The 113,431-nt window shown below is 63.7% G+C and carries 115 protein-coding genes (2 of these 115 cut by a window edge); 26 read left to right on the top strand and 89 right to left on the bottom strand.

The features are described from left to right. Both xseA and AC5RTB_RS06595 read left to right on the top strand, forming a co-directional pair. A protein-coding gene (gene xseA, locus AC5RTB_RS06600; RefSeq protein ID WP_494060259.1) for an exodeoxyribonuclease VII large subunit crosses the window boundary here: on the top strand, positions 1-599 show its end. It extends 718 nt beyond the left edge of the window; only the last 599 of its 1,317 coding nucleotides appear in the window; its start codon lies beyond the left edge, outside the window; it ends in the stop codon at positions 597-599. Next, on the top strand, positions 596-850 hold the full coding sequence (locus AC5RTB_RS06595; RefSeq protein ID WP_494060258.1) for an exodeoxyribonuclease VII small subunit: 255 nt from the start codon (positions 596-598) through the stop codon (positions 848-850). Before xseA ends, AC5RTB_RS06595 begins: the two co-directional genes overlap by 4 nt. 2 nt (positions 851-852) lie before the next feature. Here AC5RTB_RS06595 and AC5RTB_RS06590 read toward each other — a convergent pair whose 3' ends face one another. From AC5RTB_RS06590 to AC5RTB_RS06550, 9 genes are all read right to left on the bottom strand, one after another. Next, positions 853-1,707: a polyphosphate kinase 2 family protein gene (locus AC5RTB_RS06590; RefSeq protein ID WP_494060257.1), complete on the bottom strand. Its 855-nt coding sequence runs from the start codon at positions 1,705-1,707 to the stop codon at positions 853-855. A 35-nt stretch (positions 1,708-1,742) separates the two neighbouring features. After that, positions 1,743-2,960 carry a pyridoxal phosphate-dependent aminotransferase gene (locus AC5RTB_RS06585; protein WP_494060256.1) on the bottom strand — a complete coding sequence of 406 codons (1,218 nt, stop codon included), beginning with the start codon at positions 2,958-2,960 and terminating at the stop codon, positions 1,743-1,745. A gap of 78 nt (positions 2,961-3,038) precedes the next feature. Further along, positions 3,039-4,013 (bottom strand): ABC transporter substrate-binding protein, encoded by a 975-nt coding sequence (locus tag AC5RTB_RS06580; protein WP_494060255.1) that lies wholly within the window; start codon positions 4,011-4,013, stop codon positions 3,039-3,041. Next, positions 4,010-4,759 (bottom strand): ABC transporter permease, encoded by a 750-nt coding sequence (locus tag AC5RTB_RS06575; RefSeq protein ID WP_494060254.1) that lies wholly within the window; start codon positions 4,757-4,759, stop codon positions 4,010-4,012. Before AC5RTB_RS06575 ends, AC5RTB_RS06580 begins: the two co-directional genes overlap by 4 nt. Next, the gene (locus AC5RTB_RS06570) at positions 4,759-5,469 is read right to left on the bottom strand and encodes an ABC transporter permease (RefSeq protein ID WP_494060253.1); all 711 of its coding nucleotides are present in this window, start codon (positions 5,467-5,469) and stop codon (positions 4,759-4,761) included. Before AC5RTB_RS06570 ends, AC5RTB_RS06575 begins: the two co-directional genes overlap by 1 nt. Before the next feature lies 1 nt (position 5,470). Beyond that, positions 5,471-6,640, bottom strand: a complete 1,170-nt coding sequence (locus tag AC5RTB_RS06565) for an ABC transporter ATP-binding protein (protein WP_494060252.1) — start codon at positions 6,638-6,640, stop codon at positions 5,471-5,473. Positions 6,641-6,872: 232 nt separating this feature from the next. After that, entirely contained in the window at positions 6,873-7,958 is a 1,086-nt protein-coding gene (gene rsgA, locus AC5RTB_RS06560) for a ribosome small subunit-dependent GTPase A (protein ID WP_494060251.1), read from the bottom strand. Between the two features lie 211 nt (positions 7,959-8,169). Continuing rightward, positions 8,170-8,619 carry an NUDIX hydrolase gene (locus AC5RTB_RS06555; RefSeq protein ID WP_494060250.1) on the bottom strand — a complete coding sequence of 150 codons (450 nt, stop codon included), beginning with the start codon at positions 8,617-8,619 and terminating at the stop codon, positions 8,170-8,172. A gap of 108 nt (positions 8,620-8,727) precedes the next feature. Then, a complete protein-coding gene (locus tag AC5RTB_RS06550; RefSeq protein ID WP_494060249.1) occupies positions 8,728-9,693 on the bottom strand; it encodes an N-acetylglucosamine kinase in 966 nt (321 codons plus the stop codon). A 76-nt stretch (positions 9,694-9,769) separates the two neighbouring features. On the opposite strand from AC5RTB_RS06550, the gene AC5RTB_RS06545 reads away from it, so the two are divergent. Further along, positions 9,770-10,258 (top strand): Lrp/AsnC family transcriptional regulator, encoded by a 489-nt coding sequence (locus AC5RTB_RS06545; protein WP_494060248.1) that lies wholly within the window; start codon positions 9,770-9,772, stop codon positions 10,256-10,258. Here the strand turns inward: AC5RTB_RS06545 and AC5RTB_RS06540 are convergent. The 3 genes from AC5RTB_RS06540 to AC5RTB_RS06530 all read right to left on the bottom strand — a co-directional run bounded on the left by AC5RTB_RS06540 (position 10,255) and on the right by AC5RTB_RS06530 (position 12,387). After that, a complete protein-coding gene (locus AC5RTB_RS06540; protein ID WP_494060247.1) occupies positions 10,255-10,449 on the bottom strand; it encodes a hypothetical protein in 195 nt (64 codons plus the stop codon). The two genes, AC5RTB_RS06545 and AC5RTB_RS06540, sit on opposite strands and share 4 nt — an antisense overlap. Next, positions 10,446-11,072 carry an ArsR/SmtB family transcription factor gene (locus tag AC5RTB_RS06535; RefSeq protein WP_494060246.1) on the bottom strand — a complete coding sequence of 209 codons (627 nt, stop codon included), beginning with the start codon at positions 11,070-11,072 and terminating at the stop codon, positions 10,446-10,448. Before AC5RTB_RS06535 ends, AC5RTB_RS06540 begins: the two co-directional genes overlap by 4 nt. Before the next feature lie 67 nt (positions 11,073-11,139). After that, positions 11,140-12,387: an MFS transporter gene (locus AC5RTB_RS06530; protein ID WP_494060245.1), complete on the bottom strand. Its 1,248-nt coding sequence runs from the start codon at positions 12,385-12,387 to the stop codon at positions 11,140-11,142. A 141-nt stretch (positions 12,388-12,528) separates the two neighbouring features. Between AC5RTB_RS06530 and AC5RTB_RS06525 the strand changes: the two genes are divergently transcribed. Then, positions 12,529-13,029 carry an Lrp/AsnC family transcriptional regulator gene (locus AC5RTB_RS06525; RefSeq protein WP_494060244.1) on the top strand — a complete coding sequence of 167 codons (501 nt, stop codon included), beginning with the start codon at positions 12,529-12,531 and terminating at the stop codon, positions 13,027-13,029. 23 nt (positions 13,030-13,052) lie between these two features. On the opposite strand, the gene AC5RTB_RS06520 is transcribed toward AC5RTB_RS06525, so the two are convergent. The 4 genes from AC5RTB_RS06520 to galU all read right to left on the bottom strand — a co-directional run bounded on the left by AC5RTB_RS06520 (position 13,053) and on the right by galU (position 16,795). Beyond that, positions 13,053-14,258 carry a phosphotransferase gene (locus tag AC5RTB_RS06520; RefSeq protein WP_494060243.1) on the bottom strand — a complete coding sequence of 402 codons (1,206 nt, stop codon included), beginning with the start codon at positions 14,256-14,258 and terminating at the stop codon, positions 13,053-13,055. A 13-nt stretch (positions 14,259-14,271) separates the two neighbouring features. Further along, positions 14,272-15,183, bottom strand: a complete 912-nt coding sequence (locus AC5RTB_RS06515) for a hypothetical protein (RefSeq protein WP_494060242.1) — start codon at positions 15,181-15,183, stop codon at positions 14,272-14,274. Positions 15,184-15,260: 77 nt separating this feature from the next. After that, on the bottom strand, positions 15,261-15,884 hold the full coding sequence (locus tag AC5RTB_RS06510) for a GNAT family N-acetyltransferase (protein ID WP_494060241.1): 624 nt from the start codon (positions 15,882-15,884) through the stop codon (positions 15,261-15,263). Between the two features lie 8 nt (positions 15,885-15,892). Continuing rightward, positions 15,893-16,795: a UTP--glucose-1-phosphate uridylyltransferase GalU gene (galU, locus tag AC5RTB_RS06505; protein ID WP_494060240.1), complete on the bottom strand. Its 903-nt coding sequence runs from the start codon at positions 16,793-16,795 to the stop codon at positions 15,893-15,895. Between the two features lie 72 nt (positions 16,796-16,867). Between galU and AC5RTB_RS06500 the strand changes: the two genes are divergently transcribed. From AC5RTB_RS06500 to cpaB (AC5RTB_RS06490), 3 genes are all read left to right on the top strand, one after another. After that, on the top strand, positions 16,868-17,521 hold the full coding sequence (locus tag AC5RTB_RS06500) for a 5-formyltetrahydrofolate cyclo-ligase (RefSeq protein WP_494060239.1): 654 nt from the start codon (positions 16,868-16,870) through the stop codon (positions 17,519-17,521). Between the two features lie 108 nt (positions 17,522-17,629). Next, on the top strand, positions 17,630-17,944 hold the full coding sequence (locus AC5RTB_RS06495) for an FmdB family zinc ribbon protein (protein WP_494060238.1): 315 nt from the start codon (positions 17,630-17,632) through the stop codon (positions 17,942-17,944). 134 nt (positions 17,945-18,078) lie between these two features. Beyond that, positions 18,079-18,759, top strand: a complete 681-nt coding sequence (gene cpaB / locus AC5RTB_RS06490; protein ID WP_494060237.1) for a Flp pilus assembly protein CpaB — start codon at positions 18,079-18,081, stop codon at positions 18,757-18,759. A gap of 4 nt (positions 18,760-18,763) precedes the next feature. On the opposite strand, the gene AC5RTB_RS06485 is transcribed toward cpaB (AC5RTB_RS06490), so the two are convergent. The 4 genes from AC5RTB_RS06485 to AC5RTB_RS06470 form a co-directional block, all read right to left on the bottom strand. After that, positions 18,764-22,846, bottom strand: coding sequence for a DUF4011 domain-containing protein (locus tag AC5RTB_RS06485; protein ID WP_494060236.1), 4,083 nt, complete (start codon positions 22,844-22,846; stop codon positions 18,764-18,766). Between the two features lie 111 nt (positions 22,847-22,957). After that, positions 22,958-24,544: a glutamine-hydrolyzing GMP synthase gene (guaA, locus tag AC5RTB_RS06480; protein ID WP_494060235.1), complete on the bottom strand. Its 1,587-nt coding sequence runs from the start codon at positions 24,542-24,544 to the stop codon at positions 22,958-22,960. A 45-nt stretch (positions 24,545-24,589) separates the two neighbouring features. Next, positions 24,590-25,054 carry a DUF3817 domain-containing protein gene (locus tag AC5RTB_RS06475; protein WP_494060234.1) on the bottom strand — a complete coding sequence of 155 codons (465 nt, stop codon included), beginning with the start codon at positions 25,052-25,054 and terminating at the stop codon, positions 24,590-24,592. Further along, positions 25,051-25,869 (bottom strand): SURF1 family protein, encoded by an 819-nt coding sequence (locus AC5RTB_RS06470; protein ID WP_494060233.1) that lies wholly within the window; start codon positions 25,867-25,869, stop codon positions 25,051-25,053. The genes AC5RTB_RS06475 and AC5RTB_RS06470 overlap by 4 nt, the downstream gene beginning before the upstream one ends. A 128-nt stretch (positions 25,870-25,997) precedes the next feature. Here AC5RTB_RS06470 and AC5RTB_RS06465 point away from each other — a divergent pair, with 128 nt between their 5' ends. Continuing rightward, positions 25,998-27,716: an ABC transporter transmembrane domain-containing protein gene (locus AC5RTB_RS06465; protein ID WP_494060232.1), complete on the top strand. Its 1,719-nt coding sequence runs from the start codon at positions 25,998-26,000 to the stop codon at positions 27,714-27,716. Further along, complete coding sequence (locus AC5RTB_RS06460; RefSeq protein ID WP_494060231.1) at positions 27,709-29,496, top strand: ABC transporter ATP-binding protein; 1,788 nt, start codon at positions 27,709-27,711, stop codon at positions 29,494-29,496. The genes AC5RTB_RS06465 and AC5RTB_RS06460 overlap by 8 nt, the downstream gene beginning before the upstream one ends. Positions 29,497-29,512: 16 nt before the next feature. On the opposite strand, the gene AC5RTB_RS06455 is transcribed toward AC5RTB_RS06460, so the two are convergent. The 8 genes from AC5RTB_RS06455 to AC5RTB_RS06420 all read right to left on the bottom strand — a co-directional run bounded on the left by AC5RTB_RS06455 (position 29,513) and on the right by AC5RTB_RS06420 (position 39,666). Continuing rightward, complete coding sequence (locus AC5RTB_RS06455) at positions 29,513-29,998, bottom strand: PTS sugar transporter subunit IIA (RefSeq protein ID WP_494060230.1); 486 nt, start codon at positions 29,996-29,998, stop codon at positions 29,513-29,515. A gap of 86 nt (positions 29,999-30,084) precedes the next feature. Beyond that, positions 30,085-31,809, bottom strand: a complete 1,725-nt coding sequence (locus AC5RTB_RS06450; protein WP_494060229.1) for a glycerol-3-phosphate dehydrogenase/oxidase — start codon at positions 31,807-31,809, stop codon at positions 30,085-30,087. Positions 31,810-31,860: 51 nt separating this feature from the next. Then, positions 31,861-33,000, bottom strand: a complete 1,140-nt coding sequence (locus AC5RTB_RS06445; protein ID WP_494060228.1) for a GuaB3 family IMP dehydrogenase-related protein — start codon at positions 32,998-33,000, stop codon at positions 31,861-31,863. 58 nt (positions 33,001-33,058) lie between these two features. After that, positions 33,059-34,912 (bottom strand): ABC transporter ATP-binding protein, encoded by a 1,854-nt coding sequence (locus tag AC5RTB_RS06440; RefSeq protein WP_494060227.1) that lies wholly within the window; start codon positions 34,910-34,912, stop codon positions 33,059-33,061. Between the two features lie 52 nt (positions 34,913-34,964). Further along, positions 34,965-36,575 carry an IMP dehydrogenase gene (guaB, locus tag AC5RTB_RS06435; protein WP_494060226.1) on the bottom strand — a complete coding sequence of 537 codons (1,611 nt, stop codon included), beginning with the start codon at positions 36,573-36,575 and terminating at the stop codon, positions 34,965-34,967. Positions 36,576-36,710: 135 nt separating this feature from the next. After that, the gene (gene groL / locus AC5RTB_RS06430; RefSeq protein WP_494060225.1) at positions 36,711-38,321 is read right to left on the bottom strand and encodes a chaperonin GroEL; all 1,611 of its coding nucleotides are present in this window, start codon (positions 38,319-38,321) and stop codon (positions 36,711-36,713) included. A 90-nt stretch (positions 38,322-38,411) separates the two neighbouring features. Continuing rightward, positions 38,412-38,708, bottom strand: coding sequence for a co-chaperone GroES (gene groES, locus AC5RTB_RS06425; protein ID WP_490889585.1), 297 nt, complete (start codon positions 38,706-38,708; stop codon positions 38,412-38,414). A gap of 376 nt (positions 38,709-39,084) precedes the next feature. Beyond that, a complete protein-coding gene (locus AC5RTB_RS06420) occupies positions 39,085-39,666 on the bottom strand; it encodes a GNAT family N-acetyltransferase (protein ID WP_494060224.1) in 582 nt (193 codons plus the stop codon). An 88-nt stretch (positions 39,667-39,754) separates the two neighbouring features. Between AC5RTB_RS06420 and AC5RTB_RS06415 the strand changes: the two genes are divergently transcribed. Then, on the top strand, positions 39,755-40,966 hold the full coding sequence (locus tag AC5RTB_RS06415) for a class I SAM-dependent methyltransferase (protein ID WP_494060223.1): 1,212 nt from the start codon (positions 39,755-39,757) through the stop codon (positions 40,964-40,966). Positions 40,967-40,975: 9 nt separating this feature from the next. On the opposite strand, the gene AC5RTB_RS06410 is transcribed toward AC5RTB_RS06415, so the two are convergent. Further along, positions 40,976-41,797 (bottom strand): shikimate 5-dehydrogenase, encoded by an 822-nt coding sequence (locus AC5RTB_RS06410; RefSeq protein ID WP_494060222.1) that lies wholly within the window; start codon positions 41,795-41,797, stop codon positions 40,976-40,978. A 3-nt stretch (positions 41,798-41,800) separates the two neighbouring features. Then, the gene (locus AC5RTB_RS06405) at positions 41,801-42,319 is read right to left on the bottom strand and encodes a DUF421 domain-containing protein (protein WP_494060221.1); all 519 of its coding nucleotides are present in this window, start codon (positions 42,317-42,319) and stop codon (positions 41,801-41,803) included. A gap of 227 nt (positions 42,320-42,546) precedes the next feature. Between AC5RTB_RS06405 and AC5RTB_RS06400 the strand changes: the two genes are divergently transcribed. Further along, positions 42,547-43,686 carry a glutamate--cysteine ligase gene (locus AC5RTB_RS06400; RefSeq protein ID WP_494060220.1) on the top strand — a complete coding sequence of 380 codons (1,140 nt, stop codon included), beginning with the start codon at positions 42,547-42,549 and terminating at the stop codon, positions 43,684-43,686. Between the two features lie 18 nt (positions 43,687-43,704). Here the strand turns inward: AC5RTB_RS06400 and AC5RTB_RS06395 are convergent, their stop codons facing one another. The 7 genes from AC5RTB_RS06395 to AC5RTB_RS06365 all read right to left on the bottom strand — a co-directional run bounded on the left by AC5RTB_RS06395 (position 43,705) and on the right by AC5RTB_RS06365 (position 49,332). Beyond that, a complete protein-coding gene (locus AC5RTB_RS06395) occupies positions 43,705-44,271 on the bottom strand; it encodes a maleylpyruvate isomerase family mycothiol-dependent enzyme (RefSeq protein WP_494060219.1) in 567 nt (188 codons plus the stop codon). Positions 44,272-44,285: 14 nt separating this feature from the next. Continuing rightward, on the bottom strand, positions 44,286-45,353 hold the full coding sequence (gene tsaD, locus AC5RTB_RS06390) for a tRNA (adenosine(37)-N6)-threonylcarbamoyltransferase complex transferase subunit TsaD (protein ID WP_494060218.1): 1,068 nt from the start codon (positions 45,351-45,353) through the stop codon (positions 44,286-44,288). Beyond that, the gene (rimI, locus tag AC5RTB_RS06385; RefSeq protein ID WP_494060217.1) at positions 45,346-45,822 is read right to left on the bottom strand and encodes a ribosomal protein S18-alanine N-acetyltransferase; all 477 of its coding nucleotides are present in this window, start codon (positions 45,820-45,822) and stop codon (positions 45,346-45,348) included. The genes tsaD and rimI overlap by 8 nt, the downstream gene beginning before the upstream one ends. Further along, positions 45,819-46,472 carry a tRNA (adenosine(37)-N6)-threonylcarbamoyltransferase complex dimerization subunit type 1 TsaB gene (tsaB, locus tag AC5RTB_RS06380; protein WP_494060216.1) on the bottom strand — a complete coding sequence of 218 codons (654 nt, stop codon included), beginning with the start codon at positions 46,470-46,472 and terminating at the stop codon, positions 45,819-45,821. Before tsaB ends, rimI begins: the two co-directional genes overlap by 4 nt. A 1-nt stretch (position 46,473) precedes the next feature. Beyond that, positions 46,474-46,995 carry a tRNA (adenosine(37)-N6)-threonylcarbamoyltransferase complex ATPase subunit type 1 TsaE gene (tsaE, locus tag AC5RTB_RS06375; protein WP_494060215.1) on the bottom strand — a complete coding sequence of 174 codons (522 nt, stop codon included), beginning with the start codon at positions 46,993-46,995 and terminating at the stop codon, positions 46,474-46,476. Continuing rightward, the gene (gene alr, locus AC5RTB_RS06370; protein WP_494060214.1) at positions 46,992-48,155 is read right to left on the bottom strand and encodes an alanine racemase; all 1,164 of its coding nucleotides are present in this window, start codon (positions 48,153-48,155) and stop codon (positions 46,992-46,994) included. Before alr ends, tsaE begins: the two co-directional genes overlap by 4 nt. 91 nt (positions 48,156-48,246) lie before the next feature. Then, a complete protein-coding gene (locus AC5RTB_RS06365) occupies positions 48,247-49,332 on the bottom strand; it encodes a PfkB family carbohydrate kinase (protein WP_494060213.1) in 1,086 nt (361 codons plus the stop codon). 73 nt (positions 49,333-49,405) lie between these two features. Here AC5RTB_RS06365 and AC5RTB_RS06360 point away from each other — a divergent pair, with 73 nt between their 5' ends. Beyond that, positions 49,406-50,758 carry a family 4 glycosyl hydrolase gene (locus AC5RTB_RS06360; protein ID WP_494060212.1) on the top strand — a complete coding sequence of 451 codons (1,353 nt, stop codon included), beginning with the start codon at positions 49,406-49,408 and terminating at the stop codon, positions 50,756-50,758. A 105-nt stretch (positions 50,759-50,863) separates the two neighbouring features. Here AC5RTB_RS06360 and mgrA read toward each other — a convergent pair whose 3' ends face one another. The 8 genes from mgrA to glmS form a co-directional block, all read right to left on the bottom strand. After that, entirely contained in the window at positions 50,864-51,910 is a 1,047-nt protein-coding gene (gene mgrA, locus AC5RTB_RS06355) for an L-glyceraldehyde 3-phosphate reductase (RefSeq protein WP_494060211.1), read from the bottom strand. 9 nt (positions 51,911-51,919) lie between these two features. Continuing rightward, positions 51,920-53,470 (bottom strand): FAD-dependent monooxygenase, encoded by a 1,551-nt coding sequence (locus AC5RTB_RS06350; RefSeq protein ID WP_494060210.1) that lies wholly within the window; start codon positions 53,468-53,470, stop codon positions 51,920-51,922. A 15-nt stretch (positions 53,471-53,485) separates the two neighbouring features. Continuing rightward, positions 53,486-55,222 (bottom strand): malto-oligosyltrehalose trehalohydrolase, encoded by a 1,737-nt coding sequence (gene treZ / locus AC5RTB_RS06345; protein WP_494060209.1) that lies wholly within the window; start codon positions 55,220-55,222, stop codon positions 53,486-53,488. Continuing rightward, the gene (gene treY, locus AC5RTB_RS06340; RefSeq protein WP_494060208.1) at positions 55,219-57,543 is read right to left on the bottom strand and encodes a malto-oligosyltrehalose synthase; all 2,325 of its coding nucleotides are present in this window, start codon (positions 57,541-57,543) and stop codon (positions 55,219-55,221) included. The genes treZ and treY overlap by 4 nt, the downstream gene beginning before the upstream one ends. Positions 57,544-57,586: 43 nt before the next feature. Then, a complete protein-coding gene (gene glgX / locus AC5RTB_RS06335) occupies positions 57,587-59,773 on the bottom strand; it encodes a glycogen debranching protein GlgX (protein WP_494060207.1) in 2,187 nt (728 codons plus the stop codon). A 96-nt stretch (positions 59,774-59,869) separates the two neighbouring features. Further along, a complete protein-coding gene (locus AC5RTB_RS06330) occupies positions 59,870-61,411 on the bottom strand; it encodes an NAD(P)H-hydrate epimerase (RefSeq protein WP_494060206.1) in 1,542 nt (513 codons plus the stop codon). 10 nt (positions 61,412-61,421) lie between these two features. Then, positions 61,422-61,793 carry a holo-ACP synthase gene (locus AC5RTB_RS06325; protein ID WP_494060205.1) on the bottom strand — a complete coding sequence of 124 codons (372 nt, stop codon included), beginning with the start codon at positions 61,791-61,793 and terminating at the stop codon, positions 61,422-61,424. A gap of 7 nt (positions 61,794-61,800) precedes the next feature. Then, complete coding sequence (gene glmS, locus AC5RTB_RS06320; protein ID WP_494060204.1) at positions 61,801-63,723, bottom strand: glutamine--fructose-6-phosphate transaminase (isomerizing); 1,923 nt, start codon at positions 63,721-63,723, stop codon at positions 61,801-61,803. A gap of 161 nt (positions 63,724-63,884) precedes the next feature. Between glmS and coaA the strand changes: the two genes are divergently transcribed. From coaA to mscL, 3 genes are all read left to right on the top strand, one after another. Then, a complete protein-coding gene (coaA, locus tag AC5RTB_RS06315) occupies positions 63,885-64,826 on the top strand; it encodes a type I pantothenate kinase (RefSeq protein WP_494060412.1) in 942 nt (313 codons plus the stop codon). A 314-nt stretch (positions 64,827-65,140) separates the two neighbouring features. After that, complete coding sequence (locus tag AC5RTB_RS06310) at positions 65,141-65,752, top strand: M15 family metallopeptidase (protein ID WP_494060203.1); 612 nt, start codon at positions 65,141-65,143, stop codon at positions 65,750-65,752. A 31-nt stretch (positions 65,753-65,783) separates the two neighbouring features. Further along, on the top strand, positions 65,784-66,176 hold the full coding sequence (gene mscL / locus AC5RTB_RS06305; protein ID WP_494060202.1) for a large conductance mechanosensitive channel protein MscL: 393 nt from the start codon (positions 65,784-65,786) through the stop codon (positions 66,174-66,176). Positions 66,177-66,243: 67 nt separating this feature from the next. Here mscL and glmM read toward each other — a convergent pair whose 3' ends face one another. From glmM to rplM, 3 genes are all read right to left on the bottom strand, one after another. Beyond that, positions 66,244-67,596, bottom strand: a complete 1,353-nt coding sequence (glmM, locus tag AC5RTB_RS06300; protein WP_494060201.1) for a phosphoglucosamine mutase — start codon at positions 67,594-67,596, stop codon at positions 66,244-66,246. 112 nt (positions 67,597-67,708) lie between these two features. Next, the gene (gene rpsI / locus AC5RTB_RS06295) at positions 67,709-68,206 is read right to left on the bottom strand and encodes a 30S ribosomal protein S9 (RefSeq protein ID WP_494060200.1); all 498 of its coding nucleotides are present in this window, start codon (positions 68,204-68,206) and stop codon (positions 67,709-67,711) included. Positions 68,207-68,245: 39 nt separating this feature from the next. Continuing rightward, positions 68,246-68,689: a 50S ribosomal protein L13 gene (rplM, locus tag AC5RTB_RS06290; RefSeq protein ID WP_490889626.1), complete on the bottom strand. Its 444-nt coding sequence runs from the start codon at positions 68,687-68,689 to the stop codon at positions 68,246-68,248. Positions 68,690-69,255: 566 nt separating this feature from the next. Here rplM and AC5RTB_RS06285 point away from each other — a divergent pair. From AC5RTB_RS06285 to AC5RTB_RS06245, 9 genes are all read left to right on the top strand, one after another. Then, positions 69,256-69,495, top strand: a complete 240-nt coding sequence (locus AC5RTB_RS06285; protein WP_494060199.1) for a Flp family type IVb pilin — start codon at positions 69,256-69,258, stop codon at positions 69,493-69,495. A gap of 69 nt (positions 69,496-69,564) precedes the next feature. Continuing rightward, positions 69,565-69,972, top strand: coding sequence for a TadE/TadG family type IV pilus assembly protein (locus tag AC5RTB_RS06280; RefSeq protein ID WP_494060198.1), 408 nt, complete (start codon positions 69,565-69,567; stop codon positions 69,970-69,972). Next, entirely contained in the window at positions 69,960-70,931 is a 972-nt protein-coding gene (locus tag AC5RTB_RS06275) for a Tad domain-containing protein (protein WP_494060197.1), read from the top strand. The genes AC5RTB_RS06280 and AC5RTB_RS06275 overlap by 13 nt, the downstream gene beginning before the upstream one ends. Before the next feature lie 20 nt (positions 70,932-70,951). Continuing rightward, positions 70,952-71,716 (top strand): Flp pilus assembly protein CpaB, encoded by a 765-nt coding sequence (gene cpaB, locus AC5RTB_RS06270; RefSeq protein WP_494060196.1) that lies wholly within the window; start codon positions 70,952-70,954, stop codon positions 71,714-71,716. Next, a complete protein-coding gene (locus tag AC5RTB_RS06265) occupies positions 71,713-72,912 on the top strand; it encodes a CpaE/TadZ family protein (protein ID WP_494060195.1) in 1,200 nt (399 codons plus the stop codon). Before cpaB (AC5RTB_RS06270) ends, AC5RTB_RS06265 begins: the two co-directional genes overlap by 4 nt. Continuing rightward, positions 72,909-74,387: a TadA family conjugal transfer-associated ATPase gene (locus AC5RTB_RS06260; protein WP_494060194.1), complete on the top strand. Its 1,479-nt coding sequence runs from the start codon at positions 72,909-72,911 to the stop codon at positions 74,385-74,387. The genes AC5RTB_RS06265 and AC5RTB_RS06260 overlap by 4 nt, the downstream gene beginning before the upstream one ends. 4 nt (positions 74,388-74,391) lie before the next feature. After that, the gene (locus AC5RTB_RS06255) at positions 74,392-75,327 is read left to right on the top strand and encodes a type II secretion system F family protein (RefSeq protein ID WP_494060193.1); all 936 of its coding nucleotides are present in this window, start codon (positions 74,392-74,394) and stop codon (positions 75,325-75,327) included. Positions 75,328-75,336: 9 nt separating this feature from the next. Continuing rightward, on the top strand, positions 75,337-76,221 hold the full coding sequence (locus tag AC5RTB_RS06250) for a type II secretion system F family protein (protein WP_494060192.1): 885 nt from the start codon (positions 75,337-75,339) through the stop codon (positions 76,219-76,221). Positions 76,222-76,331: 110 nt separating this feature from the next. Then, positions 76,332-76,790, top strand: coding sequence for an Hpt domain-containing protein (locus AC5RTB_RS06245; protein ID WP_494060191.1), 459 nt, complete (start codon positions 76,332-76,334; stop codon positions 76,788-76,790). Between the two features lie 3 nt (positions 76,791-76,793). Here the strand turns inward: AC5RTB_RS06245 and AC5RTB_RS06240 are convergent, their stop codons facing one another. Further along, positions 76,794-77,573 (bottom strand): response regulator transcription factor, encoded by a 780-nt coding sequence (locus tag AC5RTB_RS06240; RefSeq protein WP_494060190.1) that lies wholly within the window; start codon positions 77,571-77,573, stop codon positions 76,794-76,796. A gap of 267 nt (positions 77,574-77,840) precedes the next feature. Between AC5RTB_RS06240 and AC5RTB_RS06235 the strand changes: the two genes are divergently transcribed. After that, positions 77,841-79,499, top strand: coding sequence for a PAS domain-containing sensor histidine kinase (locus AC5RTB_RS06235; RefSeq protein ID WP_494060189.1), 1,659 nt, complete (start codon positions 77,841-77,843; stop codon positions 79,497-79,499). A 3-nt stretch (positions 79,500-79,502) separates the two neighbouring features. Here the strand turns inward: AC5RTB_RS06235 and AC5RTB_RS06230 are convergent, their stop codons facing one another. The 37 genes from AC5RTB_RS06230 to rpoB all read right to left on the bottom strand — a co-directional run bounded on the left by AC5RTB_RS06230 (position 79,503) and on the right by rpoB (position 110,350). Further along, positions 79,503-80,429 carry a tRNA pseudouridine synthase A gene (locus tag AC5RTB_RS06230; RefSeq protein WP_494060188.1) on the bottom strand — a complete coding sequence of 309 codons (927 nt, stop codon included), beginning with the start codon at positions 80,427-80,429 and terminating at the stop codon, positions 79,503-79,505. 25 nt (positions 80,430-80,454) lie between these two features. Next, positions 80,455-81,078, bottom strand: coding sequence for a 50S ribosomal protein L17 (gene rplQ / locus AC5RTB_RS06225; protein ID WP_494060187.1), 624 nt, complete (start codon positions 81,076-81,078; stop codon positions 80,455-80,457). Between the two features lie 64 nt (positions 81,079-81,142). Next, a complete protein-coding gene (locus tag AC5RTB_RS06220) occupies positions 81,143-82,153 on the bottom strand; it encodes a DNA-directed RNA polymerase subunit alpha (RefSeq protein ID WP_026545639.1) in 1,011 nt (336 codons plus the stop codon). 153 nt (positions 82,154-82,306) lie between these two features. Further along, on the bottom strand, positions 82,307-82,708 hold the full coding sequence (gene rpsK, locus AC5RTB_RS06215; protein WP_204531699.1) for a 30S ribosomal protein S11: 402 nt from the start codon (positions 82,706-82,708) through the stop codon (positions 82,307-82,309). A 53-nt stretch (positions 82,709-82,761) separates the two neighbouring features. Then, on the bottom strand, positions 82,762-83,139 hold the full coding sequence (gene rpsM, locus AC5RTB_RS06210) for a 30S ribosomal protein S13 (RefSeq protein WP_490889653.1): 378 nt from the start codon (positions 83,137-83,139) through the stop codon (positions 82,762-82,764). Between the two features lie 164 nt (positions 83,140-83,303). Next, a complete protein-coding gene (gene rpmJ, locus AC5RTB_RS06205; protein WP_024475611.1) occupies positions 83,304-83,417 on the bottom strand; it encodes a 50S ribosomal protein L36 in 114 nt (37 codons plus the stop codon). 86 nt (positions 83,418-83,503) lie between these two features. Next, positions 83,504-83,725 (bottom strand): translation initiation factor IF-1, encoded by a 222-nt coding sequence (gene infA, locus AC5RTB_RS06200; protein ID WP_019481515.1) that lies wholly within the window; start codon positions 83,723-83,725, stop codon positions 83,504-83,506. Between the two features lie 234 nt (positions 83,726-83,959). Continuing rightward, the gene (map, locus tag AC5RTB_RS06195; RefSeq protein WP_494060186.1) at positions 83,960-84,784 is read right to left on the bottom strand and encodes a type I methionyl aminopeptidase; all 825 of its coding nucleotides are present in this window, start codon (positions 84,782-84,784) and stop codon (positions 83,960-83,962) included. A gap of 5 nt (positions 84,785-84,789) precedes the next feature. Then, complete coding sequence (locus AC5RTB_RS06190) at positions 84,790-85,362, bottom strand: adenylate kinase (protein ID WP_494060185.1); 573 nt, start codon at positions 85,360-85,362, stop codon at positions 84,790-84,792. Continuing rightward, on the bottom strand, positions 85,359-86,672 hold the full coding sequence (secY, locus tag AC5RTB_RS06185) for a preprotein translocase subunit SecY (RefSeq protein ID WP_490889659.1): 1,314 nt from the start codon (positions 86,670-86,672) through the stop codon (positions 85,359-85,361). The genes AC5RTB_RS06190 and secY overlap by 4 nt, the downstream gene beginning before the upstream one ends. A gap of 260 nt (positions 86,673-86,932) precedes the next feature. Then, positions 86,933-87,481: a 50S ribosomal protein L15 gene (rplO, locus tag AC5RTB_RS06180; protein WP_494060184.1), complete on the bottom strand. Its 549-nt coding sequence runs from the start codon at positions 87,479-87,481 to the stop codon at positions 86,933-86,935. After that, complete coding sequence (gene rpmD / locus AC5RTB_RS06175; RefSeq protein ID WP_309071309.1) at positions 87,481-87,693, bottom strand: 50S ribosomal protein L30; 213 nt, start codon at positions 87,691-87,693, stop codon at positions 87,481-87,483. Before rpmD ends, rplO begins: the two co-directional genes overlap by 1 nt. Beyond that, the gene (rpsE, locus tag AC5RTB_RS06170) at positions 87,693-88,397 is read right to left on the bottom strand and encodes a 30S ribosomal protein S5 (RefSeq protein WP_494060411.1); all 705 of its coding nucleotides are present in this window, start codon (positions 88,395-88,397) and stop codon (positions 87,693-87,695) included. The genes rpmD and rpsE overlap by 1 nt, the downstream gene beginning before the upstream one ends. A 29-nt stretch (positions 88,398-88,426) precedes the next feature. Continuing rightward, complete coding sequence (gene rplR / locus AC5RTB_RS06165) at positions 88,427-88,810, bottom strand: 50S ribosomal protein L18 (protein WP_494060183.1); 384 nt, start codon at positions 88,808-88,810, stop codon at positions 88,427-88,429. A gap of 2 nt (positions 88,811-88,812) precedes the next feature. Beyond that, a complete protein-coding gene (gene rplF / locus AC5RTB_RS06160) occupies positions 88,813-89,349 on the bottom strand; it encodes a 50S ribosomal protein L6 (RefSeq protein WP_490889664.1) in 537 nt (178 codons plus the stop codon). Between the two features lie 20 nt (positions 89,350-89,369). After that, complete coding sequence (gene rpsH / locus AC5RTB_RS06155; RefSeq protein ID WP_167994165.1) at positions 89,370-89,768, bottom strand: 30S ribosomal protein S8; 399 nt, start codon at positions 89,766-89,768, stop codon at positions 89,370-89,372. A 94-nt stretch (positions 89,769-89,862) separates the two neighbouring features. Next, on the bottom strand, positions 89,863-90,438 hold the full coding sequence (gene rplE / locus AC5RTB_RS06150; protein WP_490889666.1) for a 50S ribosomal protein L5: 576 nt from the start codon (positions 90,436-90,438) through the stop codon (positions 89,863-89,865). Continuing rightward, positions 90,438-90,815, bottom strand: coding sequence for a 50S ribosomal protein L24 (rplX, locus tag AC5RTB_RS06145; protein WP_490889668.1), 378 nt, complete (start codon positions 90,813-90,815; stop codon positions 90,438-90,440). Before rplX ends, rplE begins: the two co-directional genes overlap by 1 nt. A 2-nt stretch (positions 90,816-90,817) precedes the next feature. Then, positions 90,818-91,186, bottom strand: a complete 369-nt coding sequence (gene rplN, locus AC5RTB_RS06140; protein WP_026545654.1) for a 50S ribosomal protein L14 — start codon at positions 91,184-91,186, stop codon at positions 90,818-90,820. 369 nt (positions 91,187-91,555) lie between these two features. Beyond that, on the bottom strand, positions 91,556-91,849 hold the full coding sequence (gene rpsQ, locus AC5RTB_RS06135) for a 30S ribosomal protein S17 (protein WP_494060182.1): 294 nt from the start codon (positions 91,847-91,849) through the stop codon (positions 91,556-91,558). Then, positions 91,846-92,193, bottom strand: a complete 348-nt coding sequence (rpmC, locus tag AC5RTB_RS06130; RefSeq protein WP_299167073.1) for a 50S ribosomal protein L29 — start codon at positions 92,191-92,193, stop codon at positions 91,846-91,848. The genes rpsQ and rpmC overlap by 4 nt, the downstream gene beginning before the upstream one ends. A gap of 2 nt (positions 92,194-92,195) precedes the next feature. After that, the gene (rplP, locus tag AC5RTB_RS06125) at positions 92,196-92,612 is read right to left on the bottom strand and encodes a 50S ribosomal protein L16 (RefSeq protein ID WP_026545657.1); all 417 of its coding nucleotides are present in this window, start codon (positions 92,610-92,612) and stop codon (positions 92,196-92,198) included. Then, positions 92,613-93,455: a 30S ribosomal protein S3 gene (gene rpsC, locus AC5RTB_RS06120; RefSeq protein ID WP_490889672.1), complete on the bottom strand. Its 843-nt coding sequence runs from the start codon at positions 93,453-93,455 to the stop codon at positions 92,613-92,615. Continuing rightward, on the bottom strand, positions 93,456-93,821 hold the full coding sequence (rplV, locus tag AC5RTB_RS06115; protein WP_026545659.1) for a 50S ribosomal protein L22: 366 nt from the start codon (positions 93,819-93,821) through the stop codon (positions 93,456-93,458). A 39-nt stretch (positions 93,822-93,860) separates the two neighbouring features. Next, positions 93,861-94,142 carry a 30S ribosomal protein S19 gene (gene rpsS / locus AC5RTB_RS06110; protein WP_011692805.1) on the bottom strand — a complete coding sequence of 94 codons (282 nt, stop codon included), beginning with the start codon at positions 94,140-94,142 and terminating at the stop codon, positions 93,861-93,863. Positions 94,143-94,154: 12 nt separating this feature from the next. Beyond that, entirely contained in the window at positions 94,155-94,994 is an 840-nt protein-coding gene (gene rplB, locus AC5RTB_RS06105; protein ID WP_299167066.1) for a 50S ribosomal protein L2, read from the bottom strand. A 30-nt stretch (positions 94,995-95,024) separates the two neighbouring features. Then, positions 95,025-95,330: a 50S ribosomal protein L23 gene (rplW, locus tag AC5RTB_RS06100; protein WP_490889675.1), complete on the bottom strand. Its 306-nt coding sequence runs from the start codon at positions 95,328-95,330 to the stop codon at positions 95,025-95,027. Then, entirely contained in the window at positions 95,327-95,980 is a 654-nt protein-coding gene (rplD, locus tag AC5RTB_RS06095; RefSeq protein WP_494060181.1) for a 50S ribosomal protein L4, read from the bottom strand. Before rplD ends, rplW begins: the two co-directional genes overlap by 4 nt. Positions 95,981-95,983: 3 nt before the next feature. Further along, on the bottom strand, positions 95,984-96,640 hold the full coding sequence (gene rplC, locus AC5RTB_RS06090) for a 50S ribosomal protein L3 (RefSeq protein ID WP_494060180.1): 657 nt from the start codon (positions 96,638-96,640) through the stop codon (positions 95,984-95,986). A 16-nt stretch (positions 96,641-96,656) separates the two neighbouring features. Next, positions 96,657-96,965: a 30S ribosomal protein S10 gene (gene rpsJ / locus AC5RTB_RS06085; RefSeq protein WP_003803825.1), complete on the bottom strand. Its 309-nt coding sequence runs from the start codon at positions 96,963-96,965 to the stop codon at positions 96,657-96,659. A 389-nt stretch (positions 96,966-97,354) separates the two neighbouring features. After that, positions 97,355-97,957, bottom strand: coding sequence for a hypothetical protein (locus tag AC5RTB_RS06080; protein WP_494060179.1), 603 nt, complete (start codon positions 97,955-97,957; stop codon positions 97,355-97,357). Positions 97,958-98,039: 82 nt separating this feature from the next. After that, a complete protein-coding gene (gene tuf, locus AC5RTB_RS06075) occupies positions 98,040-99,230 on the bottom strand; it encodes an elongation factor Tu (RefSeq protein WP_494060178.1) in 1,191 nt (396 codons plus the stop codon). Positions 99,231-99,351: 121 nt separating this feature from the next. Continuing rightward, on the bottom strand, positions 99,352-101,466 hold the full coding sequence (gene fusA, locus AC5RTB_RS06070; RefSeq protein WP_494060177.1) for an elongation factor G: 2,115 nt from the start codon (positions 101,464-101,466) through the stop codon (positions 99,352-99,354). 86 nt (positions 101,467-101,552) lie between these two features. Continuing rightward, the gene (gene rpsG, locus AC5RTB_RS06065; protein ID WP_026545667.1) at positions 101,553-102,023 is read right to left on the bottom strand and encodes a 30S ribosomal protein S7; all 471 of its coding nucleotides are present in this window, start codon (positions 102,021-102,023) and stop codon (positions 101,553-101,555) included. Position 102,024: 1 nt separating this feature from the next. Then, positions 102,025-102,399 carry a 30S ribosomal protein S12 gene (gene rpsL, locus AC5RTB_RS06060; protein ID WP_026545668.1) on the bottom strand — a complete coding sequence of 125 codons (375 nt, stop codon included), beginning with the start codon at positions 102,397-102,399 and terminating at the stop codon, positions 102,025-102,027. 374 nt (positions 102,400-102,773) lie between these two features. Further along, positions 102,774-106,667 (bottom strand): DNA-directed RNA polymerase subunit beta', encoded by a 3,894-nt coding sequence (locus AC5RTB_RS06055; RefSeq protein WP_494060176.1) that lies wholly within the window; start codon positions 106,665-106,667, stop codon positions 102,774-102,776. Positions 106,668-106,840: 173 nt separating this feature from the next. Then, on the bottom strand, positions 106,841-110,350 hold the full coding sequence (gene rpoB, locus AC5RTB_RS06050; RefSeq protein ID WP_494060175.1) for a DNA-directed RNA polymerase subunit beta: 3,510 nt from the start codon (positions 110,348-110,350) through the stop codon (positions 106,841-106,843). Positions 110,351-110,784: 434 nt separating this feature from the next. Between rpoB and AC5RTB_RS06045 the strand changes: the two genes are divergently transcribed. Further along, a complete protein-coding gene (locus tag AC5RTB_RS06045; protein ID WP_494060174.1) occupies positions 110,785-111,987 on the top strand; it encodes an acetyl-CoA C-acetyltransferase in 1,203 nt (400 codons plus the stop codon). A 76-nt stretch (positions 111,988-112,063) separates the two neighbouring features. Here the strand turns inward: AC5RTB_RS06045 and rplL are convergent, their stop codons facing one another. The 3 genes from rplL to AC5RTB_RS06030 form a co-directional block, all read right to left on the bottom strand. Then, positions 112,064-112,444, bottom strand: a complete 381-nt coding sequence (gene rplL, locus AC5RTB_RS06040; RefSeq protein WP_494060173.1) for a 50S ribosomal protein L7/L12 — start codon at positions 112,442-112,444, stop codon at positions 112,064-112,066. 60 nt (positions 112,445-112,504) lie between these two features. After that, entirely contained in the window at positions 112,505-113,104 is a 600-nt protein-coding gene (rplJ, locus tag AC5RTB_RS06035; RefSeq protein ID WP_494060172.1) for a 50S ribosomal protein L10, read from the bottom strand. A gap of 271 nt (positions 113,105-113,375) precedes the next feature. After that, positions 113,376-113,431, bottom strand: the 3' portion of a protein-coding gene (locus tag AC5RTB_RS06030) for a GNAT family N-acetyltransferase (RefSeq protein ID WP_494060171.1). Its footprint extends 1,039 nt past the window's final position; only the last 56 of its 1,095 coding nucleotides appear in the window; its start codon lies beyond the right edge, outside the window; its stop codon occupies positions 113,376-113,378.

The raw sequence follows: 113,431 nt of genomic DNA, 5'->3' as shown, positions 1-113,431 counted from the left end.
ACCTTCTTGCGTTCAGCAACGAGGACCTCGTTCGGGCCGTGTCGGTGGCCACCACCCCCGTAGTCAGCGCGATCGGCCACGAGGCCGATCATCCATTGCTCGACGACGTCGCGGACCTTCGGGCGTCCACACCGACGGACGCCGCGAAACGGGTCGTGCCAGACGTCACCGAAGAACTGCAGCGTATCCGCCAGGCGCGCGCGCAGCTTTCACGCTGCGTGGACCAGCTCATGGCGCGCGAAACCGAGCGTCTGGCACATCTGCGGTCGCGTCCCGTCCTGGCCCAACCCGCCGGAATGGTCAGCGTCCGTCAGGATGACCTGGTACGGCTCCGCAACCGCAGCACCATGGCAATAGAGGGCGCGGTCGCCCGGGAAGCCGACCGGGTGTCCCACCTTCGCGCGCACGTGAGGTCGCTCTCCCCGCAGAACACCCTCGACCGCGGATACGCGGTGGTTCAGAACGAGCGCGGCGAAGTGGTGAGGACCCCTGACCAGGCGCCGCCCGAATCCCTGTTGGCCATTCGGGTTGCCGGCGGAAGACTAAGCGCCCGATCGGAATCCATCCCGGGATCATCCCAGAGTAAGGACAAGACATGACCGAGAACGCGACAAACGCCACCCCTGCCGCCACAGAAGTGGCGGAGCTGAGCTATGAGGAGGCGCGCGAACAACTGGTCAAGGTAGTCAGCCAGTTGGAGGCGGGTGGTGTGAGCCTTGAGCAGTCCCTTGCACTGTGGGAGCGCGGCGAAGCCCTCGCCGACCACTGCGAACAATGGCTCGAGGGAGCCCGGAAACGTCTCGCCGCAGCGCGTGACCAGGCCGAACCTCAGGGCACGTCCCAGGACTGAGATCATGTAGCCGCGAGTTTGGCCTTCTCGGCGGCCACGTCGAACGTGGCTTTCGGCCAGCTGAGCTGCATCTCGGCAAGGGTGTCGGTCAGCAACTGCTGGACCGCTATCCGCGCGTACCATTTGTGATCCGCGGGCACCACGAACCACGGCGCGTCCGGGGTGCTCGTCTGTTCGATGGCGATCTGGTAGGCGTGCTGGTATTCATCCCACACGGCACGCTCGGCTAGGTCACCCGGGTTGTACTTCCAGTGCTTGTCCTTGCGTTCCAGCCGTTTCGCCAAGCGTTCCTTCTGCTCGTCCTTGCTCAGGTGGAGCATGACCTTGATCACCCGGGTTCCGGAATTCTGGAGACCTGCCTCGAATTCCCGGATCTGCCCATACCGTTCCTCGAGAACCGCCGGCTCGGCGAGTTTACGTACTCTGTGGATCAGGACGTCCTCATAGTGCGAACGGTCAAAAACTCCGATCATTCCGGGGCCGGGTAGCTCCTTCCGCACCCGCCAGAGGAAGTCGTGCTTCTTCTCCTCCTCGGTGGGCGCTTTGAAGGCGTGATGCTCTACCCCCTGCGGATCCACCGCCCCAACGACGTGTCGGACAATTCCCCCCTTGCCCGCGGTGTCCATGGCTTGCAGGATCAACAGCACAGAAATTGCACTGCCGAAACGGCTCTCCGCGAAGAGTTTCTCCTGCAATTCGGACAGATCCTTCCTGCCCGTAGCGAGCCGTGCTTTCCCGTCCTGCTTCCCACCGCCGAAACCCGGAGTGGAAGCAGGATCAATGAGTGCGAGGTCGATGTCAGGCCCGGCGAGAAGCAACTTGGTGGGAGAAACGCTGAAATCAGGAACAACGTGCATTGGTCCTCCTCGTTGAGATGCGCTTAGGGTGCCGATCAGGGCTTGTACGTGCTGAGGAACTCCGCCAGGCGACCGATCGCGTCCTCAATATCCTTCACGCTCGGCAAGGTAACCATGCGGAAGTGATCTGGGTTGATCCAGTTGAACGCTGTGCCGTGCGAAATCAGAATCTTCTGCTGCTTGAGCAGGTCCAGCGCGAACTGTTCATCGTTCTTGATCGGATAGACCTCCGGATCAAGCCGCGGAAAGAGATACAACGCACCCTGCGCCAGTTCACAGGAGACGCCCGGGATGGCGTTGAGCAACTCGTAGGCCTTGTCCCTCTGCTCCCGGAGCCGTCCTCCCGGGAGGATGAGGTCATTGATGCTCTGGTACCCGCCGAGAGCAGTCTGAATGGCGTGCTGCGCGGGTACGTTCGCGCAAAGACGCATGTTCGCCAGCAGGTTGATGCCCTCAATGTAATCAGCAGCACGATGTTTGGGTCCGGAGATGGCCATCCAGCCGCTACGGAAACCGGCGATGCGGTAAGCCTTGGACAATCCACTGAAGGTCAGGCAAAGGACGTCGTCGCCGGTTACCGACGCGGCGTTCACATGGACTGCGTCGTCGTACAGGATCTTCTCGTAGATCTCGTCTGCGAAAATGATGAGGTCGTGGCGGCGGGCAAGGTCCACGATCTGCTCGATCACCGAGCGGGGGTAGACGGCGCCCGTGGGATTGTTCGGGTTGATGAGTACGATGCCGCGGGTCTGCGGGTTGATCTTGGACTCGATGTCCTCGACGTCCGGCCACCAGGAATTGCTCTCGTCACACAGGTAATGCACCGCGGTTCCGCCGGCAAGACTGACTGATGCTGTCCAGAGCGGGTAGTCCGGCGTCGGTACCAGGACCTCTTCCCCGTTATTCAGAAGCGCCTGCAGGGACAGTGTGATCAGCTCACTGACGCCGTTCCCGAGGTAGACGTCGTCAACATCGATGTTCTGGATTTCGCGGCTCTGGTAGTACTGGACCACTGCGGTGCGCGCGGAAAAAATTCCGCGCGAATCGCTGTAGCCCTGCGCCTTCGGGAGGTGGCGGATCATGTCGACGAGGATTGCGTCGGGCGCCTCGAAGCCGAACGGCGCCGGATTGCCGATATTCAGCTTCAAGATGCGGTGGCCTTCCGCTTCCATGCGCTTGGCATGCTCAAGCAGCGGCCCCCGGATGTCGTAGAGGACGTTATGCAGCTTGTCTGATTGCTTGAAATCGGCCATTAACAAAGAATGCCATAGCCCGGGCCCGCCCCCTCACATTGTGATCAAGGCAACGGTGCCGGCCCGGGCTGAAGGATGCTACTCGCCGGCCAGTCCCTTTTCCTCAAGCCAGTCAGCAGCGGCGTCGGCGGGGTTGCGCTTTTCGTCGCCGCTCACTTCGCGGTTGAGGTCGATCAGGTCCTCCGTGGTGAGCGTGCTGGAAACCTCATTGAGAACTGCCCGCGCATCTTCGCCAACGGTGTCCAGGTTAACGAGGGGGACTACCTGCTGTGCGATGAAGTTGTTGGCAGGGTCTTCCAGCACTACGAGGTCGTTATCGGCAATCGACGGCGTGGTGGTGTAGATATCGGCGACCTGAATGGTGTCGTTCAGCAGTGCTTCGAGCGTCACTGCACCGCCGCCGTCGTTGATGGCCTCGAAGGACTTGGGAACGCAGTCGTAGTTTTCCTCCAGACCGGGCAGGCCGTAGGCGCGCTCGGCGAATGTGCTCGGCGCCCCGATGACAAGTTCGTCACAGACGGCAGCCATGTCCTCGATTGAGGCAAGTCCATACTCCTCGGCCGTGGCAGCGGTGACCACCATGGCGTCCTTGTTCTCAGCTGACGAGGCTTCGAGCACGCCCAGGTTCGCGTCCGGCGAGTTGGCAGCCAGCGCGTCGGGCAGCGCCGCCATGATGTCTTCAGCCGATTCAGCGGTCGCTTCCGGATCTGCGAAGAGGAGCAGATTGCCGCTGTAGTCAGGGACAATATCGACTGATCCGTCGACGACGGCGGTGAAGTAGATCTCGCGCGAGCCTATGTTGAGCTGGGTGTCAGCTTCGATGCCTGCTCCGTTGAGCGCGCCGGCATAGATTTCGGCGATGATCTGGCTCTCGGGGAAGTCGGCCGAGCCGACAGTCAGCGGTCCGCTGCTGCTGCCCCCGGTTGCCTCGGTATCGGTTCCGCCCTGCGGATCTGAATTCGCACCGCAGGCCGTCATGGCGAGCGCCACGGTCAACCCGGCGGTCATCCCGAGCATGCCGCGCCGGAAGCTGCGCGTGGATGTTGTGATCATGGTGTTCCTCCTTGTGAACTGACGTGGGCTTCCTGCCCACCGGTCTTTGTCGGTTCCGCCGGTACGCGGGATGTCCGCAGGCCCGGCGATACCGCAAATCGTTGAAGCAGCGCCATAACGCTGTCGACGGCGATGGCGACGACGGCGATTACCACGGCGCCGCCGAAAAGGCGTCCGTTGTCGCGCAGCTGGGTGCCCTCGATAAGGAAGACCCCCAAACCTCCGAGGTTGATGAAGGCGACGACGGCAGCGGTTGCCACGACCTGCAGCACAGCCGCTCGAAAACCGCCGAGAATCACCTGTAGCCCATTAGGCAATTCAACCCGGAACAGCACCTGCAGTTCAGTCATGCCCATGCTGCGGGCCGCGTCCACCACCGCCGGGTTCACCGAGGAGATTCCTGCGTATACCCCCGCGAGGATGGGGGGAATTGCCAGGAGCACGAGCGCCCAAATGGGCGGCATAAGTCCGAGGCCCGCCAGTAGTACGAAGAGAATCAGCATGCCGAGTGTAGGGAGCGCACGCAGGATTCCGACGCCCGACACTATGACGATCCGGCCCCTGCCGGTGTGTCCTACCAACATGCCGATCGGCACTGCGATGGCCGCGGCGATCAGAATGGTGAGTCCGGTATAGCCCAGGTGTTCGACGATCCGGACCGGGATTCCCCTGGCGCCACTCCAGTTCGGTGGGAAGGTAAGCCACTCGTACATCTGGATAAGAAGATTGCTGCTCGAGTAATTCATCAGGTGACGTTTCCTGCCCGTGAGGCGTCAGCCGCGAGGTTGGCGCCATTCGTCAGGGCCATTGGACCGGGTGTCTTCACCGTGCGCGTCCAGGGTGTAAGCACACGTTCCAGCAGCACCAGCAGCAGGTCCATGATCAGGGCCAGCACCAGCGTCACCACGATCCCGATCACGATCGGCGTCGGGAAGGATCGGAACAGCCCGTCCGTGAACAGTGTTCCGAGACTCGGTATGCCGATCAGGGCTCCCACACTGACCAGCGATATGTTGGTCACCGAAATGACCCGTAGGCCTGCGAACAGGACGGGAACGGATAGCGGGAGATCCACGGTGAGGAAACGGCGCAGCGGCGTGAACCCCATCGCTACCGCAGCCTGCCGGACGCCGTCGTCAATCGAGTTGAGTGCATCCAGGGTTGAGCGAACCAGCAGCGCGACCGCGTAGATAGTCAGCGCGACGATGACGTTGACCATGTCGAGGACCCGCGTGCCGAGAATCAGCGGAAGCAGGACGAACATCGCCAGCGAGGGCACGGTATACAGCAGCGCGGAAGTTGTGAGGATGACTCCCCCAAGCGGTTTGCTGAGCCTTGCAGTCTGCGCCACGGGAACGGCGATGGCAACACCGAACACCAGAGGCAGAATCGCCTGGATCAGGTGGTATCCCGTCAGCTCCGCGATGTAGGAGAAGTTGTCGATGAACCACTCCACGTCAGACCGCCGTGTTGTGGTCGGCGCGACCGCGGTTCAGGCGTGCTTCCTCGATGAGCTCAAGCACCTCGGCTGCCTGCACCACACCCAGCACCCGTCCGTCGTCGTCGACGGTTACGCCGAGTCCGGATGGCGCCGACAATGCGGCATCGAGGGCCCGGCGCAGCGAGTCCCCGCGGCGGTAGAGTGAACCGCCGGGCACGAGGTCGCCGGACGAGCGGATGCTGTGGCGCATGGCCTGCGGCACCCACCCCTGCGGACGTCCGTCGTCGTCCACTGCCAGCGTCCACGAGGAATCAACTGTGACGCTCGGGTCACCGAGCCTGCTCACCCTCACGGTCTCGACCGGGTGGACGGGCACGCTGTCGCCGGGCTGGAAAGACAGGCGGCGGAAACCGCGGTCCCTGCCGACGAAGCCTGCCACGAAATCGTCTACCGGAGCGCGCAGGATTTCTTCGGGCGCCGCGTACTGGGCCAGCCGGCCGCCCGTCGCGAAGACTGCGACCTTGTCACCGAGCACGGTGGCCTCGTCGATGTCGTGGGTGACGAAGACAATGGTCTTGGCGAGGTCGCGCTGGAGCCGCAGCAGTTCCTCCTGCAGCTCGTGCCGCACCACCGGGTCGACGGCGCTGAAGGGTTCGTCCATCAACAGGATCGGTGGGTCTGCCGCGAGCGCGCGCGCCACGCCCACACGCTGCTGCTGACCGCCCGACAACTGTCCCGGGTACCGCTTCCCGAGCGCCTGGGCGAGCCCGACGACGTCGAGGAGTTCAACCGCGCGCTTCGCCGCGGTCGACTTCGGCACACCATTCAGCCTTGGCACGGTCATGATGTTGTCCAGCACGGTGCGGTGTGGCAACAGGCCGGAAGACTGCATGACGTATCCCATGGAACGCCGCAGCTCGGAAGCCCGCTGCCGACCAATGTCCTGACCGTCGACGGTGATAGAGCCGGAGGTAGGATCCACCATTCGGTTGATCATGCGCAGGGACGTGGTCTTGCCGCAGCCCGAAGGGCCCACGAGGACGGTGATCGCTCCGCGGTCGATGTCCATGCTGAGATTCTCGACGGCAGCCGCCCCGCCGCCATAGTGCTTTGAGACGTTGCGGAACTGAATCATCGCTTTGGGTCCCGGGCTGCCCTCCGCGGGGCCCGAAGTTTCGCCTGTCATGGAAGCCATACCTTTCATCGACGTCAGGCTCGGCCCGAGGCCGTCCCCAGCGATCCTGTGCGCCCGGCAGGTTGGAAACGCTCAGCGGGGCCATCGTCTTGTTGAGTCTAGCTATGCGTTCGTTGCGCACAAGCGGATGTATGGCCCGGACCAGAACTTTGTCTCGAATCGTTAGCACGGAACCGGTTCACCCGAGCGCAGGCCGGCGGAGCAGCCCACGCAGGCCTGTTCTTCATCCCTCCGCGAAGCGGTTGCGGTAGTCCTTGGCCATGACCGCGTCCTTCGCCATCCGGTGGAAGGACCGCCCGTGCCGGCGCTGCTCCGCGACGCTCTGCCGGCGGTGAAGACTGGCCAGCTCGCGCTGCATCTTGCGGTAGCTGAGCCAGCGTCGCTCCTCCAGTTCGCCGGCGTCGAGCGCTGCCCGAACGGCGCACCCCGGCTCGGCATCGTGGGCGCAGTCATTGAATCGGCAGCCTGCGAACAGTGCCTCTATATCGCCGAATACCACCTCCAGTCCTTCCTCGGCATCCCACAGCGCGAACCCGCGCATGCCTGGGGTGTCCATGAGGACGGAGCCGCCGCCGAGCGGAATGAGTTCCCGCGCCGTCGTTGTATGCCGCCCCTTTCCATCACCGGCACGCACTTCTCCCGTGCCCTGGGCGTGGAACCCGGCGAGCGCGTTGATCAGAGTCGATTTGCCCGCCCCGGACGGGCCGATCAGTGCCAGCGTGTTCCCGGTACCGATCCGCTCGCGCAGTGCGTCCAGGCCGTCACCGGCCTCGGCGGACGTGGTGAAGACTTCCACAACGCGGGCACGCTCGACGGTCTGCGCCACCACCTCATCGAACCTGCTGCTCAGATCGGCTTTTGTCATGATGACGATCGGCACCGCGCCGGAGTCCCAGGCGGCAACCAGTGTTCGCTCCAGCCGGTTGGCCGAGAGTGGACGGTCGATCGGGACCACCACCCCGACCAGGTCGATGTTGGCGCCGAGGACCTGGGGTTCGGACAGTGGATCGTGCGCTTTCTTGCGCTGCAGGGTCGAGTAGCGCGGTAGGACGCCGACGACGGAGGGCGGCGAGGTGCCGTCGTCGTTGTTGCGTGCCAGCGCCACCCAGTCGCCGGTCACAACTGTGCCGTCGGTGTCCACGTGCAGCGGCCCGCTGCACGTGGTGACCAGAACCCGTCCGCGGTCGGCGCGGACTACGCGTGCGGGCTCCGGAGGCTTGTTTTCAGATGTTGGGACGGTCGATGGAAAAGAGCGGGAGAAAAGACCGCGGATGCGGTCGGTAAAGCCGTACTCGGCAAGAGTGTTCAAGGGTAGTCCTCAGGCAGGGCCTCCCGCGCGGTGCAGAGAACGGGATCAGAGTGATCGCAGGCGGGAGGCAAGGGTTATGAAGGGAGTTGTCTGGCGTGCAGTTGTTGGGCAGGGCGCAGCAACAAGAACCGTTTTCATAACGTCACCTCCTTCAGTGCCACAGGCGATCAGATCGAGGGCCCGGTCATCCCGGTCTCGAAACAGAAGAGTTTTATAGTAGCGCCCGGCTGGGGCTTTGGTAAGAGAGGCGGATCGCTTTATCCACGAGGTCAACGCGGCTCAGAGAGGGCACGTCAGCGAGGGGTATCCACGCCGCCTCATCAGTGGATCCGTCCAGTTCATGGACGAGCTCGCCCGAGACGGCATGCGCACGGTAGACGATCCGCAACGCATGCAGGGGTCGGCCGGATCGGTTCAGGCGGTCCTCAGGACGGATGTGCACGCTGTCCACCCCCAGGAGCTCATCGAGTTCAACGACGTAGCCGGTCTCCTCCAGCACCTCACGGACTGCGGCGGCCGGGGCATCCTCCCCCAGCTCAAGCCCGCCACCGGGCAGGGTCCAACCGGCCCTGCTATGCTCATTCCAGTGCGCCAGCAGGATCATTCCATCCCGCACGACGACGGCGTACGCACCTACCCGGGTATCCCACTCCTGCGCCATGAACCCCAGTCTAGATGGGGACCAGGAGGTAGTTTTCGGCTCCGATGGGACGGGCTGCGCGGGTGCGCGATCCCCTACCGATTTTCCAGGCGGTGACGGCGCCGCTGGTTACAGCGCGCCGGTTTGCAACAGGTAGTGCACGCCGTGGACAGGATCTGCTCTGAGGAACCGCACCTCGTCGAATCCGTCCTGGGCCAGCCCCCCGATCAGAAGTTCCTGCAGTTTCAGCCGGTGAACAGCAAGACCGCCGCCGATGATGACGGGTCCATTGATTCCGAGAACAGACGCGACGTCGTTTACCAGCCCGCACAGATGGTGTGCGCCGTCTGCGATGATCCGCTGTGCGACGTCGTCTCCTGCCTCGGCCGCCTCGAAGACCAGATGTGCCTGCCCGGCCCAGTAGCGCCTGCCGGATGTTCCGTGGAAGTGGGCGATGAGTTCTTCAGGGCGCTGCACCCCGTTGGCCTGCAGGACAGACTCACCCAGAATGCCAAGCGGCTCCGCGCGGTTGAAGCGATGGAGGGTGGCCCGCACCGCTTCCCTTCCCACCCAGTAGCCGCTGCCCTCGTCGCCGAGCAGATATCCCCAGCCTCCGGAACGTGCCTGGCGACCTTCGCTGTCCACTCCCCAGGCCACAGATCCGGTGCCTGCGATCACCGCAATGCCTGTTGAAGCAGCGCCGGCGGCGAGTATCAGGCGCGTGTCATGGACTACGTCTATCCGGGCGTTCGGCGCTTGCCGGCCGATCAACCGGCGCAGGGCGTCGGCGTCCTCGTCGGTATCCACACCGCCGGACCCAGCCACCACGCGGCCTACCTCACCGCCCAGCGCGGAGAAGAGCTCCGCGAGGTTCCGGTCAGCTTCGTCCGGCGTGACGTTCTGGACATTGGCGCTCCCGCTCTTCGCTTCGGCAACCACTTCCCCCGCACTCCAGCGCACCCCGTGGGTCTTGGTGCCGCCGATATCAAGACCGACGACGTCGGTAACGGCCCCCTCCGACGCTGCGGCGCCGTGTGCGCTGTCCGGGTTCGCGGGATCGCGCTTCGATGTATTCCCATGCGGAACGTTTGGCATGAGCACAAGGTTACGCACCCGCCGGTAGGCTGGAGGAATCCCGCAGGCAGGACACCAGCGAAGCAGGAGCACCCGCATGGCGAACAGTGGCAAACCGGACGGACTTGATCCGGTGGACCGTCGAATCGTCCAGGAACTGCTGGCAGACGCGCGGATCACCAATGCGCAGCTTGCCGAAAAGGTGGGCGTTGCGCCCTCCACGGCGTTGCTGAGAACACGTCAACTCACGGAGCGCGGGGTCATCACCGGCTATCACGCCGAGCTGAACCTGGCTTCGATCGGGCGTGCAGTACAGGCGCTGATCTCCGTACAGCTGAAGGGCCACAACCGCGAGGAAATTGACAGGTTCACCTCACGGGTGCCCGCCCTGCCCGAAGTGGTGGCTACGTTCCACGTCTCCGGCTCGGTGGACTACCTCATCCATCTCGCGGTTGCGGACACGGAAGCGTTGAGGGACTGGGTCCTGGACTACCTCACCACGGACCCGGTTGTGGGGCATACGGAGACAACGCTGGTTTTCAATCGCATGGAAGGCAATGCGGGACTGCTTCCCGGTTCCGATTAGGGCCAGAGTCCCGAATGGCGCAGCGCCACGCCGTCGCGGAGCCGGTCCTCGTAGGCGCTGCGGTTGATCATGGCGTGTTCCTGGGCGGCGAGCCGCTCGCCCGTAGTGACAAGCCAGCGGCCAACGACGATGAGCAGGGCGTCTAACCCGGAGGGTCGGACCGGTGGGCAGAGGCTGGTGAGCGTTGTCATGTGATGTGCTCTTTTCGGGAAGTGGGCTCAGGAAACTGGCCCTGGATGATCGGGAAAGTGTTGAGGTGGATCTGTACCGCCTTGGCGTCCGGCGAATCGACTCCGTCCGGGCGGTACTTTTCGAAGAGGTCGCGTGCCAGGCGCATCAGCTCACTGGACAGTTCAGCCAGCTGAACTGCTGTGAGCCGCGCGTTGATGGTTGAAATGACTGAGGCATCAAGCCACTCCTCGGGCAGGACGAGCGGGCCGCGTTCCATGTAGTCCTCAAGGAGTGCAGCCCGGTTGTGGCTGAACTCCCGATTGACTATGGCCGCGACGTCCCGTGTCGCCGGATCTTGTGCCATCTCACTGGAGTAGAGGTTGAGGGCCCCGGGTGGACGCTCCCACCAGCGCTCGCGCGCTGATCCCCGACCTTCCAGTTCGCGAACCAGCTCATGCCTGGCCAACTGTCTCAGGTGGTAGCTGGTGGAACCGCTCGATTCCCCGAGCCGGGCAGCGAGCGCACTGGCAGTCTGCGGCCCGAACTGTGACAACGCATTGAGGAGCTGGATCCTGAGTGGATGCGCCAGCGCCTTCAGCGCGTTGATATCGACGGTGCGATCGTTGGGCTTTGCTGACTCCATACAGGCAGGATACGCTTGCAAAGATTTCTTTGCAAGAGTTTATTTGCAAACCGTTCTTTGCACTTGTTCAGCGCCTCGTGGCGGCACCCCGCCAGAGGACAATGGCTATGACTACGCACGCCACAGCAACCATCATGGCGAAGACCGCGACCGCTGCGGTGAGGCCGAGGGCATCCGCCGCCAGACCCAGCCCGAGCACAGGAACAGCACTTCCGAGGTAGGTGATTACGTAGACGGTGCTGATGATTTGTGCATGCTGGGATCCTTCGACCTGCTGCGCCACCGCATTGAAAACGGTGCGGAAGGCAACCCCCTGGCCTGCCCCCGCGATAATCAGGGCAGCAAGGAGGAGCGGTACGCTGCCGGCACTGCCCGCCACCGGAATGAGCGCTACACCGCCGGCCATTACGAGCAGGCCGGACACACCCGGCTTCGTGGGACGTGCACTGTTCTGCGGGAACAGCTGGCTTGCCGCCGAAGCCGCCAGCACCAGTCCGGAAAACAGACCCACGAGCGGCCGGCTCAATTCGCCGGCCATCCCCGTGAGGTACGTCGGCGCAAGGCTGAGCGAGAAACCGAATACTGCGAAACTGAGGAAGCCAACGATCGCCGCAGACCAGAACGCCCTGCGGGCAGTTCGGGACACCGCGGGACGGCGCGGCTTCAACGCGGACAGCGGCCGGACCGGTGGCGCCGGTTTGCTCGCCGGTCGGGCATCGAGCAGTACCAGCGGAATCAGAAGCAGCCCCAGGAAGACCGCATAAAGCGCGAACGGGAGCCGGGTCGGTTCGGGCAGCAGTGACAGCAGCCCACCCACGATCGGTCCCGCCGCGACTCCCCCGGCCGAGGCGACAAGCGTGAAGCGTGATGCCCACTCTGGACGGAGAGGCAACAGGTCGCGCAATGCAGCAGAACTGGCGCCGGTCGCGCACGCTACTGCCGCACCCTGGAGGCAACGGCCGAGCACCAGCATCGGAAGCGATGTTGCACTGCCAAAAACCACGGCTCCGAGCACACCGGTCAGAACCGCGAGAACGAGCGCCGCGCGCCGCCCGATATGGTCCGACCAGTGGCCAACCAGGAGCAGCCCGGCAACGAGAGTGAAGACGTACGCAGCGAAGGCTGCCGTCGTATCGAAAGCACTGAGACCAAGATCGGCGCGAATGAGCGGGTAGAGCGGAGTCGCGAGATTCGCTCCCACGAGCAGGGTGGCCATCACGACGACGGCGAGACCCAACCGGGTGCGGACTGAGGCATCCCAGCGGGGAGACTGCACGGGGGCAGGCCGCATTCGCAATTCACTGATGACGCTCATGCTCACCTTCCGGAGATACTTACCACTCTTACTATTCATGGTGCAGTCTGCGGGTTAGTGTGGAAGTCCGATCTGGCCTCGCCTGATCATCGTGCTCAATTTTCGCGGGAGATCCGACTCCCCGATGAGCTGAACGAGGAGATGTGTATGTTGGACCGAACAGACATTCGTCTTCTGCGCGAGCTTGTCCGCGACCCGCGCTCGCAGGTCAGCCAGCTCAGCGAGACGCTTGGCATGGCACGCAACACCGCGCAGGCGAGGATGCAGCGGCTGTTTCGGTCGGGTCTTCTCCGCCCGAGCGGACGGGAACTCGACCTCGCACGCCTGGAATACGACGTCGTCGCATTCGTCACGATTGAGGTCACGCACCGGGAACTGGACGGTGTCATCTCAGCGCTGCGCACGCTGGAGCAAGTACTTGAAGTCCATGAGATCTCGGGCAGGGGCGACGTCTGGTGCCGTGTCGCTGCGAAGGATACGCATCACCTGCAGTCGGCCCTTCGGTCGATCCTGCGCATCAAGGGTGTGATCCGGACGGAAACGGTGCTGGCACTGCACGAGCACATTCCCTACCGCGTGGAACCCCTTCTTGACCGGTTGCTGGCCGAGAAGTCGCAGGGCAAGCAGCAGTCCGAAGGCTGACCGAAGACTAAGGCCTCAAGCCCTCAATCGGCCTGGCCGGCTCCTCGCGTCAGGAAGCTTTCGGCCACCAGCAGCCGGGTGCGTGCACCAGCCCGCCAGCCGTCGTCGGACTGGTTCTGTCCTGAGTTTCTCGCCCCCGCGATGAGCGTCAGCGCCACTCCCGCAGCCCGGGCCCGCAGCGCCGAGGGATCCACCCGCTCTTCAAATGCCCGTTGAAACCGGGTCACCGCGGCCGGAGCGTGGTGATAGCGGTCGTCGACGCTGGGCAGGACTGCAAGGTGGGCAAGAAAGCATCCCAAATCGTCCACCATATGCCCGGGACCCACGCCGTCAAGATCGAGTACGCCTGTGACTTCGCCGCCGGCGACAAGGAGGTTCCCCTCATAGAAGTCGCCGTGCGTCGCGACCACCGGTCCGGCAGGCGCCGTCCGGATAAGTTCTTCTACCCGCGAAGCGAGCGCGGTAATCCGCACTGATTCCGAGGGAAGCGCAGCGACAGCAGCCCTCGCGTAGTCGCGGACCCGTGCGGACCAGGGCAGTCTTGCCGGCAGCTCGCGCGCCGCCTGCGGGAAACGCTCGAGCAAATCGACCAGAACCTGCGGTTCGAGCTCCCATGCGCCGTTCAGCATCAATCGCTGGGCAAGCGGTGTTCCAGACGCCGGCAGGGTGACGACGACATTCCGATCCGTAGACCCGACCGGTTGCGGAACAGGGATCTTCTCTTCATACAGCAGCTCGTGCCGGCGGCGCAGGGCTGCGGCACGGCCACTCGGCAGTACCTTCATATAGCGGGTCTCCCCTGCGCCCTCGGCCCGCAGTACAGCCCGCCTCATGGGCCGATAACCGAGGGTGGTGAGCATGGCGGCGGGGACTCCGAAGAGTTCCGGACCAACGGATCGGGCATCGCACGCCCATTCCAGCGCAGGCAGCAGTGGATCATGGGGATGGCTCCACGCCAGAAGCGCTGTCCCTTCAGGGCCGCGGAATCGCATGGAGCGGGGAAATTCACCCTCCACGGTCCTCGTGGTGACGCACAGGAACCCGGTCAAGGGGCCGTTCGGCGTAAGGCACTGCACCTCGTAGATTCCCGTGACTCCTGCACCGGGGCGATGATGGAGGCTCCCCAGTGACCACTGTTGCAGCGGACCGATGAGTTGGACCGCTGCTGCGGCGAGTGCCGGGGCGATGGCAGACCCTTCGAGCAGGGCGAGCTCGTCCGCCTCAGACACTGCGTGCGTGGGGCTACGCGCGGCGACGCTGCAGGATGTCGTCCAGGTTCATCCGGGGCGCAGAAGCCGTCTCGACCTTCGGCGCCACGGCGCTGTTCTTGATCGGCGTCCTTGTCTGGGGCTTGGGTGCCTCCGGCAGATCCAGCGGGGCCGGATCTTCCCGGTCAGCCTTCGGAGCCTCAACGTACGTAGGCTTGGGCACATCCACAGGCTGCCAGGGTGTACCGGTGACGGGCTTCTCGCCTGCTTCGGCAGCAACGGCAAGCGCCGCAGCCCGCAACTCAGCCGCGGTGAACTGGGGTGCGGCAACCGGGGCGTCCGCGGCGTCGTCCTTGTTCTCTTCTTCCGGGCTGCTGTCCTCGGCATCCTCGGCGTTGAAGAGGGTGGTGGGACGGCGTACCACCGGAGCCTCCTCGGCCGACGGTGAGACGGACTCCTCCGTTGAGGCAGGGGCCCGCTGCGGCGCGGGTGACCGGTCGCGCAGTGCGAGTGTGCGCAACACCGCGACGCTTGCAATGGCAAGGACAAGCGCGATCACCGGGACGATTGAAGAAACCAGCCCGACGACGGCAAACACCGACGTGACCAGCGCCGTGGCCAGCGCAACTGCACCCACAAGCGCGATTGAGAGCCGGTCCCACCGGATCCTGAGGCTCGGGGCGGAGCCCGGCACCCTCGTTGATCCTCCACCTGCCTGACCGGTGGTTGCTGGTCCGGAGGCGGCCCGGGAATCGTCGGCGGCGGACATGGTCATGACGCTCCTTCGGAACACGGCGTCCCCGGATGAGGTGGCTGGAAAGGCGATGTGTGCGGCGCCGGCGACGGGGAAAGGCTGTCGGCTCCGCAGCAGATACGGAGCAACCCAAATGAGCCAGAGCCCGACGATAGCCGCCAGTACAACTGAGCTGTTCAGAGAGAAGTCCACTTACAAAACGTTAGAGCAGATGCGCCTTTGCTCCCTCATTCACTACGGTGTGTCCGACGCGAAGTCGAGAACTTTGGCTAGAGCCGCGGTGCAGTCTCCTGCCACCGTCTAAGGAGGCCGCCGGGAACCTCATCGGCTGTAAGCGCAAAGGATCTATGGTCCGCCCACGAACCCGCGATATGGAGGTAGTCCTTGCGGATACCCTCGTCCCGGAACCCCAGCTTCCGGACAACCCGGAGGCTTGCAGTGTTCTCCGGCCGAATGTTGATCTCCATACGGTGCAGACCGAGCTCCCAGAAGCAATAGTCCGTTGCGAGGGCCACCGCCGTGGGTGCGATCCCCCTGCCCGCCCGCTCCTTGGCCACCCAGTACCCGAGCGTTGCCGTCAGCGCGGAACCCCAGACAATCCCGGACACGGTGAGCTGGCCGACCATGGCCGGCCGGCCGCCGCTCTCGGGTCGCTCGGCGATCACGAACGGCAATGCGCTGGCGGAACGCACCTGGGAGTTCAGGGCGCGCACCATCTCGTGGTACGTGGGCAGGTAACCACCGGCCGCTGGGTTGGACGCCTCCCAGGGCGAGAGCCACTCGAGGTTGCGGTGACGCAGTTCCATCCATTCGTGCTTGTCGCGATGCCGGAGCGGACGAAGGATGAGATTGCCGGTCTCGAGGGTGACCGGCCAGGCGAACCGACCCCACATGTCAGTAGTTAGCCGTCGAAGGAGCCGGTGAACTCCTGCAGCCACTTCCTCAGGTCAGGACCAAGATCCTCGCGCTCGGAGGAGAGCGTCACCACTGCCTTCAGGTAGCTCAGCTTGTCCCCGGTGTCATACCGCCGGCCGCGGAAAACGACACCGTACACGCCGGAACCCTCGCCATCTGCCGCTGCCAGCGTCTGCAGTGCGTCGGTCAGCTGGATCTCGCCGCCGCGTCCCGGACCGGTCTCTTCCAGGACATCGAAGACCCGGGGATGCAGGACATAACGCCCGATGACCGCCAGGTTGGACGGGGCTTCCTCGGCGGACGGCTTTTCGACGAGCTTGTTGACGCGGACGTATTCCTCACCGTCGAGCGAGGAGATGTCTGCACAGCCGTACGCGCTGATCTGATCCGGATCAACCTCGATCAGGGCAATCACTGACCCGCCGGTTCTGGCCTGGACATCGATCATGGTCTCAAGCAGAACATCGCGCTCGTCGATCAGGTCATCGCCGAGCAGGACGGCGAATGGCTCAGAGCCGACATGGAGCTTTGCGCGCAGCACCGCGTGCCCGAGGCCCTTTGGGTCCCCCTGGCGGAGGTAGTGGATATCACCGAGTTCGGAGGCACGGCGCACGGACTCAAGCTTCTCGAAATCACCCTTCGCTTCGAGTGTTTGCTCGATGAACGGCACCCGGTCGAAGTGGTCCTCAAGCGACCTCTTGTTACGTCCGGTAATCATCAAAATGTCATTGATGCCGGCACCGACGGCTTCCTCGACCACATACTGAATGGCCGGCCGGTCCACAACCGGAAGCATTTCCTTCGGCATTGCCTTGGTGGCCGGCAGGAACCTGGTCCCCAGGCCGGCTGCGGGAATGACGGCCTTGTTAACTCTTGGTCGCTCAGTCATGCCACAACACTACAGAATCGGCTGCTATTTCGATGAAAGCGCTACGCCCCTCACGCCCTGTACAGTGCCACCATGGATCCCTGCGTGCAATCGTCGATGCCCTCAACGAGCCCTTCGTCGATCAAGGAAGACCTTCGCCGCACACTGCGGGATAGGCGTCGTGCCCTTCCCGATCATGACCGGCGGGCAGCTGCAGCAGCACTGCGCGACCAGGTGCTCGCCTGGCTGAGGGCTGCGCCTGCAAGCAAAACGGGGCCTATCGCGGCCTATCTCTCAGACGGTCCGGAGCCCGGCACCGGCCATCTGCTCCCTGCCCTCATCGAGGCGGGGTACGACGTCGTCGTACCGGTGTGTGAACCGCTCTACCAGCTGAGTTGGGTGCGCTGGGAGCCGGGTGTCGAGCTGGCGAAAAGCCCCAGGGCTCCCCTATGGGAGCCGGTTGGCGAACGAAAGCAATTCACGGCGCTGGTGCCGTTCCGACTGGTGCTGGTGCCCGGGCTGGCCATGGATGTGCTGGGGAACAGAATCGGCCAGGGTGGCGGATACTACGACCGGTTCCTCGCGCAGCTGGTTCTCGAACAGCCCGACGTCGAAAGGCTCGGCTATCTGTATGACGAGGAAATCCTTCCTGCCGGCGATGTCGAAACCACGCCTCTCGACATGCCGCTGCACGGCGCCTTCACGCCGTCCGGTCTGCACCGTGCGCCCGGCGATCATTCATCATAAGCGGCGGAAGCAGTGTAGAATTGGCACTCGGATGGGTCGAGTGCCAAATCCTGGGAAACCGGGACGACGAGACCGCCGACGAACAGCGTTCCCACAGGAGGATTGTCCATGCCGACATATGCTTACGCTTGCAGGGACTGCGGCCACGCCTTCGATGTCCAGCAGTCATTTTCGGATGACTCGCTGACGGTCTGCCCCGAATGTGAGGGCCTACTGCGCAAGAAGTTCAACAGCGTGGGTGTCGTCTTCAAAGGGTCCGGCTTCTACCGCACGGACTCCCGCTCGGCGTCGTCGTCAGTCGAGACCGGCAGCAGCTCGCCTGCGAAGCCCTCATCGAACCCGTCCGGCTCGGACGGCAAAGCCGCCTCGTCTTCGGCTGCGTCCTCCAGCGGAACGACGGCCCCTGCTGCTGCTTCGGCCTAACGCCGCACCCGCTCAAAAGCACCTTCCGTCCCGGAGGACCGGTTGTCCTGCACGACCGGTTCTCCGGGGGCGGTTTTTCCACATATGGCCATCTCCCACGATGCTGCCGTAGCCGGGTTCATATCGTTGGATCCATGAGTGAAGCGTCCAACGCTCCGAATCGCCTGCAGAGTCGGTTTCGAGCCTTTATCTTCCGGAAAAGGCGCCTTCTGGCCGCCGGTCTTTTATGCGCTGCAGCCGGAGTGGCCGTCGAGGCGCTCCTCCCACACGAGCCCATAACCGTGCGGGTAGTCGCTGCGTCTTCGGATCTGCCCGTGGGAGCGGTACTCACCGCCGATCACCTCGCCATCGTCGATCTTCCCGAGGCCGCTGTGCCCGAGCACTCGTTCGCGTCACCCGAGCTGGTGGCCGGACAGCAGCTGGCTACTCCCGTCTATGAGGGCGATGTCCTGGCTCAGAACTTTTTTGTGGGCGCCGGTCTTCTTGCCGGAAGCCCGGAGGGCACAGTAGCCGTTCCTCTCCGCCCGGCTGACGCATCCACGGTGCAGCTACTCTCGGCAGGGCAGCGCGTCGATGTGGTGCTCAGTACCGGCAACGGCTTTGAGGTTTCTGCGAAGAACACTGTGTTGGCCCGTGGACTACCGGTGCTGTGGACGTCGGAGCAGCCGGGTGCCGGACCGTTCGCGCCGGCGTCAGGAGCGGAAGGCGGCCTGGTGGTCGTAGCGGCGAGTCCCGACGAGGCGGCGGCACTGGCCGGCGCATCAAGCGCCGGCCAGGTTCACCTTGTACTCACTGCAGCAAGCAGCCAGGAGTGAACTGCTAGCTCCAGTGTGGAGGCTTCTGTTCCTTCAGCCACTCATCGTTGTCGCCATCCTGATCATTCCAGGACCGCGGGTCATCCTCAGCCGCACGCTGGGGAAGGACGTCGCCGTGCGGGGCCGTACTCGTGGTGGCCTCTGAGCTCGGCTGGGCTACTGCCGGGGCCTGCGCCTCAGCCGGCTCGGCAGTCTCGCCGGATGTGCCTTCAACCGCTTCATCAGCGGGGCGGTCATCCATCCGGTCTTCTTCATTCGGCCGGCTGTTCTCTGCTTCCGATCCCATCGTCTTCCCGTTTCCTGCAGGTGGCTCCTGTGCAGTCCGGCGCGGATTCGGCCGGTCAGTATGTTGAAGACCAAGATATCCCGATATGCGGTCGGCGCAGCCTTCCGGATCAGTGAATACTTCAATGGTCCACAGCGGCATGTAACGCCAGCCCATCCGTTCAAGGAGCTGCGGGCGCAACCTGCTCCGCTCCCTCACGGTCAGGCCGCGGTACCGATCCGAGCCGTCGGACTCAATGGCCACAGGCTGCAGAAAGGGCGTACTGCCGTCCGCGCCGGAACCGTCACCGGAGACGAAGGCCGCGACGATGTCCAGCACGCCGTCGTAATTGCTGTGCACGGTGGCACCGCGATGGCGCAGCCGTTCCACCAGGTCCGCAACCAGCGGGTCCTCGTTCTCGGACTCCACCGGGGCAACCCGGGTTTGCTCGGCGTCCCCGGAGAGCTCCCGGCGCAGCAGCTCATAGAAGTCCAGCGCGCCGTGCCCCAACCGCTCAGGATCCAGGTCCTCGGGACGGAAGCACGTGAGAACATGCAGCCGGTACCGTGCACGGGTCATGGCGGCCACAAACTTGCCGCGGCCGTCCGGAGCCGAGAGTGGACCGAAATTGTGCAGGGCCCGTCCGTGCGGCGTCCTCCCGAATCCCAGAGAGAAGATCACGGAGTCCCGCGTCAACCCGGCGGCGCGGTCGATGGTAACCACCCGGAACGACTCGTTGCCCGGCTTGAAGAAGTCTGCCGCCCACGGGGCATCAGCCATGGAGAGCCGGACGGCCTCGCCTACCCGCTGCGCGTGACGTGCGCTTGCCGTGACCACCGCGAGTGAATAGCTCGGCCGCTGCCGGATGTGTTCAAAGACCAGATCGACGACGCGGGTGACCTCAGCGGCGACGCTCTCAACACCATCGTGATCCGAGCTCGGCATGCCGGTTCCGTTGGGGAGGTACTCGACAGTGAAGGCGCGCTCCGTGCCGGTGATCTCTGCCCCGGAGGGCAGGCGTGAAAGCTCGTTCTCGTAGAAACGCTCGCTGAGGAAGGTGACGAGCCCCTTGTCCACTCCGCGGTAGACATCCCGCAGCGCCAGTGACGGCAGGACCGCCGCCAGCGCCCGGTAGGCGCTCGGAAGGTGTTCCGGCGTGTTGCGGCGCTCGTCCTCGACCGACACGGTGAAGCTGCGCGGTCCACCGAGGCGGTCATCACCGAAGGCAATGACCTGGCGGGAACGGGCCAGCGCCGGGACCACCGACTGCAGGGAAATGGATTCTGCGTCGAGCACTATCACGGCGTCGAAGGTCTTGTCCTCAGGGAGCACCAGCGGCAGGACCAGCGGGCTCGCTGCCCACACCGGCATCAGCGCTGTGACCAGTTCATCGGCCTGAACGCTGAGGGCGTCCAACCCGGGCTCGCCCTCCCGCAACAGGCCGCGCAGTTGCTCGGCCTCGGCCGGCATGGTCTCCAGCGCCGCCCGCCAACGCTCCGCGAGGGCCCACCGGATCCGGCTCGCACCGGAGGCAATATGTGCGTTGTCGGCAAGCCGGTACTCGGCCTCGAGGGTGCGTAGGCTCGCGCCGTCGGACATGGCGAGGTAATCGTCCCCGCTGATCATCGCTTCGAGGGCGGACTGCCACCACGCCAGCTCAAGCTCTCCCCCGACCTGGCGGGCACCCACCTCACGTGCTGCGAGGTCGTCCAGCAGTTCCCCGAGACCGTTCTCGCGCATTTCGTCGAGCAGCAGCGTGCGCTCGGGAAGAGTCGCAAGGCTCTGCTTGTCGCGTGCCAGGTCAGAGAGACGGAGAACCAGCTCATCCAGCGGGATCGAGACGAGCTCGAGCTCCCCTGGAGTACCGGCCAGGATGGACGTGAGCTCCTTCAGTTTGGAGTCGATCGTGCGGTAGAAACTGTTGATCTCTGCCAGCCCTGTGGGCACCGAGGGATGGCGCTCTGTGGTCGCGTACTTGGTCCACAGGGTGCGCTGCTCCTGCACCTCGACGAGGGACTGGTGAAGGTCGGAAATGTGGACCCCGGGGCGGACGTACTCCTTCGCTACCCTGCGGAGGCGCGACCGGCTCATCGAACTCATCTCGATGGTGCGCTCCCGCCGCCACGATGAGGGCGCAGTTGCCGAAATAAGGTCCGTGACCGGCCGGTCGAAGATGTCCGGTGTGAACTTGTCGAGGCTGGCGCGCACAGCAACCAGCAGGTCCAGCTGCGCACCCCACTCCTCGAATGTGGTTCCGAGTTCGATGTGCGAGTGCTCCGCTACAGCTCGAACCTTCTCACGCAGCAACGGAATGTCCCTGGACAGGTCGACCGTAAGGCTGTGAGCGTGTTCGGTTTCCTTGCGGTTGCGCAGGTTGGCGCCGAACCAGGGGCTCTGTGTCGCTTCCTTGCTGAAGCCGCCGAGTTCAGCCGCACGACGGAGCCGTGTGGTCAGTTCCGTCCTGTTCGGGATGCTGTCCATGACGCTGCGCTTGAGCCGTACGGTCGTGGCGGGAGCGGGATTCAGGGACGTCAGCTCGGCGAGGGACTGCATTGCCTGATAGGGAGAGCAGCCCCAGCGCGACCGTACGTTGTGCAGCGAGCGGACATGTTCAAGCAGCTTGTGGCGGTGCGAAACGAGCGTCTCGTGCAGCGACGCCAGTGTGGGCTCCACGGCTTTCTCGTTGCGGACAATGGCACGGACCAGCTGGTCCTTCAACTGCGCGGGGTTGCCGTTGGCATTCAGTTGCAGCACGAGTGAGCCGAGGTTGAGCGCATCGAGTTCCTGCACGAACTGGTTCAGGGTCCCGCGACGCTCGGCCACGACGAGGACGCTCTTGCCCTGTTCCGCAAGCGCCGCTGCTGCGTTCAGCGCGGTCTGTGTCTGACCGGTTCCGGGAGGAGCGGACACTACGACGGAGCCGCCGGCGGCCACGGCGTCGAGAACCCTCTGCTGGCCTGGATCAGCATCGAGGATCAGGAACTCGGTGGATGGGTGTCTGTCATCAAGGGGCGTATCCCGCGACGGCGCCTGCGCACCCGAGGGTGCATCGATACCCTCGCGCGCAGCATCCATCAGAGCAGACAGCAGCGGGTGCTCCGGGCGCACCGCAGTGTCAACGCCCACGTCGGCGAGGTCCGCGAAGGTCGAGACAAGGATGTGGTGCTCGATGGTCATGCCACGAACGTTGTCGGTAAGCGCGCGGAGACGGTCGAGCACGGGATGCGGATCGAAGCGCGCGGTGCTGTAGGCAAGCTGTGCAACGGCGTCGGGATCGAAATCGATGCCGTGATCCTTGTGCAGCGTGCGCACCAGCGCCGGGTTGAGACGGGCATGCTCCGTCAGCTGCAGCTCGTAATCGTCCTGCGAACTGTGCACCGTTAGTGAGACTGATGTCAGCAGGACGGGCGCGGTCAGCGAGTCGGTGCGGCCGCCGTCGTCCATGGTGCGCCAGGAAGCGGTACCCGCGGCAAGGTAGCCGACGTCGATCCCGCGTTCGGTGGCGAGTTCGTAGACCTTCGCGCGGAGAAGGCGGGCGGCCTTCATGGCGGCAGCGTACTGGTCGGGATCCCGTAGCAGCGTGGACAGGCGCGTCCGCCGGCCGGCCAGAAGCTGCGCGAGACCCGACGGGTGCGCATGCGTGAGATCGATGCTGTTGGAACGCGAAGGCGTGAAGTGCAGCAGAGTATCGGTTCCCGCGTGCGGTCCCAGTCTGCGCAGCCACGGAATCAGGAAATCTTCAGCGGAGTCCCCGGCTTCCTGCACTGGCACGGTTGTCCTCTTCCCTGCGGCCTCACGGCCTGATCTTGACCAGATAGGCATGTCTTCCAAGCTATCCGACGCTGCCTCCCAGAAGCTGCAAGCAACGCGGACCGTCGTCAATTAACCTGCTGATCGAGCGTCCTCGACCGGCGCTGAGCATCGGCGGAGGAGTCACTCCCACTCGATGGTGCCCGGCGGCTTGCTCGTCACGTCGAGGACCACGCGGTTGACGCCGTCGACCTCGTTGGTGATCCGGTTGGAGATGCGGGCGAGGAGATCATACGGAAGCCGTGACCAGTCCGCGGTCATGGCATCTTCGCTTGATACCGGGCGGAGCACGATGGGGTGCCCGTAGGTGCGCTCGTCTCCCTGTACGCCGACGCTTCGTACATCGGCCAGCAGGACCACCGGCATCTGCCATACCTCGTTATCGAGGCCCGCGGCCGTGAGCTCTGCCCGGGCGATTGCGTCTGCCTTGCGGAGCAGCTCGAGGCGCTCCTGGTTCACGGAGCCGACAATGCGGATACCGAGGCCCGGACCCGGGAAGGGCTGGCGTCCGACGATCTCGGCCGGGAGGCCGAGCTGGGCACCGACGGCACGCACCTCATCCTTGAACAGCGTGCGCAGGGGCTCTACGAGCTCAAACTGCAGGTCTTCCGGGAGCCCGCCGACATTGTGGTGGCTCTTGATATTGGCTGCACCCTCGCCACCACCGGATTCGACGACGTCGGGGTAGAGCGTGCCCTGCACGAGGAAGCGGATCTTCTCTCCGTGGGCTTCGGCCTCAGCGATGATGGCGCGCTCGGCCTCCTCGAATGCGCGGATGAACTCGCGTCCGATGATCTTGCGCTTGGTCTCCGGGTCTTCGACACCCTCAAGTGCCTCGAGGAACCGCTTCTGCTCATTCGCGACGTACAGGTTGACGCCGGTAGCGGCAACGAAGTCCCGCTCCACCTGTTCCGCTTCGCCCTCGCGGAGCAGTCCGTGGTCGACGAACACGCAGGTGAGCTGGTCACCGACCGCCCGCTGGACGAGGGCCGCGGCGACGGCGGAGTCCACGCCGCCGGAAAGACCGCAGATTACCCGGGCGTCTCCCACCTGCTGGCGGATGCGCTCAACCTGTTCCTCGACGATGTCGCCGGTAGTCCAGTTGGGGTTCAGGCGCGCACCCTTGAACAGGAAGTTCTCCAGGACCTGCTGGCCGTGCGCCGAGTGCTTGACCTCGGGGTGCCACTGCACCCCGTAGAGCTGCTTGCCTTCGTTTGCGAATGCTGCGACCGGGGCTCCCGCTGTGCTGGCGAGGACCTCAAAGCCGTCCGGTGCCGCCTGCACTGAATCGCCATGGCTCATCCAGGCATTCTGGTGGTCAGGGGTTCCCTCAAGAATCGACCGCGCACCGTTGGAAACAGCGACGTCGGTGGAACCGTATTCGCGCAGTCCCGTCTTCGCGACCGTACCGCCGAGCGCGGAAGCCATCGCCTGGAAGCCGTAGCAGATACCGAGGACCGGGACACCGGCGTCGAACAGTTGAGGATCCACGCGCGGAGCGTCATCGGCGTACACGCTGGACGGACCGCCGGAGAGGATGATAGCCACAGGATTGCGTGCCAGCAGCTCCTCGGTGCTGATCGTGTGCGGCACGATCTCGGAGTAGACGTCCGCTTCCCGAACGCGGCGGGCAATCAGCTGGGCGTACTGGGCGCCGTAATCGACGACAAGTACAGGCTGGTGTTCAGTTGCAGAAGCGGGGGTAGTCACGCATCAACAATAGTGGTAGTAGGGGTAAGGCTGCACATTATGCAGTCAGTACCTTGTCTTCGCCTCGGGGTGGGCGGCCAGCTCCTCTTCCACCCGGCGGTGAACGCGCTTCTCAACAATGAATGAAAGGAGGGGCACAACACCCCCGAGTGCGATGATCACAAACTGGGAGAACGGCCACCGCATGAACTGCCAGAGCCGGAAATCGGCGATGAGGTACACCACGTAAAGCCAGCCGTGGACGATGAGAACGGCCGTGGACAGATTGAAGCCGCCCGCGCTGTCGGCCTGGGCTTCCTCGACGAGGCCGATCGCTCCGGCCGACCCGCCGGCGATGATCTCCGCACCGAAGCCGTACTTCGCAACCATCTCCACCACAACGAGCAGCAGCATAACGCCGGTTGCGTAGGCCAGCACCTTGTAGAAGCTGAGCGCTGACCGGATCTGGGCATGCGTTCCGCCGAAGCGTCGTTTGCGGGCTGGGTTCTTGGTGGGTGCGCGTTCGGTCACGTTCTTACCTCGTCGGTGGTCGGTTCGTTGGAGCTGTGTTCGCCATGTTCGTCGTGTTCGATCTGTTCGTCTTCGAGCGTGCGGCGGTGGTCGTCAGCAACGAGCCGCCACCACAGGAAGAAGGCGAAGCCGGCGAAGACGAACCATTCCACGGCGTAGAAGATGTTGAGCCAGTTCACCGGCGTTTCCTGCGGCTGCGGATCAATACGAACCGCTTCCAGGGGCGCCTCAGGCGGGACGGCGCTGCCGTCCAGCACAGTTTCGAAGGACACGACGAACCCGGAGTACACCGCTGGGACATCCCAGATGTTGATCAGTTGGGCAACGGACAGCGTGGGGACCTGGCCGGGAACCGGTCGTTGAACTTCTGGAGCTTCAGTCGGGAGCAACCGGCCCTCGACCACCGCCGTGCCGACGCGCTCAGGAATTTCCGAGGCGGATTCAGCGTCAGGCACCCAACCATGGACTACGGGGATGACAGCCAAAGGCTCCCCCGATTCAGCGACCTCGAAAGCGGAGGCCACCCACAGTCCGTCGCGGTCCTCCTGCAGCCGGGTCTCCACCAGGACCCGGGTGTCCGGCAGGAAGCGACCCTCCATCCGGACCATCTGGTCAGCGACTCCGGCAGTCATGGGAATGCCCGGCTGGAACACCTCGGTGAGGGGCTGAACCTGCTCGGTGGTGCTTGGAGGCGGCGGAGCGGCATCCTGCGAACGCGAAAACTGCCACTGACTCAAGAGGACGAAAAACGCGGCAATAGCCATCGCGAGGATCAGGGAAAGAATCCATCGCGGCTTGAGCGCGGTTTTCAACACTTCTTAACGGTACTTGGTGCTGGTTGACGGGAACGAATCTCGGGCCTCGGAAGGAGATCGAGATCACACAAAATAGTGATTGGGAATCATCTATCACTTCGGAGGATTAAGGACTACGATTGTTTCTCGTGCGCTCGTACCCTTACCCCGATCCAGGTCCGCCCGACCTTCGGTCGCCGGCCCGCTATCTGTTGTGGCTGGCGGCCCGTCAGAAGGGCACTCTGGCTGCCGCCGTGGTGCTGGAAACGCTCCTCATGGTGGCGCAGGCGGTTGTCCCCTTCGCGCTGGGGCGTGCCATCGACGAGGGCATCATCGGACGCAGCTGGGATGCCCTGCTCTGGTGGGTCGGCATCCTGGTTGTGCTCACGGTCAGCCAGGCCTTCGCCGGCATGCTTGCGCACCGCGCGGCCATCAGCAACTGGATGCAGGCTGCCTTCAAGTCGATCCGCCTCGTGGGTTACAAGATCACCCGCACAGGTGACGCGCTGCCCCAGAAACTTTCCACCGGCGAGGTTGTATCAACGGCCGCATCGGACGCGACCCGACTCGGCGAGATCTTCTATGTCGCTGCCCGGCTTGCAGGCGCGCTGGTTTCCTGGCTCGTCGTGTGTGCGCTCATCGCGCTGAGTTCAGTCACCCTGGCGATCGTTGTGCTGATCGGTGTGCCCGTGTGCTGCGCCCTGCTCCTGTTCGTGGTGCGTCCGCTGCAGGCACGGCAGCGCGAACAGCGTGAAGCCTCCGGAAAAATGACCGCCGTCGGCGCCGACACTGTTGCCGGTCTGCGCGTGCTGCGTGGTATCGGCGGCGAGCACATCTTCGTCAACCGGTACCGTGAGCGGTCAACGGAAACCCGCGACGCCGGAATCAAGGTTGCGCGCTCCCTTGCAACCCTGGAGGCCTCGCAGGTGTTCATCGCAGGTGCATTCAGTGTGGTGTTCACCTGGGTGGGGGCAACGCTGGTGCTGAGCGGCGAGATCGAACCCGGCCAGCTGGTCGCCCTGTTCGGTTACTCCGTGTTCCTCATGACCCCCATCAGGAGTGCTGCGGATGGCGTTTCACACTCGATCCGCGCGCTCGTTGGTGCCCGGAAGATCATCAACGTGCTGTCCGTTGACGCGAACATCACCGACAACGCCACCGCCCCTGCCCCCTCGGCGCCCGCTCCCCTCGTGGACACCTCAAGTGGTGTGGCGCTGACGCCGGGCGGCCTCACCGCGCTCGTCTCAGCCGATCCTGCTTCTTCGGCCGACCTTGCCACCCGGCTGGGCCGGTTCGACGACGCTGTGCTTAGGGAGGCGGTGGTCAGGTGGGGTGCAGCCGCACTGCACGAGGTTCCCCTCGAAGAAGTCCGACGCCGGATCGTAGTGAGCGAAGCCAATCCGCAGCTGTTCACCGGTACCCTGCGCAGCCAGCTCGATCCTCACGGGCGGCACAGCGACACGGGAATTCTTGCTGCACTCGAAGCCGCGAGCGCCCTGGACATCCTGGACGGTCTTGAGGCCGGCCTCGACTCCGAGGTGACTGAACGGGGCCGCGGCTTTTCCGGCGGACAGCGCCAGCGCCTGGTGCTTGCGCGGGCTCTGCTGGCCGACGCCGAGACGCTCGTGCTGATCGAACCGACCAGCGCTGTCGACGCGCATACCGAGTCCAGAATCGCCCAGCGGTTGGGAGGCGTGCGGCGCACCGAAGGCAGAACCACCGTCGTCGTAACTGCCAGCCCATTGATGCTCGGCGTCATGGACCGTGTGGTCTTCCTCGAGGATGGCCGTCTCCGAGCGGAAGGAACACACCAGGAACTGATGTCGACTGTCCCTGCCTACCGGAATGTGGTGATCCGCAGTGAGTGATACGCAAGTGCTTGAGCAGGCAACGGGCCCGGGTGTGCCCGCACCGGGCAAGCTGCCGGTCGCTGACGCGCGAGCTGTGAAGGCGGAGTCACTGCGGCTCATCCGCCGGCACCGGGGCGGGCTTACCTGGGTGGTGTTGCTCTACGTCGGCTCAGCTGCCGCGGGGCTGGTGGGACCGTTCATCCTGGGCGAGGTCGTCGATGCGGTCATCGCGGGCACAACCTCGGGGTTCATCGCCGGGATGTCGCTGTTGATGCTGGGGTTCCTGGTGGTGCAGGCCCTCCTGCGCAAGTTCGCCGTCCGGGCCGGCATGGTCTTTGGCGAGACGGTATTTGCGGAGCTGCGGGAGGACTTCATGGCCCAGGTCACCTCGCTGCCGCTGTCCACGGTGGAGAAGGCCGGCACTGGCGACCTGGTTTCCCGAACGACCAACGACGTCGACTCCGTGTCCCACACTGTCCGGTTCGGTGTTCCGCAGGTGGTGGTGTCGGTGGTGACCATCATCATCACGCTGGCTGCCGCGATCCTCACCTCTCCGGTGCTCTCGCTTGCCCTTCTGGTGGGCCTTCCGCTGCTCTACCCGGCGACGCGCTGGTACCTCAAGCGCAGCTCCGCAGGGTACAAAACGGAACGGGAAAGCTACGCGGTGGTCAACGGATCAATCACCGAAACCATCGAGGGTGCCCGGACCGTTGACGCACTCGGACTGGGCGCACTGCGCCGGGAGCGGGTGGACGAATCGTTAGCCGGCAGTTTTGCTGCAGAGCGGTACACTCTGTGGCTGCGGTCGGTGCTCTTTCCGGCGGCGGACACTGCCTTCTGGCTTCCGGTGGCCGGGGTGCTGCTGTGGGGCGGATTCCTTGCTTCCACGGATACGGTGACCCCGGGCGCAGTGGCGACGGTGGCACTGTTCGCCGTCCGTCTGATCGATCCGGTCGACCTGCTCATCATGTGGACGGACGAGATCCAGGTGGGTGCGGCGTCCCTGGCTCGGATCATCGGGATCAAGAACGTTCCCGGCGACCGCACCGCAACAGACGAGCAGCCCGCATCCGACGACATCACCGTCTCCGGCGCCCGGTACGCCTACCGGCCGGGCCACGATGTGCTGCACGGAGTGGACCTTCAGCTGCGCCGCGGAGAACGTCTGGCGATGGTCGGCCCGTCCGGTGCGGGGAAGTCGACGCTCGGGCGGCTCATTGCGGGCATTCACCCGCCCACCGGCGGCTCCGTCACGGTGGGCGGTGTGCCTCTGGTGGACCGGCCGCTGGATGCCCTGCGCCGCGAGGTTGCCCTGGTGACCCAGGAGCACCACGTTTTCGTGGGCTCCCTCGCCGACAACATCCGGCTCGGGAAGGCTGACGCAACGGGGCCGGAGCTCGAACAGGCACTGAACGACGTCGGCGCCCTGGCCTGGGCGCGCGCACTGCCGGAGGGGCTCGACACGGAGGTTGGCTCGGGTGCGTACGAGTTGACGCCCGCCCAGGCACAGGAGGTTGCCCTCGCACGACTGGTCCTGGCCGATCCGCACACGCTGGTGCTCGACGAGGCAACGTCACTGATCGATCCGCAGGCAGCACGGGACCTTGAACGGTCCCTCAGTGCCGTGCTTGAGGGCCGAACCGTGGTGGCGATCGCTCACCGCCTGCACACAGCGCACGACGCCGACCGCGTGGCAGTGGTGGAAAACGGCAACATCACCGAGCTGGGCTCCCACGACGAACTGCTTGCGCTCGGCGGCTCGTATGCGTCACTGTGGCGGTCCTGGCGGACGGAGTAGGTGCGCAGGCCCGCCGCTAGTGGTCGAAGAACACCAGCGATGAGTTGATGAGCTCACTGATCACTTCGGCGTCATGCGCCCTGCGGAGCGATTCGCGGAAGTTCTCCTTGAACAGGGAGCGGGCGAGCGTGGCGAGCACCTCAAGGTGCTCGGAGAAGGACGCCGCCGGAGTCGCAATCAACAGCACCAGGGTTGCCGGGCCGTCCAGCGCGCCGAAGTTCAGGCTGTGCCCGAACCGCGTGACGCCCACGGCGATGGACGTCTGCTCGACGTACTCGCTCCTGGCGTGGGGCAGACCTACGCCGCCGGGCAGGCCGGTAGCCATCTGGTGCTCACGGGAATTGACCTGGGCGAGGAAGCCCTCGAGGTCTGTGATCCGCCCGCATTCGTGCAGGCGGGCAGCCAACTGGGCAGCGGCGTCGGCCTTGTCCTCAGCCACCATGTCGAGGATCACCATCTGCGGTGTGGTCAGTTCGGCATCATGCAGGTCGAGGGGTGTCACAACCGGCCTCTCACGGGAATCTTGGGAACTGGCGTCAGGACGAGCGCTCCGGACGCCAGTGCCTGACCGGCGCCGCGATGCGGGTACTAGCTTAGCGGCACGATGTCTTCGACTCCCATGCGCGCACTGTCCGCAGACACGTCATCCGGCTGCTGCTGGCTGAGTCTTTCGGCCTCGACCCGCGCGAGGTAGTGCTTAACCTCACGGTCAACCTGGGCCTCGCTCCACTCAAGGTGCGGAGCCATCAGATCCGCCACCACGGGAGCCGCTGACACACCGCGGTCCCAGGACTCGATCGAGATACGGGTGCGGCGGGTCAGGACGTCATCGACATGGCGGGCATCCTCATAGGTGGCCGCGAAGACAACCTCGGCTCCCAGGTAGTCGTCGGCGCCGGGAAGCGGCTCCGCGAGCTCGGGGTTCTCGCGGATAAGTCCGAGCACAAGTTCCGCCTGGGTCCCGTACCGCTGAAGCAGATGTTCAACGCGGGCCACGTGGACCCCGTACTCTTCGGCCATGCGTGCACGCTTGTTCCATGCCGCCTTGTAGCCCTCGGCGCCCAGCAAGGGAACGGTCTCGGTGCAGCTGTCAGGTACCCGCTCATCGAGGGCGCGCGAGGCTTCATCCACCGCGTCCTTTGCCATGACCCGGTACGTGGTCCACTTGCCGCCGGCGACGACCACCAGGCCCGGGACAGGGTGCGCCACGACGTGTTCTCGCGAGAGTTTGGCCGTGGAGTCATTCTCCCCGGCGAGCAGCGGACGCAGGCCGGCGTAGACGCCTTCCACGTCTTCGCGTGTCAGTGGCCGCTTCAGGACGCGGTTGACGTGTTCGAGGATGTAGTCGATGTCCGACGACGACGCCGCCGGGTGCGCCTTGTCGAGGTCCCAGTCAGTGTCCGTGGTGCCGATGATCCAGTGGCGGCCCCACGGGATGACGAACAGGACGGATTTCTCGGTGCGCAGGATGAGTCCCACGGTGGACTGGAAACGGTCCCGAGGCACCACCAGGTGGATACCTTTCGAGGCCCGGACCTTCAACTGGCCGCGGTCGGTGACCATCGCCTGGGTTTCGTCAGTCCAGACGCCGGTCGCATTGACGATCTGCTTGGCGCGAATATTGAATTCCTCGCCGGTCTCCTGGTCCTTGACCCGGGCACCGACCACGCGCTCGCCCTCCCGCAGGAAGTCTTCGACGGAGACCCGGTTCGCCGCCTTGGCACCGTAGGAGGCAGCTGTGCGCATCATGTTGACGACGTAACGTGCGTCGTCGACTTGGGCGTCGTAGTAACGGATGGAGCCGACCATGGCGTCATCCTTCAGGCTCGGGGCAGCCCGGAGCGTTCCCCTGCGTGAGAGGTGCTTGTGCATGGGGACGCCGCGCGAGTTGCCGGAGGTCATGCCCATGGTGTCATACAGGAAGATTCCGGCGCCGACATACGGGCGCTCGATGAACCGCTTGCTCAGTGGGTACAGAAACGGCACCGGACGTACCAGGTGCGGTGCGATCCGCTGGATCAGCAATCCGCGCTCCTTCAGCGCTTCCTGGACCAGTGCGAAATCGAGCATCTCAAGATAGCGCAGGCCGCCGTGAATCAGCTTCGATGACCGTGATGATGTACCCGCCGCCCAGTCCCGCGCCTCGACGATTCCGACATCCAGGCCCCTCGTCACCGCGTCCAGAGCAGAACCGACGCCGACGACGCCGCCTCCCACGATCAGGATGTCCAGTTCCTTGCCGGGTTCGTTAGTGGACTTCAGGGCAGCAAGTGATTCTTCGCGCTGCTGGGGGCTGAGGGCGCCTTTATTCATGGCCGTTTATCCACCTTCGTTGTCGCGAATTGGTCACTCAACCTTAAGCAATCAGCCGTTGGAAAGGTAGGGCGAAAGCACTACCTCCACCCGCTGGAACTCCTTCAGGTCCGAGTAACCGGTGGTTGCCATGGCGCGGCGCAGCGCACCGATCATGTTCGAGGCTCCGTTGGTGTGATGTGAGGGCCCCCAGAGCACTTCCTCAAGCGGCCCCACCGTACCGACGTTCACCCGGTCACCGCGGGGAAGCTCGTTGTGGTGCGCTTCCTGCCCCCAGTGCCACCCCTTGCCAGGGGCTTCCTCGGCACGGGCAAGGGCCGAGCCCAGCATGACGGCGTCGGCTCCGACCGCAATGGCCTTCACGATGTCTCCGCTTGCGCCCATTCCGCCGTCGGCGATGACGTGGACGTAGCGCCCACCGGATTCGTCCAGGTAGTCGCGGCGGGCAGCCGCAACGTCCGAGACGGCCGAGGCCATCGGCGCGTGAATCCCGAGGGCGCGTCGCGTCGTCGTCGTCGCTCCCCCACCGAAGCCGACCAGGACGCCGGCCGCACCGGTGCGCATGAGGTGCAGCGCCGGTGTGTAGCCGGCGGCGCCGCCGACGATGACCGGGACGTCGAGCTCATAGATGAACTGCTTGAGGTTAAGGGGTTCCTCGTTCTTGGACACGTGTTCCGCAGAGACAGTGGTGCCGCGGATGATGAAGATGTCGACACCGGCGGCCAGGACCGTCTTGTAGAACTCCTGCGTGCGCTGCGGGGTCAGGGACCCCGCAACTGTGACGCCGGCGTCGCGCATTTCGGCCAGCCGGCTGGTGATCAGTTCAGCCTGGATCGGCGCCTCGTAGAGCTCCTGCATGCGTCGCGTGGCCGCGGGGCTGAAGTTCTCCGTGGAGAGGCCGGCGATCTCTTCGAGGACCGGCGTGGGATCCTCATAGCGGGTCCAGAGGCCCTCAAGGTTGAGCACGCCGAGGCCGCCCAGCTTGCCCATTGCGATCGCGGTGGAAGGGGACATGGCCGAGTCCATCGGGGCTGCGATGACCGGCATCTCAAACTGGTATGCGTCGATCTGCCACTGGACCGAGACGTCCCGTGGGTCGCGGGTGCGGCGGGACGGGACCACCGCAATGTCATCGAGGGAGTATGCCCTGCGTCCGCGCTTGCCTCGGCCGATCTCAATCTCATAAGTCACTGGTCTAGGTTATCCCAGCTGGAATCCCGCTCCTGTTTCGGTGAACGCCTGGACCGGCTCAGCCCACCGTGCCCGGCTTGTCCTCACCCACCAGCTGGCTTTCGAACATTCTGAAGTAGCGTCCGCGCAGTGCCACCAGCTCGGCGTGAGTCCCGGACTCGACGACGCGGCCGTCCTCGAGCATGTAGACGACGTCGGCTTTCTCGATGGTCGCCAGTCGATGGCTGATCACGATGATGGTGTGCTCGCGGTCGGCGAACAGACGCGTGAAGATGCGGTGTTCGGCGAGCGCATCTATTGCCGACGTTGGTTCATCCATCACGATGAATGATGCGTCCCGGTAGAAGTTCCGTGCCATCGCCAGGCGCTGCCACTGCCCGCCCGAGAGTCCGCTGCCCTTGCGCCCGCGTGGGTCTTCCATCCAATTGCTGACATGGTTCTCGAAGGCTCCCGGCAGCCGCTTGATGAACTCTTCCGCTTCAGCGTCGTGGGCTGCGCGCACAATGCGGGCGTCATCGCGGGGCTCGGAGACGTCGCCGAAGTAGATGTTGTTGGCTGCGGTCGCGAACTCATACTTCAGGAAGTCCTGGGACATGACTGCGACGTGCCGGTGCCAGGACGGGATTTCGATGTGGGCGAGGTTCTCCCCGTCCAGCAGGACGCGGCCCGCGCTCGGCTGATAGAGGCCGGCGAGAATCCGGATGAGCGTCGATTTGCCGGCACCGTTTTCCCCGACGATTGCGACGTGCTGTCCGATGCGGATGTCCATCGAGATCCCTCTGAGGACCTCGATGTCGCTTCCGGTATAGGTGAACCGGATGTCTTCAAGGCGCACGAACGACGGCGCCCGCTCCAGGCGCCGCTGGCCTTCGACGGCGACAGGATAACCCATGAACTCCTCGTAGTCCTTCAGGTTGGCGAGGTCCTCGTCGATGGAACTGAGCGAGGTGACGAGGCTGGTTGCCGTTCCCAGTGCGCGGCTGACGATCTGCTGCACGTAGAGGAACTGGCCCACCGGCTGCGCGCGGACGATGATCTGGCCGACCACCCAGATCAGCGCGATCACCTCGGCTCCGTATTGGAGCGCGTCGGCGACCAGCTGCCTGGGAATGTACTTGCGCTGGAATTCGAGGCGGCGTTTCTCATCAGCGTCGCGGAGCCGGGACCGCAGGTCCATCAGGTAGCCCACAATGCCGTAAAGCCGCATTTCCGCGATGTGCTGCGGGCGCATGAGATTCGTTTCGATCATCCGCCGCTGCCGCCGGGAATCAACCTGGGTGTTCCAGTGGGCCATCTGCTCCCGCGAGAGCCGGAACTGCAGATACACGCTGGGCACTATGGCCACCAGCACGATCAGCGCGATCCACCAGCTGACCAGTACCAGTGCGCCGATGGCGAGCACCACCGAGACGAGCTGCGTGAAGATAGCCGCGATGCGGTCCAACACCCGTGAGTAGGAGTCGGAGAACCTGCGGGCGCGGTCGTAGAGGTCGACGGTCTCCTTATCGTCATACCGCCAGAACTCAAGCGCGAGGAACCGCTCATACATCAGGTCCCCCACGATCGCCCCGACGCGGAAGCTCAACACCTGCTGGATATAGCGGTCGACGCCGTTGAACCCGCCCCACAGCAGGCCGAGGACCGCTGTGATCACCACATACACGATGGCCTGCCCACCGGCATCAGGGTCACCGGCGTACGCTTCGGCAAGCGCCGTCGTCGTGAGCGCAGCGAAGTAGGTGGTGACCAGCGGCAGGACAGCAGAGATGAGCGAGCCAACCACTTTCATGGCGACGCCGCCCGGCGACGCCTTGATGCTGACCTTCAGCACCTGCGCCACCGCACGGGCGTATGGTCTCAGGGCAAGCCGTGGACGAGCCGGCCGCGGTGGGCGCAGGGACTCGTCGCTCATCGGCTCTGTCCGGCTATTTGGCGTGCTACCTGGACCTTGTTACTCCGGGGTGCTACTTGGACCCGTAATTCGGGGCCTCAACGGTCATCTGGATGTCGTGGGGGTGCGATTCCTTCAGTCCGGCAGAAGTAATCCGGACGAACTTACCCTTGGCCTTCAGCTCCGGGATGGTGCGCGCGCCGGTGTAGAACATGGTCTGGCGCAGGCCACCGACCAGCTGGTACGCCACTGAAGACAGCGGACCGCGGTAGGCGACGCGGCCTTCAACGCCCTCGGGAATGAGCTTGTCGTCGCCGCTGACGTCGCCCTGGGAATAGCGGTCCTTGGAGTAGGACGTGTTCTTGCCGCGGGTCTGCATCGCGCCGAGAGAACCCATGCCGCGGTAGGTCTTGTACTGCTTGCCGTTGACGAAAACCAGTTCGCCGGGCGCTTCAGCCGAACCGGCAAGGAGCGAGCCGAGCATGACGGTGTCCGCACCGGCGACCAGTGCCTTGCCGATGTCACCCGAATACTGCAGGCCGCCGTCGGCGATGACCGGGACGCCGGCGGGAATCGCTGCCTTGGCGGACTCATAAATGGCCGTCACCTGGGGAACACCGACGCCGGCAACCACGCGGGTGGTGCAGATGGAACCCGGCCCTACGCCCACCTTGATGCCGTCAGCGCCCGCATCGATCAGTGCCTGGGCGCCTTCGCGGGTGGCAGCCTGACCGCCGATGATGTCCACGTGCGCGGCGGCTTTCTCTGCTTTGAGCCGGGCGATCATCTCGAGGACGCCGGCGCTGTGGCCGTTCGCCGTATCGACGAACAGCGCGTCCACACCGGCGTCGACCAGTGTCATGGCCCGCTCCCAGCCGTCGCCGAAGAACCCGATGGCTGCGCCGACGCGCAGGCGTCCCTCATCGTCCTTGGTGGACAGCGGATACTGTTCCGCTTTCGTGAAGTCCTTGACGGTTATGAGACCGCGGAGGATGCCGTCGTCGTCGACCAGGGGAAGCTTCTCGATCTTGTTCTTGCCGAGGAGGCCGATCGCATCCTCACCGCTGATGCCGACGTGGCCCGTGACCAGCGGCATGGGAGTCATCACTTCGCGGACCATACGGTGCGGGAACTCGTGCTCGGAGACAAACCGGGTGTCCCGGTTGGTGACGATTCCGAGGAGCCTGCCGTCGCCGTCGACCACCGGAAGGCCCGAGACGCGGTAATGGCCGCAGAGGTCATCGAGTTCGCGGAGGGTGGCGTCAGGGCCAATGGTGACAGGGTTGGTGATCATGCCGGACTCGCTGCGCTTGACGCGGTCCACCTGCTCGGCCTGGTCGGCGATCGACAGGTTGCGGTGGATGACGCCGAGGCCGCCCTGGCGCGCCATGGCAACCGCCATGCGGGCTTCGGTAACGGTGTCCATGGCGGAGGACAGCAGCGGAGTCTGCACACTGATGCGCCTGGAAACCCGGGAACTGGTATCCGCTTCGGACGGAATGACGTCAGTGTGTCCGGGCAGCAGCAGGACGTCGTCGTAGGTCAGGCCAACGAAGCCGAAGGGATCATGGGGGGTCGACTGTTCGCTCAACGCGGCGCCTCTTTCGGGGGGATGCTGTGGGAGTATCGCCGGTGCGGTGGACCAGCGCGTTCCGGCTTCTATCGTAGAACGAATGGAATCCATCCCCTATTCCAATGACCACTATAAAGATGTGAAACGAGCAACGTTCCGGCCTTCGGGGGAAGACCGGAACGTTGCTCGTGTGCCCTTGGCGGCGGAGTGCTGCCGGTGGCTGGTGCCTTCAGAGGCGATGTGCCGCTAGTGGCTGTGGCCGTGGTGCTCTTCTTCATCGGCCGGCTTCTCGACCACGAGGGTCTCAGTGGTGAGAACCAGAGCGGCGATCGAGGCTGCGTTGCGCAGGGCCGAGCGGGTGACCTTCACCGGGTCGATGATGCCGGCATCGACGAGGTTCTCGTAGTTGCCGGTGACGGCGTTGAAGCCGTGATTGACATCAAGCTGGCCGACCTTGTCAATGACAACGTAGCCCTCGAAACCTGCGTTCTCGGCGATCCAGCGCAGCGGCTGGACCAGTGCACGGCGAACGAGACCGACGGCGGTAGCCGCGTCGCCCTCAAGCTTGAGCACAGCCGGGTCTTCTTCGAGGACCTTCGAAGCGTGGATCAGCGCGGAACCGCCACCTGCGACGATTCCTTCTTCCAGGGCTGCGCGGGTTGAAGAAACAGCATCTTCGATGCGGTGCTTCTTTTCCTTGAGCTCAACCTCTGTGGCTGCGCCGACCTTGATGACTCCTACGCCGCCGGCGAGCTTGGCGAGGCGCTCCTGGAGCTTTTCGCGGTCCCAGTCAGAATCCGTGCGCTCGACCTCGGCGCGGATCTGCGAAACGCGATCGGCAACATCCTGCTCGCTGCCTGCACCGTCAACGATGGTGGTGGCGTCCTTGGTGACGGTGATGCGGCGAGCCGTGCCCAGGACCTCGAGGCCGACCTGGTCGAGCTTCAGGCCCAGATCCGGGGACACAACCTGCGCACCGGTGAGGGTGGCAATGTCCTGGAGCATGGCCTTGCGGCGGTCACCGAAACCGGGAGCCTTGACCGCAACGACGTTAAGGGTGCCGCGGATCTTGTTGACCACCAGGGTGGACAGCGCTTCGCCCTCGATATCCTCAGCGATGATGAACAGCGGCTTGCCCGCCTGCAGCGCCTTTTCGAGCAGCGGCAGGAACTCCTGCAGAGCGGAGATCTTGCCGGAGTTGATCAGGATCAGTGCGTCTTCGAGGACGGCTTCCTGACGCTCAGGGTCGGTCACGAAGTAGGGGCTCAGGAAGCCCTTGTCGAACTGCATGCCTTCGGTGAGGACGAGCTCGGTCTGGGTGGTCGAGGATTCCTCGATCGTGATGACGCCGTCCTTGCCGACCTTCTCAAAGGCTTCGGCGAGCAGGTCGCCCACTTCCTGGCTCTGGGCCGAGATAGCGGCAACGTTTGCGGTCTGCTTGCCGACGACCTCGCGGGCGTTTTCCAGCAGGCGGCCGGCAACAGCCTCGATGGAGACCTCGATGCCGCGCTTCAGTGCGCCCGGGGCGGCACCGGCAGCAACGTTGCGCAGGCCTTCCTTGACCAGTGCCTGTGCGAGGACGGTAGCCGTCGTCGTGCCGTCACCGGCGACGTCGTTGGTCTTGGTTGCAACTTCCTTGGCGAGCTGTGCGCCGAGGTTCTCGAAGGGGTCGTCCAGCTCCACCTCACGGGCGATGGTCACGCCGTCGTTCGTGATGGTGGGGGCGCCCCACTTCTTGTCGAGGACGACGTTGCGTCCACGGGGGCCGAGTGTCACCTTGACGGTGTCGGCCAGCTTGTCGACACCGGCTTCCAGCGAGCGGCGAGCGGCGTCATTAAACTCCAACTGCTTTGCCATTGTTTAAGTTACGTTCCTTTCAGGCTTGTGCAGGGATGTGTACTTACAGGAAGAACCCCGGCCGAATGAGACCGGGGTTCTTCTGCACAACTACTTGACGACGATCGCCAGAACGTCGCGAGCGGAGAGAACCAGGTACTCCTGGCCACTGTGCTTGACTTCGGTTCCGCCGTACTTGGAGTAGATGACGACGTCGCCTTCAGCTACGTCGACCGGAACGCGGTTGCCGTTGTCGTCAACGCGGCCGGGGCCTACTGCGACGACCTCGCCCTCCTGGGGCTTTTCCTTGGCGGTGTCCGGGATGACCAGACCTGAAGCGGTGGTCTGCTCGCCTTCCAGCGGCCGAACAACAATACGATCTTCAAGAGGCTTGATAGAGACCGACACTCGGACCTCTCCTTCACTTGGTTTGAATGAATCGGGGTATCGAGCAGGCGCTGACCGTCGTCGCGGTGCCGGTTGGCGCATCCTCGAAGGATTAGCACCCTCATAGCGAGAGTGCCAAGTCCGACTTTATGCAAACGGTTAGCACTCGGTCAAGGCGAGTGCCAGAGCGGTGGGTTATGCATGGATGTCCATCGCGGGATTGACCGCACGAACAGCCGACTGGGGTGAACCGCGATCCGGCCTGAAGTACCGCCAGCAAACGGCGAGCCAGGCTCAGCGCACTCCCGGCAACGAAGGCTCGCGTTTTGTCTACGCCCCTTCATCCTCGCCGTCGGGTAAGGCCATCGACCCGTCGTTTTCTGCAGGGCGGAGTGGTTCACGCGGACGATTCAGGCCTGACCATCTTGGTCACAACCCACCGGTGCTTACCGATTTTGCGGTCCCTTACGAAGCCGAGCTTCTCGTAGGTCGCCAGGGCACCGTTGTACAGGAACCCTGCGGGCACGGAGGCCGCGTCCTCGGGATAGCCTTCGACCGTCCCCCCGCCCATGTGGGCGATCAGGTTCAGGGCGCCTTCCAGCGCGGCGCCGGCAACACCCTGCCGTCGGAGTCCCTTCCCGACGTAGCAGCAAGCAATACGCCAGTCAGGTGCCGCGGTCTGGCTCTTCTCATACGCAGCACGGTTCTTGATCCTCGGCAGCTCCGTAGGCGGGCCGAATTGGCACCATCCCAGGCAGTCGTCCCCCTCGAATACCAGGGCCGCGTGTGCTGTTCCCTCACGCACCCGGGCGAGCTTGCGATCGCGATTGCTTTGGACGGAGGTGCCTTCGCCAATGTCCTGCGGGTGAAATCCCATACACCAGCAGCCACCAAATATGCCGTTGTTCACTTCGACCAGCGCTGCAAAGGCGGGCCACGTCGACTCGTCCAAAGCCCGGACGGTGTACTTCGGTGACATGCACACATCCTACGTTCGCGGTCCCTCCCGCCCCAGGTGACGTCTAGACTGAAGAGCCCGGCCCAGCCCCCTCGCCGAAAGCGGTACCTTGACCCAGAACCTCCTTGAGCCCATCCTGACTCCCGAGGGCTGGGAACTGCTCAACTCGCTCGGACCCTACTCCGAAGCCGAGAGCCTCCGGCTCAACGAGCAGCTCCGCGCTGCCGGCCACTCCCCCGAGGTGGTGAACGCGGCCCTCACCCAGTCCCGGCTGCGCGCCAAGGCCCAGGCCAAATTCGGTCCCTTCGCCGCCCGGATGCTGTTCACGCCCGCCGGCCTGGAACAGGCAACCAGGCTTAACGTCGCCGCCCGGCACGCCCAGCGTTACGTCACCGCCGGCCTGCAGAAGGTCGCCGACCTCGGCTGCGGCATCGGCGCCGACTCGATGGCGCTCGCCACCCTCGAACGCGACGTCACCGCCGTTGAACTCGACGAAACCACCGCCGCAGCCGCCACGATGAACCTCCTTCCCTGGTCCAACGCCACGGTGCTCAACGCCGACGCGTCAACGGTGGACCTGTCCGGGTACGACGGCATCTGGCTGGATCCGGCCAGAAGGACCACTTCAAGCTCGGGCACCAAACGCCTCTTCGACCCGGAAGCCTTCTCGCCTCCCCTGTCGTTCGTTGAGAGCCTCGCCGACGCCGGTATGCCGGTCGGCGTGAAGCTGGGCCCCGGGATACCGCACGACGCCATCCCTCCGAACTGCGAAGCACAGTGGGTCTCAGTGGACGGCGATGTCGCCGAAGTCGTCCTCTGGTTCAATGCACTCCGCCGCGACAACGTCCGCCGCAGCGCCCTGCTCATCGGGGCAGAGGGCGCCACCGAGCTCACCAGCAATACCGACTTCGGCGAGGACGACGACGCCCCGCTCGGGCCGGTCGAAGGGTACCTGTACGAGCCGGATGGCGCAGTGATCCGCACCGGCCTGGTTGCCGACGTCGCGCGGCAGATCGGCGGACACCTCGTCGACCCGCACATCGCGTACATGTGCGCGCCCGAACTGGTCGAGACCCCGTTCGCGAGGCCCTACCGGGTCCTTGACGTCATGCCGTACAACGTGAAAGCCCTGAAGGCCTGGGTCAAGGCAAACGACATCGGCGTCCTCGACATCAAGAAACGCGGGACCTCCGTCACCCCCGAGGAGCTGCGCAAGCAGCTGCTCGCCGGCTCGAAGAAGTCAGTGCGCAAAGGCACGCTGGTACTGACGAGGATCGGCGACGATCGCGTCGCCGTCGTCGTCGATCCGGTACTGGGCTGACGGGAACAATCAGGCCGGCTGGCGCGAGAACTCGCCCGCCTCGCGGATCTGCTCAGGCGTGGGCCGCACGCCGGTGTAGAGCACAAACTGCTCGGCTGCCTGCAGGGCGATCACCTCAGCACCCGTGATCACGGGCTTGCCTACGCGCCGGGCTGCCTGGATAAGCGGTGTTTCGGACGGCAACGCGACGACGTCGAACACCAGCGACGCTGCACCAATCGCGTCGTCGCTGAATGACTGGACCTCCTCGTCCTGCCCCGCCATGCCGAGGGGGGTCACGTTGATGAGCAGGTCCGCGGTGGAATCGCCGGGCTCCGCCTGCCACTGGAACCCGTACAGCCCTGCCAGGCGCCTGCCTGCCTCTTCATTCCGCGCCACAACGGTGACCTGGGTGAAGCCCGCATCCCGCACCGCCGCCGCCACCGCCTTGGCCATTCCGCCTGAGCCACGCAACAGAACCGACGACGACGGCGTTACCTCCGTCCGCTGTCCGATCAGTTCCGCCACCGCCAGGTAGTCGGTGTTGTACGCGGTGAGGACGCCGTCGTCGTTCACGATCGTGTTCACCGAGTCGATCGCCAGCGCCGAAGGATCCATTCGGTCCATCAGCGGGATCACGTCCTCCTTGAAGGGCATGGACACGGCGCACCCGCGAATTCCCAGCGCCCGAACGCCGCCGATGGCCGCCGGCAGGTCCTTGGTGGTGAACGCCTTGTAGATGTAGTTCAGCCCAAGCTCGTCATAAAGCCAGTTGTGGAAACGCGTTCCGATGTTGCTGGGCCTCGCGGCGAGGGAAATACACAGGACCATGTCTTTATTCAGGATCGGCACCCGTCAATTATGACCTGCGCCCTTGACGTCCTCCAGCGCGGAACCATCACCATACTTCTGCTTCGAAATAATGCTGACTTTCCCGTTGGTCTCAAGCACGATCGCGGCGACGTTGGAAAGATCACCGTTGCCCTGCATTCGTGCGGCCTGAAACAGTTCGGATTTCGTCAGCCGGTTCCTGCGAAGGTCTGCTTCCCGGACCTGGCCATCACTGAACAGGAGAACCGGACGGGAAGTGATCGCTCCCCTGAACCCCGGCCAGCGGGACGACACGAGGGCCACGACGTACTGCAGCCCCGCGAGCAGGGCGAGTGCGAACACGCCCTCAGTCCAGGAGATATCGGAATTGAGCAGGATGGTTGCCAGCGTGGATCCGAATGCGACGGTAACGATGAAGTCGAAGATGTTGAGTTGGCTGAGAGTCCTCTTACCCGACAATCGAAGAATGACGACGAGAAGGGCGTAGGCAGCGGAGCCAACCAGCAGTACCCGACCCACATCAGCCCAGCTATCGAACCACATACCGACTCCCAACCTGTCCCTGACCAGTCATGCTTTTCGCTCCTTGCGGGGTACTTGTTGTGCCTCTTCTCACGAAGACCTGACCTTCACACTAAGTCCCGGAGATGTCTTCAGCGACCGTAGAGCAGGCCCTCTGCACTACTATTGAGGTCAGTTCTCACCCGCGATGGCGCGATACCGAGGCAAAATTTCCCCACCGTCCGGTACCGGTCAGGAGCACACACGCATTGAAGATAGAGTTCGCGAAGTCGGAGCAGTCGACCCTCGGCGTTGAGTGGGAACTCGCACTCGTTGACCGGTACAACGGTGACCTGGTGTCCGTGGCCAAGGAAGTACTCCGGGGCGTCAACGAGCGGCATCCGGAGCTTCAGGCCGACGACGAACATCCCCACATCAAGCAGGAACTCCTCCTCAACACGGTCGAGATCGTCACTGGAATCTGCCATACCGTCGCGGAGGCCAAAGAGGACCTCAGCCGGTCACTCGCAGCGGTCCGCGAGGTGACGGACCCGATGGGCGTGGAGTTGTTTTCCGCCGGCTCGCACCCCTTCAGCGCACCGCGTTCCCAGCCGGTGACGGACAAGGAACGCTACTTCAAGCTCATCGACCGCACCCAGTGGTGGGGCCAGCAGATGGTGATTTACGGGGTCCACGTCCACGTCGGCCTGGATCACCGGGACAAAGTGCTTCCGGTGCTCGACGGACTCGTGAACTACTTCCCGCACTTCCAGGCGATCTCGGCGTCGTCTCCGTTCTGGGGCGGCGAGGACACCGGCTACGCGTCACAGCGTGCCCTGATGTTCCAGCAGCTTCCAACCGCCGGGCTGCCGTTCCAGTTCCGGACTTGGGCAGAATACGAAGCCTACGTGGAGGACATGTTCACCACCGGCGTGATCGACACGGTGAGTGAGATCCGCTGGGATATCCGGCCGGTCGGCAACCTCGGGACCATTGAGATGCGTGTCTGCGACGGGCTCTCCACGCTCGAGGAGGTCGGCGCCGTCGCGGCACTGACACAGTGTCTCGTGGACGACTTCTCCACCACTCTGGACAACGGCGGTTCCATTCCGACCATGCCGCCGTGGCATGTCCAGGAGAACAAGTGGCGCGCCGCCCGCTATGGGCTGGAGGCCATCATCATCCTGGACGCCGCCGGCACGGAACGCCTCGTTACGGAGCACCTGATGGATGAGCTCAACCGGCTCGAACCGGTTGCGGCGAGACTCGGCTGCTCCCAGGAACTGGCCGACGTCGAAAAGATCCTGCAGCGCGGCGCCGGGTATCAGCGCCAGCGCCGGATCGCCGCCGAGAACAATGGTGACCTGAGCGCCGTCGTACTGGATATGGTGCGTCAGCTCCGCGACTGACCGGCTGCTGCCGGAACGTCAGGCGTTGACGGAGGGCTGCCACCCGGCGTCGCGTCCCATCCTCGCCAGCAGGATGGTTTCCCGATCCGCATGGGGCGGGACAGGAAGCGCCGGCCTGCAGATGCCTTCCTCATAGAGGTGCTCGCCGAAACCGTCGAGTGATCTCTCAATGAGATCGAGCTCATCTTCGTTGAAATGGGTGTCCCGGCCCGCACCGCGCGCGATGTCCCACCGGTGCACCATCAGGTCAAAGCCGTAGAACGTCGCGAGCGTCTTTCCGACCGTCGTTGGACCGAAGAAACCCTCGAACGACGTCTGTGCGAGCTCGGCAGTGTCGAGGACGTGCTGAACGCGTGAGGCATGGGACTTCCACGCACGCACAGGATCCTGCGCCGTGTCCGGACGAGAGCCGGCGTCGATATTGTGCTGGCCCAGAAAGTCCCGTTCCGTATCAATCAGGTGGTCCAGAACATCGAGGACCGTCCAACCGGTACATGGCGACGGCGCCGACCAGTCCTCCACAGTTTCGAGGATCTCCCTCAGCCGGGCACTCTCTGTCCGAAACAGTTCCGAATAGGTAATCATGGAACAACCGTAAGTCAGAGGTGGACCGTACTCACCGGCATCGAGGAATCGGTGCCGAAACCAATCCCGCTCGGCTCACCGCCGTCCATGATGATGCGCGCAGCAAGCGCGGCGACCATGGCACCGTTGTCAGTACATAACGACGCCGGCGGGATGGTGAGCGTGATGCCCGCGGCTTCACAGCGTTCCCGGGTGAGCTGCCGGAGCCGGGAGTTGGCGGCCACTCCCCCGCCCAGCAGCATCGAGGTGATGCCGTGCTCGGTGCAGGCCAGTACCGCCTTCGACGTGATCACATCGACCACCGCCTCCTGGAACGACGCCGCCACGTCCGCAACCGGCACCTCAACACCGCGCGCCTCACAATCCTCGACGAACCGCGCCACCGCCGTCTTCAGCCCGCTGAACGACCAGTCGTAGCGGTGCGGGCCGGGCTGCTCCGCAGTCCCCATGTACTTGGGCTGGCTCAGCCCCCTCGGGAACCTGATGGCGGAAGGGTCGCCCTGCAACGCGATCCGGTCGATCACCGGCCCGCCTGGATAGCCGAGACCGAGGATGCGCGCCACTTTGTCGTACGCCTCACCCGCGGCATCGTCGATCGTGGAACCCAGCAGCTCGACGTCGGACGCCAGGTTCCTTACCCGCAGAATCTCCGTGTGGCCGCCGGACACCAGCAGGGCGCCGAGGTTGTCGGGCAGCTCGCCGGCGTCTAACAGGCCAACGCCAACGTGCGCCACGAGGTGGTTGACCGCAAAGAGCGGCTTGCCTGTTGCCACCGCCAGTGCCTTCGCTGCCGCTACCCCGACCATGAGGGCGCCGGACAGCCCCGGGCCGGAAGTGACGGCGAGCGCATCGACCTCGGACAGGGTCACGCCCGCCTCGTCGAGTGCCTGCTGAAGGGTAGGAACCATCGCATCAAGGTGGGCGCGCGACGCGATCTCCGGGATAACCCCGCCGAAGCGCACATGCTCATCCATGGAGGAGGACACCGCGTTGGTCAGCAGGGTTGTGCCCCGCACGATCCCGACGCCGGTCTCATCACAGGAGGATTCGATTCCCAGAACGAGGGGTTCAGACCTATTCATGGTCACCTTTCGCTGCACTGGAGAGGGTGAAGGTCAGGCGCATGACATGGGCGCTGACACCATCCCTGTAGTAACCCCGCCGGGTGTGGATGTGCTCGAACCCGTTGTGCTCGTACAGCCGGCGGGCCCGGGGGTTGTCTTCGCGCACCTCGAGCAGGATTTCCCGTGCACCCCTGCGATGCGCTTCATCGAGCATGCTCGTCAGCATCGCCGTCCCGATTCCCTGGCCTTCGTACTCCGGCAGCACGCCGATGGTCTGGATATCCGCCGTCGTGCCGAGCACCATTACCCCGCAGTACCCAACAATCTGCCCGTCCACCTCGGCGATCAGGTACTTCCGCGTCTCCGCCTGCTCGAACTCGTCGAAGAAGAGCTCGAGCGGCCAGGCGTCGATAGGGAACAGTTTCTGTTCGAGGCTGGCGACAGCGGGAATGTCGTGGAGGCGCATCGGGCGCAGGGTGAAGGTCACAGCAGGGCCTTCTTCCGCGGACCGGGCACCTTGGCATCCGACTCCCGAAGGTACAGCGGTGTCGTGGGGCGCAGGGTGTAACCGGCTGCCAGCGTGCGGTCGGCTACTAGGGCCAGCGCGACGGCGTCGGGCGTAAGGTCGGTTGCCCCCGTTGTGCCGGCCAGCCGCTCGGCATAGAGGCCGGCACCGCGGCCGTAGACGGGCAGGTCCGGTACGCTCTCCGCCGGACCCACATGGGGTCCATCCAGGAGCTCCGGCAGCGGCGATCCCGCGCGGTAGCGTGCCCAGTACACTTCCTTGCGCCGCGCATCGGTGGCGACCGCGAACTCACCCTCGGGGTGGCCGGCGTCGAGGGCCACCGCATCCAGGCTCATGACCCCGTGGAGGGGCACGTTCCACACGAAGGAGAGCATACGCGCGGTTGCGATACCCGCACGCAGCCCCGTGAAGGGCCCGGGCCCCACGCCCACGACCATGGCGTCCAGTTCGGTTCCCGGCACACCGGCGTCCGCGAGCAACCGTTCGACGGCGGGAGCCAGCACTTCGGCGTGGGACCGCGTGTCGGTCGAGGCGAACCGCTGGAGAACGACGCCGTCACGAACCAGCGCGGCACTGGCGGCGGCCGACGTATCAAGGGACAGAATCAGCACGCTAGACCAGCACTCCCAACTCAAGATCCGCCCAGCGCGGACCGTAGGCGTCGATGCGCACCTGGCGCGGTTCGTCGTCGTCATCTGCGAGCGCCGCAGGATCCGTAGGCGAACTGACCACGGGACGAACCAGCGTGATGTGCAGCCAGCTGTCAGCAAGGTGCTCCACGCGGCCGGACCCCCATTCGACGACTGTGACGGAACCATCCAGCGTCGACTCAAGGTCGAGGTCGTCTATTTCCGCGTCCGATTCGAGCCGGTACGCGTCCACGTGGACGAGCTCCGGCCCGTTCGAGAGCGAGGGATGATTGCGCACCAGTACGAAGGTCGGGGAGATGATGCCTTCCCGTACCCCCAGCCCGCGGCCCAATCCCTGGGTGAAGGTGGTCTTCCCGGCACCGAGTTCACCGGTGAGGATGAGCAGGTCGCCTGCGGCAAGCCGGCGGCCAAGGCTCTCCGCGGCGCGTTGGAGTTCCTCGACGGAGGCGACGGAGAACTCGTGCGACCAGGCCGGGCTTGTCACTGGTCCGCCTCCGAATCAATGTACCGGCGGGCAACGCGCGGGCTGATGCGGGTGACGATTTCGTAGTTGATCGTGCCGCTGGCCCGGGCCCAGTCGTCGGCCGTCGGGGTTCCCTCCTGGGCACCGAATATGACGACTTCCTGGCCGAGCGGACTGTCAGCCGAATCTGCAATCCCGGTCTCATCGAAGTCGATGACAAACTGGTCCATCGCGATCCGTCCCACGACGGGGTAGAACCTGCCACCGACTGATACCGGCGCACCCGTGGCAACCCTCGGGATGCCGTCGCCGTAGCCCACCGGAATCAGTCCGAGGGTAGTGCGCTTGTCGGTGCGGTAGGACAGTCCGTAGGAAACGCCGTGACCTTCCGGCACTTCCTTGCAGTTCGCAATGGTGGTCAGGAAGCTCATGGCCGGACGAAGCCCGAGCTCAGCCGATGACTGCCCGTCGAAGGGTGAGAGCCCATAGATGCCGAGCCCCACCCGCACGAGGTCAAAATGCGCGTCGGGCCGCGAAAGCGTGCCGGGAGTGTTCGCGAGGTGGCGGACCTCGAGGTCCGCCCCTGCGTCTTCCGCCACGGCAACGGCTTCGCGGAAGCGTTCGATCTGCTCGTCGGTCTCTTCCCGGTCGGGTTCGTCCGCGACAGCGAGATGCGAGAAGACACCGACAACCCTCAGCAGTCCGTGTTCCTGATGTTCCAGCGCACGGCCTAGCAGGGCCTCCCACTGCTCGGGCGGGCAACCGTTGCGGCCGAGTCCGGTATCGATCTTCAGGTGCACGCGGGCAGGCCGCTCCAGTCTCCGGGCCTCGGTCACCACGTGGGCCAGTTCCCACCCCGAGATGCCCAGATCCACTCCAAGTTCGATGGCGGCCGCGAAATCGCTTGATTCGGTGTGCAGCCAGGCGAGGATGGGCGCCTCGATGCCGGCCTGGCGAAGTGCGACGGCCTCCGCGATATGGGCAACGCCGAGCCAGGCGGCACCGGCTTCCAGTGCCGCGTTCGCCACGGGGACAGCACCGTGCCCGTAGCCGTCGGCCTTCACCACGGCCATGACGCGTGCCGGGCTGGCGACCTGCGCGATGTGCCGAACGTTGTGCCGCACCGCGGCGAGGTCGATGTCCACCCGCCGTTCCGGCACGGGCCCTGCTGAGAAACTCACAGGCCCATTCTGTCAGTTCCGAACGGGCGGTCAGGAATCGGGATGCCTCCGGGTGCGGTTCCCGCGGGGCTCCCAGCCTGCCCGGGAGCGCTCACGCGTCCGACTGTGTGGCGATTGTGGCGCTCGCCCGCCTGACAGCTTCCGGAGGGACATTGGCAACGGCGTCCTCCAGGAAGGCGTAGCGCCGCAACCACTGCTTCCGGACGCCGTCGCGCTCAGCACTCATCCCCCGCCACCAGTCGGCAATATCACCCCAGCCCGGAGCGGCCAGCGAGCCGCCGACTTCCTGCACCGAGAGCGAGGCACACAGGTTCGCGAACGCCAGCCGATCCGCGAGGGGCCAACCGGCAAGGTCACCGGTGACGAAGGCTGCGCCGAAACAGTCACCGGCTCCCGTCGGGTCATAGGCATTCACGGGCAGTGCAGGCACCCACTCCTCCTCACCCGTCATCGAGTCGACGGCAATGGCGCCGTGGTGACCGACCGTCACCACAGCAACCGGTACCAGCTCGGCGAGCGCATACAGCGCGGCCCAGGGGTCCGTGGTTCTGGTGTACGCCATCGCCTCGGTTTCATTAGGGAGGAAGGCGTGAAAGTACTGCAGGGAATCCAGTGCTTCCCCGGACCAGGCTCCGCTTGGATCCCAACCCACGTCACCAAAGAGACGCATGCCCTTCGCATGCGCCGCCGGCACCCACGGTTCCACCTCCACGCCGACCTCGGCAATGGCAGCCCGGCACCGCGGCAGGTCCGCGATCAGCTCGGAAGCCGACAGCGGCGAGGGGTGCCCGTGCGTGACCATCGACCGGTCACGGTTGACCGAGAGCGACACCGTGACCGGCGAATGCCACTGCTCAAAGGTCTTCGATCGGGACAGGTCAACGTGTTCCTGCCCGTGCAGGATGCTGCGGTTGAAAGCACCGTAACCGTCGTCGCCGAACGCCGCCGCGAGCGTCGTGTGCAGCCCGAGCCTGCTTGCAGCGATGGCCTGGTTCGCCACCCCGCCGGGACATGAACCCATCCCCTCCGCCCACACCTCGGTCCCAGGGACCGGCAACGTATCGAGGCCTGTGAAGATAATGTCGAAGAACACCGAACCTGTAAGCAGGAGATCGAACTCCGGATCGTTCTCGGTCCGTGAGGAGGCAAGCGGGTCAAATCGGTTCGGGGAAGCCATGTAGGGCACATTACTCCCCGGCCCGACAGGGAGTAGTCAGCGGGCGCGTTCAGCGCCCACCAAGGAGCGCATCATGAAGTTGGCTGTCATCGGCGGCGGAGGGTTCCGCGTACCCCTCATCTACCGCGCGCTCTGCTCGGGTGCCTTCACTGGATTGGTCCACGATATGTGCCTGTACGACGCCGACCCCTCCCGCGCAGCGGCAGTCGCCCGAGTGGCGCTCGACATGCCGCTTCCGGACGGAGCAGAGCCGCCCCGCCTCACCGTGAGTGACCGGTTGGAGGACGCCCTGGCAGGTGCCGACGTCGTCTTCGTTGCCATCCGTCCCGGAGGCGCCGCCGGTCGCGTACTCGATGAGCGGGTGGCCATTTCCGAGGGCGTGCTGGGCCAGGAGACGGTCGGTGCGGGCGGCCTGTCCTACGCGCTGCGCTCCATCCCGGAGATGCTCGCGTTGGCGGAGGTCATCGTCCGGACCTGCCCGGAGGCGTGGGTCATCAACTTCACCAACCCCGCGGGGATCATTACGGAGGCGCTGCAGCCCGTTCTGGGTGGACGTGTGATTGGGATCTGCGACTCGGCCTCCGGGCTCGTCCGCCGGGCGTCCATCGCAGCCAAAGCACCGCTGCCGCTCGGCACCCTGGCGGGAGTCGATTACGTGGGCCTGAACCACCTGGGATGGCTGCGGGGTCTGGAGCACGACGGCGTGGACCTCCTGCCCGCGCTGCTCGCCGACGCTTCCCGGCTGGGTTCGTTCGAGGAAGGCCGCGTCTTCGGTCCGCAGTTCCTGGGTATGGTCGGCGCGCTGCCGAACGAGTACCTCTTCTACTACTACTTCCACGCTGAGGCCCGGCGCTCCGTCGCCGCGGCAGCTGAAACCCGGGGGGAATCACTGGTCCGCCAGCAGGAGGGTCTCTACCCGAAGCTGCTTTCTACCAATCATCCTTTCGCCGAGTGGGAGGCGGCACGGCGAACCCGTGAAGAGGGATACCTTGCCGAAGCCCGCACGGCGGAGGAATCCCGCGATGAGACGGATCTCGCGGGTGGCGGCTATGAACGAGTGGCCCTCACCGTAATGCGCGCCCTGATCCGGGACGAGGCTGCCGAGCTCATCGTCAACGTCCGCAACGGTGAATCGATCCCCCAGATTCCTGCCGACTCCGTTGTTGAGGTTCCCTCACGCGTCACCGGCCGGGGCGTTACAGCGCTCCCGGTCGGAAAGGCGTCCCCGCACCAGCTCGGCCTGATGTCGCAGGTGAAGGCGATCGAGCAGGACGTGATCGCCGCCGTCGTGCAGGGTGACCGTTCCCTCGCCGTCCGAGCTTTCGCGCTCCATCCGCTCATCGATTCGGCGCACACCGCCCAACGGCTGCTGCGCGGGTACGAGAACGCGTTCCCGAAGCTGCACACCCTCTGGCGTCAGGGATAGGGCCTGGCGGCAGAAAGAAACGCGCTGCGGACCAGCGGCACCGGGACGGGTGTCGAGAGTCCGCAGCGCGTTCCTTCAACGCAGGCGGTTCAGCCCAGCAGGGCTTCAGGCTTCAAGCGCCCTGGCCCAGAGGTTGATATCGGATTCGACGGCGAACTCGTCGATCGCGTGCAGCTCGTCTTGGCTGAAGTCGAGGTTGTTGATTGCACCTACGCTGTCCTCGAGCTGCTTCACGCTCGATGCGCCGATCAGCGCCGAGGTGATGGGCGAACCCTTGCTCTGCGGACGGAGGATCCACGCGATGGCCATCTGGGCAAGCGTCTGTCCCCGGGACTCCGCGATGCTGTTCAGGCCCCGCACGCGCCGCAGGTTGTCCTCGGACAGGTGATCCTCGGAAAGCGACTTGTTCGAAGCGGCACGCGAACCGTCCGGGACACCGTTGAGGTACCTGCTGGTGAGCAGGCCCTGCGCGAGCGGCGAGAACGCGATCGATCCGGCTCCGGTCTGCTCAAGGACCTCCGGCAGGTTCGGTTCGCCGTTCTCGACCCAGCGGTTGAGCATGGAATAGGAGGGCTGGTGGATCAGCAGCGGTGTGCCGAGACCACGCAGGATGTCCGCTGCCTCTGCGGTCCTCTCCGGGGAGTACGAGGAGATCCCGGCGTACAGCGCACGCCCGGAACGCACTGCGGTGTCCAGGGCGCCCATCGTCTCCTCAAGCGGAGTCTCCGGATCGGGGCGGTGGCTGTAGAAGATGTCGACGTAGTCCAGGCCCATGCGGGACAGCGACTGGTCAAGGCTCGCCAGCAGGTACTTGCGAGAACCGAAGTTGCCGTAGGGTCCGGGCCACATGTCATAGCCGGCCTTGCTCGAGATCACGAGTTCGTCGCGGAACGGCTTGAAGTCGTCTTTGAGGTGCCTGCCGAAGTTGGTCTCCGCCGAGCCGTAGGGAGGTCCGTAGTTGTTTGCCAGGTCAAAATGGGTGACGCCGAGGTCGAACGCCCGCCGCAGAATGGCACGCTGGACGTCGAACGGCTTGTCATCACCGAAGTTGTGCCACAACCCCAGCGAGACGGCTGGCACATGCAATCCGCTTCGTCCCACTCGTCGGTATGGCATGGTCTCGTAGCGGTTTTCCGCCGGGTGATAGGTCATGAAGTCATCCTAGGTCGCTGGGGAGTCAAACCATTGATCCGGCAGGAGCGCGCGGAACTGTGACACCGCGGTATGTATCGGCGCTGCACCCGCCACGAAGCCGTCGGGGCGCACGAGGTAGCACTTGCCTTCCTCCAGGCCTTTGCCGCCCGCAGCGGGGAAGGAGTGGACACGCAGGTTCAGCGCATGCCCGACGGCGGCAACCACTTCCGGGTCCACCTCACCGTAAGTGTGAACCTGCCAGGTGGCGGAGCGGAGTGCCTCGAAGTTGCTTCCCATCCAGGGCAGCCGTCTGCCTATGACGCGTCCGCGGCGCCGGGGACAGGTGGTCTTGCCTCCCGCGGCGTCAGGCGTGCCGGCGCCGTCGTTCATCCAGTAGTGGATGCGGATCTGGGAGACGTAGCCGAACAGGCGCGGCGCGATGGGTAGCCGTGGAACGAGCCGGACCGCCGCCGGGGCGACCAGTCGCGGGGCCGTGCGGCGGAAGGTGCGGGCGAGCCGCCGGGTGGAGGTCACCACACCGAACGCACGGTCCGTGCTGTTCACCAAGCGAAGCGCCACCGGACGCCGCTCGGCCTCGTAGCGGTCAAGGAACGGCTCTGAGGCGCGGCCCTTGATCACTTCCGCCAGCTTGAAGGCGAGATTGTGCGCGTCCTGCAGGCCGGTGTTCATCCCCTGCGCGCCGACGGGTGAGTGGACATGTCCGGCATCGCCTGCGAGGAACACCGGACCTTCCCGGAAGCGGGCGGCAACCCGGTGGTGGATGCGGTAGGTGGAGAACCAGAGCGACTCCCGGTAGGACACGTCGAACACCGTGTCGAGCCGTTGCCGTGCGAGTGCCTCCGGCACGTCCTGGCCGCCGGCCGTCCGCAGCACTCCCAGCAGCCGGTGGTGGCCGTCCGGCCCCATGGGGAAGCCGAGGAGGAACTCCTCTGCGCCGAAGCGCAGGTTCACGCTGTCCTCGTCGACACCGGAGACTCCCAGAACGTCCACAACGTAAAATGTATGCTCGTTCGTGAGCCCCTCGAAGGGGATTCCGGAGAGTTTCCGTACCGCGGACGATCCTCCATCGGTCCCGACGCAGAAACGTGCCCGGACGTGCACAGAGCCTGCCGGTCCGGTGCACTCGGCGGTGACACCTCCGTCGACCGCGGTGAGGCTGACCAGTTCGTGTTCCCACTCAACCGTTCCGCCCAGCTCCTCCAGCCGGTCCAGCAGGATCCGCTCGTTCTTGCTCTGCTCCAGCACATGAACGCCCGGGTAGGGCGTCAGCTCCGCTCCGAACTTCCCGATCGGTACGGCGCTGAAGGACCGGTTCTCGTATCCGGGGCGGATCGTGACAACAGATTCCCCCTCGGCGAGCACGCGGTCCACGACGCCCAGCTGGTCGTAGATTTCCATACTTCGTGAATGGACGCCGAGCGCACGCGACTCACGCGTGGGCCCCTCCTTGCCATCCACGAGTACGGCATCGACTCCGAGCTTCGCCAGCCAGGCGGCGAGCATCAGACCGGTGGGACCGGCTCCGACTAGAAGCACATCGGTGCTGAGCTCGCGCATGTCGCTCCGACCTTCCTAGACCTTCAGGATTGTGGCACCGTATGCCGGGAGGGTGACCGTGCCGTCCCCAATCGACTCGCCGGGTTCAGTGCTGAGCAGAACCTTCTTCGCGCTGACCGGAACCTCCCGCTCATCGTCCGCGAAGTTCACCACGACGGCGGTGCCTCCCCGATTGAGCACGAGCCAGCGCTGGTCCTCGTCGAAGTCGACGCTCACTGACGCGAAGTCGGGGTTGTACAGGTCCTTGTTTTCCCGCCGGAGCGCGATGAGCTCACGGTAGATGTTCAGGAGGCGCGCCTGCTCGGGACGTTCCTGCTCTGTCCAGTCGAGCTTCGCGGAGGCAAACGTTTCCGGATCCTGGGGATTGGGCACCGTATCCGGGTCCCAGCCCATCTTCTCGAACTCCCGCAGGCGTCCCTCAGCCGTGGCCTTTCCGAGCTCCGGTTCCGGGTGCGAGGTGAAGAACGGCCACGGTGTTTGTGCGCCGTACTCCTCCCCCATGAACAGCATCGGGGTGAAGGGCCCCGCGATGTTGAGGACTGCCGCCTGCGCCAACTGGGCGGTGTTCAGGCTGGCGCTGATGCGGTCACCGGCCGCACGGTTACCGATCTGGTCGTGATTCTGCGTGCAGACCACGAGCTGGTGCAGGCTGTGCGTTGCGGGGTCAATGGGCCGCCCGTGCGAACGCTCGCGGAACGAGGACCAGGTCCCGTTGTGGAAGAAGCCCTCCTGGTACACCTTCGCGAGCGCACCGATCGAGTCGAAGTCCTCGTAGTAACCCACGGTCTCGCCGGTGACATTGACGTGAGCCGCGTGGTGGAAGTCGTCGCTCCACTGACCGGCTAGCCCGAAACCGCCCGCGCTGCGCGGTGCGATGAGCCTCGGATTATTCAGGTCCGACTCGGCGACCAGGAACAGCGGTTTGCCGAGCTCGGCGGCACAACGGTCCGTTTCGACAGCGAACTCTTCAAGGATGTGGATGGCACGCTCGTCGTGGAGGGCGTGCACGGCATCGAGCCGCAGCCCGTCCACGTGATAGTCCCGGAACCACATCAGCAGGTTGTCGGTCACGTACCGGCGCACTTCGTCGGACAGCGGGCCGTCCAGGTTCAGGGAGTCGCCCCAGGTGTTTGCCTTGCCCTCCGTCAGGTACGGGGCGAACTGCGTGATGTAGTTGCCGCTCGGTCCGAGGTGGTTGTACACGACGTCCTGGATGACGCCGAGTCCGCGCTGGTGTGCCGCGTCGACGAATCGCTGGTACGCGGCGGGTCCACCGTAGGTTTCCTGAACGGCGTACCAGAGCACGCCGTCGTAGCCCCAGTTGTGGGTGCCGTTGAAGGCATTGACGGGCAGCAGTTCGACGTACTGCACTCCGAGCCCGACCAGGTAGTCCAGCTTCCCGATGGCTGCGTCCAGCGTCCCCTCCGGGGTGAACGTTCCGATGTGCATCTCGTAGATGACGTTGCCGTCCAGGCCGGGGGACGTCCAGCCGCCGTCGCCCCAGGAGTAGGCACCGGCGTCGAACGTACGGGAGAGCTTGTGCACGCCCTCCGGCTGCCGCCTCGAACGGGGGTCCGGCACCGGGCTTACGGCAGCATTGATCAGGTAGCCGTAGTCCACCTCGCCCTCGGTGGGGGCTCCGGGCGCCTCCCACCAGTTACCCTCGCGGGAAACCATGGGGTAGTTCGTGCCGTCCGCAACCAGGGTCATTGAGAGCGCCTTCGGCGCCCAGACGTCAAACCTCGAACTCACTTAGCTTCCTCCTTCACGAGAAGTGCCACAGGGTAGGTCTCAAACAGCCGCTTGGCCGGCACCGGCCCACCTTCAAAGCCGGTGCCCGTGATCGCGCAGCTGTAGGTCCCTTCCGGAAGTACGACGGCGGTGTCCCGCCATCCGCCGGCACGCTCCAGCCCCAGCGGGAGCCGAGTGACGGCGGTGACGGCACCGCCGCGGTCGAAGGCGAAGACGTGCTCGGCCGCCGCACCGGTGGAAAGCACCGAGCGGTATCCGGAGAACAGCTCGGGGCGGTCCCGGCGCAGCCGAAGGGCACGCGAGACGACAAGGAGCTTGGCGAGGCCGCCGTCGTCAATCTGCGGCAGTGCACCGAACGCCAGGTCCACCAGTCCCTGCTTCCGGGCTGCGAAGTCGACCGGCCGCCGGTTGTCAGGGTCCACGAGGGAGGTCTCCCACAGCTCCGACCCCTGGTACACGTCGGGCACGCCGGGCATGGTGAGCTGCACGAGCTTCGCCCCCAGCGAGTTCGACCACCCCGGCGCCGCCGTCTTCTCCACCAGAGAGGTGATGAGGCTGTTCACCTCCGGGCGGTCGAAAGCGGCGTCAACGGCGTCGTGCATCTTCTCTTCGAAGGCCGCATCGGGTGCTGTCCAGTGGGTGCTGGCGTCAGCTTCGCGAGCGGCTTTCTCCACGTAGGCGTGCGCCCGTTCCCGGCTGAGCGGCCAGGCTCCAACCAGTGCCTGCCACATCAGCGACGCGAAGGCCGTATCTCCGATGGGCGCGAGCCGGTTCAACTGCCCGAAGGCGTCAGTCCACTCCCCTGCAACTTCGGACAGCACCGAAATGCGGGCACGGGTATCTTCGCTGCGCTTCGTGTCGTGCGTGCTGAGCGAGTTCATGGTTAGCGGCGAGGACTCCTGTCGTTCCTGCAGCGCGCGGTGGACCTCGTAGCTGTCGAGCGCGAAGATCGAAGGATCAGCACCGACCTCGTTGAGCGAGGTCAACCGGTTGAACCGGTAGAACGCGGTGTCCTCGACGCCCTTGGCCATCACCATGCCGGAGGTCTGCTGGAACCGCACAGCCAGTTCGGGTAGCTCGATGGATTCAGCTCCAGCGCCGGTGAGGTACGGATTCAGGAACGGGTGCAGCGCATCGATCACCGGTGCAAGATCCGGGCGTCGGACCTTAGCGTTCTGGATTGCCTCAGCGAGGTGGCCCGCGCCGTCGGGCAGGTAGCTGCGGTAGACCGGGAAGCAGGTGAGCAGCTCGGCGATGGCGTCGGTGCTCTGTTCCAGTTCGACGTTGGCGGACGCAGGAACGAGGCGGGCAAGCCTCAGCACCTCGGAGCGCAGAATACCGTCTGTGATCCCCCTCTTGGTTCCGTGAATCATGTGGACGAACCGCTCGGTGGGCACCGTAGCGTCCAGCGCAGGCTGTCCCGCCGGGTCCACGAACAGGCGGTCCACCACGGCGAGACCGTCATAGCCTGTGGTCCCCTCGCACGCCCACCGCTCAGGTAGCACCTCACCGGGCTCGAGGATCTTCTCAACCAGCGTGTACGCACCGCCGGACAGCTCCCGCAGCCGCTTGAGGTAACCGGCAGGGTCCGCGAGGCCGTCCGGGTGGTCGATCCGGACTCCGTCCACGAGGGACTCCTCGAACCAGCGGCGAACCTCCGAGTGCGCCTCATCAAAGACCCACGGCACTTCCACGCGCACACCGGCGAGCGTATTGACGCCGAAGAACCGCCGGTAGTTCAGCTCGCTGTCCGCACGGCGCCAGTTCACCAGCTCATAGTGCTGGCGTGCATGGACTTCCGCGCCGGTGTCACCGGGATGCGCGGTGCCCTCAGCGATCGGATACCGGTTTTCGTAGTAGTGCAGCTCACCGTCGACGACCTTCAGCTGCTCTTCCTCGTTGTCGCCATCACCGAGCACCGGGACCCGGATCCGGCCGCCGCCGGCCTCCCAGTCGACGTCGAAGGCTTCGGCGTAGCGGGAATCACGGCCCTTGCTCAGCAGATCCCACCACCACGCGTTTTGCGCCGGCGTGGCGACGCCCACGTGGTTGGGCACGATGTCAACAAGGACACCGAGCCCAGCCTCGTGGGCCGCCCTGCACAGCGCGTCGAAAGCCTCAGCGCCTCCCCGTTCGGGATCCACCGACGTGGGATCGGTGACGTCGTACCCGTGGTCGGATCCCTGCTCCGCGGTAAGGACCGGCGACAGGTACACCCAGTCCACCCCGAGGTCCACCAGGTAGGGCAGGACGTCTGCAGCAGCAGACAGGTCGAAGCTGGATCGAATCTGCAGCCGGTAGGTCGACTGGGGTATCTTCACGTATTCCTCCTGGAGTGGGTGGTTCTGCCTGGCCTGATAAAGATCAGGCTGAGCCGGCCCGCGCGGTGTGCTCGTTGGCGAGGATGGCCAGGGACGCGGCAACGGAGTGATCGGGTTCCTCGACATCGGCGTGGGCGCGCAGCACGACCATCGACTTCGCCTCGACGGTCACCTCATTGCCCGCGTTGATGGGCGCCGAGTCCGCGTAGACGCCGGCCGTGTCAATCACTTCATCCCACACGGGGCCGTACTCGGCTGAGGGAACCGTGAACGTCACAGCCTCGTCATTGGCGTTGAAGTACAGCAGGAAGTTCGCGTCGGTGATGCGCTGACCGCGCTGGTCACGGCCGCGGATGCCCTGCCCGTTGAGGAAGACGCCGATGGAACGGCCGAAGCCGGCGTTCCAGTCCTCCGGTGCCATCAACTCTCCGGCGGTATCCAGCCACACGATGTCCGGCAGCGCCTCGCCCTCGCCCCTGCGGACGGGACGCCCATCGAAGAACCGACGACGGCGGAAGGTCGGGTGCTCGGACCGGAGCCGGTTCACTGCAGCAGTGAATTCAAGCAGCGGCTGGTCGAGCTTGTCCCAGTGCACCCAGGAAAGCTCGGAGTCCTGGCAGTAGGTGTTGTTGTTGCCCTCCTGCGTACGTCCCAGCTCGTCACCGTGCGAGATCATCGGCACACCCTGCGACAACAGGAGGGTGGCGATGAAGTTGCGCTGCTGGCGGGCGCGGATGGACTGCACCTCGGGATCGTCGGTGGGACCTTCCACGCCGCAGTTCCAGGAGCGGTTGTGGGATTCACCGTCGTTGTTGTCTTCGCCGTTGGCCTCGTTGTGCTTTTCGTTGTAGGACACGAGGTCACGCAGGGTGAAGCCGTCGTGCGCGGTGACGAAGTTGATGGAGGCAACGGGTCGGCGTGCCGAGTGCTCGTACAGGTCAGCCGAGCCGGTCAACCGCGAAGCGAATTCACCGATGCTTGAAGGCTCCCCGCGCCAGAAATCGCGGACCGTGTCGCGGTACTTGCCGTTCCATTCGGTCCACTGCGGCGGGAAGTTGCCGACCTGGTAGCCGCCGGGGCCAACGTCCCACGGTTCGGCGATGAGCTTGACCTGGGACACCACCGGATCCTGCTGGACCAGTTCGAAGAACGCCGAAAGACGGTCCACCTCGTAGAACTCGCGGGCCAGCGCTGAAGCGAGGTCGAAGCGGAAACCGTCAACGTGCATCTCGGTCACCCAGTAGCGCAGGGAGTCCATGAGCAGCTGGAGTGCATGCGGGTTGCCGACGTTGAGGGAGTTGCCGGTGCCCGTGGTGTCCATGTAGTACTGCTTGTCGTCCTCGACCAGGCGGTAGTACGCCGCGTTGTCGATGCCGCGCATGGAGAGGGTGGGCCCCATGTGGTTGCCCTCGGCAGTGTGGTTGTAGACGACGTCGAGGATTACCTCGATGCCGGCGAGGTGAAGTTCACGCACCATCGCCTTGAATTCCTGGACCTGCTCGCCCTCGTCCCCGGTGGAGCCATATTCATTGTGGGGTGCGAAGAAACCGATCGTGTTGTAGCCCCAGTAGTTGGACAGCCCTTTGTCCTGCAGGGTGCTGTCATTGACGAACTGGTGCACGGGCATCAGCTCGATGGCGGTGACGCCGAGCTTCTGGAGGTGTGCAATGACGGAGGGGTGGGCAACGCCGGCGTAGGTGCCGCGCTGTTCCTCCGGAACGTCGGGGTGCAGCTGGGTCAGGCCCTTGACGTGGGCCTCGTAGATGACCGACTGGTGGTACGGGACCTTGGGCCGGCGGTCGCCATCCCAGTCGAAGAACGGGTTGATGACGACGCCGAGCATCGTATGAGCCGCTGAGTCGTCATTATTGACGGAGGTCGGGTCACCGAAGTTGTAGCCGAACAGCGCCTGGTCCCAGTCGTACTCGCCGTGAATCGCCTTCGCGTAGGGGTCCAGGAGCAGCTTGTTGGGATTGCAGCGCTGGCCCTCCGACGGGTTGTTGGGACCGTGCACGCGGTAGCCGTACTTCTGTCCGGGCACAACATGCGGCAGGTACCCGTGCCAGACGTACCCGTCTACTTCCTTGAGGGCGATACGGGTTTCGGCGCCGTCATCGGCTATCAGGCACAGCTCCACTTTCTCGGCGACCTCGCTGTAGAGTGCGAAGTTGGTGCCGGTGCCGTCATAGGTTGCCCCCAGCGGGTAGGCATCTCCTGGCCAAAGCTCCATGTGTGCTCCTTGCTTGATTGTGCGTTCCGATCTGCTCGGGCCGCTTGTCCTGCATCTTTTCATAGCGCAGGGATCTGACATTCTGGTGAACGAAAATTACTGGAATCCAGTGAGTGGTGGATCCTGCAGCAGGCATCGGATAACCCGTCCGACGTGGCGCGGCAAATCGCTTACGACGACGGGGCCGCGTTTCGCTGCTCGCTGACCGGCCAGGCCATGCACCATGGCCGCTGCGGCCGCCAGCGCAGCCCAGCGAGCCGACGACGGCAATCCGAGGGAGGCACCGGCGTCGTCGTTGTCCGCGTTGGTGGCAACCAGCGCACCGAGGATTCCGGCGAGGGTGTCTCCGGAGCCGGCGGTCGCGAGCCATGGGGTGGCATTGGTCTGGCTGAAGATTTCCCCGCTCGGCGCAGCAACCACGGTGGTGGAGCCCTTGAGGAGGACCGTTGCGCCGGTGGTCTCCGCTGCCCGGCGTGCGAATTCGATGGGTTCGGCCTCGACTGCATCCCGCTGCACGGCGTCGCCACGTCGTTCGAACAGCGCAGCCAGCTCCCCCGCGTGCGGCGTGAGAATGACGTGGCTCCCGACCCTGGCCGGCAGCAGTGGGAGGGCTCCCGCGTCCACCACCGTGGGCAGGCCGGATTCGATGGCCGCGCGTGCCCGTTGCCGCTGGCCCGGATCCTCAGTTGCGCCGGGGCCCACGAGCCACGCCTGTACCCGTGAGTCAGACACGGCGCCCTGCGAGCACACCACCTCGGGATGGACAGTGTTGATGAGCGAAGTCACTGTCTCGGGTCCGAGGAAACGGATCATTCCGACGCCGGTGGCCAGGACGGCCCCGGTGGCCAGGACAGCAGCGCCGGGATACATGGCGGATCCGGCGGCGATACCTAGGACGCCGCGGCTGTACTTGTGATCGGCCGGCTGCGGCTGCGCATAGAGATGGCGGAAGTCGGAGGGTTCCAGCGAATACACGCTGGGTTGGGGAAGTGTCGGGGCAAGCCCGATGTCGATGGTCACCACCCGTCCGGCCAGCCGTGCGCCGCCCCCCGCCAGCAGACCTGCCTTCAAGCCGCCGAACGTCACCGTGACGTCTGCGGCAAGGACCTCGCCGGCGGCTTCACCGGAATCGGCGTTGACACCGCTGGGAACATCGCACGCCACCACGCGTCCCGTGGTCCCGCGCTCGTTCACGCGCTCGATCAGTTTGGCCGCTGCCCCGCGCAGCCCGCCGACGCCGCCCGTACCGAGTATTCCGTCGATGATGAGGTCGGCCGAAGCCACCCGCGCGCCGAGGTGATCCAGGCTGGAATCCGTGAGGTGTTCAACCCGTCCGCCGGCGGCGCGGAAGGCGGCCAGCCCGTCCGCATGCACACGCTCGGAGGTGAGTACCGCCGTCGTGCCCGCTCCGCGGTGCTGCAACCGGGCGCCGGCGTACAGTCCGTCTCCCCCGTTGTTGCCGCTGCCCACCAGTACGACGACGGCCCTGCCGTAGACACCGCCCGTCGCCTGTAGTTCCGCCGCTGAGGCCTGTGCAAGGCCGTGCGCTGCACGCTGCATGAGCTCATGACCGAGGCCGGCGTCGAGCAGCGGTGACTCCGCTGCCCGCACCTGACTCCCGGTATAAGAACTAAGCATGCTTAGAATCTTAGCGGGTGGCGTCCGGATATTCCCCCTCGGCCACCACCATGGCGGTTGCGACCCCGCCATCGTGGCTGAGCGACAGGTGCCAGCAGCTCACGCCGCGTGCCTCGGCCACCGCCTGCACGGTCCCGGAAACCTGGACCGTGGGGCTGCCGTTAGCGTCGAGGCCGATCCAGCAGTCCTGCCAGTTCATGCCGGCGGGCGCGCCGAGAGCCTTGGCCACCGCTTCCTTCGCGGCGAACCGGGCGGCCAGCGAGCGCGTGTTGAGCTCTCGCTCGGCCCCGACGAAGAGCCGGTCACGCAGCCCGGGAGTGCGCTCAAGCTGGCGCTCAAACCGGGCTACGTCAACAACGTCAACCCCGATGCCGATAATCATCGGGTGCCTACTCGACCGTAACGGACTTGGCCAGGTTGCGCGGCTGGTCGACGTCGTAGCCCTTCGCCGAGGCCAGTTCCAGTGCAAAGATCTGCAGCGGCACCGTGGTGAGCAACGGCGCCAGCAGAGTGGTGGTCTTCGGCACGTGGATGACGTGCTCCGAGAACGCTGCCACGGAGTCGTCACCCTCCTCGGCGATCACAATGGTGATGGCGCCGCGGGCACGAATCTCCTGGATGTTGGAGACCACCTTGGAGTGCAGTGAGTCGCGGCCGCGTGGGGACGGCAGCACGACGACGACGGGCTGGCCTTCTTCGATCAGCGCGATGGGACCATGCTTGAGCTCGCCGGCAGCAAAGCCTTCCGCGTGGATGTAGGCGAGTTCCTTGAGCTTGAGTGCGCCTTCCATTGCCACCGGGAATCCGACGTGGCGGCCGAGGAACAGCACGGACTTGGCGTTCGCCAGTTCCCGGCCGAGCTTCTTGACTGCGTCTGCATTGTCGAGGACATGCTGGATCTTCGCCGGCATTTCATTGAGGTCGCCCAGGACGCGGTTGATCTCGTCACGGAACTTGTTGCCGCGCAGCTGGGCCAGGTAGAGGCCGAGCAGGTAGGCAGCTGTGATCTGGGCCAGGAAGGCCTTGGTCGACGCAACCGCGATTTCGGGACCCGCGTGCGTGTAGAGCACGGCATCGGACTCGCGCGGGATGGTGGACCCGTTGGTGTTGCAGATGGCAACCACCTTGGCGCCCTGTTCCCGGGCGTACCGGACGGCCATGAGCGTGTCCATGGTTTCGCCGGACTGCGAGATAGCGACCACGAGGGTCTTCTCGTTCACGATCGGATCGCGGTAACGGAACTCGTGGGAGAGCTCCACCTCGGTGGGGATGCGGCACCAGTGCTCGATCGCGTACTTGGCGACCTGACCGGCATAGGCGGAGGTTCCGCAGGCCAGCACAATGATCTTGTCGATCGAGCGGAGGATGGACTCGTTGATACGGAGTTCGTCGAGTACCAGGTTGCCCTTCGCGTCGGTGCGGCCCAGCAGGGTCTGGTGAACGGCGTCGGGCTGGTCGTTGATTTCCTTCTCCATGAAGGAGTCGTAGCCGCCCTTTTCTGCTGCGGCGGCGTCCCAGTCGACGTGGAATTCCTTGCCCTCAGCGGGAGCACCGAAGAAATCGGTGATGACAACGTCTTCGGGGGTGATGGTCACGACCTGATCCTGGCCCAGCTCCACGGCGCGGCGGGTGAAGTCGATGAAGCCCGAGACGTCGGAGCCAAGGAAGTTCTCGCCGTCGCCAAGGCCGACAACCAACGGCGAGTTGCGGCGGGCGGCAACAACGACGTCGGGTGCGTCCTGGTGGATGGCAAGCAGCGTGAAGGCGCCCTCGAGGCGCTGGCAGGCCTCCTGCATGGCCTTCGTAAGGGTGTCTTCGGTTCCGGCTTCAGCGAGGCGACGGTAGATGCTGCCCAGCAGCACTGCTGCAACCTCGGTGTCGGTGTCAGAGAGGAAGGTGGCGCCGGAGTCGAGGAGTTCGGCCTTCAGTTCGGCGAAGTTCTCGATGATGCCGTTGTGGATGAGGGCGAGGCGACCGTTGTCGGCGAGGTGGGGATGCGCGTTCTGGTCAGTCGGCCCGCCGTGCGTAGCCCAGCGGGTGTGGCCGATGCCGGTGAGCGACGCCGGAAGCGGTTCGGCCTCAAGCTCGGCAACGAGGTTGGTGAGCTTGCCGGACTTCTTGCGCGACTGGATGCCCGACTCGGTCAGGACCGCGACGCCCGCGGAGTCATAGCCGCGGTATTCGAGCCGGCGCAGGCCTTCCATGACAACGTCAAGGGCGCCATGGCTGCCGTTTGAATCGACGTCATCGATTACCGCGCTGTTCAGTGATGCGCCGTTGTTCCGGCCTACGTATCCTACGATTCCACACATGGGCTTAAGCCTACCTGCCGCGCACGCGTTCCCTTGTCCCACCACCCCCAGGCGAGGCGCCGGGCCCCGCCGGACTGCCCACCCGTTTGTTAATGTGCAGGTCAAGGGGCAGAATTCCTTAAGTGAGTGAGCAATCGCACGGTCTCGGGCCTACGGCTACGGTGGACGCTGCCGTCACGCCGTACGTCGAACTCGAACGCCAAACGTGGGCACGTCTGTCCAACGAGATCGAGTCGCCGCTCAACGTCGAAGACATCCAGCGGCTGCGTGGACTGGGAGACGCACTCAACCTTGACGAAGTGCGCGAGGTCTACCTCCCGCTGTCCCGGCTGCTCTCCCTGTATGTGGCGGCTGCCGGTGAACTGCACGCGGCCACCAACACCTTTCTCGGTGAAACCACCACCCGCACACCCTTCGTTATCGGTGTCGCCGGTTCAGTGGCGGTCGGCAAGTCCACCACGGCCCGTGTGCTGCGTGAACTCCTCCGGCGCTGGCCGGGCACCCCGAACGTCGAGCTGGTCACCACAGACGGCTTCCTCTACCCCAACGAGGAACTCGAGCGGCGGGGGTTGATGCAACGGAAGGGCTTCCCGGAGTCCTATGACCGGCGTCGGCTCCTGCGTTTCGTCAGCGAGGTCAAGAGCGGCGCCGAGGAAGTCCGCGCTCCCTGGTACTCGCACCTGACGTACAACATCGTGCCGGGGCGGGAAATCGTGGTTCGCCGCCCGGACGTGCTGATCGTCGAAGGGCTGAATGTCCTTGCGCCGGCGCGCACCAGGTCCGACGGGCGGGCCGGCCTGGCGCTGAGCGATTTCTTCGATTTCTCCATCTACGTTGACGCAAAGACCTCCTATATAGAGGAGTGGTACGTCCAGCGTTTCCAGTCGCTGCGCAGCGGTGCCTTCGCGAACCCGGAGTCCTACTTCCACCGTTACGCCTCGCTGACCGATGAGCAGGCACGCGAAACCGCGCTCGGAATCTGGCGCCGCATCAATGAACCAAACCTTATGGCCAATGTTCTCCCCACCCGCGGCCGGGCCACCCTGGTGCTCACCAAGGAAGCCGACCACTCGATCCGGAGAATGCTGCTACGAAAAACCTGACGACACTCCGGCTGGACCGCACGTCATCTGCATGGATGACGACGGCGGTGCTCGTCGTCGCGCTGTCAGCCTGCGGTACCCCTGCGCCTACCGTTGATGGAAGCCCAACAGCAGCGGACACGCCTCCGCCCTACGTGTCACCGCGACCAACCGCGACGCTCACGCCCGGGACGATTCCCGCACCGGCTCAGCGTGCGCCCACTCCGGTTCAATCCGCTGTCGCTGCCTCAGCCTCCGCTTCGCCGACGCCGAGCGTCGCGCCCTCAACCTCGCCGGCGCCCAGTTTGTCGCCGTCGCCCACGGCATCAGCCCGTGTGGGCGCGGCTAAGATTGACGACCCGTCCTCGGTGACCGTCGTCGTCAACAAGCGTCGACCGCTCAACCCCATCGATTACGCCCCCTCCGGCCTTGTACTGCCCGCCGTGCCGCTTGCGGTGCAGGAGCCCAACGCACTCTTACGCAGCGATACCGCCGCGGCTGTGGAAGAGCTGTTCGCAGCTGCAAAGAACGACGGCGTCGGCCTCACCCTGGTCAGCGGGTACCGCTCGTACCAGGACCAGGTGTCCACCTATGAACACTGGGTGGCACAAAAAGGCGGGGATACGGCAGCTGCGGACCGGATTTCGGCACGTGCCGGTTTCTCCGAGCACCAGACAGGTCTCGCGTTCGACGTGGGACAGTCCGACGGCGCCTGCACCCTAGCCTCCTGCTTCGCGGACACTGCCGCCGGCCAGTGGATGGTCGCCAACGCGGACCGCTTCGGATTCATCCTGAGATACCCAATCGGGGCGCAGGACGTCACCGGTTTCTCGGGCGAGCCCTGGCACTACCGGTACGTCGGTGTCGAGGTGGCCGAGGCCATGCGCGACGAGGGCGTGGCCACGCTTGAGCAGTACTTCGGCTTGTCGGCCGCGCCCAGTTACTGACACCCGATCACTTCTGCGTAGCCTGAACTCCATGATCAATGGTTTCAAGGAATTCATCATGAAGGGCAACGTCATTGACCTGGCTGTTGCCGTGGTTATCGGAGCTGCATTCGGCTCGGTGGTGACGGCGCTCGTGGAGAGCGTCCTCATGCCGCTGATTTCGGCACTGGTCGGCTCGCCGAACTTCGACGATTTCGCGAAGGTGACCATCAACGGCAACGAGATCCTGTTCGGGGTCTTCCTGACAGCCCTGGTGAATTTCCTGCTGATCGCTGCCGCTGTCTACTTTCTCATCGTCGTGCCGATGAACAAGCTGTTCAGGCGACGGAACCGCGAGTTGGACCTGCAGGAAGACGTCGAGGCAGTCGACCCGCAGGTAGCGCTCCTGACGGAAATCCGTGACAGTCTTCGTCAGCGCACCTGATACGCAAAGACTGAGGGTCGGAGAATGTCTCCGACCCTCAGTCTGTTAAGCGTGCAGTGAGAGTGGCTCAGGCAGGCTCGAGTGCAAGCTGGTTCTGCACGATCCCGGCCAGCGTCTCCGCTGTGCGTTCAGCGGTAGCCATGTCGGCTGCCTCCACCATCACCCGGACGACGGGTTCGGTGCCCGAGGGGCGGAGCAGCACGCGGCCTGTTTCGCCGAGCGCGTCCTGGGCCTCGCGGACGGCGCGCTGGACTTCGTCGTCGCTGTTGACGCTGGCCTTGTCCACGCCCTTGACGTTGATCAGCACCTGAGGAAGCTTGGTCATGATCGTTGACAGTTCCTTCAGGCTGCGGCCGGTCAGCGCAACCTGCGCCGCGAGCTGAAGACCGGTCAGCACGCCGTCACCGGTGGTCGCGTAGTCGGCGAAAATGACGTGGCCTGACTGTTCGCCGCCGAGGTTGAACCCCCCATCGCGCATGCCTTCAAGCACGTAGCGGTCACCGACTGCGGTCTCCCGCAGGCTGATTCCGGCCTCGCGGAGTGCAAGCTTGAGTCCGAGGTTGCTCATGACCGTGGCCACCAGCGTGTTGTCCTTCAGACGGCCGGCCGCGTTGAGTGCCACGGCCATGATGGCCATGATCTGGTCGCCGTCCACGACCGAGCCTTCGTGATCGACCGCGAGGCAGCGGTCAGCGTCGCCGTCGTGCGCGATTCCCAGGTGGGCACCGTGTTCCAGCACCGCCGCCTGGAGCATCTCGAGGTGGGTGGAACCGCATCCGTCATTGATGTTGATGCCGTCCGGGTCCGCACCGATAACTACGATCTCGGCACCTGCGTCCGAGAACACCTGCGGGGAACAGCCGCTGGCGGCGCCGTTGGCGCAGTCGAGCACGACCTTCAGGCCGTCGAGGCGGTGCGGGAGTGACTGCAGGAGGTGAACCACGTAGCGGTCCTCGGCGTCAGCGAATCGCTGGATACGTCCGACGTCGGGGCCAACAGGACGGTGGCGTGGCGCATTCAGGGCGGCTTCGATTGCGTCCTCAAGGGCGTCGTCGAGCTTCTTGCCGCCCCGGGCGAGGAACTTGATGCCGTTGTCCGGCGCCGGATTGTGAGAGGCGGAGATCATGACACCGAAGTCAGCGTTCAGGTCGGCAACCAGGAACGCCGCAGCCGGTGTCGGGAGGACGCCGGCATCATAAACGTCGACGCCGGCACTGGCCAGGCCTGCTTCGACCGCCGCGGCGATGAAGTCGCCACTGATGCGCGGGTCCCGCGCAATGACGGCTGTCGGGCGCCTGCCCTCGGTTTGTTCATGCCCGAGTACCACGGCCGCAGCCTGGGCCAACTGCAATGCGAGTTCTGCGGTGAGGAGGCCGTTCGCCTGACCGCGGACACCATCGGTTCCAAATAATCTACTCATCGTGGTTCATCCTAAGGGAGAAATGTTCCGCACCCGGGAAGCGAAGAAGAACGCCGTTAAAGCGTTACGCCCGCCCGGCAACTGCCGAGCGGGCGTAACGGGTAAAGCATGATTAGCGCTTTGAATACTGAGGCGCCTTGCGTGCCTTCTTCAGACCAGCCTTCTTACGCTCGATGACGCGAGCGTCACGGGTCAGGAAGCCTGCCTTCTTGAGGGCGGGGCGGTTGTTGTCGCGGTCAATCTCGTTGAGCGCGCGGGCAACACCGAGACGCAGCGCGCCGGCCTGGCCGGAAGGGCCACCGCCGTGGATGCGGGCAATGACGTCGTACGCGCCGTCGAGCTCGAGGAGCTTGAACGGATCGTTGACTTCCTGCTGGTGCAGCTTGTTCGGGAAGTAGTCAGCCAGTTCGCGACCGTTGACAATCCACTTGCCGGTTCCGGGCGTGACGCGCACGCGTGCAACGGCTTCCTTGCGACGACCTACAGCAGCGCCACCGACAGTCAGCGCGGGGCGCTCCTTGACGGGGGTGTCCGAGGCGGGCGCGGACTCCGAGGTGTAGCTGGTGAGCTCCTCGGCTGGTTCATTCAGCTCTTCAGTGTTCTGAGCCACGGTTCTCCTTGAGTGATTCTTAGTCTGTGGTGGCCAGGACTACTGGGCGACCTGGGTGATCTCGAAAGTCTTGGGCTGCTGGGCGGCGTGCGGGTGCTCGGCACCGCGGTACACCTTCAGCTTGCCCAGCTGCTGCGCAGCAAGCGAGTTCTTGGGGAGCATGCCCTTGATTGCCTTCTCCACAGCGCGGACCGGGTTCTTCTCCAGCAGCTCTGCATAGGTGACGGACTTCAGGCCACCCGGGAAACCGGAGTGGCGGTAGGCACGCTTCTGTTCGAGCTTGGCGCCGGTGAGGGCAACCTTCTCAGCGTTGATGATAATGACGAAGTCGCCCATATCCATATGGGGGGCAAAGGTCGGCTTGTGCTTTCCGCGCAGCAGTGTTGCGGTCTGGCTGGCAAGACGGCCTAGGACAACGTCGGTGGCGTCAATGACGTGCCACTGGCGGTTGATGTCGCCGGGCTTCGGGGTGTACGTACGCACGGTTTTTGCCTTCGTTTCTGTTCTACGGTGACGCTGACGAACGGGAGTATGACCTCCAGATGCCAGCGCAGCTGATGCATGCGTTACCGGAACTTCAGGTGAGGGCTGAAACTACACCGGTGATCCCTGGGTTCTCGGCCATTTCCGCGGACCAGGTAGCTCTGCAACTGAGCCGCACGCGGACATGGACGTATCGAGATGGGACACGCACAACGACTTCCAAGATTAGCGTGCCGTAGCCCTGCCGGTCAAAACGGGTTCGGTGCGGCTCGACACCCACAGCATACGACGGCGGACGGTTCACTCAGCGGGAAGTCTGCTGCACCTTAGCCCAGCGTAGACGCTCAATTGAGGAAACATCGAAGTTTCCGCGCGGTGCACCAACCAACCCCCGAAGGACCTGAGGCCAACGCAGGAAAAACGCAAGAAAAACCGCAGGAAAAGGTTCTCCGGGTAGGGTTCGCGCAGGATTGGTTCAATCTTGGAGTTTTCAGGGGTTTCCACTGCTACTTTTTTTCCAGAGCTGGCGCTGGGCCAGCCGCCCATCCCGCATTCAGGAGAACCCCATGCTCACTGCATTCCTGGCAGACGCCAAGTCCACTATCAAGTCCCGCATGAACCGTGACGAGACCGGCGCAACCGCCGTCGAGTACGGCATCATGGTTGCCCTCATCGCCGTTGTCATCATCGCTGCTGTCACCCTCCTCGGTGGCAACCTAAACTCCATGTTTCAGGGCGTCGCCTGTGGTATTCAGGGCCAGGAGTACGTAGCAGGCGAAGATGGCGCAGATGGCGCTTGCGGATAGTTCATCTACTGGGCTGAGCGGGGTTATTCCTCGCTCAGCCCTCTCCTAAATTTCGGAAGAGGTGTCAGGGTGAAGGCGGTACGCGACCGCGGCGCAGTCGCAGTAGAGATGGCCCTGCTACTACCTATCCTCCTACTCCTCCTCCTCGGCATCATGGAATTCGGCCGGGCGTACAACGCCCAGGTCACTCTCACCAACGCCGCCCGCGAGGGCGTCCGAGTTATGGCCCTGACCAATAGCCAGTCCCAAGGTATAGCGGCCGCGCGAAATGCGGCAGGCACGCTTATGCCGGACTCTACAAATTCCACAGCCACTTTCTCAACGAATCCGGCGTCTGCCCCCGCAAGCTGCACTTTCGTGGTGGGCCAGGAGCGTAAGCAGGTCACGCTGGCTTTCACATATCAGTTGACTTCCCTCACCGGCATCGCCGGACCATTCAATTTGACCGGCAGGGGAACAATGTTATGCGGCGGATAGGCCCGAGAGGTGACGATCGAGGTGCGGTTGCAGTCATCGTTGCTGTTCTGCTTGTGGTTCTGCTTGGATTCGCCGCGCTCGCCGTGGACGTCGGCATGCTTTACGCCGAGAAAGCGCAACTCCGCAACGGTGCAGACGCTACTGCTCTGGCCATCGCCCAAACCTGTGCTACAGACACCGGAAATTTGAAGTGCTCCGATGCGACAACGGCAGGGTCACTCGCGAAGCAGTTGGCAGACGCAAATGCTCTCGACGGTCAAAGCAACGCGAGCAACGTCACGCTGAACAAGACCGCAGGCACGGTGTCGGTGACAATCGGAGCCTTGGAAGCGGGCGGCGCACCAGATCGCGTATCGCTTTACTTTGCACGGGCGCTCGGCATCACGGATGCCGAAGTAACCGCCAGTTCCAAAGCGGCTTGGGGAGCACCGTCCGGCGGGACCACACTTCTACCGTTGGCCGTCGCCGAGTGCAAGTTCAATCTCAATACTTCAAATCCCACGTCTACAATTCAGACACTGGATCTCGATCACAACGGTTGCGCGGGCGTTCCTGGAGGTTTCGGCTGGATCAAAGACTCAGCCGACGGTAAGTGCAGCGTGACAATCAAAGCAGGATCGTCGAACGAGTCGGGCATCTGGTTCGAAAGCGACACCGGGGCTGCCATGCCTACAGTGTGCTCCGCCACCGATCTTCATCAACTCCGTAACAAGACTGTTCTCCTGCCCCTCTTTGCCGTAGCAACCGGCACTGGTTCCAGCGGTAAGTACTACGTGAAAGGTTTCGCCGCCTTCCACGTAACTGCTTATGCCTTCCCTTCCGAGAAGTGGCCGAGCACCACAAGCCTCTGCAACAAATGCATTCGCGGATACTTCGTCGAATTTGTTGGCCTTGACCACAATCTCACCCTCGGGCCCGCTCCCAGTTATGGCGCGGACCTCGTGAAGCTCACCCAATAGTTTCTTAGGAACGGTTCAAAATGAAGTCCCGTCTCATCGCCGGCATCGCCGCCGTAGTCCTCGCCCTCGTTGGAGCGGTGATGGTGTTCAGCTACGCCAATCGTGCGGATGCCCGAGCCGTTGCCGACCTTGAGCCGGTTGAAGTTCTTGTTGTGCAAGCAGCTGTGCCCGCCGGAACCCCGGTTGCGAATCTAGCGGCATCAGTCGCCACAACTCAACTCCCGGGTGCATCCGTCGCTGATACGGCGCTCAAGGACCTCAGCAGCTCGGCGGGCATGGTCACTGCTGTTGATTTGGTTCCCGGTGAGCAGTTGGTGTCTGAACGACTGGTCACGCCCGAGGATCTCGTTACCCCCGGCACCGTCGAGGTACCCAAGGGTCTTCATGAAGTCTCCATCCTGGTGGAACCACAGCGCATCGCCGGTGGCCGGGTAGCGGCTGGGGACTTTGTGGGCGTCTTCGTTTCCATGGATGACAACGGACTCGAACCGGAGCCGGACAAGCAGACGACCCAACTGGTCCTCCCCAGAGTCCTTGTCTCAGCCGTTCAACGCGCACCTGAACCCGCTCCGGTCGATCCAAATGCGACTGAAGAGGAAGCGGCAGCTGCCGCAGCAGAAGCCCTCCCTACTGGTTCTCTCATGGTGACGCTCGCGCTCAACCCGGACCAGGCATCGCGTCTCGTCTTCGCCAGCGAGTACGAATCGATCTGGCTCAGCAAGGCGACCGCCGCCGAGAACGACGCTCCCCCGTTCATCGTCCAGGACAAGGAACTGTACCGATGAGCCGCTTCATCCTCGTCACAGACGACCACTCCTTTGAACAGAAGGTCCAGCTCGCTACCGCGGGCGGTCTACCCGGAGATATCCTCCCCGTCAGTCCCGTACTCCTGGTTGAGCCCGAAGACCTGCTGGACCTGCTTACGGTCCAGCAGCCACAGGTCCTGGTGTTCGGTCCCGGCATGGCCGTAGACGCGGCCCTACGTCTCGCAACCATCGTCGATGTCCGCTTTCCCACTATCAGCATCGTCCTTGTGGCCCCTGAAGAGCCAGGACTCCCCCTCGCTGCCATGCGTGCGGGCATCCGGGACGTCATCGAGCCCGACGCCGACATCCCTACCGTTCGCCTGTTCCTTGAACGAGCGTGCCAGGCGTTCGCCAGCCGCCATCGTGCTGATTATGTCCAGACAACCGCCCCCAAGGAGGAGCGCGGCCTGGTGATCGGCGTCTTCTCCCCCAAAGGTGGGGTCGGGAAGACAACCATCGCCACCAACCTCGCGGTCGGCCTCGGGAAACTGGCGCCCATGGGCGTTGTCCTCGTTGACCTCGACCTGCAGTTCGGCGACGTCGCATCCAACCTGTACCTCAGCCCCGAGTACTCCGTCCGCGACGCCGTGTCCAGCTCAGCCAGCCAGGACACCATGGTGCTCAAGGCATTCCTGACGCCACACCCGTCCGGAATCTACGCACTCTGTGCACCAAGCAATCCGGCCGACGCGGACAGCATTTCCGCCGACCAGCTCGGCACACTGATCAAGCAACTCAGCTCCGAATTCCCATACGTTGTCCTCGACACCGGGCCCGGACTCACCGAACACAGCCTTGCGGCGCTTGAACAGAGCACCGACGCCGTCTGGGTCACCGGCATGGACGTCCCGAGCGTCCGCGGTCTGCGCTCCGGCCTGGACATCCTCGGCAAGCTGGACCTCTTCCCGGAAACTCGCCACGTAGTGCTCAACTTCGCTGACTCCAAAACCGGCCTCTCCGTCCAGGACATTGAGGCAACACTCGGCGCACCGGTCGACGTGTCGATTCCTCGATCCCGCGCGCTTTCACTTGCCACCAACCGAGGCGTCCCGCTGCTTCAGGACGAAGTGCGCGACCCCGCGACCAAGAACCTTCGCGCACTGGTACAGCGCTTCAACCCGGAGTGGCGCTCCAGCACCCAGCGCAAGTCCCACCGCCGCGTAGTCATCCGATGAAACTCTCGGAGCGCCTCAACCAGGCCGATTCTTCGACACCGGCACCGCCCGCTCCATCCACCAAGACGGAAACGGTGGTACCTCAGTCCAAGTCTGCCGCCGCCCCGGAAGCGGGAGTGCCTGCTTACCAGGGCGCCGTCGTCGTCGGCGGGCGTACCTCCAACGCACCGGAAGCACCCGCCGCCGCACGGGTGGATGCCTTTGCCGGCCTGAAGCAGCGCGCCGCGGAGGCCCTCTACGAGCGCATGGGCGCGCGCTTCAGCGACTCTACGCTGAAGGAAGAGGATCTTCGCGCAGTTGCGCGTGAGGAGCTCAGCCAGGTCATCGACGCCGAACAGGTGCCGCTGAGCCCGGACGAGCGCCGCCGGCTCATCCAGGATGTCGCCGACGACGTACTCGGCTTCGGTCCGCTCCAGCGACTTCTCGACGACGAAGCCATCACCGAAATCATGGTGAACCGCGCCGACCAGATCTATGTCGAGCGCCGCGGTCAGCTGGTGCTTGCCGATACCAGCTTCAAGTCTGAAGAACATCTGCGACGCGTCATTGAACGCATTGTGTCCAAGGTGGGCCGGCGCATCGATGAGTCCTCGCCCTTCGTCGACGCCCGTCTTGAGGACGGCTCCCGTGTCAACGCCGTCATCCCGCCGCTCGCGGTCAACGGCTCCTCGCTGACCATCCGTAAGTTCAGCAAGGTGCCGCTGACGGTCGAGAACCTCATCGATTTCGGCACGCTCACCCCCGAGATGGCCGAGCTGCTCGATGCCTGCGTCAAGGCGAAGCTGAACATCATCGTCTCCGGCGGTACGGGTACCGGTAAGACCACGCTGCTCAACGTGCTGTCCTCGTTCCTGCCCCACGGTGACCGCATTGTCACGATCGAGGATGCCGTGGAACTGCAGATCCAGCAGCAGCACGTGGTGCGTCTCGAAAGCCGTCCGCCGAACACTGAGGGCAAGGGCGCAGTGTCCATCCGCGACCTCGTTCGCAACTCGCTGCGTATGCGCCCTGACCGCATCGTGATCGGCGAGGTCCGCGGCGGTGAGTCCCTCGACATGCTGCAGGCGATGAACACCGGCCATGACGGTTCCCTCTCGACCGTGCACGCTAACTCTCCTCGTGACGCTGTCGCGCGTCTTGAGACGCTGGTCCTCATGGCCGGCATGGATCTGCCGCTGCGCGCCATCCGCGAGCAGCTCGCCTCGGCCGTGAACCTGGTCATCCAGATTTCCCGCCTCCGCGACGGCACACGACGCATCACGCACGTCACGGAAGTGCAGGGCATGGAGGGCGACGTCGTCACTCTCCAGGACGCTTTCGTTTTCGATTACTCGGCGGGGGTCGATTCCTCCGGGCGCTTCCTCGGCAAGCCGGTGCCCACCGGCATCCGTCCGCGCTTCATGGAGCGGTTCGAGGATATGGGTATCACGGTGTCGCCTGCCGTGTTCGGCGCTGCGCTCAGCGGCAGGAGGTAATCCGATGACGCTGATGTTCCTGTACGGGACGGCGCTGTGTATCGCAGCGCTCGGCCTCCTCTTCTTCGCCACGCGTCCGCACCAGGCTGCCGTGCCATTGGACCGCCGTCGTCCACCGGCTGAGGAATCAGACTCAAAGCTCACCAAGTTCGCTGGGTCAGCCGTGCGCTCAATGGAACGGTTTCTCAGGAATCACCCGCAGCGGCTCTATAGGCCGGATCTGCTGGAAACCGCCGGTGTGCGGCTTACCCAGGCGGACATGTTCATCCTCGTCATCACCGGCGGAATCGCAGGTCTGGCGCTTGGCTTACTGGTGGGCGGACCGCTGCTCGGTATCTTCTTTCTCATCCTGGCTCCGGTCGTGGCCCACATCGCGCTGGTCTTCAGGATCAGCCGGCGCCGCTCCAAGTTCGACGACCAGCTCGGCGACACCCTGCAACTCCTCACCGGCGGTCTAAGGGCCGGTCACAGTATCCTGCGCGCCATCGATGCCGCTGCCATTGAAGCCGACGCTCCGACGTCCGACGAGATGCGGCGGGTTGTTACCGAGACCAGTCTGGGCAAGGACCTGCTCGCGTCGCTGACGGACACCTCCCGTCGGATGGAAAGCGAAGACTTTGCCTGGATCGCGCAGGCCATCCAGATCAACCGCGAGGTGGGCGGTGACCTTGCAGAGGTCCTGGATCAGGTGGGCGCCACCATCCGGGAGCGCAGCGAGATCAAGGGACAGATCCGTGCACTTGCGGCTGAAGGCAAGTTCTCGGCCTACATCCTGGTGGCCCTTCCCTTCGCCATCGGAGCCATGCTCATGGTCGTGAGCCCCGGATACATCGACCCGCTGTTCGCTAACCCACTCGGCTGGGTCATGATCGGCGCCTCCGTAGTAATGATGACCATCGGCTGCCTCTGGCTCCGCAAGATCATCGATCTGAAGTTCTAGGAGGCCGACGTGAATCCAGTGCTACTGACATCCCTGCTGCTCGTCGCCGCCCCCCTTGGCTACCTCGGGTGGGCTCTGCTCGCCCCCGGCAACAAAAGCTACAAGAACATTCAGGCAAACCTGAACCGTGGTCTCACCAGTTCCGATGAAGGCAAAGCTCACAGTTCCGGCGCACTGGCGCGCTTGGGGTACAAGCTCACGCCGTCGTCGTACGTACAGAAGCTGGACAAGCTTCTCGCCCTGGCGGGACGGCCGGTGTCACTGCCGCTCGGGCGAGTGCTCGGCGCCAAGCCGGCGCTTTGCCTGACAGGCGCGGGGCTCGGCTACCTGATGGCCAGTGCCGCGCAAAAGCCTATGATCACCATGCTGGCCATCTTCCTCACCGTGTTCGGGTACTTCATCCCGGACCTCCTCCTCTACAGCAAGGGGCAGGAACGGCAGAAGGCCATGCAGCTGGAACTCGCGAACACGCTGGACCAGATGCTGATCTCCGTGGAGGCCGGTCTCGGCTTCGAAAGCGCAATGCAGCGTGCGGGCGAAAACGGCAAGGGACCGCTCGCCGAGGAACTGGTCCGGACGCTCCAGGACATGCAGGTGGGCCGTAGCCGACGCGAGTCCTATCTGGCCCTCGCAGACCGAACGAGTATCCCCGAGCTGCGCAGCTTCGTCAAAGCCATCGTCCAGGCTGACGCATACGGCATCGCGCTGAGCGGTGTGCTCCGCACCCAGGCGAAGGTGATGCGCGTGAAACGGCGTCAGCGGGCCGAGGAAAAAGCTATGAAACTCCCGGTCACGGTGCTGTTCCCGCTGCTTTTCTTCATCTTCCCGGTGCTGTTCATCATCATCCTCGGGCCCGCTGTGATCAACGCGATCGCGACCTTCAGTGGGTCCTGAATTCGACGGGTCTAGCGTGGCTAGTACACAATCCGAAGAATTCCGCAGTGTTTCCTCAGCAACGATCAATTCCCGCTTTTCTCACATCTTCAGAAAGTAGCGTTAGCCCCATGGCTCTCTCCAACCCCAGCGCGAACGACGACGATGCAGCATCCCTGCACGCCGTCAGCGCTGAATCCCGGAGTGTCCTGGGCGGCAGCGACCACACAGACAGGACACCTCTGGTGGATCCCAACGTCATCCATGACCTTGAGGATCAACTCGACAGCCCCGCCGCTGCACGGGCATTTGTACGCGACTACGTGGCCGTCTGGGATGAGCGGGATTTGCGCCTCTCGTCCGCAATTGCACGGCGCAACCAGGCCGCTTCTCTGGACGCGGTCCTGAGCCTGAAAATCACGTCCACCATGGTGGGGGCCACCCTGCTCGTCGCGCTGACCACGGCCCTGGAGGCACTGCTCCGCGAGGGCAAGCTCGAAGAAGCCGAGGCGGCATTCCCGCAGGTTCACCGGTGCGGATTGCGCACCATGCGGGAACTGACCGTGCAGCACCTCAAGAAGCACCAGTAGGGATCAGTCCGGACGTCGCGGCACCAACCGGTAGCCCACACCACGCACGGTCATCAGCCAACGGGGACTCCGCGAGTCCTCCCCCAGCTTCCGGCGCAGGTTGCCGATGTGGACCTCGATGGCCCGTTCATCCGCTTCACTGATGTAAGTGTCAGTCCTGTAGTACTGGCCCCGGACTACACGCACCAGGTCGCCCTTGGTACGCACGGCACCCGAGCTCCGTAAGAGCTCATGCAGCAGGTCGAACTCGCTCCGGGTCAGCACCAGCTCCTCGCCGCGCACCGTCACCGTCCGCGTGTCCTTGTCCAGCTCAAGGCCGTTATGCCGCAGCACGGAGTCCGGACGCGCCGGCACGGAGGGTTCCTCGACAGGAGGGGCCGCCGTCGTCGTCGGCTGCTCACTGGCGAGGCCGTTGCGCGGCCGTCGCAGCATCGCCGCTACGCGGGCACGGAGCTCACGTGGCCGGAAAGGTTTGGTGACAAAGTCATCGGCCCCGGACTGCAGCGCAGTGAGCGTGTCGATCTCCTCGTTGTGCGCGGTCAGCATGATCACGTAGCAGTCACTGAGATCGCGAATCCTGCGCAGCACCTCAAAGCCGTCGATGTCCGGAAGGCCGACGTCGAGGGTGACGAGCGTGGGATTGTGTTCCTTGACCGCCTCCACCCCGCTGCGACCCTCGGCTGCGGCATGGACAACGAAACCTGATTGTGTGAGAACCGTACTCACGAGGTTACGGACGTCGAGATCGTCCTCGACCACTACCGCCACACCTGGATCGCCCACTATTTTCCTCCTGGCCCCAACAGAACTGTAGTTCCACAGTTCATCACAAAAGGACGAGACACCGCGACGCACAGTGAACCGCCAGCGTGCCCTCACAGCATACGCGCGCTTCAGTGGTGCTGATCTCAACGGTCGGAAATAGGGAACTTTGTGAACCGGTTAGGAGTTGAAGTGCGCCGGCACCACCGAGTGACGACATAATGGTAGTTATGTCGTGGTCTCAGAGGCATCTCCTTAGCGTTGTGCGCGCTCGAACCGGGCGGCATCATGAGTGAACGCGTGATGTTCCTGGCGGCCAAGCAGGCGTACTCGAACCTGCACTTCCGCGCGCGCGTCGGGCTGTGTGAATTGCCTTTGGCCGTCCTGGTCGCCGTCATTGCGATCATCGCTTCCGTCGTGGCGCCGATGCTGCTGATGAATCCCCTGTTCCTCGGAGGACTCGCCCTCCATGCCGTGCTCCTTGCGGCGGCCTTCCTCACCCCTTGGGAAAAGCTCCGAGAAGGTTCCTACGTCGCCATACCGCTGCTGGACTTCGTAGCCATAGTATTCACCCGCAACGGTTCGGCAGACGTCCTGCCAGGACTGAGCCTCCTGGCGATCTTCCCGGTGATCTGGCTGTCTGCGTCCGAGTTGAAGCCGTCACTGAGTCTCCTGGCCAGCTTCGTTGGACCGTTCCTTATTCTCGCGGTTCCCCCGCTGATGGGATTGGCGCCGCCCAACCAGATCGGCACCGCCGTCCTGCTTGGACTGGCGATGGCGGCGGTGTCCGTCTCACTGCGCTTCGCCAGCCTCAACTCCGTGCACAGCCAGCGCGAGCTCGCGGCCTCAGATGCGGAAGTACACCGTCTCCAGGGCGAAAATACCGAGCGCGCTTTGCTCCTCGAAGCCATCCTCGACACGATCGACGTCGGACTGGTGGCCCTCGATGCCAACGGCAACCGCACCCTCACCAACCGCCAGCAGCGCTCCTATGACCTCCTCGTCCACACAGGCAACACGAACGACGACGTCCCGTCCAGCCACCTCTACGCGGCCGACAAAATTACTCCCGTCCACCCGAGACGCTATCCGGTGCAACGGGCCGCAGCGGGCGAAACATTCTGCAACTACCTGGTCTGGCTCGGACCGAAAAGCTCCCAGCGGGCGATTACCACGGCAGCAACAGCCATGAGGGACAGCGAGGGCCGGTTCGCCGGCTCCGTGATCGTCTCCAGTGACGTGACGGACATGGTGGAGGCGCTGACCGCCAAAGAGGACTTTGTGTCCAATGTGTCCCATGAACTGTGGACTCCGCTCACCTCAATCATCGGCCACCTGGATCTGGTGCTCGACGACGACCACTCCCTGCCGCCGAACATCAACCACCAGCTCTGCGTCGCGCGGCGCAATGCGGAGCGGCTTTATGCGCTGGTTTCCAATCTGCTTGCATCAGCGTCGGGTGCGGCGAGCGTCCACCTGCGCCCGACTGACCTGAGCGGTCTGGTCGAACACAGTATCGAGTCTGCATCGCCTCAGGCGGCAATCACCGGCGTCACCCTGAAGGCTGACGTCCCGGACATCCTGTGGACCACCTCGGACCCGCTGCGCATCCGTCAGGTGCTGGACAACCTCATCTCCAACGCCATCAAATACTCGCCCGACGGCGGAACAGTCACCGTCCGCGCGCGGCAGCGGAGCGACGCAGCCTTGCTCGAGGTACAGGACACCGGCATTGGGATGTCGCCGCAGGAAACGACGCAGATTTTCGGGAAGTTCTTCCGGACCGCCGCTGCACGCGAATCCTCCATTCCAGGCGTCGGGCTGGGCCTGGCGATCACGAAGGCGATAGTCGACAGCCACGGCGGAACCATCTGCTGCACCAGCGAACTGGGCGCAGGAACAACTTTCACGGTGACGCTCCCGCTGCACCGGTCGGAACAGAACTAGCTCTCAGACACCCCGCTTGGCACGGGTGAGTTCCGCGCGCAATGCCAGTTCGGCGGCGTCGCCCGGGTAGCGCACTTCCTCCAGGACCAGCGGGTGCGCCGGGGCGAGAACGGACCGTGAATCCTTTCGGCGGGAGCGCAGACGCCCACCCAGCCACTCCGGCGGTTCCTCGCCGCTGCCCACACGGAGCGCCGAACCCATCAGTGCCCGGACCATGTTGTGGCAGAAAGCATCGGCCTGGATGGTGGCGCGGAGTATTCCATCAGCCTCGCGCTCGAACTCGAACCGTTGCAGTTCGCGGACCGTCGTGGCACCAACCCGCGGCTTACAGAAAGCACGGAAGTCCTGCAGCCCGAGCACCGACGCTGCACCCGTATTCAGAAGGCGCTCGTCCAGCTCTTCGGAGTGCCAGAGCACTGTGGTTCGGTTCAGCGGATCCTGCAGTTCGGAGCGGTCAGCGATCCGGTAGCTGTAGCGGCGCCAAAGTGCGGAGAAACGTGCGTCGAAGCCCGGCGGAGCAATGCTCACGGCACGGACGACGACGGGTGACGCCGGGTTGCCGGCGTAGACGGTGCGCGCGGCGGCGCTGGGCGGCAGGAAACGGTTCACGGTGGCTTGCAGGCGCCGCTTCAGCGCCAGGGCAGGATCGATCTCCCGGCCGCGGCTCAGGGCGTGCCACTCCCCCGGTTCAAGGTCAATGTGGGTCACCTGACCGCGGGCATGCACGCCGGCGTCAGTGCGGCCGGCGACCGTGAGTCGGACGTGGCGCCGGAACAGAAGCTCAAGCCCCGACTCCACTGTGCCCTGCACGGTAGGCAGACCGGGCTGGAGTGCCCAGCCGGAGAAGGGGCCGCCGTCGTAGGCAAGATCGATGCGGACACGCAAATGCCCGCCATCCACGGAGAGGATGACGGGCATTTGTTCGTTCATGTGATTCAGGAAGGGCGTAGAAGAACTACTTCTTCCCGTCTTCTTCCGGCACGGAGCCTTCTTCGACGACTACGGTCTCCTCGGCGTCGCCCTCAGAGGCGCTTACCGTGGTGTCCTCAGCAGCAACCTCGTCAGCCGAAGCTGCCGAGGGAGCGGACTCAGCGGACTCAGCCGATTCCGGGGAATCTGCAGACTCAGCGGACGCGACCGGCGCAGCAGCTGCAGCGTCGCGCTCAGCGGCATTGCCTGCCGCGCGCTCGGCTTCGCCGACTACGGCCTGCTTCGCCGAAACAGGCTCAAGCACCAGCTCGATGACAGCCATGGGGGCGTTGTCGCCCTTGCGATTGCCGATCTTGGTGATGCGGGTGTAGCCACCGTTACGGTTGGCGACGGCCGGTGCGATGTCCGTGAACAGCTCGTGGACGACGCCCTTGTTGCTGATGACAGCCAGGACGCGGCGGCGCGAGGCCAGGTCACCCTGCTTGGCAAAGGTGATCAGGCGCTCGGCGTAGGGGCGAAGCCGCTTTGCCTTGGTCACCGTGGTGGTGATGCGCTTGTGCTCGAACAGCGAGGCGGCCAGGTTGGCGAGCATCAGGCGCTCGTGCGCCGGACCGCCACCGAGGCGTGGGCCCTTTGTGGGTGTGGGCATGATGTTTTATCTCCTCATGAATGTGCCCGAGGCCGCATCCTAAGCGGCACCAGGTTTCTAACGTTTAGAGTTCGTCGTCGCCGTAAGCGGCGTCGTCCTCTTCAATCGCAGCGGCGCGGGCTGCAAGGTCGAACCCTGGAGGGGAATCCTTCAGGGACAGACCAAGCTCAACCAGCTTTGCCTTGACCTCATCGATGGACTTCGCACCGAAGTTACGGATGTCCATCAGGTCAGCCTCGGAGCGCGCAACCAGTTCACCCACGGTGTGGATGCCCTCACGCTTGAGGCAGTTGTAGGAACGAACGGTGAGTTCGAGATCCTCGATCGGGAGGGCCATGTCAGCGGCGAGTGCAGCGTCGCTGGGCGACGGGCCGATCTCGATGCCTTCAGCGGCGGTGTTCAGTTCGCGGGCGAGACCGAACAGTTCAACCAGGGTGGTACCGGCCGATGCAACGGCGTCGCGCGGAGCGATGGCGTCCTTCGTCTCGACGTCGACGATCAGGCGGTCGAAGTCGGTGCGCTGCTCAACACGGGTGGCTTCCACGCGGAAAGTCACCTTCAGGACCGGCGAGTAGATGGAGTCAACCGGAATGCGGCCGATCTCAGAATCACCGGACTTGTTCTGGGATGCGGACACGTAGCCGCGGCCACGCTCGATGGTCAGTTCGAGCTCGAACTTGCCCTTCGAGTTGAGGGTTGCGATGTGCAGGTCCGGGTTGTGGAACTCCACGCCGGCCGGCGGGGCAATGTCAGCTGCGGTCACGACGCCGGGGCCCTGCTTGCGCAGGTAGGCAACCACGGGCTCGTCGTGCTCGGAGGACACCGCGAGGTTCTTGATGTTCAGGATGATCTCGGTGACATCTTCCTTCACACCAGGAACGGTGGTGAATTCATGCAGGACGCCGTCAATCCGGATGCTGGTGACAGCTGCTCCGGGAATCGAGGACAGCAGCGTGCGACGAAGCGAGTTGCCGAGGGTGTAGCCAAAACCGGGCTCCAGCGGTTCGATGACAAAACGCGAGCGGTTGTCAGCGACTACTTCTTCAGTCAGGGTGGGGCGCTGTGCAATGAGCACTTACATTTCCTTTCAGGGAGCATCCGCTATATGACGCAACACAAATGGTGGAAAGGGAAAGCTAGAGAGCGGGACTCAGTAGCTAAACGACAGTCAGCCCCAGGCCGCCCGCACTTCGACTGAAGCACGGGCGTACCTGGAGCCAAGGAGCTACTAGACGCGGCGGCGCTTCGGGGGGCGGCAGCCGTTGTGGGCGCTGGGGGTAACGTCCTGAATGGAACCGACCTCAAGGCCGGCTGCCTGCAGCGAACGGATCGCGGTCTCGCGTCCGGATCCCGGACCCTTCACGAAAACATCCACCTTGCGGACGCCGTGCTCCTGGGCGCGCTTGGCAGCGGCCTCGGCAGCGGTCTGTGCAGCGTAAGGGGTGGACTTGCGTGAGCCCTTGAATCCGACCTCGCCTGCGGAGGCCCAGGAGATTACAGCTCCGTTGGGGTCCGTGATCGAGACGATGGTGTTGTTGAACGTGCTCTTGATATGCGCCTGACCGAAGGCGATATTCTTCTTGTCCTTGCGACGCGGCTTGCGGACCGCTCCACGAGTCTTGGGGGGCATTACTTCTCCTACGAAGGTTCTGGAAAAAGAGGGTGTGAAGGTGGACCGCTAAATCAGCGTCCGGCCTTCTTCTTGCCTGCGACGGTGCGCTTGGGACCCTTGCGGGTACGCGCATTGGTCTTGGTGCGCTGTCCACGCACGGGAAGGCCACGGCGGTGCCGGATACCCTCGTAGCTGCCGATCTCAACCTTGCGGCGGATGTCTGCAGCCACCTCGCGGCGGAGGTCACCCTCAACCTTGTAGTTGCCTTCAATGTAGTCGCGAAGCTGGACGAGCTCAGCGTCGGTGAGATCCTTGACGCGCGTGTCCGGGTTGATGCCGGTTTCTGCGATCGTCTGATCTGCACGGGTCTTGCCCACGCCGTAGATGTAGGTAAGCGCAATGATTACCCGCTTTTCGCGGGGAATGTCTACGCCAGCGAGACGTGCCATAGTGGCGGTTCTCCTTTTGATGACCGGAGGTCTGAAACAGTGCGGCCCGGATTATTCCGGTCCCCGGCCTCCGCGCCGGGGGTGTGGGTGCACCTCAACGGGTCTGCCCTGCACTGCTTTTATATTGTGGTGTTACTACGCGTGGGTGACCCTCGAAAGAGGATTCAGCCCTGGCGCTGCTTGTGGCGCGGGTTTTCGCAGATTACGAGTACGTTGCCCTTGCGGCGAACCACCTGGCACTTGTCGCAAATCCGCTTCACGCTCGGCTGGACCTTCATGGTTTTCCTTTGCGTTCGTGCAGTTGTGCTGTTTTGCCTCCGCGACCGGTGGGCCGGGAGGCTCGGAACTAAATACTCAGAACCGTCTACTTGTAGCGGTAGACGATACGACCCCTGGTGAGGTCGTAAGGGCTAAGCTCCACTACCACCCGGTCCTCGGGGAGGATTCGAATGTAGTGCTGACGCATCTTTCCCGAGATGTGGGCTAGAACAATGTGTCCGTTGGCCAACTCAACGCGGAACATCGCGTTGGGCAGAGCCTCGTTCACAGTGCCTTCAATCTCAATGACACCGTCTTTCTTGGCCATATCCTCCGCTAACTTCTGTGCCGCCACTTGCGGGGCGGACGGTCTTGGGGTTTTGATTGTCTGACTCCCCCGCCCGGGATCGCGGATCCCGTTCCACACGTAACGGAACAAACCGTTCGGAGGATGGGCGCAAAAGGGCGCAAAAGTAGCGACAACCAACAGACAACTCTACGCTACGACCTGCTGAAAGTTAAATCCGGCTCGGCCTGCCGGATCAGAGCCACGAAAGGGCGCTCAGTCGAGAGGCGCGACGACGACGCCCAGCTCTCCGAGGCGGGCGGCACCGCCGTCAGCGGCAGTGAGAACCCAGATGCCGCCGTCGTGAACTGCCACGGTGTGTTCCCACTGGCAGGCGCGCTTGCCGTCGACGGTGACAACCGTCCAGTCGTCGTCGAGGACCGCGGTCTCGAGACGCCCCTGCACCAGCATGGGTTCGATCGCGAGGCAAAGGCCTGACTTGATCTTCGGGCCGCGATGACTGCTGCGGTAGTTCAGGACGTCAGGTGACTGGTGCATCTGCGTTCCAATGCCATGGCCGACATAGTCCTGCAGGATACCGAGAGCCGGGCCCTCGACTGCAGACACATAGTCGTCAATGGCGGAACCGATGTCTCCGACATACTTGCCTGTGGCCAGGGCTGCGATCCCCCGCCACATGGCTTCCTCGGTGATCTGGGACAGCCGGACATCCTCCGGCCGCGGAGTGCCCACAATAACGGTGCGGGCTGAATCCGAGTGCCAACCGCGGATGATCGCGCCACCGTCAATGGAGATGATGTCGCCGTCCTGCAGGACGTAGTCACCCGGGATGCCGTGTACGACCTCGTGGTTCACAGAGGTGCAGATGCTGGCCGGGAAGCCGTGATAGCCGAGGAAGTTGGAGGTGGCGCCGGCGTCCTTGAGAACACCGGCGAACACCGCGTCCAGTTCGCGGGTGGATACGCCCACGCGGGCAGCTGCTACCGCCTGATCAAGGGCGTCTGTGAGCACCAGACCCGCTTCACGCATGACGCGGATCTGGTCTGCTGACTTGTACTCAACACGCTGCTGGCGAAACATGACGACTACTGGGTTACTTTCAGTGCCGACATGACGCGCTCGGTCACTTCATCAATGGCGCCGATCCCATCGACACGCTTGACGATGCCGCGTTCTTCGTACTGGGAGACAACGGCTTCAGTCTGCTCGTGGTACAGGTCGAGGCGATGCCGGATGACAGTTTCATTGTCATCCGACCGGCCGTCGAGCTGTGCACGGCCAAGGAGCCGGCGAACCAGTTCCTCGTCGTCGGCAGTGAGCTGGAGTACGACGTCGAGCGTCAGGTCGTTCTGCGCGAGAATGTCATCCAGCTCTTCGACCTGCGCAGCCGTGCGCGGGTACCCGTCGAGCAGGAAGCCGTCCTGGACATCATCCTCGGTGAGACGGGCGCGGACCATGCTGTTGGTCACGCTGTCCGGGACGAAGTCGCCCGCGTCCATGTACTTCTTCGCTTCGATACCGAGCGGAGTCTTGTTCTTGACGTTCTCGCGGAAGATATCGCCGGTGGAGATTGCCGCCACACCGAGGCGCTCGGAGATCCGAGCCGCCTGCGTACCCTTGCCGGACCCGGGAGGTCCAATGATGAGCATCCGTGTCATCGCAATAACCCTTCGTAGTGGCGCTGCTGCAGCTGCGCGTCAATCTGCTTCACCGTTTCGAGGCCCACGCCGACCATGATGAGGATGGAGGTGCCGCCGAACGGGAAGTTCTGGTTCGCATTGATCGCAACGAGCGCGATCAACGGGATGAGCGCAACAATGCCGAGGTAGATAGCGCCCGGCAGGGTGATGCGGGAGAGGACGTACTGGAGATACTCCGCCGTAGGCCGACCAGCCCGGATGCCCGGGATGAATCCGCCGTACTTCTTCATGTTCTCCGACACTTCCTCCGGGTTGAAGGTGATCGCCACGTAGAAGTAGGTGAAGAACACGATCATTCCGAAGTACATCGCCATATAGAGCGGGTGGTCACCGGTGGTGAGGTAGGTGGTGATCCAGTTGACCCATTCCGGCGGCGGTGTCTGACCGTCAGTGGGAGTGTTGAACTGCGCGATCAGCGACGGCAGGTACAGCATCGACGACGCGAAGATCACGGGGATGACGCCGGCCATGTTGACCTTGATCGGGATGTAGGTGCTGCTGCCGCCCAGGGTGCGGCGCCCGATCATGCGCTTGGCGTACTGCACCGGAACGCGTCGCTGCGACTGCTCGACGAAGATCACGAGCATCACCACGAAGACGCCGATTACCAGGACACCGAGGAACACGTTCCAGCCCTGCGTGCGCAGGATCTCGCCCAGCGACGTGGGGAAGCCGGCAGCGATAGCGGTGAAGATCAGAAGCGACATACCGTTGCCGACGCCGCGCTCGGTGATGAGCTCACCCATCCACATGATCAGTCCGGTACCGGCGGTCAGCGTGATGATGAGCAGGATGATCGTGATGAGGCTGTCATCCGGAATGATCGGAACGGGACAGTTGCCCAGCAGGGCACCCGAACGAGCCAGCGACACCAGCGTCGTGGCATTCAGCAGACCAAGTGCGATTGTCAGGTAGCGCGTGTACTGCGTAAGCTGCGCCTGCCCCTGGGCTCCCTCCTGATGGAGTTCCTGGAAGCGCGGGATGACCACGCGGAGCAGCTGGGTGATGATGCTGGCCGTAATGTACGGCATGATCCCCAACGCGAAGACGGACACCTGCAGCAGTGCACCGCCGCTGAAGAGGTTGACGAACTGGTAGAGGCCGCCCTCTGTGTTGCCGAGCTGCAAACACTGCTGCACGTTACCGTAGTCAACACCGGGCGCCGGGATAAATGCACCCAAACGGAAAATGGTGATGATTCCCAGCGTGAACAACAGCTTGCGCCGCAAGTCTGGCGTCCGGAAAGCCCGGCCAATAGCGCTAAGCAAGCGTCCTCCTGAATAAGTCTTGGTGGCCCTTCGCGGGCAATACACACCAACCGAGTCTAACGGCTGGAATAGGGCACTCGAGAACCCGGGGTATTGATAGAGCCTGTTAAACGAAACAAACTCCTGGAGAGCCGGGGAACCCGGCCCACCAAGAGTCTAGTTGCTTCATGAGCTAGATCACAGTCTGCTCCCCCTCCGCCGTCGTACGGATGTCCGAAGGACAAACCGACAGATCGGCGGAGGGGAAGCGACGCTGGGAACTAGAGCCCCGAGACCGAGCCGCCTGCGGCGGTGATCTTCTCAGCAGCGCTGGCGGACACGGCGTGAACCTTGACGTCCACCTTGACCGCGAGGTCGCCCGTACCCAGAACCTTGACGAGCTGGTTCTTGCGCACTGCGCCCTTGGCGATCAGGCTGTCCACGGACACCTCGCCGCCGTCGGGGTAGAGCTCGTTGATCTTGTCCAGGTTGACAACCTGGTACTCGACGCGGAACGGGTTCTTGAAGCCACGCAGCTTCGGCAGGCGCATGTGCAGCGGCAGCTGCCCACCTGCGAAACCTGCCTTGACCGAGTAACGGGCCTTCGTGCCCTTGGTGCCACGACCGGCGGTCTTACCCTTGGATCCTTCACCACGACCAACGCGGGTCTTGGCGGTCTTGGCACCCGGGGCGGGACGAAGGTGGTGTACCTTCAGCGCGTGGACGCGAGGCGTGCTCTCAGCAGTTTCCTGAGTGGCAGCGGCCTTGGCAGCAGGCTTGCGGGCCGGCTTTTTCTCGGTGGATTCCTCCACCGTCTTCTTCTCTGCCATTACTTGGCCTCCTCAACCTTCACGAGGTGCGGAACCGTGTTGACCATGCCTACGGTCACCTCGTCAGCGTTGCGGACAACGGTGTGTCCGATCCGCTTCAGGCCGAGTGAACGAAGGGTGTCCCGCTGGTTCTGCTTACCGCCGATAACGGACTTGATCTGTGTGATTTCCAGCTTTGCGGAGCTGGCAACCAGGCGCTTCGGAGTTGCCATTACGCACCTGCCTTCTGATCCTGCATTGCGCGCAGCATCGATGTTGAGGCAACCTCGTCCAACGGGAGGCCGCGGCGTGCAGCCACTGCCTGCGGCTCTTCGAGCCGCTTCAGCGCGTCAACGGTTGCGTGAACAATGTTGATGGCGTTGGAGGACCCGAGCGACTTGGACAGGACGTCGTGGATACCGACGCATTCCAGCACGGCGCGCACCGGACCACCGGCGATTACACCGGTACCCGGCGAAGCCGGACGCAGGAGCACGACGCCGGCCGCTGCCTCACCCTGAACCAGGTGGGGAACGGTGCCGCCGATGCGGGGAACCTTGAAGAAGGACTTCTTGGCTTCCTCTACTGCCTTGGAGATGGCCATGGGAACTTCCTTGGCCTTGCCGTAGCCGACTCCGACCATGCCGTTGCCGTCACCGACAACAACGAGTGCGGTGAAGCTGAAGCGCCGGCCGCCCTTGACGACCTTTGCCACACGGTTGATCGACACGACGCGCTCTACGAACTTGTCCTTGTCGTCGCCACGGCCGCCATCGCGACCGCCACGGCCGCCATCGCGACCGCCACGGCCGCCATCGCGTCCGCCACGCTCTCCACGGCGGGCACCGCCGCGGCGATCGTCAGTGGTCGACGCCGTCTCGGTGGACTCGGCCGCGGGAGCTTCAGTTGCAGGCTGCTCAGCCTTTGCCGTATTCAATGAGGCTTCCTTTGCGTTGTTCTGCTCGGTCACAGTGCCAGCCCACCTTCACGTGCGCCGTCTGCGATTGCGGCAACCCGGCCGTGGTACTTGTTGCCTCCACGGTCGAATACGACTGCCTCAATGCCCGCAGCCTTTGCCCGCTCAGCAACGAGCTCGCCAACGCGCTTGGCCTTGGCGGTCTTGTCACCGTCGAACGCACGCAGGTCGGCCTCGAGGGTCGATGCAGAAGCAAGGGTGACGCCCTTGGAGTCGTCGACAACCTGCACGAATACGTGACGGGCTGAACGGTTGACTACCAGGCGGGGACGAACAGCGGTACCGGTGATGCGCTTGCGGACCCGAAGGTGACGCCGTCCGCGCTGGGCGGACTTGCTCTTCGAGATGCGCTTCTTGTTGATGCTCAGTGACATGGTTACTTACCAGCCTTTCCGACCTTGCGGCGAATAACCTCGCCGGCGTAGCGGATGCCCTTGCCCTTATAGGGATCCGGACGGCGCAGCTTGCGGATATTCGCAGCAACTTCGCCGACCTGCTGCTTGTTGATGCCGGAAACGGAGACCTTGGTGGGGCTGTCCACGGTCAGCGTGATGCCCTCCGGTGCCTTTACAGGCACAGGGTGGCTGTAGCCCAGCGCGAACTCCAGGTCAGAACCCTTGGCCTGCACACGGTAACCGGTGCCGACAATCTCAAGGTTCTTCTTGTAGCCCTCGGTAACTCCAACGATCATGTTGGAGATCAGGGTGCGGGTCAGGCCGTGCAGCGAACGCGCTTCGCGCTCGTCGTTCGGGCGCGAGACGGTGATCGTGCTGTCCTCAAGCGAAACCTGGATCGGGCTGGCAACAGTGTGGCTCAGCTCGCCCTTGGATCCCTTGACAGAAACAACACTGCCGTCAATCTTGACCTCTACGCCTGCAGGCACGGTGATGGGGAGACGTCCAATACGTGACATGTTTCTCTTTCCCTTTCCCGCTACCAGACGTAGGCGAGGACTTCCCCACCTACACCCTTCTTGGCTGCCTGGCGGTCTGTGAGCAGACCGGAGGACGTGGACAGGATGGCAATGCCCAGCCCGCCAAGAACGTGCGGCAGGTTGGTGGACTTTGCGTATACGCGCAGACCCGGCTTGGAGATGCGCCGGATGCCTGCAATGGAGCGCTGACGGTCAGGACCGAACTTGAGGTCGATGGTGAGCTTCTTGCCCACCTCAGCCTCTTCTTCCTTCCAGCCGGCGATGTAGCCTTCAGCCTTCAGGATGTCGGCAACACGTGCCTTCAGCTTGCTGTATGGCATAGACACGGTGTCGTGGTATGCCGAGTTGGCGTTGCGGAGACGCGTAAGCATGTCTGCAACTGGATCTGTCATTGTCATTGGGCTCTAGCCCTTCCTCGAAACGGTTTCCGGACTCCGGTGGAACCCAGCGTCAGCTGGCTTCCAGTGCGGAACGGACCTGCAACGTAGTTGATTAGTCTTCGGATTTGAACGGGAAGCCGAGCGCCTTGAGCAGTGCGCGGCCCTCGTCGTCGGTCTTGGCAGTGGTCACAACGGTGATGTCCATACCGCGGACACGGTCAATCTTGTCCTGGTCGATCTCGTGGAACATGGACTGCTCCGTGAGACCGAAGGTGTAGTTGCCGTTGCCGTCGAACTGGCGCCCGTTGAGACCGCGGAAGTCGCGAATACGGGGCAGTGCCAGGGTGACCAGGCGGTCGACGAATTCCCACATGCGGTCTCCGCGCAGCGTCGCGTGTGCACCGATCGGCATTCCTTCGCGGAGCTTGAACTGCGCGATGGACTTGCGTGCCTTGGTGACCTGCGGCTTCTGGCCGGTGATCTGGGTGAGGTCGCGAACTGCACCGTCAATGAGCTTGGAGTCCTTGGCGGCATCTCCAACACCCATGTTCACAACGACCTTGACGAGCCGGGGAACCTGGTTGACGTTGCTGTAGTTGAATTCCTCCAGCAGCGAGGACTTGATCTCTGCTGCGTAGCGGGCCTTCAGGCGCGGGGTGATCTTGGTTTCTACGGCTTCAGCAGTCATTACAGATCCTTCCCTGATGCCTTGGCGACGCGGATGCGGACCGTGCGCTCACGGCCGTCCCGCTCCACGGTCTCGGTGCGGTAGCCGACGCGGGTGGGCTTCTTGGTCTCCGGGTCTACAACTGCGACGTTACTGATGTGGATGGAAGCCTCAACGGTCTCGATGCCACCGGTCTTGGTGCCGCGCTGCGACTGTCCGACCTTGGTGTGCTTCGTGATGCGGTTGATGCCTTCGACCAGTACACGGTTGCTCTCAGGGAATACCTTGAGGACCTTGCCCTGCTTGCCGCGGTCTCCGCCGCGCTCCTGCTTGGCGCCAGTGATGACCTGAACGAGGTCACCCTTCTTGATCTTCAGCTTCGAACGGGTCTGAGCCATGACTACAGCACCTCCGGGGCCAGTGAAATGATCTTCATGAAGCGCTTGTCGCGAAGTTCGCGACCGACCGGGCCGAAGATACGGGTACCACGAGGATCGCCGTCGCCCTTGAGGATAACGGCAGCGTTCTCGTCGAACTTGATGTAGGAACCATCCGCACGGCGGCGTTCCTTCTTTGTGCGGACGATGACGGCCTTGACCACATCGCCCTTCTTGACGTTCCCACCGGGGATAGCGTCTTTGACGGTGGCGACGATAACGTCACCAATTCCTGCGTAGCGACGTCCGGATCCGCCGAGAACACGGATGGTAAGGATTTCCTTAGCACCAGTGTTGTCGGCGACCTTGAGTCGCGACTCCTGCTGAATCACTGTCTACTCCTTGCGTCGCGCTGGTTCTCAGGCCGAACTACTGCATACGGAATGAGCCTTGCGGAACGGTTGATCGGGGTGTCTCTGAACCCACCTGGATTTTGCCAGCGGAGGGCCTAAACGCCCGTGCCCGAGGCATTTGCCTCCCAGACGCCAAGCGCAGGGAAGTACTATGCCGGAGCACGATTGTTCACGAGGTTTCATGACGGCGCTCCGTGAATGCGCGGCTCAGTTCTCACTGAAGCCGGCACGGAAGGCGCCATACAAACTCAATATCCTAGCACGTTTTGAAATGCAAGCAGTCCCCCACTCCAGAAGGAACGAGGGACTGCTTTGTGTCGACGGATCGACGCGGTCTGTAAGAGGGCTTTACTTGGCCTTCTCGATGACCTCAACCAGGCGCCACCGCTTGGTAGCGGACAGCGGGCGGGTCTCGCTGATCAGGACCATGTCGCCAACACCAGCGGTGTTCTGCTCATCATGGGCCTTGACCTTCGAGGTGCGGCGGATGACCTTGCCGTAGAGGGCGTGCTTTACGCGGTCCTCTACCTCGACAACGATGGTCTTCTCCATTTTGTCGGAGACGACGTAGCCGCGGCGGGTCTTGCGGTAACCGCGACCCGCGGTCCCCGGCACTGTTGCCTCAATCTTCTCTTCACTCATTTGGCATCCTCCTCAGAAGCCTGTGTTTCCACGGACTTTTCGTCCTTCGTGGAGGCAGCCTTGGAACCCTTCGATTTCTTGCCGGCCTTTTCGGTCTTTGCTTCTTCTACCGGGGCAACGACGTCGGGCCGAATTCCCAGCTCGCGCTCACGGAGCACGGTGTAGATGCGGGCGATGTCCCGCTTCACAGAGCGCAGGCGGCCGTGGTTTTCAAGCTGACCGGTGGCTGACTGGAAGCGCAGGTTGAACAGCTCTTCCTTAGCCTTGGCGAGTTCCTCCACCAGACGGTCCTTATCGAACCCATCCAGCTGGTCGGTTGCCAGTTCTTTTGAACCGAGTGCCATGACTATTCACCACCCTCACGACGCACGATACGTGCCTTCAACGGCAGCTTGTGGATCGCCAGGCGCAGTGCCTCGCGAGCTACCTCTTCATTGACACCGGAGAGCTCAAAAAGAACACGACCCGGCTTGACGTTGGCGACCCACCACTCAGGGGAACCCTTACCGGAACCCATACGGGTTTCAGCCGGCTTCTTGGTCAGCGGACGGTCCGGGTAGATGTTGATCCACACCTTTCCACCACGCTTGATGTGACGGGTCATTGCGATACGCGCAGATTCGATCTGCCGGTTGGTGACGTATGCCGGGCTCAGAGCCTGGATACCCCACTCACCGAAGCTGACCTGCGTGCCGCCGGTAGCAGCGCCCGAACGACCGGGGTGGTGCTGCTTGCGGAACTTTACTCGACGTGGGATAAGCATTTAAGCCTGTCCTCCTTCCGCTGCAGCAGCGGACTCAGCCGGCGCGGACTCGGCGGGAGCGGCGTTAGCCTCACCCTGACCGGCGCCGCGATCGGCATTACGACGACGGCGGTCACCACGGTCCGGGCCTGCCGGGCCGCGTCCGGGGCGGTCTCCGCCACGTCCGCGCGACGGCGCAGCAGCTGCCTGGGCAGCCAGTTCCTTGGCGGTGACGTCGCCCTTGTAGATCCAAACCTTCACGCCGATACGGCCGAAGGTGGTCTTGGCCTCGAAGAAGCCGTAGTCGATGTTCGCGCGGAGGGTGTGCAGGGGCACACGGCCTTCGCGGTAGAACTCCGAACGGCTCATTTCGGCGCCGCCGAGGCGGCCCGAGCACTGTACGCGGATGCCCTTGGCACCGGCACGCTGTGCCGACTGCATAGCCTTCTTCATGGCGCGGCGGAAAGCCACACGCGAAGAGAGCTGCTCAGCGATGCCCTGGGCAACCAGCTGCGCTTCGATCTCGGGGTTCTTGACCTCGAGAATGTTCAGCTGAACCTGCTTGCCGGTGAGCTTCTCGAGCTCGCCGCGGATGCGGTCCGCTTCGGCGCCGCGGCGGCCGATAACGATACCCGGACGTGCCGTGTGGATATCCACACGAACGCGATCGCGGGTGCGCTCGATCTCAACCTTGGCGATGCCTGCGCGGTCCATGCCCGTGGACATGAGCTGGCGGATCTTGACGTCCTCGCGGACGAAGTCCTTGTAGCGCTGGCCCGGCTTGTTGCTGTCAGCAAACCAGTGTGACCTGTGGTCAGTGGTGATGCCGAGTCGGAACCCGTGCGGGTTTACTTTCTGTCCCACTTAGCGGTCCTCCACTTTCTCAGGGGTAGCGACAACAACAGTGACGTGGCTGGTCCGCTTGTTGATGCGGTAGGCGCGGCCCTGGGCACGCGGCTGGAACCGCTTCATCGTGGGACCTTCATCGACATATGCTTCGCTGATGATGAGGTCGCCTTCGTCGAATGCAACGCCGTCGCGGTCCGCGAGGACACGGGCGTTTGCAACTGCCGACTGAACTACCTTGAAAACCGGCTCCGAAGCTGCCTGGGGGGCAAACTTCAGGATTGCCAGAGCCTCATTCGCTTGCTTACCACGAACAAGGTTGACGACGCGCCGGGCCTTCATAGGCGTTACGCGCAGATGACGCGCAATAGCCTTGGCTTCCATTGCTTTCCTTCTCTCGTCTTAGCCGTAGAAACAGGCGCCTTAGCGGCGCTTGCCCTTGCGGTCGTCCTTCACATGGCCGCGGAATGTCCGCGTGGGAGCGAATTCGCCGAGCTTGTGCCCGACCATCGACTCGGTGACAAACACCGGAATGTGCTTGCGCCCGTCATGTACGGCAATCGTGTGGCCGAGCATGTCCGGGATGATCATGGAACGGCGGGACCACGTCTTGATGACGTTCTTGGTGCCCTTCTCGTTCTCGCGGTCCACCTTGACGAACAGGTGCTGATCGACGAAGGGGCCTTTCTTCAGGCTGCGTGGCATGTTTCCAGGCTCCTATCGCTTGTTCTTGCCGGAACGACGGCGACGCACAATGAGCGAGTCGCTTTCTTTGTTGGGACGGCGGGTACGGCCTTCGGCCTTACCGTTCGGGTTGACCGGGTGACGTCCACCGGAAGTCTTGCCTTCACCACCACCGTGCGGGTGATCAACAGGGTTCATCGCAACACCGCGGACGGTCGGGCGAACGCCCTTCCAGCGCATGCGGCCTGCCTTCCCCCAGTTGATGTTCGACTGCTCGGCGTTGCCGACCTCGCCGATGGTCGCGCGGCAGCGCACATCGACGTTACGGATTTCGCCGGACGGCAGACGAAGCTGCGCGAAGCGGCCTTCCTTGGCGACGAGCTGGACCGAAGCACCAGCGGACCGTGCCATCTTGGCACCGCCACCGGGGCGCAGCTCCACCGCGTGGATAACAGTACCCACGGGGATGTTGCGCATCGGCAGGTTGTTGCCGGGCTTGATGTCGGCACCGGGGCCGGCCTCAACGAAGTCGCCCTGCTTGAGCTTGTTCGGGGCAATGATGTAGCGCTTCGTGCCGTCAATGTAGTGCAGGAGGGCGATGCGTGCGGTGCGGTTGGGATCGTATTCGATCTCAGCAACGCGTGCGTTGACGCCGTCCTTGTCGTGGCGACGGAAGTCGATAAGACGGTACTGACGCTTGTGTCCACCACCCTTGTGACGGGTGGTGATCTTGCCGCTGTTGTTACGGCCGCCCTTTTTGGGGAGCGGACGCACCAGGGATTTCTCCGGCGTCGACCGTGTGATTTCTGCGAAGTCGGCAACGCTCGAGCCGCGACGGCCCGGGGTTGTCGGCTTGTATTTGCGGATAGCCATTTTTCAGTTCCTCGTTAAAGTGGTCTCCGCTCAGCTGAGCGGACCGCCGAAGATGTCGATCGTGCCTTCTTTGAGGGTGACAATTGCGCGCTTGGTGTTCTTGCGCTGTCCCCATCCGAATTTGGTGCGCTTACGCTTACCGGCACGGTTGATGGTGTTGATCGAGTCGACCTTTACGGAGAAAATCTTCTCCACGGCCAGCTTGATCTCGGTCTTGTTGGAGCGCGGGTCGACCAGGAAGGTGTACTTTCCTTCGTCGATCAGGCCGTAGCTCTTCTCCGACACGACGGGTGCAATGACGACGTCGCGAGGGTCCTTGGTGATGGAGCCACTCACTTGGCGTCCTCCTCAGTTGTAGTCGTGACGGAGTCAGCCGCAGCTTCCTCATTCACAGCCGATCCAACAAAAGCGTCGTAAGCGGCCTTCGTGAAGATCACGTCGTCCGAGACCAGTACGTCGTACGTGTTCAGCTGATCCACGTACAGGGTGTGGACCTCAACGAGGTTGCGCACGGACAGTGCGGCCAGGTCGTTTGAACGCTCGATGACAACCAGCAGGTTGGGACGCTCGGAGACACCGCGAAGGGTGGCCATTGCGGCCTTGGTCGACGGCTTCTCGCTACCGACCAGCGACTCGATGACGTGGATGCGTCCGTTGCGTGCCCGGTCAGAGAGTGCACCGCGCAGGGCGGCTGCCTTCATCTTCTTGGGGGTGCGCTGGCTGTAGTCACGCGGCGTGGGGCCGTGAACGATGCCACCACCGGTCATGTGCGGCGCGCGGATGGAGCCCTGGCGTGCGCGGCCGGTGCCCTTCTGCTTGAACGGCTTGCGACCGGCTCCGCTGACTTCGGCGCGTGTCTTGGTCTTGTGCGTACCCTGACGGGCAGCAGCAAGCTGGGCCACGACGACCTGGTGCAGCAGCGGAACGTTGGTCTGTGCGTCGAAGATCTCGGCGGGGAGATCAACTTTCAAAGTCTTGGTAGCCATGACTTATGCTCCCTTCACGGCGGTGCGTACGAGTACGACCTGTCCGCGGGCGCCGGGGACGGCACCCTTGATCAGCAGCAGCGACTTCTCGACGTCCACAGCGTGAACGGTGAGGTTCAGCGTGGTCTGGCGAACGGCACCCATCCGGCCTGCCATTTTCATTCCACGGAAGACGCGGCTGGGGGTGGAGGCTCCACCGATCGAGCCGGGCTTACGGTGGTTCTTGTGAGCACCGTGGGAAGCGCCGACGCCGGAGAAGCCGTGACGCTTCATGACACCTGCGAAACCCTTACCCTTGGTCTTGCCGATGACGTCGACCTGCTGGCCGGCTTCGAACAGCTCAACAGAGAGTTCCTGGCCCAGCGAGTAGGAATCGACATCGGAAGTGCGCAGTTCAACGACGTGGCGGCGCGGCGTGACGCCGGCCTTCTCGAAGTGACCGGCGAGCGGCTTGGTGACCTTGCGCGGATCGATCTGGCCGAAGCCGATCTGGACGGCGCTGTAGCCGTCGGCGTCAGCGGTACGCAGCTGCGTGATGACGTTGGAGTCAGCCTGCAGGACCGTTACCGGGACGAGGCGGTTGTTTTCATCCCAGACCTGGGTCATGCCGAGCTTGGTAGCGAGCAGTCCCTTGACCTGGCGCGTAAGCGAAGTAGACATAGTTATCTTCTCTCCCTTACAGCTTGATCTCGATGTTCACGTCCGCGGGAAGGTCGAGGCGCATGAGCGAGTCGACGGCCTTGGGCGTGGGGTCAATGATGTCGATAAGACGCTTGTGCGTGCGCATTTCAAAGTGCTCGCGGCTGTCCTTGTACTTGTGCGGCGACCGGATAACGCAGTAAACGTTCTTCTCCGTCGGCAGCGGCACGGGGCCGACTACCGTTGCGCCTGCGCGCGTCACCGTCTCAACGATCTTCCGAGCTGAAACGTCAATGACCTCGTGGTCATACGACTTCAGCCGGATGCGGATCTTTTGTCCCGCCATGGCGTCTCGACTCTCTCTCTGTCATGAAGAACGCCACCGTGCGGTGACGTTCCTGGCTACGTACTGCGCCCGTTGTTGCGACGCTCCTCCAGCAGACTGAATCCGGATAGTTCCGGGTTCCTCACCCTGCCGAGGCTCCGACCCCCGCGCTCGGGCGTGTCGCGTATCTTCCACATGAAGATTCAGCGGTAATCCGAGCTATTGGATTGGGGCGGGTTATATTTGGGCCAGCTTCCGCGGCGGATGCGACCCTGCATCAGGCATTATCCTGACCGGGACTACAGCTCAAAACCGCGCGCACAGGCGCTTGAACAACTCAACTAGTCTGCCAGATTATGCGGCACATTGCGAATCAGGCCCCTCCCGGTTCGCGACACGCCGGGGCGGCGCTACTCGGCTTTCACGCCAGCGCGATAAAGAGCAAGCCGCGACAGCGCCGAAACGGTCCCGGGATCTCCCCTCCGCCAGGATCCGACAGGGTCCTTCGACACGGCGAACAGCTCAGCCGGCTTTGCGGCATTCAGCGCCCGCAGCGCCAGAAGCTCCTGACCGCCCGGCATGTCTCTCAACCGACGAAGCCGGGAAGTGCGGCGGACGAATCTGACGCGCCTAACAAGCCAGACCCGGGCAAGGATGATGAGCGGGAGCAGCGCGACCACCCAGCCGACGACGGCGGCGGCCAGCGCCACGCTGGACTGCTGATCCTGGCCGGCACTGACAAGGAAGCCGCCGGCCTCGGCAGCATCGCGGAAGGGAGCGCTGGCCTGGTCACCGATGAGCGGCACTCCCCCCATGCGATTCGCCGCATCGTCCATTGTGCTCCGGAACCCCGCGCCCGCCTCCTCCATGCCGCGCCCCAACTCAGCGAGAGCAGCTATGGCGCCGGCAGCTGCCCTTCCGAGCAGGACAGCAATGACGACGACGGCGACTGCGAACACATCACTGAGGATCTGACGGGTGCGTTGCAGCGGATAGCTCGAGTAGATCTGCACCGGACAACTCTACGCAAGAAAACGAAAGCCCCGCTGCGATGAACGCAGCGGGGCTTTCTAACCAGCAGTAGTGGTGAAGCTACTACTTGATGATCTTGGTAACGCGACCTGATCCAACGGTGCGGCCGCCTTCGCGGATAGCAAAGCCGAGGCCCTCTTCCATTGCGATCGGCTGGATGAGCTCAACGCTCATCTCAGTGTTGTCGCCAGGCATGACCATTTCGGTGCCCTCGGGGAGGGTGATGACACCGGTGACGTCAGTGGTACGGAAGTAGAACTGCGGACGGTAGTTGGAGTAGAACGGGTTGTGACGACCGCCCTCGTCCTTGGCCAGGATGTAGACGTTGGCCTCGAAGTCGGTGTGCGGGGTGATCGAACCCGGCTTGACGATAACCTGGCCACGCTCTACGTCTTCGCGCTTGATGCCGCGGAGCAGCAGACCACAGTTCTCGCCGGCCCAAGCCTCGTCGAGCTGCTTGTGGAACATCTCGATACCGGTAACCGTGGTCTTCTGGACCGGACGGATGCCGACGATCTCGACCTCGGAGTTGATTGCGAGGGTTCCACGCTCGGCGCGGCCCGTCACAACGGTTCCACGGCCGGTGATGGTGAAGACGTCCTCGACAGGCATGAGGAACGGCTTGTCCTTGTCGCGGATCGGGTCAGGAACGTTGTTGTCAACGGCTTCCATCAGATCCTCAACGGACTTGACCCACTCAGGGTCACCCTCGAGAGCCTTCAGACCGGAAACGCGAACCACAGGAGCGTCGTCGCCATCGAAGCCCTGTGAGCTCAGGAGCTCACGAACTTCCATTTCAACGAGGTCAAGCAGTTCCTCGTCCTCGACCATGTCGGACTTGTTCAGCGCGACCAGCAGGTAAGGAACACCAACCTGGCGGGCGAGCAGAACGTGCTCGCGGGTCTGGGCCATCGGACCATCGGTGGCGGCAACAACGAGGATGGCGCCATCCATCTGAGCCGCACCGGTGATCATGTTCTTGATGTAGTCAGCGTGACCGGGAGCGTCAACGTGTGCGTAGTGACGCTTCTCGGTCTGGTATTCAACGTGCGAGATGTTGATGGTGATGCCGCGCTGCTTCTCCTCGGGGGCCGAGTCGATCGACGCGAAATCACGCTGCTCGTTGAGGGTGGGGTACTTGTCGTACAGCACCTTGGAAATGGCAGCCGTCAACGTGGTCTTTCCATGGTCAACGTGACCAATGGTGCCGATGTTAACGTGCGGCTTAGTCCGCTCGAACTTTGCCTTCGCCACGGGTTCCTCCTAGAACGTTTTTAGAAGACTTACTCCCCAGCCACGCTTTTCGCGGCTGAAACTCATGCAAGTCTACTGGGGGCTTTTATTTTGGTGAAATTGCGGTCCGGACGAGCCGGGATTACTCTCCGCGGGTCTTCTGGATGATCTCGTCGGCTACTGCCTTCGGGACCTCCGAGTAGCTGTCGAACTGCATTGAGTAGACAGCGCGTCCCTGGGTCTTCGAGCGCAGGTCGCCGATGTAGCCGAACATGCCGGACAGCGGCACGTGCGCACGGATGACCTTGACACCGCTCGCGTCCTCCATGGACTGCATCTGGCCGCGGCGGGAGTTCAGGTCGCCGATCACATCACCCATGTATTCCTCGGGCGTGCGGACTTCCACCTCCATCAGCGGTTCGAGCAGCACGGGCTTTGCCATGCGGGCTGCCTCCTTGAACGCCATGCGACCGGCGATCTTGAAGGCCATTTCGGAGGAGTCAACATCGTGGTACGCGCCGTCAAGCAGCGTTGCCTTGATGCCGACCACCGGGTATCCGGCCAGGATGCCGTCGTTGAGGGCATCCTGGATGCCTGCGTCGACGCTGGGGATGTACTCGCGCGGAACACGACCACCGGTGACCTTGTTCTCGAAGGCGTACAGCTCCCCCTCGGAAGTGTCCATCGGCTCGATCATGATCTGGATCTTCGCGAACTGTCCGGATCCACCCGTCTGCTTCTTGTGGGTGTAGTCGTGCTTCTGCACCGTTCCGCGGATGGTTTCGCGGTAGGCAACCTGCGGCTTGCCGACGTTCGCCTCGACCTTGAACTCGCGGCGCATGCGGTCCACCAGGATGTCGAGGTGGAGCTCGCCCATGCCGGCGATGATCGTCTGGCCGGTGTCCTCATTGAGGGATACCTGGAAGGTGGGATCCTCCGCCGAGAGCTTCTGGATAGCCGTCGAAAGTTTCTCCTGATCACCCTTGGTCTTCGGCTCGATCGCAACCGAGATGACCGGCTCCGGGAAGCTCATCGACTCCAGGACGATCTGGTCGCTCGCATCAGACAGGGTGTCACCGGTGGTGGTGTCCTTCAGGCCGATTGCTGCGTAGATGTGGCCGGCGAAGGCTTCATCAACAGGGATTTCCTTGTTGGCGTGCATCTGGAAGAGCTTTCCGATGCGCTCCTTCTTGCCCTTGGTGGAGTTGACCACCTGGGTGCCGGCAGTGACGTGTCCGGAGTAAACCCGGATGAACGTCAGCTGGCCGAAGAACGGGTGGGTCGCGACCTTGAACGCAAGAGCCGAGAAGGGCTCCTCCGTGCTCGGCTTACGCGTCATTTCCGTTTCCTCGTTGCGGGGATCGTGTCCGACCATGGCCGGGACGTCCAGCGGGGAGGGCAGGTAGTCGATGACTGCGTCGAGCATCGGCTGAACACCGCGGTTCTTGAACGCGGAGCCACACAGCACGGGGTAGATTTCCGAGTTGATCGTCAACTTCCGGATGCCGGCCTTCAGTTCCTCGATGCTGGGCTCTTCGCCCTCGAGGTACTTGTTCATCAGCTCGTCGGAGGACTCAGCAACGGCCTCGACCAGAGCGGCCCGGTATTCCTCGGCCTTGGCCTGAAGGTCGGCCGGGATTTCCTGGACCTCGTACTTCGCGCCCATGGTCACGTCACCCTTGGAGTCACCGGGCCACACGAGTGCGCGCATGTAGAGGAGGTCGACGACGCCGACGAAGTCGTTCTCGGCGCCGATCGGCAGCTGCATAACCAGCGGCTTGGCACCGAGGCGGCTGATGATCGTGTCAACGGTGAAGTAGAAGTCAGCGCCCAGCTTGTCCATCTTGTTGACGAAGCAGATGCGGGGAACTTCGTACTTGTCGGCCTGGCGCCAGACGGTCTCGGACTGGGGCTCTACGCCCTCCTTGCCGTCGAACACTGCAACCGCGCCGTCGAGGACACGCAGTGAGCGCTCTACCTCAACAGTGAAGTCAACGTGACCGGGGGTGTCGATGATGTTGATCTGGTTCTGTTCCCAAAAGCAGGTCACCGCGGCACTGGTGATGGTGATGCCGCGTTCCTTTTCCTGTTCCATCCAGTCAGTCGTCGAGGCGCCGTCGTGCGTCTCGCCAATCTTGTGGTTTACACCCGTGTAGAACAGGATGCGCTCGGTAGTAGTGGTCTTGCCGGCATCAATGTGGGCCATGATGCCGATATTGCGGACCTTGTTGAGGTCGGTAAGCACGTCCTGTGCCACGGTGTCTCCCTTTTCTAAGGTGGAGTTCTACTGGACCGCCGGTACCTCACTCCCGCCGGAACGGGAGTGAGGTACCGGCAGCGCGATTACCAGCGGTAGTGAGCGAAGGCCTTGTTGGACTCAGCCATCTTGTGCGTGTCTTCGCGGCGCTTCACAGCGGCGCCCAGACCGTTCGAAGCGTCGAGGATCTCGTTCTGGAGACGCTCGGTCATGGTCTTCTCGCGGCGCGCCTTCGAGTAGCCGACCAGCCAGCGGAGGGCGAGGGCCGTGGAACGGCCCGGCTTGACCTCAACGGGAACCTGGTAGGTGGCTCCACCAACGCGGCGGGAGCGAACCTCAAGGGTGGGCTTGACGTTGTCCATAGCCTTCTTGAGTGCTGCAACCGGATCGCCGCCGGTCTTGGCGCGGGCGCCTTCGAGGGCACCGTAGACAATGCGCTCAGCGGTGGACTTCTTGCCGTCGACGAGCACCTTGTTGATCAGCTGGGTGACCAGGGGCGAACCGTAGACGGGATCTACAACGAGCGGCCGCTTCGGGGCCGGGCCCTTACGAGGCATATTACTTCTTCTCCATCTTTGCGCCGTAGCGGCTGCGAGCCTGCTTGCGGTTCTTTACGCCCTGGGTATCCAGTGCGCCACGGACGATCTTGTAACGCACACCGGGAAGGTCCTTCACACGACCGCCGCGTACGAGCACGATGGAGTGCTCCTGGAGGTTGTGGCCGACGCCCGGGATGTAGGCAGTTACTTCGATGCCACCGTTGAGGCGGACACGGGCGACCTTCCGCAGAGCCGAATTCGGCTTCTTCGGGGTGGTGGTGTAAACACGGGTGCAGACACCGCGCTTCATGGGGCTGCCCTTCAGTGCGGGCGCCTTGGTCTTGGAGACCTTAGGTGACCGGCCCTTACGGACCAGCTGGTTAATGGTAGGCACTTCTCAGTTCTCCGTATGTTGTCTTGAGATCAGATCTCTGCTGACTCCGCATCCCGCCGCCGGCGCAAGGCCGACTGCATCAAGCGGAGCTTGTCAGTCGTTTGGAGTGCCTACTGAAGTTGTAAGCAAAACGACCGTAGGCGTGCAAAAATGTGGCATTCGTTGTACAAGTTCCCTACAACACGGAGATACGTCCGAAGAGACGCCAATCCACTGCCACACAAACAATTCCAGACAAGTCTAACAGATTGCACGCGGCGGACTTGCCGGCGGCAAAAACAGCGTGGTAAACGCACGGCAAAGGGGCCCGGCCTGCAGTAGGAAACTGCGGCCCGGGCCCCTCCGCTCAATCGATGCGAGCTGTTACCGGCTTATCAGCGGAAGTCGCTCGACCCCATGTCGTAGTCATCCAGCGGAATGGCGTGGAACTCAGGGCTGAGTCCGCCGTCGACACCTGCGTAGTCGAAGTCGCTGAACGCGCTCGGACCGGTGAACAGGTTAGCCTTGGCTTCTTCGGTGGGCTCGACCGTGATCTTCGTGTAGCGGTCCAGGCCGGTGCCGGCCGGGATGAGCTTACCGATGATGACGTTCTCCTTGAGGCCGAGCAGCGGGTCGCTCTTGCCTTCCATGGCGGCCTGCGTGAGGACACGCGTGGTCTCCTGGAAGGAAGCGGCCGACAGCCAGGACTCCGTGGCGAGCGATGCCTTGGTGATACCCATGAGCTCGGGCCGGCCGGACGCCGGCTTCTTGCCCTCGGACACCACGCGACGGTTCTCGTCCTCGAAGCGGCGGCGCTCGGCCAGCTCACCGGGGAGCAGGTCGGAGTCGCCGGACTCGATGACGGTGACCCGGCGCAGCATCTGCCGGACGATGACTTCCACGTGCTTGTCGTGGATGCCTACGCCCTGACTGCGGTACACGCGCTGGACCTCGTCCACCAGGAATTCCTGGGCCTTGCGCGGGCCGAGGATTCGGAGGATCTGCTTGGGATCAACCGCACCGAAGACCAGCTGCTGACCGACCTCGACGTGATCGCCGTCGGCAACCAGCAGGCGTGCACGCCGCAGGACCGGGTAGGCAATCTCTTCTGATCCGTCGTCCGGAGTAACCACGAGGCGCAGCTGCTTCTCAGCGTCCTCGATGGTGACCCGTCCGGCGACCTCCGAGATCGGCGCGACACCCTTGGGCGTACGCGCTTCGAAAAGCTCTTGGATACGGGGCAGACCCTGGGTGATGTCCTCAGCGGAAGCAACACCACCGGTGTGGAAGGTACGCATGGTCAGCTGGGTACCGGGCTCACCGATGGACTGTGCGGCGATGATGCCGACTGCCTCGCCGATGTCCACGGTCTTGCCGGTTGCGAGCGAGCGTCCGTAGCACAGTGCACAGGTTCCAACGCTGGACTCGCAGGTCAGGACCGAGCGGACCTTGATGTCCGTCACCCCAGCCGCGAACAGCTTGTTGATGAGCACATCGCCGACGTCGGACGCCGCAGGAGCCAGGACCTCACCGTTGGAATCAACGACGTCGGTGGCCAGCGTGCGTGCGTAAGCCGAGTTCTCGACTTCCTCATGCAGGACGAGCTCGCCGTCGTGGTTCGGTACAGCGATGGTGACGTTCAGGCCGCGCTCGGTACCGCAATCGTCCTCGCGGACGATGACGTCCTGGGACACGTCCACGAGACGACGGGTCAGGTAACCCGAGTTCGCGGTACGCAGAGCGGTATCGGCCAGACCCTTACGGGCACCGTGCGTGGCGATGAAGTACTCCAGAACCGACAGGCCCTCACGGTAGGAGGACTTGATCGGACGCGGGATGATCTCACCCTTGGGGTTTGCCACCAGACCACGGATACCTGCGATCTGACGAACCTGCAGCCAGTTACCACGAGCACCGGAGGACACCATGCGGTTGATGGTGTTGTCCTTCGGCATGGCGCCGCGCATGGACTCAGCAACCTCGTTGGTCGCCTTGTTCCAGATATCGATCAGTTCCTGACGGCGCTCCTCATCAGCGATGAGGCCCTTGTCGAACTGTGCCTGGACCTTGGCAGCCTGGGTCTCGTAGCCCTCCATGATTCCGGCCTTGTTGATCGGCGCGGAAATATCGGAGATGGCTACGGTGACGCCCGAGCGGGTTGCCCAGTAGAAGCCGGCATCCTTGAGGTTGTCCAGCGTCGCCGCGGTGACAACCTTCGGGTAGCGCTCCGCCAGATCGTTGACGATCGTGGAGAGCTGGCCCTTGTCAGCAACCTTGTCCACCCACGGGTAGTCCTCAGGCAGCGTCTCGTTGAACAGCACCTGGCCGAGCGAAGTTTCGATCAGCGCGGGGGTGCCCTCTTCCCAGCCCTCAGGAGCTGCGGTGTCGGGACCCGGAACGAAGTTCGGAACGCGGATCTTCACAACCGAGTTCAAGTGCAGCTCACCGGAATCGAACGCCATGATTGCCTCAGCAGGGCTGGAGAAGACGCGCCCCTCCCCTGCCGAACCCTCACGCTTGGTGGTGAGGTGGTGCAGGCCGATGATCATGTCCTGTGAAGGCAGGGTCACCGGGCGGCCGTCCGAAGGCTTCAGGATGTTGTTCGAGGACAGCATCAGGATGCGTGCTTCAGCCTGGGCCTCCGGGCTCAGCGGCAGGTGCACTGCCATCTGGTCGCCGTCGAAGTCAGCGTTGAACGCACCACAAACCAGCGGGTGGAGCTGAAGGGCCTTGCCTTCAACCAGCTGCGGTTCGAACGCCTGAATGCCGAGGCGGTGCAGGGTAGGTGCACGGTTCAGCAGCACAGGGTGCTCGGTGATGATCTCTTCGAGGACATCCCAGACCTGCGGACGGTAACGCTCGACCATGCGCTTCGCGCTCTTGATGTTCTGTGCGTGGTTGAGGTCCACGAGGCGCTTCATCACGAACGGCTTGAAGAGCTCCAGGGCCATCTGCTTGGGCAGACCACACTGGTGCAGCTTCAGCTGAGGGCCGACGACGATGACCGAACGGCCCGAGTAGTCGACGCGCTTGCCGAGGAGGTTCTGACGGAAACGGCCCTGCTTGCCCTTGAGCATGTCGGAGAGCGACTTGAGCGGGCGGTTGCCCGGTCCGGTGACCGGACGGCCGCGGCGACCGTTGTCGAACAGCGAGTCAACAGCTTCCTGAAGCATGCGCTTTTCGTTGTTCACGATGATCTCGGGAGCCCCAAGATCAAGCAGGCGCTTCAGGCGGTTGTTGCGGTTGATCACACGGCGGTACAGGTCGTTCAGGTCGGAGGTCGCGAAGCGGCCACCGTCCAACTGCACCATCGGACGCAGTTCCGGCGGAATCACCGGTACGGCGTCGAGCACCATGCCCAGCGGGCTGTTGGTGGTGGTGAGGAACGCGTTGACAACCTTCAGGCGCTTCAGGGCGCGGGTCTTACGCTGGCCCTTGCCGTTCTGGATGATGTCGCGAAGCAGGTCAGCCTCAGCCTGCATGTCGAAGTTCTCGAGACGCTTCTTGATCGCCTCGGCCCCCATGGAGCCTTCGAAGTACAGACCGTAGCGGTCGCGCAGTTCGCGGTACAGGCCCTCGTCACCTTCAAGGTCAGCGACCTTGAGGTTCTTGAACCGGTCCCAGACCTGCTCGAGGCGCTCGATCTCTGCATCGGCACGCTTGCGGAGATTCGCCATTTGGCGGTCAGCGGAGTCGCGTGCCTTCTTCTTGTCGGCAGCCTTGGCGCCTTCACCCTCAAGACGGGCAAGCTCGTTCTCAAGGTCGCGGGCAATAGCGGCGATGTCGGAGTCGCGCTGGTCGACGAGCTGCTTCTTCTCGAGGTCGTGTTCGGCCTGGAGGTTCGGCAGTTCGGCGTGGCGGTTCTCTTCGTCAACCGAGGTGATCATGTATGCGGCGAAGTAGATGACCTTTTCGAGGTCCTTCGGTGCAAGATCAAGGAGGTAGCCAAGGCGTGAGGGAACACCCTTGAAGTACCAGATGTGCGTAACGGGAGCGGCGAGCTCAATGTGCCCCATGCGCTCACGGCGTACCTTCGCACGGGTGACTTCAACACCACACCGCTCGCAGATGATGCCCTTGAAGCGCACGCGCTTGTACTTGCCGCAGTAGCATTCCCAGTCGCGGGAAGGGCCGAAGATCTTCTCGCAGAAGAGTCCGTCCTTCTCGGGCTTGAGCGTGCGGTAGTTGATGGTTTCCGGCTTCTTGACTTCGCCGTACGACCAACCGCGGATCTCTTCCGCGGTGGCCAGGCCGATTCGCATGAGGCCGAATGAGGATTCGCTGGACATATGGTCCCTGTCTCTCTTTATTCTCTAATTCAAAAAGTCTTATGGGGTGCGGCGGAGGCGGCGAGGTGCCCGCTGGGCGGTCCGGGGAAGGCGGCTCTAATACTCCGTAGCGAGCTCTGCGAGCGCAGGAGTTTCGTTGCCGCCGTCCGAACCGCCCGTCGGGCGGACCGAACCTAGACCTCTTCGACAGAACTCGGCTCGGCCCGTGAGAGGTCGATGCCCAGTTCCTCCGCGGCCCGGAAGACTTCTTCATCCGAGTCACGCATCTCAATCGTGGTGCCGTCGGTGGAGAGGACTTCCACGTTCAGGCACAGCGACTGCATTTCCTTGATCAGAACCTTGAAGGATTCCGGAACACCCGGTTCGGGGATGTTCTCGCCCTTGACGATTGCCTCGTACACCTTGACGCGACCATGGATATCATCCGACTTGATGGTCAGGAGTTCCTGCAGCGTGTAGGCCGCACCGTAAGCCTCGAGGGCCCACACTTCCATCTCACCGAAGCGCTGTCCGCCGAACTGTGCCTTACCACCCAGCGGCTGCTGCGTGATCATCGAGTACGGGCCGGTGGACCGGGCGTGGATCTTGTCGTCCACCAGGTGGTGGAGCTTCAGGATGTACATGTAGCCGACGGAGATCGGATCCGGGAACGGCTCGCCGGAGCGGCCGTCGAACAGGCGTGCCTTGCCGGACTCGCTGATGAGGCGGTGTCCGTCGCGGGTCACGTTCGTGGAACCGAGCAGGCCTACGATCTCGTCCTCAGTGGCGCCGTCGAACACGGGGGTTGCAACGGTGGTCGAGGAGATCTCCCGGGGAAGGTTCGGAAGGTTCTTGAGCCACTCAGGGTCGCCCTCGATCTTCCAGCCCTGCTTGGCAGCCCAACCCAGGTGGATCTCGAGGACCTGTCCGACGTTCATACGGCCCGGAACACCCAGCGGGTTCAGGACGATGTCGACGGGGGTCCCGTCCTCGAGGAACGGCATGTCCTCGATCGGCAGGATCTTGGAGATGACACCCTTGTTGCCGTGACGGCCGGCAAGCTTGTCACCGTCGGTGATCTTGCGCTTCTGGGCAACGTAGACGCGGACCAGCTGGTTGACACCTGGGGGCAGCTCGTCGTCGTTGTCGCGATCGAAGATACGAACGCCGATAACGGTGCCCGATTCGCCGTGGGGAACCTTCAGGGACGTGTCGCGGACCTCGCGGCTCTTCTCCCCGAAGATGGCGCGCAGCAGGCGCTCCTCCGGGGTCAGTTCCGTTTCACCCTTCGGGGTAACACGGCCAACCAGGATGTCTCCGGCTTCGACCTCTGCACCGATGTGGATGATGCCACGCTCGTCGAGGGCACCAAGGACCTCTTCAGAGACGTTCGGGATGTCACGCGTGATTTCCTCGGCACCGAGCTTGGTGTCGCGGGCATCAACTTCGTGCTCCTCGATGTGGATCGAGGTCAGGACATCGTCAGAGACGATGCGCTGCGAAAGGATGATCGCGTCCTCGAAGTTGTGGCCTTCCCAGGACATGAATGCAACGAGCATGTTCTTGCCGAGCGCCAGTTCACCCTGATCGGTGGACGGGCCGTCAGCAATGATCGTGTTGTACTCGACGCGATCGCCCTCAGCAACCAGCACGCGCTGGTTGTAGGCGTTGCCCTGGTTGGAGCGCGCGAACTTCATGATCGGGTAGTTGGTCTCGGTGCCGTCGTCGTTCAGCACCGTCACCAGGTCAGCGGAGACCTCGGAAACCACACCGGCCTTGTTGGCGGTCACGGCGTCACCGGCGTCAACTGCGGCGTACTTCTCCATGCCGGTGCCGACCAGCGGGCGCTCGGAGCGCAGCAGCGGCACAGCCTGACGCTGCATGTTGGCACCCATGAGAGCACGGTTCGCGTCGTCGTGCTCAAGGAACGGAATCAGCGCGGTTGCAACCGACACCATCTGGCGCGGCGAGACGTCCATGTACTCAACGTCAGCTGCCACAACCAGCACAGGCTCGCCGGAACCACCACGGGTACGAACGAGGACCATGTCCTCGACGAACTTGCCGTTCGCATCGAGCGGCGCGTTTGCCTGGGCGATCAGTCGCTCAACCTCGTCGTCTGCCGTGAGGTAGTCGATCTGGTCGGTGACAATGCCGTTTTCGACCTTGCGGTACGGGGTCTCGATGAAGCCGAAGGTGTTGATCCGGCCGTAGGACGCCAGCGAACCGATCAGACCGATGTTCGGGCCTTCAGGAGTTTCGATGGGGCACATACGTCCGTAGTGCGAAGGGTGGACGTCACGGACTTCCATGCCGGCGCGGTCACGGGACAGACCACCCGGGCCCAGCGCGGACAGACGACGCTTGTGCGTCAGGCCGGCGAGCGGGTTGTTCTGGTCCATGAACTGCGACAGCTGGGAGGTTCCGAAGAACTCCTTGATTGCGGCGACAACCGGACGGATGTTGATCAGGGTCTGCGGAGTGATCGCTTCGACGTCCTGGGTAGTCATCCGCTCACGGACAACGCGCTCCATGCGGGACAGGCCGGTGCGGACCTGGTTCTCGATGAGCTCACCGACAGCGCGGATACGACGGTTACCGAAGTGGTCGATGTCGTCAACCTCAACGCGCAGCTCGACGTCTTCGCCGTCGCGCTTGCCCGTCAGGGTGCTCTCACCGGCATGGAGGGCAACCAGGAACTTGATCATCGCGACGATGTCATCGATGTTCAGAACCGAGGCATCAGAATCGCCCAGGTTCTTGTCGATGCCGAGCTTGCGGTTGATCTTGTAACGGCCAACCTTGGCGAGGTCGTAACGCTTCGGGTTGAAGTACAGATTGTCCAGCAGCGTCTTGGCAGCCTCGACGGTGGGCGGCTCTCCCGGACGGAGCTTGCGGTAGATGTCCAGCAAGGCATCTTCCTGAGTCTCCGTGGCGTCCTTCTCGAGGGTCGCGCGGATGGAGTCGTACTCGCCGAACGTCTCGAGGATCTGGCCCTCGGTCCAGCCAAGCGCCTTCAGGAGAACGGTGACCGACTGCTTGCGCTTGCGGTCGAGGCGTACGCCGACCTGGTCGCGCTTGTCGATCTCCAGCTCGAACCAGGCACCACGGGACGGGATGATCTTCGCGCTGAAGATGTCCTTGTCACTGGTCTTGTCCGCGGCGCGCTCAAAGTAGGCACCCGGGGAACGAACGAGCTGGGAAACAACGACACGCTCGGTGCCGTTGATCACGAACGTACCCTTCTCCGTCATCAGCGGGAAGTCGCCCATGAACACGGTCTGCTGCTTGATCTCGCCCGTGTTGTTGTTCATGAACTCGGCCTTGACGTACAGCGGCGCCGCGTAGGTTGCGTCGCGGTCCTTGCACTCGGCCATGGTGTACTTCGGGTCAGCGAATTCTGGCTCCGAGAAGCTCAAGGACATGGTGCCCTGGAAATCTTCGATCGGAGAGATCTCTTCAAAGATGTCAGCCAGGCCGGATGTGGTGGCCACGCCCTGGAGACCCTGCTCCAGCGCTTCTTCTACGCGCGCCTTCCAGCGCTCGTTGCCGACAAGCCAGTCGAAGCTGTCTGTCTGAAGGGCGAGAAGATTGGGAACATCCAGCGGTTCGTGAATCTTTGCGAATGAAAGCCGGGGTGCGGCGCCGTCGGCGTCGACCTGGCTGGTAGCGGTTGCATTAAGTGAGGTGCTCGGGGCGACCAAGAGGGATCCTTCCACAGACCAACAGGCGTGTTCTTACGATCACTCCCCGCACCGTGTCGGTGCCAACCTGACGCCTGCATTCGCTCACCGGAAACAACCCATAGGGAAACCGAATAGGGAAACCGACGGGACTATCCGTTAAATGACGAACGCGTGGCAAAGCCCACCGCTATATGAAGGCTGAGGTTATGAGGGAAGACGCAAATATCTACTGTACGTTAGGGTAGCGACAATGTCCAACCGGATGTGGTATATGGGTTCTGCAGGGCATCGACCCTGAAGAGGGTCGTGGAGGGAACCTGCGAGAGCACCGGAGAAAAAAGTTTCAGTGAATGTTCATTAGCTGGAATAGAACTACCCTCCGGTAGCCTTGAAGATAGAGGCATAGGCAGCGCCATGCAAGCAATTCAATGACGAAAGCGAGCGGAAACCCCATGAACAGCCTCGAGCAAACCCCTCAGGACGTCGTCATCGTGGGCGGTGCGCGAACGCCCACAGGCCGACTCAATGGACAGCTGGCGGCCTTCACTGCAGTCGAACTTGGCGCCTTCGCCGTTACCGGAGCCCTCGAGCGGTCCGGCGTTGCAGCCGCCGACGTGGATTCCGTCATCATGGGCCACGTGGTGCAGGCCGGCTGCGGCCAGAACCCGGCGCGGCAGACATCCATCAAAGCGGGTATCGGCTGGGATGTCCCGACCGTCACACTCAACAAGGTCTGCCTCTCCGGCCTTACCGCGGTCATCGACGCCGCCCGGCTGATCCGCAGCGGCGAGGCGAGCGTCGTCGTCGCCGGCGGTCAGGAGTCCATGACGCGCGGCCCGCACCTGCTGCCGGGCGCCCGCCAGGGCTGGACCTACGGGACCATGCCGGCCGTTGACTCCGTTGCCCATGACGGCCTGACTGACGCTTTCGACCAGGAATCGATGGGCGCGTCAACCGAGCGCGGCAACACCGGGCTCGGCATCGACCGCACAGCGCAGGACGAGGTGGCAGCGTCATCGCACCAGCGTGCAGCCGCTGCCACTGAATCCGGCGTGTTCAAGGATGAGATTGTCCCCGTGCATGTACCGCAGCGCAAAGGCGATGACCTCATCGTGTCAACGGACGAAGGGGTGCGGCCCAATACCACCGTCGAGACTCTCGCGGGACTCAAGCCCGCCTTTGCCAAGGACGGCACCATCACCGCGGGTAACTCCTCTCCCCTGTCCGACGGCGCGGCCGCGCTGGTGCTTACTTCCCGCGAGAACGCGGAGGCGAACGGCTGGGAGATCCTCGCCGTGGTTGGGCGCCCGGGCCAGGTAGCCGGTCCCGACAACTCCCTGCATTCCCAGCCCTCGCGGGCAATCAGCCAGGCTCTGGAGCGCGCGGGATGGACCACCGGGGACCTCGACTTTGTGGAGATCAACGAGGCCTTCGGGTCCGTTGCGTGCCAATCACTGAAGGATCTCGACCTCTCCCTCGACAAGTGCAACATCCACGGCGGAGCCATCGCACTCGGTCATCCCATCGGTGCATCCGGAGCCCGGCTTGCCCTTCACGCCGCAATGGAACTGCAGCGCAGGGGCAGCGGCAAGGCCGCGGTCTCCCTCTGCGGCGGCGGCGGCCAGGGTGAGGCACTGCTGCTGTACCGCAACTAAACGATCACTCACACAGACAACAAAACAGCCCCGGAACCAACTGGTTCCGGGGCTGTTTTTGTGAAGTTCGAGGAACTTACTTGAGGGTGACGGTAGCGCCGGCGGCCTCGAGGGCCTCCTTGGCCTTCTCTGCCGCTTCCTTGTTGGCGCCTTCGAGGACAGCCTTCGGAGCGCTGTCGACCAGGTCCTTGGCTTCCTTGAGGCCGAGGGAGGTCAGCGAACGTACTTCCTTGATGACTGCGATCTTCTTGTCGCCGGCTGCTTCGAGGACGACGTCGAAGGAGTCCTTCTCTTCCTCAGCAGCTTCGCCTGCGCCGCCACCGGCGGGGCCTGCAACTGCAACAGCAGCAGCGGTAACGTCGAAGGTCTCTTCGAACAGCTTTACGAAGTCCGAGAGTTCGATAATGGACAGTTCCTTGAAGGCTTCAATGAGCTCTTCGTTGGTGAGCTTCGCCATGGCAAAAGCATCCTTCCTGATATGGTGCGCGCGGCACCGGGAGTTTGGTGGGTGAGAGAATTACTTCTCTTCGGGGGCAGCTGCTTCTTCAGCAGCCTCGGCAGGAGCGGCATCCGCTGCTGCGGGTGCTTCCTCTGCCGCGGGAGCTTCGGCGGCTGCCGCAGGTGCAGCGTCCCCGTTCTCCTCCAACTTGATGCGCAGTGCATCGACGGTGCGGGCAAGTGCTGACATGGGTGCCTTGAGGACACCAGCAACACGGGCCAGCTGGAACTCACGCGACTCAAGAGCAGCAAGAGCGGCTACCGCCGAAGCGTCAAGGGCCTTGCCCTCGAAGTAACCGGTCTTGATGACGAGCTGTGGGTTGGTCTTCGCGAAATCCGTCAGGCTCTTTGCCGCAGCAACGGCGTCACCCTTGATGAAAGCAATTGCAGTGGGGCCGGCAAGCTGGCCATCGAATGCATCGATGCCGGCTTCCTTGGCTGCAATGCCAGTCAGGGTGTTCTTGACGACAGCGTATTTGGTTTCCGCGCCGAGCGAGCGGCGCAGTTCCTTGAGCTGTGCAACGGAGAGCCCACGGTATTCGGTTAGGACAGCAGCAGTGGATTCCTTGAAATCAGTTGTGATCTCATCAACGGCCGTAACCTTTGTTGGCGTTGCCATAACCCTCCTTCCGGGGTATTGGTGCCGGTGAGCGGTTCCAATAAAAAACGCCCCGCGCAGATGCACGGGGCAATACCTGAGCAGAACGCATTGTTCTGCGGAAGGAAGAGCTTCGTTCACCTGCGCTGGCCGCCCTGACGGGAACTTTCAGATGGACACCATAAAGCTGAACGAATTCGGGCTTGGGGTGTTCATCGACCGACGGTCTTTGGTGCTACAAGCTTACGGGACAGCGGCGGGGCGGCCAAATCGGCGGCCGCGCCCTCCAGCGTCATGCAGTTTGCAGTTTCTTCTGCCACGCCGCCGTATAGCCAACGGGTTTGAACC

This window comes from Arthrobacter sp. M71 S08, assembly GCF_059089725.1.
This window is presented reverse-complemented; position numbering and strand designations above follow the sequence as displayed.

Bases quoted from the DNA above. Each gene is read 5' to 3' on its own strand.
- rplF (WP_490889664.1), bottom strand. From the start codon at position 89,349: ATGTCACGTATTGGACGTCTCCCCATCACCGTGCCTGCAGGCGTAGAG.
- mgrA (WP_494060211.1), bottom strand. From the start codon at position 51,910: ATGACCTATCACCCGGCGGAAAACCGCTACGAGACCATGCCATACCGA.
- AC5RTB_RS06350 (WP_494060210.1), bottom strand. From the start codon at position 53,470: ATGCGCGAGCTCAGCACCGATGTGCTTCTAGTCGGAGCCGGTCCCACC.
- rplP (WP_026545657.1), bottom strand. From the start codon at position 92,612: ATGCTTATCCCACGTCGAGTAAAGTTCCGCAAGCAGCACCACCCCGGT.
- AC5RTB_RS06365 (WP_494060213.1), bottom strand. From the start codon at position 49,332: ATGGCTTCCCCGAACCGATTTGACCCGCTTGCCTCCTCACGGACCGAG.
- rpmJ (WP_024475611.1), bottom strand. From the start codon at position 83,417: ATGAAGGTCCAGCCGAGCGTGAAGCGGATTTGCGACAAGTGCCAGGTG.
- rpsQ (WP_494060182.1), bottom strand. From the start codon at position 91,849: ATGAGTGAAGAGAAGATTGAGGCAACAGTGCCGGGGACCGCGGGTCGC.
- AC5RTB_RS06285 (WP_494060199.1), top strand. From the start codon at position 69,256: ATGCTCACTGCATTCCTGGCAGACGCCAAGTCCACTATCAAGTCCCGC.
- AC5RTB_RS06540 (WP_494060247.1), bottom strand. From the start codon at position 10,449: ATGACAACGCTCACCAGCCTCTGCCCACCGGTCCGACCCTCCGGGTTA.
- rpmC (WP_299167073.1), bottom strand. From the start codon at position 92,193: ATGGCACTCGGTTCAAAAGAACTGGCAACCGACCAGCTGGATGGGTTC.
- AC5RTB_RS06440 (WP_494060227.1), bottom strand. From the start codon at position 34,912: ATGAGCGACGAGTCCCTGCGCCCACCGCGGCCGGCTCGTCCACGGCTT.
- rplB (WP_299167066.1), bottom strand. From the start codon at position 94,994: ATGGCTATCCGCAAATACAAGCCGACAACCCCGGGCCGTCGCGGCTCG.
- rplL (WP_494060173.1), bottom strand. From the start codon at position 112,444: ATGGCGAAGCTCACCAACGAAGAGCTCATTGAAGCCTTCAAGGAACTG.
- rplQ (WP_494060187.1), bottom strand. From the start codon at position 81,078: ATGCCCACACCCACAAAGGGCCCACGCCTCGGTGGCGGTCCGGCGCAC.
- AC5RTB_RS06045 (WP_494060174.1), top strand. From the start codon at position 110,785: ATGAACAGCCTCGAGCAAACCCCTCAGGACGTCGTCATCGTGGGCGGT.
- AC5RTB_RS06565 (WP_494060252.1), bottom strand. From the start codon at position 6,640: ATGACAGGCGAAACTTCGGGCCCCGCGGAGGGCAGCCCGGGACCCAAA.
- cpaB (WP_494060237.1), top strand. From the start codon at position 18,079: ATGAGTGAAGCGTCCAACGCTCCGAATCGCCTGCAGAGTCGGTTTCGA.
- guaB (WP_494060226.1), bottom strand. From the start codon at position 36,575: ATGGATTCCATTCGTTCTACGATAGAAGCCGGAACGCGCTGGTCCACC.
- AC5RTB_RS06555 (WP_494060250.1), bottom strand. From the start codon at position 8,619: ATGGCGCAGGAGTGGGATACCCGGGTAGGTGCGTACGCCGTCGTCGTG.
- AC5RTB_RS06580 (WP_494060255.1), bottom strand. From the start codon at position 4,013: ATGATCACAACATCCACGCGCAGCTTCCGGCGCGGCATGCTCGGGATG.
- rpsS (WP_011692805.1), bottom strand. From the start codon at position 94,142: ATGCCACGCAGCCTGAAGAAAGGCCCCTTCGTCGATCAGCACCTGTTC.
- galU (WP_494060240.1), bottom strand. From the start codon at position 16,795: ATGACTGAGCGACCAAGAGTTAACAAGGCCGTCATTCCCGCAGCCGGC.
- rpmD (WP_309071309.1), bottom strand. From the start codon at position 87,693: ATGGCAACTCCGAAGCGCCTGGTTGCCAGCTCCGCAAAGCTGGAAATC.
- rpsK (WP_204531699.1), bottom strand. From the start codon at position 82,708: ATGCCCCCCAAGACTCGTGGAGCGGTCCGCAAGCCGCGTCGCAAGGAC.
- rplD (WP_494060181.1), bottom strand. From the start codon at position 95,980: ATGGCTACCAAGACTTTGAAAGTTGATCTCCCCGCCGAGATCTTCGAC.
- mscL (WP_494060202.1), top strand. From the start codon at position 65,784: ATGATCAATGGTTTCAAGGAATTCATCATGAAGGGCAACGTCATTGAC.
- AC5RTB_RS06245 (WP_494060191.1), top strand. From the start codon at position 76,332: ATGGCTCTCTCCAACCCCAGCGCGAACGACGACGATGCAGCATCCCTG.
- map (WP_494060186.1), bottom strand. From the start codon at position 84,784: ATGTTTCGCCAGCAGCGTGTTGAGTACAAGTCAGCAGACCAGATCCGC.
- AC5RTB_RS06550 (WP_494060249.1), bottom strand. From the start codon at position 9,693: ATGCCAAACGTTCCGCATGGGAATACATCGAAGCGCGATCCCGCGAAC.
- rplO (WP_494060184.1), bottom strand. From the start codon at position 87,481: ATGGCAGAGAAGAAGACGGTGGAGGAATCCACCGAGAAAAAGCCGGCC.
- AC5RTB_RS06230 (WP_494060188.1), bottom strand. From the start codon at position 80,429: ATGAACGAACAAATGCCCGTCATCCTCTCCGTGGATGGCGGGCATTTG.
- AC5RTB_RS06360 (WP_494060212.1), top strand. From the start codon at position 49,406: ATGAAGTTGGCTGTCATCGGCGGCGGAGGGTTCCGCGTACCCCTCATC.
- AC5RTB_RS06275 (WP_494060197.1), top strand. From the start codon at position 69,960: ATGCGGCGGATAGGCCCGAGAGGTGACGATCGAGGTGCGGTTGCAGTC.
- rplX (WP_490889668.1), bottom strand. From the start codon at position 90,815: ATGGCTCAGACCCGTTCGAAGCTGAAGATCAAGAAGGGTGACCTCGTT.
- AC5RTB_RS06510 (WP_494060241.1), bottom strand. From the start codon at position 15,884: ATGTGGGGTCGGTTCGCCTGGCCGGTCACCCTCGAGACCGGCAATCTC.
- AC5RTB_RS06190 (WP_494060185.1), bottom strand. From the start codon at position 85,362: ATGACACGGATGCTCATCATTGGACCTCCCGGGTCCGGCAAGGGTACG.
- rplR (WP_494060183.1), bottom strand. From the start codon at position 88,810: ATGTCACTGAGCATCAACAAGAAGCGCATCTCGAAGAGCAAGTCCGCC.
- tsaD (WP_494060218.1), bottom strand. From the start codon at position 45,353: ATGAATAGGTCTGAACCCCTCGTTCTGGGAATCGAATCCTCCTGTGAT.
- glmS (WP_494060204.1), bottom strand. From the start codon at position 63,723: ATGTGTGGAATCGTAGGATACGTAGGCCGGAACAACGGCGCATCACTG.
- AC5RTB_RS06395 (WP_494060219.1), bottom strand. From the start codon at position 44,271: ATGATTACCTATTCGGAACTGTTTCGGACAGAGAGTGCCCGGCTGAGG.
- rpsJ (WP_003803825.1), bottom strand. From the start codon at position 96,965: ATGGCGGGACAAAAGATCCGCATCCGGCTGAAGTCGTATGACCACGAG.
- rplE (WP_490889666.1), bottom strand. From the start codon at position 90,438: ATGACTGCTGAAGCCGTAGAAACCAAGATCACCCCGCGCCTGAAGGCC.
- rpsM (WP_490889653.1), bottom strand. From the start codon at position 83,139: ATGGCACGTCTCGCTGGCGTAGACATTCCCCGCGAAAAGCGGGTAATC.
- AC5RTB_RS06235 (WP_494060189.1), top strand. From the start codon at position 77,841: ATGAGTGAACGCGTGATGTTCCTGGCGGCCAAGCAGGCGTACTCGAAC.
- AC5RTB_RS06530 (WP_494060245.1), bottom strand. From the start codon at position 12,387: ATGAGCGTCATCAGTGAATTGCGAATGCGGCCTGCCCCCGTGCAGTCT.
- rpsG (WP_026545667.1), bottom strand. From the start codon at position 102,023: ATGCCTCGTAAGGGCCCGGCCCCGAAGCGGCCGCTCGTTGTAGATCCC.
- AC5RTB_RS06595 (WP_494060258.1), top strand. From the start codon at position 596: ATGACCGAGAACGCGACAAACGCCACCCCTGCCGCCACAGAAGTGGCG.
- AC5RTB_RS06255 (WP_494060193.1), top strand. From the start codon at position 74,392: ATGACGCTGATGTTCCTGTACGGGACGGCGCTGTGTATCGCAGCGCTC.
- AC5RTB_RS06420 (WP_494060224.1), bottom strand. From the start codon at position 39,666: ATGTCACCGAAGTACACCGTCCGGGCTTTGGACGAGTCGACGTGGCCC.
- AC5RTB_RS06330 (WP_494060206.1), bottom strand. From the start codon at position 61,411: ATGCTTAGTTCTTATACCGGGAGTCAGGTGCGGGCAGCGGAGTCACCG.
- AC5RTB_RS06485 (WP_494060236.1), bottom strand. From the start codon at position 22,846: ATGCCTATCTGGTCAAGATCAGGCCGTGAGGCCGCAGGGAAGAGGACA.
- AC5RTB_RS06590 (WP_494060257.1), bottom strand. From the start codon at position 1,707: ATGCACGTTGTTCCTGATTTCAGCGTTTCTCCCACCAAGTTGCTTCTC.
- AC5RTB_RS06405 (WP_494060221.1), bottom strand. From the start codon at position 42,319: ATGTGGTTCGATAGCTGGGCTGATGTGGGTCGGGTACTGCTGGTTGGC.
- AC5RTB_RS06500 (WP_494060239.1), top strand. From the start codon at position 16,868: ATGGATCCCTGCGTGCAATCGTCGATGCCCTCAACGAGCCCTTCGTCG.
- cpaB (WP_494060196.1), top strand. From the start codon at position 70,952: ATGAAGTCCCGTCTCATCGCCGGCATCGCCGCCGTAGTCCTCGCCCTC.
- AC5RTB_RS06585 (WP_494060256.1), bottom strand. From the start codon at position 2,960: ATGGCCGATTTCAAGCAATCAGACAAGCTGCATAACGTCCTCTACGAC.
- AC5RTB_RS06575 (WP_494060254.1), bottom strand. From the start codon at position 4,759: ATGAATTACTCGAGCAGCAATCTTCTTATCCAGATGTACGAGTGGCTT.
- AC5RTB_RS06535 (WP_494060246.1), bottom strand. From the start codon at position 11,072: ATGGAGTCAGCAAAGCCCAACGATCGCACCGTCGATATCAACGCGCTG.
- rplJ (WP_494060172.1), bottom strand. From the start codon at position 113,104: ATGGCAACGCCAACAAAGGTTACGGCCGTTGATGAGATCACAACTGAT.
- AC5RTB_RS06260 (WP_494060194.1), top strand. From the start codon at position 72,909: ATGAAACTCTCGGAGCGCCTCAACCAGGCCGATTCTTCGACACCGGCA.
- glmM (WP_494060201.1), bottom strand. From the start codon at position 67,596: ATGAGTAGATTATTTGGAACCGATGGTGTCCGCGGTCAGGCGAACGGC.
- rplC (WP_494060180.1), bottom strand. From the start codon at position 96,640: ATGTCTACTTCGCTTACGCGCCAGGTCAAGGGACTGCTCGCTACCAAG.
- rplV (WP_026545659.1), bottom strand. From the start codon at position 93,821: ATGGAAGCCAAGGCTATTGCGCGTCATCTGCGCGTAACGCCTATGAAG.
- rpsH (WP_167994165.1), bottom strand. From the start codon at position 89,768: ATGACAATGACAGATCCAGTTGCAGACATGCTTACGCGTCTCCGCAAC.
- infA (WP_019481515.1), bottom strand. From the start codon at position 83,725: ATGGCCAAGAAAGACGGTGTCATTGAGATTGAAGGCACTGTGAACGAG.
- AC5RTB_RS06325 (WP_494060205.1), bottom strand. From the start codon at position 61,793: ATGATTATCGGCATCGGGGTTGACGTTGTTGACGTAGCCCGGTTTGAG.
- groL (WP_494060225.1), bottom strand. From the start codon at position 38,321: ATGGCAAAGCAGTTGGAGTTTAATGACGCCGCTCGCCGCTCGCTGGAA.
- AC5RTB_RS06450 (WP_494060229.1), bottom strand. From the start codon at position 31,809: ATGAATAAAGGCGCCCTCAGCCCCCAGCAGCGCGAAGAATCACTTGCT.
- glgX (WP_494060207.1), bottom strand. From the start codon at position 59,773: ATGGAGCTTTGGCCAGGAGATGCCTACCCGCTGGGGGCAACCTATGAC.
- AC5RTB_RS06545 (WP_494060248.1), top strand. From the start codon at position 9,770: ATGGCGAACAGTGGCAAACCGGACGGACTTGATCCGGTGGACCGTCGA.
- AC5RTB_RS06055 (WP_494060176.1), bottom strand. From the start codon at position 106,667: ATGTCCAGCGAATCCTCATTCGGCCTCATGCGAATCGGCCTGGCCACC.
- AC5RTB_RS06265 (WP_494060195.1), top strand. From the start codon at position 71,713: ATGAGCCGCTTCATCCTCGTCACAGACGACCACTCCTTTGAACAGAAG.
- AC5RTB_RS06525 (WP_494060244.1), top strand. From the start codon at position 12,529: ATGTGTATGTTGGACCGAACAGACATTCGTCTTCTGCGCGAGCTTGTC.
- AC5RTB_RS06495 (WP_494060238.1), top strand. From the start codon at position 17,630: ATGCCGACATATGCTTACGCTTGCAGGGACTGCGGCCACGCCTTCGAT.